General features: G+C 34.9%; 101 protein-coding genes and 2 tRNA genes (1 of these 103 running past the window's edge). 46 read left to right on the forward strand and 57 right to left on the reverse strand.

Features of this window, described 5'->3' with window-relative positions:
* On the reverse strand, positions 1–2,180 hold a 2,180-nt coding region (locus tag AAC069_RS02920), incomplete at its 3' end, for a hypothetical protein (protein WP_339919023.1).
* A gap of 424 nt (positions 2,181–2,604) precedes the next feature.
* Between AAC069_RS02920 and AAC069_RS02925 the strand changes: the two genes are divergently transcribed.
* The gene (locus tag AAC069_RS02925) at positions 2,605–3,684 is read left to right on the forward strand and encodes a glycosyltransferase (protein ID WP_339919024.1); all 1,080 of its coding nucleotides are present in this window, start codon (positions 2,605–2,607) and stop codon (positions 3,682–3,684) included.
* Positions 3,685–3,754: 70 nt separating this feature from the next.
* On the opposite strand, the gene phoU is transcribed toward AAC069_RS02925, so the two are convergent.
* The 11 genes from phoU to AAC069_RS02980 form a co-directional block, all read right to left on the reverse strand.
* Positions 3,755–4,423: a phosphate signaling complex protein PhoU gene (phoU, locus tag AAC069_RS02930; protein WP_339919025.1), complete on the reverse strand. Its 669-nt coding sequence runs from the start codon at positions 4,421–4,423 to the stop codon at positions 3,755–3,757.
* A gap of 61 nt (positions 4,424–4,484) precedes the next feature.
* Positions 4,485–5,237: a phosphate ABC transporter ATP-binding protein PstB gene (gene pstB / locus AAC069_RS02935; RefSeq protein WP_091090730.1), complete on the reverse strand. Its 753-nt coding sequence runs from the start codon at positions 5,235–5,237 to the stop codon at positions 4,485–4,487.
* A gap of 1 nt (position 5,238) precedes the next feature.
* Entirely contained in the window at positions 5,239–6,117 is an 879-nt protein-coding gene (gene pstA, locus AAC069_RS02940) for a phosphate ABC transporter permease PstA (RefSeq protein WP_339919026.1), read from the reverse strand.
* Position 6,118: 1 nt separating this feature from the next.
* Positions 6,119–7,327 carry a phosphate ABC transporter permease subunit PstC gene (gene pstC, locus AAC069_RS02945; protein WP_339919027.1) on the reverse strand — a complete coding sequence of 403 codons (1,209 nt, stop codon included), beginning with the start codon at positions 7,325–7,327 and terminating at the stop codon, positions 6,119–6,121.
* Between the two features lie 185 nt (positions 7,328–7,512).
* Positions 7,513–8,376 (reverse strand): PstS family phosphate ABC transporter substrate-binding protein, encoded by an 864-nt coding sequence (locus AAC069_RS02950; protein WP_339919028.1) that lies wholly within the window; start codon positions 8,374–8,376, stop codon positions 7,513–7,515.
* A gap of 157 nt (positions 8,377–8,533) precedes the next feature.
* The gene (locus AAC069_RS02955) at positions 8,534–9,751 is read right to left on the reverse strand and encodes a porin (RefSeq protein ID WP_339919029.1); all 1,218 of its coding nucleotides are present in this window, start codon (positions 9,749–9,751) and stop codon (positions 8,534–8,536) included.
* A 266-nt stretch (positions 9,752–10,017) separates the two neighbouring features.
* Positions 10,018–11,313, reverse strand: coding sequence for a porin (locus tag AAC069_RS02960; RefSeq protein ID WP_339919030.1), 1,296 nt, complete (start codon positions 11,311–11,313; stop codon positions 10,018–10,020).
* Between the two features lie 246 nt (positions 11,314–11,559).
* Positions 11,560–12,393: a universal stress protein gene (locus AAC069_RS02965; RefSeq protein ID WP_339919031.1), complete on the reverse strand. Its 834-nt coding sequence runs from the start codon at positions 12,391–12,393 to the stop codon at positions 11,560–11,562.
* Positions 12,394–12,458: 65 nt separating this feature from the next.
* Positions 12,459–13,373, reverse strand: a complete 915-nt coding sequence (locus AAC069_RS02970; protein WP_339919032.1) for a TerC family protein — start codon at positions 13,371–13,373, stop codon at positions 12,459–12,461.
* Positions 13,374–14,267: 894 nt separating this feature from the next.
* A complete protein-coding gene (locus AAC069_RS02975; RefSeq protein WP_339919033.1) occupies positions 14,268–14,720 on the reverse strand; it encodes a tail fiber domain-containing protein in 453 nt (150 codons plus the stop codon).
* Positions 14,721–15,214: 494 nt separating this feature from the next.
* Entirely contained in the window at positions 15,215–16,156 is a 942-nt protein-coding gene (locus tag AAC069_RS02980) for a LysR family transcriptional regulator (protein WP_339919034.1), read from the reverse strand.
* Between the two features lie 82 nt (positions 16,157–16,238).
* Between AAC069_RS02980 and AAC069_RS02985 the strand changes: the two genes are divergently transcribed.
* From AAC069_RS02985 to AAC069_RS02995, 3 genes are read left to right on the forward strand one after another with little or no spacing between them, the layout of a single operon-like run.
* Positions 16,239–16,547: a hypothetical protein gene (locus AAC069_RS02985; RefSeq protein ID WP_339919035.1), complete on the forward strand. Its 309-nt coding sequence runs from the start codon at positions 16,239–16,241 to the stop codon at positions 16,545–16,547.
* A gap of 11 nt (positions 16,548–16,558) precedes the next feature.
* Entirely contained in the window at positions 16,559–17,551 is a 993-nt protein-coding gene (locus tag AAC069_RS02990) for an L-threonylcarbamoyladenylate synthase (protein ID WP_339919036.1), read from the forward strand.
* Positions 17,548–18,510 (forward strand): sodium-dependent bicarbonate transport family permease, encoded by a 963-nt coding sequence (locus tag AAC069_RS02995; protein WP_339919037.1) that lies wholly within the window; start codon positions 17,548–17,550, stop codon positions 18,508–18,510. The genes AAC069_RS02990 and AAC069_RS02995 overlap by 4 nt, the downstream gene beginning before the upstream one ends.
* 33 nt (positions 18,511–18,543) lie before the next feature.
* Here AAC069_RS02995 and AAC069_RS03000 read toward each other — a convergent pair whose 3' ends face one another.
* Positions 18,544–19,653, reverse strand: a complete 1,110-nt coding sequence (locus AAC069_RS03000; RefSeq protein WP_339919038.1) for an ATP-binding protein — start codon at positions 19,651–19,653, stop codon at positions 18,544–18,546.
* Between the two features lie 82 nt (positions 19,654–19,735).
* The gene (locus AAC069_RS03005; RefSeq protein ID WP_091090770.1) at positions 19,736–20,419 is read right to left on the reverse strand and encodes a response regulator transcription factor; all 684 of its coding nucleotides are present in this window, start codon (positions 20,417–20,419) and stop codon (positions 19,736–19,738) included.
* 177 nt (positions 20,420–20,596) lie between these two features.
* Here AAC069_RS03005 and AAC069_RS03010 point away from each other — a divergent pair, with 177 nt between their 5' ends.
* The 4 genes from AAC069_RS03010 to AAC069_RS03025 all read left to right on the forward strand — a co-directional run bounded on the left by AAC069_RS03010 (position 20,597) and on the right by AAC069_RS03025 (position 26,379).
* Positions 20,597–23,344 (forward strand): TonB-dependent receptor, encoded by a 2,748-nt coding sequence (locus AAC069_RS03010; protein WP_339919039.1) that lies wholly within the window; start codon positions 20,597–20,599, stop codon positions 23,342–23,344.
* Between the two features lie 269 nt (positions 23,345–23,613).
* On the forward strand, positions 23,614–24,825 hold the full coding sequence (locus tag AAC069_RS03015) for a hypothetical protein (protein WP_339919040.1): 1,212 nt from the start codon (positions 23,614–23,616) through the stop codon (positions 24,823–24,825).
* 110 nt (positions 24,826–24,935) lie between these two features.
* Positions 24,936–25,274, forward strand: a complete 339-nt coding sequence (locus AAC069_RS03020) for a T9SS type A sorting domain-containing protein (RefSeq protein WP_091090780.1) — start codon at positions 24,936–24,938, stop codon at positions 25,272–25,274.
* Between the two features lie 124 nt (positions 25,275–25,398).
* Positions 25,399–26,379 carry an acyl transferase gene (locus AAC069_RS03025; RefSeq protein ID WP_339919433.1) on the forward strand — a complete coding sequence of 327 codons (981 nt, stop codon included), beginning with the start codon at positions 25,399–25,401 and terminating at the stop codon, positions 26,377–26,379.
* Between the two features lie 43 nt (positions 26,380–26,422).
* On the opposite strand, the gene tyrS is transcribed toward AAC069_RS03025, so the two are convergent.
* Entirely contained in the window at positions 26,423–27,721 is a 1,299-nt protein-coding gene (gene tyrS / locus AAC069_RS03030; protein WP_339919041.1) for a tyrosine--tRNA ligase, read from the reverse strand.
* A gap of 93 nt (positions 27,722–27,814) precedes the next feature.
* Between tyrS and AAC069_RS03035 the strand changes: the two genes are divergently transcribed.
* The gene (locus AAC069_RS03035) at positions 27,815–28,816 is read left to right on the forward strand and encodes an NAD-dependent epimerase/dehydratase family protein (RefSeq protein WP_339919042.1); all 1,002 of its coding nucleotides are present in this window, start codon (positions 27,815–27,817) and stop codon (positions 28,814–28,816) included.
* Positions 28,817–28,826: 10 nt separating this feature from the next.
* Here the strand turns inward: AAC069_RS03035 and AAC069_RS03040 are convergent, their stop codons facing one another.
* Genes AAC069_RS03040 through AAC069_RS03050 form a run of 3 tightly spaced genes read right to left on the reverse strand, consistent with a single transcriptional unit; the run spans position 28,827 to position 31,399 of the window.
* Positions 28,827–29,309, reverse strand: coding sequence for a DUF4296 domain-containing protein (locus AAC069_RS03040; protein WP_339919043.1), 483 nt, complete (start codon positions 29,307–29,309; stop codon positions 28,827–28,829).
* A gap of 12 nt (positions 29,310–29,321) precedes the next feature.
* Positions 29,322–30,662 carry a dihydroorotase gene (locus tag AAC069_RS03045; protein ID WP_339919044.1) on the reverse strand — a complete coding sequence of 447 codons (1,341 nt, stop codon included), beginning with the start codon at positions 30,660–30,662 and terminating at the stop codon, positions 29,322–29,324.
* Positions 30,663–30,673: 11 nt separating this feature from the next.
* A complete protein-coding gene (locus AAC069_RS03050) occupies positions 30,674–31,399 on the reverse strand; it encodes a polyprenol monophosphomannose synthase (RefSeq protein ID WP_091090801.1) in 726 nt (241 codons plus the stop codon).
* A gap of 104 nt (positions 31,400–31,503) precedes the next feature.
* On the opposite strand from AAC069_RS03050, the gene AAC069_RS03055 reads away from it, so the two are divergent.
* From AAC069_RS03055 to AAC069_RS03065, 3 genes are all read left to right on the forward strand, one after another.
* Positions 31,504–32,175: a DUF4271 domain-containing protein gene (locus tag AAC069_RS03055; RefSeq protein WP_339919045.1), complete on the forward strand. Its 672-nt coding sequence runs from the start codon at positions 31,504–31,506 to the stop codon at positions 32,173–32,175.
* A gap of 13 nt (positions 32,176–32,188) precedes the next feature.
* On the forward strand, positions 32,189–32,938 hold the full coding sequence (locus tag AAC069_RS03060) for a uroporphyrinogen-III synthase (RefSeq protein ID WP_091090807.1): 750 nt from the start codon (positions 32,189–32,191) through the stop codon (positions 32,936–32,938).
* A 239-nt stretch (positions 32,939–33,177) separates the two neighbouring features.
* Entirely contained in the window at positions 33,178–33,648 is a 471-nt protein-coding gene (locus tag AAC069_RS03065; RefSeq protein WP_091090810.1) for an Lrp/AsnC ligand binding domain-containing protein, read from the forward strand.
* Positions 33,649–33,721: 73 nt separating this feature from the next.
* Here the strand turns inward: AAC069_RS03065 and AAC069_RS03070 are convergent, their stop codons facing one another.
* Positions 33,722–34,414, reverse strand: a complete 693-nt coding sequence (locus AAC069_RS03070) for a zinc metallopeptidase (protein ID WP_339919046.1) — start codon at positions 34,412–34,414, stop codon at positions 33,722–33,724.
* Positions 34,415–34,629: 215 nt separating this feature from the next.
* Positions 34,630–37,503 carry a leucine--tRNA ligase gene (leuS, locus tag AAC069_RS03075; RefSeq protein WP_339919047.1) on the reverse strand — a complete coding sequence of 958 codons (2,874 nt, stop codon included), beginning with the start codon at positions 37,501–37,503 and terminating at the stop codon, positions 34,630–34,632.
* 268 nt (positions 37,504–37,771) lie between these two features.
* On the opposite strand from leuS, the gene AAC069_RS03080 reads away from it, so the two are divergent.
* From AAC069_RS03080 to AAC069_RS03100, 5 genes are read left to right on the forward strand one after another with little or no spacing between them, the layout of a single operon-like run.
* Positions 37,772–38,647 carry a permease-like cell division protein FtsX gene (locus AAC069_RS03080; protein ID WP_339919048.1) on the forward strand — a complete coding sequence of 292 codons (876 nt, stop codon included), beginning with the start codon at positions 37,772–37,774 and terminating at the stop codon, positions 38,645–38,647.
* Positions 38,648–38,683: 36 nt separating this feature from the next.
* A complete protein-coding gene (locus AAC069_RS03085; protein WP_339919049.1) occupies positions 38,684–38,926 on the forward strand; it encodes a DUF3098 domain-containing protein in 243 nt (80 codons plus the stop codon).
* On the forward strand, positions 38,927–39,712 hold the full coding sequence (locus tag AAC069_RS03090; RefSeq protein ID WP_091090827.1) for an undecaprenyl-diphosphate phosphatase: 786 nt from the start codon (positions 38,927–38,929) through the stop codon (positions 39,710–39,712).
* Positions 39,712–40,407 carry a tRNA pseudouridine(55) synthase TruB gene (gene truB, locus AAC069_RS03095; RefSeq protein WP_339919050.1) on the forward strand — a complete coding sequence of 232 codons (696 nt, stop codon included), beginning with the start codon at positions 39,712–39,714 and terminating at the stop codon, positions 40,405–40,407. Before AAC069_RS03090 ends, truB begins: the two co-directional genes overlap by 1 nt.
* Before the next feature lie 7 nt (positions 40,408–40,414).
* A complete protein-coding gene (locus tag AAC069_RS03100; protein WP_339919051.1) occupies positions 40,415–40,945 on the forward strand; it encodes a hypothetical protein in 531 nt (176 codons plus the stop codon).
* A gap of 7 nt (positions 40,946–40,952) precedes the next feature.
* Here the strand turns inward: AAC069_RS03100 and AAC069_RS03105 are convergent, their stop codons facing one another.
* Positions 40,953–41,570, reverse strand: a complete 618-nt coding sequence (locus AAC069_RS03105) for a thioredoxin family protein (protein WP_339919052.1) — start codon at positions 41,568–41,570, stop codon at positions 40,953–40,955.
* Positions 41,571–41,677: 107 nt separating this feature from the next.
* On the opposite strand from AAC069_RS03105, the gene AAC069_RS03110 reads away from it, so the two are divergent.
* From AAC069_RS03110 to AAC069_RS03125, 4 genes are all read left to right on the forward strand, one after another.
* A complete protein-coding gene (locus tag AAC069_RS03110) occupies positions 41,678–42,457 on the forward strand; it encodes a patatin-like phospholipase family protein (protein WP_339919053.1) in 780 nt (259 codons plus the stop codon).
* Between the two features lie 68 nt (positions 42,458–42,525).
* Complete coding sequence (gene pyrH, locus AAC069_RS03115; protein ID WP_339919054.1) at positions 42,526–43,233, forward strand: UMP kinase; 708 nt, start codon at positions 42,526–42,528, stop codon at positions 43,231–43,233.
* A gap of 39 nt (positions 43,234–43,272) precedes the next feature.
* On the forward strand, positions 43,273–43,836 hold the full coding sequence (gene frr / locus AAC069_RS03120; protein ID WP_339919055.1) for a ribosome recycling factor: 564 nt from the start codon (positions 43,273–43,275) through the stop codon (positions 43,834–43,836).
* A 115-nt stretch (positions 43,837–43,951) separates the two neighbouring features.
* Positions 43,952–46,450, forward strand: a complete 2,499-nt coding sequence (locus AAC069_RS03125; protein WP_339919056.1) for a DUF5686 family protein — start codon at positions 43,952–43,954, stop codon at positions 46,448–46,450.
* On the opposite strand, the gene AAC069_RS03130 is transcribed toward AAC069_RS03125, so the two are convergent.
* Positions 46,447–46,776, reverse strand: a complete 330-nt coding sequence (locus AAC069_RS03130) for a multidrug efflux SMR transporter (RefSeq protein WP_339919057.1) — start codon at positions 46,774–46,776, stop codon at positions 46,447–46,449. The genes AAC069_RS03125 and AAC069_RS03130 overlap by 4 nt on opposite strands.
* A 3-nt stretch (positions 46,777–46,779) precedes the next feature.
* Entirely contained in the window at positions 46,780–49,050 is a 2,271-nt protein-coding gene (locus AAC069_RS03135; protein ID WP_339919434.1) for a cation:proton antiporter, read from the reverse strand.
* A gap of 211 nt (positions 49,051–49,261) precedes the next feature.
* Here AAC069_RS03135 and AAC069_RS03140 point away from each other — a divergent pair, with 211 nt between their 5' ends.
* The 3 genes from AAC069_RS03140 to AAC069_RS03150 all read left to right on the forward strand — a co-directional run bounded on the left by AAC069_RS03140 (position 49,262) and on the right by AAC069_RS03150 (position 55,828).
* Complete coding sequence (locus AAC069_RS03140; protein ID WP_339919058.1) at positions 49,262–51,673, forward strand: MMPL family transporter; 2,412 nt, start codon at positions 49,262–49,264, stop codon at positions 51,671–51,673.
* 358 nt (positions 51,674–52,031) lie between these two features.
* Positions 52,032–52,862, forward strand: a complete 831-nt coding sequence (locus AAC069_RS03145; RefSeq protein ID WP_339919059.1) for a mechanosensitive ion channel domain-containing protein — start codon at positions 52,032–52,034, stop codon at positions 52,860–52,862.
* A 335-nt stretch (positions 52,863–53,197) separates the two neighbouring features.
* Entirely contained in the window at positions 53,198–55,828 is a 2,631-nt protein-coding gene (locus tag AAC069_RS03150; RefSeq protein WP_339919060.1) for a glucosidase, read from the forward strand.
* 94 nt (positions 55,829–55,922) lie between these two features.
* Here AAC069_RS03150 and AAC069_RS03155 read toward each other — a convergent pair whose 3' ends face one another.
* Positions 55,923–56,696, reverse strand: coding sequence for a TlpA disulfide reductase family protein (locus tag AAC069_RS03155; protein ID WP_339919061.1), 774 nt, complete (start codon positions 56,694–56,696; stop codon positions 55,923–55,925).
* Between the two features lie 165 nt (positions 56,697–56,861).
* On the opposite strand from AAC069_RS03155, the gene AAC069_RS03160 reads away from it, so the two are divergent.
* The 3 genes from AAC069_RS03160 (at position 56,862) to rpoN (ending at position 60,475) form a co-directional block, all read left to right on the forward strand.
* Positions 56,862–57,236 carry a hypothetical protein gene (locus tag AAC069_RS03160; protein ID WP_339919062.1) on the forward strand — a complete coding sequence of 125 codons (375 nt, stop codon included), beginning with the start codon at positions 56,862–56,864 and terminating at the stop codon, positions 57,234–57,236.
* Between the two features lie 246 nt (positions 57,237–57,482).
* Entirely contained in the window at positions 57,483–58,919 is a 1,437-nt protein-coding gene (asnS, locus tag AAC069_RS03165) for an asparagine--tRNA ligase (protein WP_091090873.1), read from the forward strand.
* A gap of 89 nt (positions 58,920–59,008) precedes the next feature.
* Positions 59,009–60,475: an RNA polymerase factor sigma-54 gene (gene rpoN, locus AAC069_RS03170; protein ID WP_339919063.1), complete on the forward strand. Its 1,467-nt coding sequence runs from the start codon at positions 59,009–59,011 to the stop codon at positions 60,473–60,475.
* Between the two features lie 137 nt (positions 60,476–60,612).
* Here the strand turns inward: rpoN and AAC069_RS03175 are convergent, their stop codons facing one another.
* Positions 60,613–61,206: a thymidine kinase gene (locus tag AAC069_RS03175; protein WP_339919435.1), complete on the reverse strand. Its 594-nt coding sequence runs from the start codon at positions 61,204–61,206 to the stop codon at positions 60,613–60,615.
* A 238-nt stretch (positions 61,207–61,444) separates the two neighbouring features.
* Between AAC069_RS03175 and AAC069_RS03180 the strand changes: the two genes are divergently transcribed.
* The 9 genes from AAC069_RS03180 to AAC069_RS03220 all read left to right on the forward strand — a co-directional run bounded on the left by AAC069_RS03180 (position 61,445) and on the right by AAC069_RS03220 (position 70,551).
* On the forward strand, positions 61,445–62,548 hold the full coding sequence (locus AAC069_RS03180; protein ID WP_339919064.1) for a hypothetical protein: 1,104 nt from the start codon (positions 61,445–61,447) through the stop codon (positions 62,546–62,548).
* A 41-nt stretch (positions 62,549–62,589) separates the two neighbouring features.
* Positions 62,590–63,303: a 16S rRNA (cytidine(1402)-2'-O)-methyltransferase gene (rsmI, locus tag AAC069_RS03185; RefSeq protein WP_091090887.1), complete on the forward strand. Its 714-nt coding sequence runs from the start codon at positions 62,590–62,592 to the stop codon at positions 63,301–63,303.
* 3 nt (positions 63,304–63,306) lie between these two features.
* Positions 63,307–64,359 carry an FAD-dependent oxidoreductase gene (locus tag AAC069_RS03190; protein ID WP_339919065.1) on the forward strand — a complete coding sequence of 351 codons (1,053 nt, stop codon included), beginning with the start codon at positions 63,307–63,309 and terminating at the stop codon, positions 64,357–64,359.
* Between the two features lie 12 nt (positions 64,360–64,371).
* Positions 64,372–64,725, forward strand: coding sequence for a HopJ type III effector protein (locus tag AAC069_RS03195; protein WP_339919066.1), 354 nt, complete (start codon positions 64,372–64,374; stop codon positions 64,723–64,725).
* Between the two features lie 78 nt (positions 64,726–64,803).
* Positions 64,804–66,492, forward strand: coding sequence for a single-stranded-DNA-specific exonuclease RecJ (gene recJ, locus AAC069_RS03200; protein WP_339919067.1), 1,689 nt, complete (start codon positions 64,804–64,806; stop codon positions 66,490–66,492).
* Positions 66,492–67,772 (forward strand): MFS transporter, encoded by a 1,281-nt coding sequence (locus AAC069_RS03205; protein ID WP_339919068.1) that lies wholly within the window; start codon positions 66,492–66,494, stop codon positions 67,770–67,772. Before recJ ends, AAC069_RS03205 begins: the two co-directional genes overlap by 1 nt.
* A 156-nt stretch (positions 67,773–67,928) precedes the next feature.
* Positions 67,929–69,437, forward strand: a complete 1,509-nt coding sequence (locus AAC069_RS03210) for a hypothetical protein (protein WP_339919069.1) — start codon at positions 67,929–67,931, stop codon at positions 69,435–69,437.
* A 7-nt stretch (positions 69,438–69,444) separates the two neighbouring features.
* Positions 69,445–70,029 carry a hypothetical protein gene (locus AAC069_RS03215; RefSeq protein ID WP_339919070.1) on the forward strand — a complete coding sequence of 195 codons (585 nt, stop codon included), beginning with the start codon at positions 69,445–69,447 and terminating at the stop codon, positions 70,027–70,029.
* Between the two features lie 165 nt (positions 70,030–70,194).
* Complete coding sequence (locus tag AAC069_RS03220) at positions 70,195–70,551, forward strand: hypothetical protein (RefSeq protein WP_339919071.1); 357 nt, start codon at positions 70,195–70,197, stop codon at positions 70,549–70,551.
* On the opposite strand, the gene AAC069_RS03225 is transcribed toward AAC069_RS03220, so the two are convergent.
* The 4 genes from AAC069_RS03225 to AAC069_RS03240 are packed head-to-tail and all read right to left on the reverse strand — an operon-like array spanning position 70,548 to position 72,759.
* Entirely contained in the window at positions 70,548–71,300 is a 753-nt protein-coding gene (locus AAC069_RS03225; RefSeq protein WP_339919072.1) for a UDP-2,3-diacylglucosamine diphosphatase, read from the reverse strand. The two genes, AAC069_RS03220 and AAC069_RS03225, sit on opposite strands and share 4 nt — an antisense overlap.
* A gap of 23 nt (positions 71,301–71,323) precedes the next feature.
* Positions 71,324–71,776 carry a 6-carboxytetrahydropterin synthase gene (locus tag AAC069_RS03230; RefSeq protein WP_339919073.1) on the reverse strand — a complete coding sequence of 151 codons (453 nt, stop codon included), beginning with the start codon at positions 71,774–71,776 and terminating at the stop codon, positions 71,324–71,326.
* Between the two features lie 35 nt (positions 71,777–71,811).
* Positions 71,812–71,985: a hypothetical protein gene (locus AAC069_RS03235; RefSeq protein WP_176980622.1), complete on the reverse strand. Its 174-nt coding sequence runs from the start codon at positions 71,983–71,985 to the stop codon at positions 71,812–71,814.
* 6 nt (positions 71,986–71,991) lie between these two features.
* On the reverse strand, positions 71,992–72,759 hold the full coding sequence (locus AAC069_RS03240; protein ID WP_339919074.1) for an enoyl-CoA hydratase/isomerase family protein: 768 nt from the start codon (positions 72,757–72,759) through the stop codon (positions 71,992–71,994).
* 120 nt (positions 72,760–72,879) lie between these two features.
* Between AAC069_RS03240 and AAC069_RS03245 the strand changes: the two genes are divergently transcribed.
* A tRNA-Ala gene (locus tag AAC069_RS03245) sits at positions 72,880–72,953 on the forward strand.
* A gap of 176 nt (positions 72,954–73,129) precedes the next feature.
* Here AAC069_RS03245 and AAC069_RS03250 read toward each other — a convergent pair.
* From AAC069_RS03250 to AAC069_RS03270, 5 genes are all read right to left on the reverse strand, one after another.
* Positions 73,130–74,632 (reverse strand): aldehyde dehydrogenase family protein, encoded by a 1,503-nt coding sequence (locus AAC069_RS03250; RefSeq protein WP_339919075.1) that lies wholly within the window; start codon positions 74,630–74,632, stop codon positions 73,130–73,132.
* 205 nt (positions 74,633–74,837) lie between these two features.
* Positions 74,838–75,677: an AraC family transcriptional regulator gene (locus tag AAC069_RS03255; protein WP_339919076.1), complete on the reverse strand. Its 840-nt coding sequence runs from the start codon at positions 75,675–75,677 to the stop codon at positions 74,838–74,840.
* A gap of 91 nt (positions 75,678–75,768) precedes the next feature.
* A complete protein-coding gene (locus tag AAC069_RS03260) occupies positions 75,769–76,713 on the reverse strand; it encodes a lipid A deacylase LpxR family protein (RefSeq protein WP_339919077.1) in 945 nt (314 codons plus the stop codon).
* A 3-nt stretch (positions 76,714–76,716) separates the two neighbouring features.
* Positions 76,717–77,460, reverse strand: a complete 744-nt coding sequence (gene mtgA, locus AAC069_RS03265) for a monofunctional biosynthetic peptidoglycan transglycosylase (protein ID WP_339919078.1) — start codon at positions 77,458–77,460, stop codon at positions 76,717–76,719.
* Entirely contained in the window at positions 77,460–78,572 is a 1,113-nt protein-coding gene (locus AAC069_RS03270) for an FAD-dependent oxidoreductase (RefSeq protein WP_339919079.1), read from the reverse strand. The genes mtgA and AAC069_RS03270 overlap by 1 nt, the downstream gene beginning before the upstream one ends.
* Positions 78,573–78,728: 156 nt before the next feature.
* On the opposite strand from AAC069_RS03270, the gene AAC069_RS03275 reads away from it, so the two are divergent.
* A complete protein-coding gene (locus tag AAC069_RS03275) occupies positions 78,729–80,630 on the forward strand; it encodes a S9 family peptidase (RefSeq protein WP_339919080.1) in 1,902 nt (633 codons plus the stop codon).
* Between the two features lie 64 nt (positions 80,631–80,694).
* On the opposite strand, the gene accC is transcribed toward AAC069_RS03275, so the two are convergent.
* From accC to pdxA, 6 genes are all read right to left on the reverse strand, one after another.
* Entirely contained in the window at positions 80,695–82,041 is a 1,347-nt protein-coding gene (accC, locus tag AAC069_RS03280) for an acetyl-CoA carboxylase biotin carboxylase subunit (RefSeq protein ID WP_339919081.1), read from the reverse strand.
* A 91-nt stretch (positions 82,042–82,132) separates the two neighbouring features.
* Positions 82,133–82,612, reverse strand: a complete 480-nt coding sequence (gene accB / locus AAC069_RS03285; protein WP_339919082.1) for an acetyl-CoA carboxylase biotin carboxyl carrier protein — start codon at positions 82,610–82,612, stop codon at positions 82,133–82,135.
* Positions 82,613–82,635: 23 nt separating this feature from the next.
* Positions 82,636–83,634 carry a beta-ketoacyl-ACP synthase III gene (locus tag AAC069_RS03290; RefSeq protein WP_091091331.1) on the reverse strand — a complete coding sequence of 333 codons (999 nt, stop codon included), beginning with the start codon at positions 83,632–83,634 and terminating at the stop codon, positions 82,636–82,638.
* A gap of 175 nt (positions 83,635–83,809) precedes the next feature.
* Positions 83,810–84,004 carry a 50S ribosomal protein L32 gene (rpmF, locus tag AAC069_RS03295; protein WP_007137315.1) on the reverse strand — a complete coding sequence of 65 codons (195 nt, stop codon included), beginning with the start codon at positions 84,002–84,004 and terminating at the stop codon, positions 83,810–83,812.
* Between the two features lie 9 nt (positions 84,005–84,013).
* Positions 84,014–84,586 carry a DUF177 domain-containing protein gene (locus AAC069_RS03300; RefSeq protein WP_091090965.1) on the reverse strand — a complete coding sequence of 191 codons (573 nt, stop codon included), beginning with the start codon at positions 84,584–84,586 and terminating at the stop codon, positions 84,014–84,016.
* Positions 84,587–84,670: 84 nt separating this feature from the next.
* Entirely contained in the window at positions 84,671–85,720 is a 1,050-nt protein-coding gene (gene pdxA / locus AAC069_RS03305; RefSeq protein ID WP_339919083.1) for a 4-hydroxythreonine-4-phosphate dehydrogenase PdxA, read from the reverse strand.
* Positions 85,721–85,778: 58 nt separating this feature from the next.
* Between pdxA and AAC069_RS03310 the strand changes: the two genes are divergently transcribed.
* Positions 85,779–86,369: a riboflavin synthase gene (locus AAC069_RS03310; RefSeq protein ID WP_339919084.1), complete on the forward strand. Its 591-nt coding sequence runs from the start codon at positions 85,779–85,781 to the stop codon at positions 86,367–86,369.
* A gap of 32 nt (positions 86,370–86,401) precedes the next feature.
* Here AAC069_RS03310 and AAC069_RS03315 read toward each other — a convergent pair whose 3' ends face one another.
* The 3 genes from AAC069_RS03315 to mce form a co-directional block, all read right to left on the reverse strand.
* Positions 86,402–86,641: a hypothetical protein gene (locus tag AAC069_RS03315; RefSeq protein ID WP_339919085.1), complete on the reverse strand. Its 240-nt coding sequence runs from the start codon at positions 86,639–86,641 to the stop codon at positions 86,402–86,404.
* A gap of 207 nt (positions 86,642–86,848) precedes the next feature.
* A tRNA-Ile gene (locus AAC069_RS03320) sits at positions 86,849–86,922 on the reverse strand.
* Positions 86,923–87,063: 141 nt separating this feature from the next.
* A complete protein-coding gene (gene mce, locus AAC069_RS03325) occupies positions 87,064–87,465 on the reverse strand; it encodes a methylmalonyl-CoA epimerase (RefSeq protein ID WP_339919086.1) in 402 nt (133 codons plus the stop codon).
* Positions 87,466–87,683: 218 nt separating this feature from the next.
* Here mce and AAC069_RS03330 point away from each other — a divergent pair, with 218 nt between their 5' ends.
* Positions 87,684–89,363, forward strand: a complete 1,680-nt coding sequence (locus AAC069_RS03330; RefSeq protein ID WP_339919087.1) for an Ig-like domain-containing protein — start codon at positions 87,684–87,686, stop codon at positions 89,361–89,363.
* A 61-nt stretch (positions 89,364–89,424) separates the two neighbouring features.
* Here the strand turns inward: AAC069_RS03330 and AAC069_RS03335 are convergent, their stop codons facing one another.
* The 6 genes from AAC069_RS03335 to AAC069_RS03360 all read right to left on the reverse strand — a co-directional run bounded on the left by AAC069_RS03335 (position 89,425) and on the right by AAC069_RS03360 (position 96,143).
* Positions 89,425–90,189 carry an amidohydrolase gene (locus AAC069_RS03335; RefSeq protein ID WP_339919088.1) on the reverse strand — a complete coding sequence of 255 codons (765 nt, stop codon included), beginning with the start codon at positions 90,187–90,189 and terminating at the stop codon, positions 89,425–89,427.
* Positions 90,190–90,252: 63 nt separating this feature from the next.
* Positions 90,253–90,741: a hypothetical protein gene (locus tag AAC069_RS03340; protein WP_339919089.1), complete on the reverse strand. Its 489-nt coding sequence runs from the start codon at positions 90,739–90,741 to the stop codon at positions 90,253–90,255.
* A gap of 96 nt (positions 90,742–90,837) precedes the next feature.
* Positions 90,838–91,584, reverse strand: a complete 747-nt coding sequence (locus tag AAC069_RS03345) for a succinate dehydrogenase/fumarate reductase iron-sulfur subunit (protein WP_339919090.1) — start codon at positions 91,582–91,584, stop codon at positions 90,838–90,840.
* Positions 91,585–91,668: 84 nt separating this feature from the next.
* Positions 91,669–93,669, reverse strand: a complete 2,001-nt coding sequence (locus AAC069_RS03350; protein WP_339919091.1) for a fumarate reductase/succinate dehydrogenase flavoprotein subunit — start codon at positions 93,667–93,669, stop codon at positions 91,669–91,671.
* A gap of 12 nt (positions 93,670–93,681) precedes the next feature.
* Positions 93,682–94,347 carry a succinate dehydrogenase cytochrome b subunit gene (locus tag AAC069_RS03355; RefSeq protein WP_339919092.1) on the reverse strand — a complete coding sequence of 222 codons (666 nt, stop codon included), beginning with the start codon at positions 94,345–94,347 and terminating at the stop codon, positions 93,682–93,684.
* Positions 94,348–94,661: 314 nt separating this feature from the next.
* The gene (locus AAC069_RS03360) at positions 94,662–96,143 is read right to left on the reverse strand and encodes a helix-turn-helix domain-containing protein (protein WP_339919093.1); all 1,482 of its coding nucleotides are present in this window, start codon (positions 96,141–96,143) and stop codon (positions 94,662–94,664) included.
* A 481-nt stretch (positions 96,144–96,624) separates the two neighbouring features.
* Here AAC069_RS03360 and AAC069_RS03365 point away from each other — a divergent pair, with 481 nt between their 5' ends.
* From AAC069_RS03365 to AAC069_RS03375, 3 genes are all read left to right on the forward strand, one after another.
* Positions 96,625–97,917, forward strand: coding sequence for an aminopeptidase P family protein (locus tag AAC069_RS03365; RefSeq protein WP_339919094.1), 1,293 nt, complete (start codon positions 96,625–96,627; stop codon positions 97,915–97,917).
* Positions 97,918–98,193: 276 nt separating this feature from the next.
* A complete protein-coding gene (locus AAC069_RS03370; RefSeq protein ID WP_339919095.1) occupies positions 98,194–98,994 on the forward strand; it encodes a TIGR00266 family protein in 801 nt (266 codons plus the stop codon).
* A 367-nt stretch (positions 98,995–99,361) separates the two neighbouring features.
* Positions 99,362–100,174 (forward strand): alpha/beta hydrolase, encoded by an 813-nt coding sequence (locus tag AAC069_RS03375; protein WP_339919096.1) that lies wholly within the window; start codon positions 99,362–99,364, stop codon positions 100,172–100,174.
* Here the strand turns inward: AAC069_RS03375 and AAC069_RS03380 are convergent.
* From AAC069_RS03380 to AAC069_RS03410, 7 genes are all read right to left on the reverse strand, one after another.
* Positions 100,171–100,842, reverse strand: coding sequence for an ATP-binding cassette domain-containing protein (locus AAC069_RS03380; RefSeq protein ID WP_339919097.1), 672 nt, complete (start codon positions 100,840–100,842; stop codon positions 100,171–100,173). The two genes, AAC069_RS03375 and AAC069_RS03380, sit on opposite strands and share 4 nt — an antisense overlap.
* Positions 100,839–101,138 (reverse strand): hypothetical protein, encoded by a 300-nt coding sequence (locus AAC069_RS03385; RefSeq protein ID WP_339919098.1) that lies wholly within the window; start codon positions 101,136–101,138, stop codon positions 100,839–100,841. The genes AAC069_RS03380 and AAC069_RS03385 overlap by 4 nt, the downstream gene beginning before the upstream one ends.
* 14 nt (positions 101,139–101,152) lie before the next feature.
* A complete protein-coding gene (locus AAC069_RS03390; protein ID WP_339919099.1) occupies positions 101,153–103,915 on the reverse strand; it encodes a PD-(D/E)XK nuclease family protein in 2,763 nt (920 codons plus the stop codon).
* A gap of 63 nt (positions 103,916–103,978) precedes the next feature.
* Positions 103,979–105,412 (reverse strand): OmpA family protein, encoded by a 1,434-nt coding sequence (locus AAC069_RS03395; protein WP_339919100.1) that lies wholly within the window; start codon positions 105,410–105,412, stop codon positions 103,979–103,981.
* Between the two features lie 133 nt (positions 105,413–105,545).
* Positions 105,546–106,979: an OmpA family protein gene (locus tag AAC069_RS03400; RefSeq protein ID WP_339919101.1), complete on the reverse strand. Its 1,434-nt coding sequence runs from the start codon at positions 106,977–106,979 to the stop codon at positions 105,546–105,548.
* 133 nt (positions 106,980–107,112) lie between these two features.
* Positions 107,113–108,306: a glycine C-acetyltransferase gene (gene kbl / locus AAC069_RS03405; protein WP_339919102.1), complete on the reverse strand. Its 1,194-nt coding sequence runs from the start codon at positions 108,304–108,306 to the stop codon at positions 107,113–107,115.
* Positions 108,307–108,448: 142 nt separating this feature from the next.
* Positions 108,449–111,658, reverse strand: a complete 3,210-nt coding sequence (locus AAC069_RS03410; protein ID WP_339919103.1) for a UvrD-helicase domain-containing protein — start codon at positions 111,656–111,658, stop codon at positions 108,449–108,451.
* Between the two features lie 237 nt (positions 111,659–111,895).
* Between AAC069_RS03410 and rbfA the strand changes: the two genes are divergently transcribed.
* Both rbfA and AAC069_RS03420 read left to right on the forward strand, forming a co-directional pair.
* Positions 111,896–112,288 carry a 30S ribosome-binding factor RbfA gene (gene rbfA / locus AAC069_RS03415; RefSeq protein WP_074720684.1) on the forward strand — a complete coding sequence of 131 codons (393 nt, stop codon included), beginning with the start codon at positions 111,896–111,898 and terminating at the stop codon, positions 112,286–112,288.
* Between the two features lies 1 nt (position 112,289).
* A complete protein-coding gene (locus tag AAC069_RS03420) occupies positions 112,290–113,489 on the forward strand; it encodes an FtsX-like permease family protein (RefSeq protein WP_339919104.1) in 1,200 nt (399 codons plus the stop codon).
* 89 nt (positions 113,490–113,578) lie between these two features.
* On the opposite strand, the gene dusB is transcribed toward AAC069_RS03420, so the two are convergent.
* Positions 113,579–114,571 carry a tRNA dihydrouridine synthase DusB gene (gene dusB / locus AAC069_RS03425; protein WP_339919105.1) on the reverse strand — a complete coding sequence of 331 codons (993 nt, stop codon included), beginning with the start codon at positions 114,569–114,571 and terminating at the stop codon, positions 113,579–113,581.
* 372 nt (positions 114,572–114,943) lie between these two features.
* Between dusB and lepA the strand changes: the two genes are divergently transcribed.
* On the forward strand, positions 114,944–115,343 hold the beginning of the coding sequence (lepA, locus tag AAC069_RS03430) for a translation elongation factor 4 (protein ID WP_339919106.1). Its footprint extends 1,397 nt past the window's final position; the window shows 400 of its 1,797 coding nt (coding positions 1–400); the start codon lies at positions 114,944–114,946; its stop codon lies off the right edge, out of view.

The raw sequence follows: 115,343 nt of genomic DNA on the forward strand, positions 1-115,343 counted from the left end.
GTTACCGTAGCACAGGTTTTTGGTGTGAGTTTATCACATAACTCGTAAGCAACTGCATAGACACCAGGAGCTGTTCCTGCTGCAACACTTATCGCTCCAGTTGTCGTGTTTAAACTAATTCCCGTTGGCCATGTTCCGCTTTGGGCTATTGTGGAGTTTGCTGTTGTACTAGCAACACCATTGGTGGTGTCATTCGATAATACATTAGTGATCGCGATTCCGCCTGTTGCAGCGATGCTTCCACTTTCTGTTATCGGTGTTACTACCGATGTTACCGTTACATTGTCCGTTACCGTAGCACAGGTTTTTGGTGTGAGTTTATCACATAACTCGTAAGCAACTGCATAGACACCAGGAGCTGTTCCTGCTGCAACACTTATCGCTCCAGTTGTCGTGTTTAAACTAATTCCCGTTGGCCATGTTCCGCTTTGGGCTATTGTGGAGTTTGCTGTTGTACTAGCAACACCATTGGTTGTGTCATTCGATAATACATTAGTGATCGCGATTCCGCCCGTTGCAGCGATGCTTCCACTTTCTGTTATCGGACAAACAACGTTACCTATTTCTACTACTGATCCATTCGAAGTACAACTTCCTAAAGTTGCCGTTACTGTATAAGTCCCCGCAGGTGCAGTAATTATACTCCCTGATCGAGTAACTCCTACTGACGGAGTTATGCCATAAGTATAAGCAGCATCATAATTAGAAATTGCAATACTTCCTGTAGTTTTTATACATGTTGGTTTCGTTACAAGACCAAATGTTGGAACAGGTGGGCATGGTACCGGTGTATTGGTTGATGTGTTATTTCCTGGCGTAGGATCTATTGTGGTACTGCTTACCGTTGCTGTATTCACATAACTACCTGTTGCTTTTACTGTCGCTACGATATTCAAGGTTGTAATACCTGAATTAGCAAGGTTGCCTATAGTCCATACTCCTGTGCCTGAAACATAAGCTCCGGATCCATTATCGGATACATAAGTATAACCGCTAGGTAACAGATCTGTTACTGATACGCCCGTCGCTGCACTTGGTCCGTTATTCGTTACTTTCAAAGTGAAGGTTACATTGCTTCCTACAATTGGCGTAGCATTGCTTACCGTCTTAACGATTGCCAAATCTGCTTTTTTAAAAGTAATAGTAATAGTTGCCCGATTAGATATATAATTTTTCACATCTTTAATACTATAACTTACCGGAGTTGGGTCACTTCTAAAGGTATCTAAAGGAGTAAAAGTTACAACACCCAAAGAATTAACAGTCCAGGTTCCTTGCCCTTGAACAATTAATTGATCTAATGTACCGTTAGCATCTGTATCCGTACCTCCTACAAAACTAACAGAACTATAATTTATATCATTATTAGAATCAGTGTCGTTTGTTGTTACATTTAAACTTACTGGCCCGAAATTATTTAATAAACTTTCATCGTTATTTGCTATAGGAGCATTATCAAATTTTACTTCTCCAAAACTGATTGAACTTTGCCTATTTGAACCAACTATTCTTCGTCCTATTCTAAAAGCAGCAACATTTACATTAGTAAAACTCACAGTGACTATATATGGAGTATCTGTCAATCTAATAGGGTCTACTGAACTAGAAGGACCTTGAAATCTTGTATAAGAACCAACGCTTGAAGCAACTAATAGTGTTGGACTGTTTAAGGTGTAGTAATTTGGAGACGTTATAACCGTATCAAAAAACTCATCACCATCGATATCTAACGCTTCTAACACAAAAGAATTTAAGGTAATTAACTCACCTGTCAATGTCGTTAAGTTATAAGTGCCCGCTTTAAAAAACTCAATTTTCCATTCTACATATCCCCATGCAGACGTTGTGTTTTGTACAGGCTGAAATCGGTCTATCAAACCGCCGCCTCCATTAGTAGGATTATCAACATCTACAATTACTGCATTAAGGATTGAAACAATAGTCACTACTGCATCTACACTAAAACCATTGCCATTTGTTACATTGTAATATATATATTTGGCCCCAGCAGTTTTATTCGCAGCGCTTGCTGGAATATGAGTTGGATTACTAAATATAGGAGTTTGAGATTGAATAGTAGAGCTATTAAGCAAGAATGAAAACAACAAAATCATTAAATAAATGACATTATTATTTTTACATCCCTTTCTAATAAAGAGAGGAGTAAAGTTTAGTCCCATGGATAATAATTTAAGTAATAAATGGTGGAATTTTGATAAGGAAAGGAAGAAATTGTTTTTCATGAAATAACATAAGAAATTTACATTGATACTTGTTTTTAGAATAATTTAGTATCAATCAAAACTGAATATTCTTATTAAAAAACTCTTAAATAATGCTCAAAAGTAATTTTAATTACGCCCAAATGAAAATTTATCCGATGAAACACCTCTTTTAACCGACTAAAACCAACTGTTTTAAAAAATCAATTAAACTTAGCCCACGATTAGTACAAAGTGAAATTTGAAAACTTAAAACAATTAATAGCACTAAACTTCAGTTATGGGCCTAATTTTAATTCAAATTAATAATTTAAAGGTTTGGTAATACAAAGTATTTCTTTCCAAAACCTTAGTTTGTGTACCTTTCCCAAAAAAAGCAACCATGTCAATACAGAAGGAGATTAACAATACCCCGAAAACTATTTTGGTTGCGCCATTAAACTGGGGCTTGGGACATGCAACCCGCTGCATCCCTATAATAAAGGCATTACAAGAAAGCAATCATATACCCATAATTGCATCTGACGGAATAGCTCTTGCCATGTTACGCAAAGAGTTCCCTTACTTACAAACAATCGAATTGCCTTCTTACCAAATAGAGTATGCTAAAAATGGTAAGAATTTCAAATGGAAACTATTAAAAAACACTCCTAAGATGTTAAAAGCCATTTGGTATGAAAAAAAACTGGTAGCTTCATGGATTAAACAATACGATATCGACGGAATTATATCAGACAACCGCCTAGGAGTTTTTAATAAAAATGTACCCTGTGTATTCATAACGCATCAGCTCAATGTGATGACCGGAAATACAACTTGGTTAACGAGCAAACTACATCAAAATATAATTAAAAAATATACAGAGTGCTGGGTTCCTGACGTTCCCGGCCAGCCGAATCTGGCAGGACAATTAAGCCATTCGAACAACTTATCCTTTACTCCTAAATACATCGGCCCATTAAGTCGTATGCATAAAAAAGAAACCCCAAAACAATACGATCTAATGGTTATTCTCTCCGGCCCTGAACCGCAACGAGGACTATTGGAAACTATCCTAAAAACCGAATTAAAACGTTATAGAGGCGATGTAGTATTCATCAAAGGAATTGTAGAAAAGGAACAAAAAAAAGAACAACTAAAAAACATTACCTATTTTAACTTTATGACTAGCCGTCAACTCGAGCAAACTTTTAATGAAAGTGAAATTGTTCTGGCACGTTCGGGCTACACAACGATTATGGATCTGGCAAAACTGGGTAAGAAAGCCTTTTTCATTCCCACTCCTGGGCAATATGAGCAACTATATTTAGCCAAAAAATTAAAAGAAGACGGTATGGTTCCTTACGCCGAACAAGATGATTTTAAAATAGACAACTTACCAGAGGTGAAAAAATATAGCGGCTTACAATGCTTTAACAACACTCCCGATTGGAAAAAAATATTTGGTATCTTCGAAATTTAAAAACAATACTGCATTAAAAAAGCTGATTTTTATATCGTTAATTGATATAAAAACCAGCTTTAAAATTTAATTATTTCTTATCTGTAAATTTTTCGTGCTTGATAGTCTTCGCATTGATCATAAAATAAACAGATTCTGCAACGTTTGTGCTGTGATCTGCAATTCTTTCGAAGTGTTTCAATGCAATAATTAAATTGGTACCAGAAACAACCGTTTTAGAATTGTTTTTCATTTCTCCAATGATATTATCAATTGCATCGCTGCTTTTACTTTTAATATCAGTGTTTAACGTAAAAATCTCTTCAATAGTATTTTCATCCATATTAAGAAAACACTCATTTGTTTTAACGGTAATATCTTCTACACCTCTTACAATATCAGTAATATCAAATTTTAATATTAACTCATGTTTTTCCTTAATGCTTTTCGAAAGTTTGATGATACTCATAGATAAATCACCAATCCTTTCGATCTCTCTGCTAATTTGCATTGCCGATATGATAAATCGCAAATCGGACGCAACAGGTTGTTGTAAAGCAAAAACACTCTGACAGATATCATCAATTTTCACATCAAGTTTATCAATTTTGTTTTCTGTTTTCTTTACTTCTTTACTCTCTAAAACGGGTTCTGAAAGTACTGCCTTAACAGCTTCAGCAACCTGACTTTCAGCCAGGCCCCCTATTTTTATAATTATACTTCTAAGCTTACCAAGTTCTGTTTCTAAGTGTGATGCCATTTTTTTCTAAAGATTTGAAGATTTAAAGTTAGTAGATTCTGAATTCATATCAAAATCATTTTTATCCGAATCTTCCTGTTATATAATCTTCCGTTTGCTTGATCGCCGGTTTTGTAAAAATAGTTTTTGTTTTATCGTACTCAATCAACTCACCCATATAGAAAAAAGCAGTCGTATCACTCACACGACCAGCCTGTTGCATATTATGTGTAACGATAACGATGGTGTATTTGTTTTTTAGCTCATAAATAAGCTCTTCAATTTTTGAAGTGGAAATTGGATCCAAAGCCGATGTTGGCTCATCCATCAATAATATAGAAGGCTTTATTGCTAGAGCACGAGCGATACATAACCTTTGTTGCTGACCTCCAGAAAGTTCAAAAGCTGATTTTTTTAGTTTGTCTTTTACCTCATCCCAAAGCGCCACTTGTTCAATAGTGGTAACCACACGCTCTTCAATTTCATTTTTATCTGTAATCCCGTTAACTCGCAATCCATAAGCTACATTTTCAAAAATAGTCTTTGGAAAAGGATTTGGTTTTTGAAAAACCATCCCAACATTTTTACGCAAATTATCCACATTAGTGTTTTTTCCGTAAATATCTGTCCCATCAATAACTATACTTCCGGTCATTTTAGTACCGTCGATAAGGTCATTCATTCTATTTAACAAACGCAGATAAGTTGATTTACCACATCCTGATGGTCCAATTAAAGCTGTAACCGTATTTTCTTTCATTGATAAAGAAATATCACGCAAAGCATGATTTTCTCCGTAGTAAAAATTTACGTTGTTTGATTCTATTTTATGCATGTTAATTCATTTTTACTTTTTTTCCATAATATTTACGAAGTGCATTCGCCAATAAATTAGAAATTAATACAATAATAATTAATATAAGTGCCGTACCGTAAGCCATAGCTCTTGATTTTTCAATATCAGTTCCACTCGTTGCGATCACATATAAGTGATAAGGTAATGCCATCGCTTGATCAAAAATGGATGTAGGCAATTTAGGTAAAAAATAGGCAGCAACGGTAAATAAAATAGGTGCCGTCTCTCCAGAAACCCTTCCTATGGATAATATTAATCCTGTAATAATATTAGGAAATGCTATTGGAAATACAATTTTGCTTGTCGTTTCCCACTTACTTGCTCCTAATCCTAAACTTGCTTGTCTGAAGGTGTCATCTACCGCTTTCAATGATTCCTCTGTTGTTCTAATAATAACTGGAAGCACTAATAACCCTAATGTTAATCCACCTGCTAAAATCGAATCTCCAAATTCCAACTTATTCACAAATAACGACATCCCGAAAAGTCCAAATACAATTGATGGAACTCCTGCAAGATTATTTGTCATTTGTTTAATTATTTTTTTAGGCCAGCCATCTTTCACATATTCATTCATATAAATTGCCGCTAGCACACCTACAGGAAACGCAAATATCATACTTGCTAAAACCAAACAAAGTGTTCCAACAATAGCAGGAAAAACCCCTCCTTCAGTCATTCCATTTTTTGGCATTTCACTAATAAATTCCCAGCTGATAACACCAATACCTTTTACTACAATAAAAGCTAATATTACAAATAGAAGTGCTACAATAGCATAGCTTGTTGCTGTAAAAATACCGAAGGCAATATTTTGACTTCTTCTTTTTTTCTTTGCTAAATTATTTTCAGTACTCATCTTAGTGTTTTTTATGGGAATTTCTATTGGTAACTAATTCTACTAACATATTGATCCCAAAAGTGATTATGAATAGAATACAACCCAATGCAAATAAGGCTTCATAGTGTAAACCTCCGTTTGGAGCCTCACCTAATTCTGCCGCAATAGTGGCTGGAATTGTTCGAATAGGTGCTAGAAAAGAATGAGGTATTACAGCAGCATTTCCAGTTACCATTAATACGGCCATAGTTTCACCAATAGCGCGACCTATACCTAAAATAGCACCGGCTGTTATCCCAGATGCAGAATATGGAATTACCACTTTATAAATCGTTTGCCAATGCGATGCTCCTAAAGCCAAACTCGCTTCTTTCATAGCACGTGGCGTGTTGCGCATTGCATCCTCTGAAATAGTGATAATTGTAGGCAAAGCCATGATTGCAAGCACGACACTTCCCGCTAAAGCAGTTTCACCCACAGGTAAATTAAAAACACTTTGAATTAAAGGTACAATAACCACCAATCCAAAAAAACCATAAACAACGGACGGAATTCCCGCCAGAAGTTCGATAAGCGGTTTTAATAAATTACGAGTTCTTTTCTTTGCAATTTCACTTAAATAGATGGCTGCCGCTAAAGCGATAGGCAAAGCCAAGAGAATAGCTCCTAAACTCACCCATAGTGTACCATAAATTAATGGCTTAACTCCCATTTGGGCAACGGGTTCAGCAGTAGGAAACCATTCTTCACCAGATAAGAAACTATAAACAGTAATTTTATTTATATCTACTTCTTTTCCTTTAAATTCATTATTTACATACTTATCTGAGAAAAATGCAATGATCCCAGGCGTTTTAGCCATAAGTTCATTTATTTTGTCAGGGAAGTTAACAAAGTTCTCCCCAAGCTCTTCTTCAGTATAATAATCTGTTATATCACCAGTTCTGAACAAAACGATAGGCTCATCCTTTCCTCCTAGTTCTTTCCAGTTTGTGATTTTTTGATCAAAAATATCTTTAATCTGTGATGGCTCTAATTTACCTACGGGATTTGACTCATTTACTGCCAATAAAAACCCCTTGTCTATTGGTTTTTTGGTAAAAACTCCAGCACCTTCTATAAATAGAAAAAAGACAATTAAAATTACTGTAATACTAGTAGCGGCGCTACTTAACATCAAAATAAATTCAATTACCTTCTCTTTAATCTGTTTAAAATTTGTTTTCAAAAGAGTATTTTTTATTTTTAGCAAAATTACGTCAGCCCAAGGCGTTGAATGTGTTCGCACCGTTAACCTTAGGTTAACTTAATGTTAAGAGATTATTTGAAATCTAAAATTACAACAAATTTACAAATAAAAAAGGTTGCTCCTAATAGAGCAACCTTTTTAAGTATCTAAAAAATTAACCTTTATTAATTCAATGGAATGTAACCAACTTCAGAAACAATTTTTTGTCCTTCAGCAGAAAGCGCATAGTCAACAATAGTTTTTACTTTCGCAGCATTTACCTTGTTGAACATATAGAACAATGGTCTAGAGATAGGATATGATTTATCTTTAGCGCTAGCTACAGATGGCTCAACAAAAGTTTTTCCTTGGTCATAAGATATAGCCAATTGTTTTACTTCTTTCGTTTCATATGCCAATCCGATATATCCAATAGCTCCTTTAGTTTGACCTACTGCCTGAACGATTGCACCAGTTGCAGGTAAGTTCAAAATATCTGTTGCATAATTTTTCTTATCCATAACCTCATCTTTAAAGAACTCATAAGTTCCAGAAGAAGACTCTCTTGAATAAGCAACTATTTTTTCGTCAGCACCACCAACTTCTTTCCAGTTTTTGATTGCTCCTGTAAAGATACCCTCTAATTGCTCACGAGTTAATTTAGAAACCTTGTTTGCTGGATTAACAATTACTGTTAATGCATCATATGCTATTATAACTTCTTCGATTTCCACTTTTTTATCAGCAAATTTCATTTTTTCTTCAGTCTTCAAATCTCTTGAAGCCATTGCGATATCAGTAGTACCATCAATCATTGCCGTTATACCTACACCTGATCCACCACCTACAACAGTAACACTTACATCAGAATTTGTTTTCATCAATTCTTCAGCTTCTTTTTGTGCCAATGGCAAAACGGTATCACTACCTTTGATAGTTACAGATACAGCAGTTGATTGCGCTTCTGTTCCTTTATCTTCTGTTTTTGCTTTACCACAACTCAACATACCTATTAAAGGTAAGATTAAAAATAATTTTGATGTTTTCATTTTATTTTTTTATTAGGTTTTTTTTTAATTTTTTACAAAAGTAACACTTCAATGTTAACTCTGTGTTAAGCCAATATTATCCAATATTTACCCTTTTAGAGCGCCATTAAATTTTCACAAACAAAAACCCGCAATTCTACGGTTTCTCGTTCTGATTTTATATTCCTATTTCTACCTGAAAACGTACAAACCAATTGTTATCCGTACTTCCGCTATAGTTCTTTACGGTATCGTAAGAAAACTCTGTTTGTAATTTTACCTTATGACCGTATAAATATTTAGACAAACCTATAGTATACTCATCCATATCAGGACTGATAGTCTGAATTTCATCGTCAACTTTTTGAGTAGAAAACCTTCCTATTATTTGATAATTTGAAGGAAAAAGGTAGCTTAATTGTGCATCAATACCATTTCCTACAAAAACCGCCTGTTGTTTAGTTGCGTCTGTTGCACTTACTGTTATTGGATTATCAGCCATTCTTGACATATAAGCTCCAGTAGCTGACCAACCATTGTATTTTAAAATCGCATCAAAAAACACCGACTTTAAAGTTCTTGCCTCATACAAACTACTCCCTAATTGACCTTGCGATCTTAAAGCGTTATTATTTTGACTAAATGCCCCAGACACCATTAACTTAGGTGTTTTTTCTCTCATTAAGTCAGCCTCAAAATTTGACCCGTTTTTGGTAAAAGATCCTAGAGGAAATAATTCTACTTTACCAGTCAAAGCGATTCCGTCATCTTTAGTTTTAACCCAGTTTCTTCCTTCTCCCTTAGAAATTGCACCTTTTAATGAGTAGGCAAAATGCTCTTTACTTTCTTTCGAATAATCTAAAAACAATCCAAAATCACGGTCGATATTAAACTTTGAATTATTGATACTACGATCCGTAAGCTCTAATGAATTTGAAGAAATTACACGTTGGTTATTTCCAGGTAGTTTAGTCTGTCCAAAACCAATTGTGAAATCAGATGTTGGTTTATAAAAGAATACTCCGTCTAAAATTACATTTCCACTATTTCCAACAACAACTGTCCCGATATCTCTTGCCGAAAAGCCTAGCTCTACTTTATAACCAAATTTTGGATTGTATACAAAACCATCCAACTTTAGCCTCATTCTTCTTATTTCACCTTCTACAACTCCAGATTTACCCTCTTCTTTTCCGTAACCCACTCTGCTTTGAACTCGGAATCCAATATTCACTTGAAATAAACTATCTTTTTCAGTAAATCCAAGTTTTTTACTTGAATTAAGGTATTGTGATAATTCTGTTTTTTTAACAACTTCCTTTTTCTCTATTTTATCTTCCTGGGCTGATACACATAGTGTAAACATTAGCACGATACTTAATAAAAATATTTTCATTTTAATAATTTGTTATTATTTTATTATTTCGGTGCAAAATTAATGTTAATAAAGCTGTTTAGTATTAAGACAAGGTTACCAAAACAATAATTTAAGGTAATCCAAAAACACTAATTAACTGCTATTTAATAACTTACACCTAATTTACGGTTTTTTCAAATACTAAATAGGATTAAATTTAAATTCTATCTACTAGAGATAAAAAAAAAACATCAGCTACTCATTAAGAGTCTCTGATGTTTTTTAAATTCTTGAATTATATATCTCTAAAAATTAAACTGAGCTTGTAATCTCAATAAATTTCCTTGCTGCCTGTTGTTCTTAAGGACACTGTCTTCAAAAGTTCTGTCCGCGATAACCCAAGTTGCAGTTAACTCAAATGCTTTATAAGGCTGCCATTCTAAACCCAACTCATAATCTCTAACCGTGTAACTTCTAGCATCTTTTTCAAATTTCTTTCCACCGTCATAGTATTGGAATTTAGCAAACGGATATAGTAATTGATTTTTTGGTAAATCCCACTTATAGTTTAAGGTAACGTAACCACCTTCTAAACTAGAAACATCTACAGAATTTGTAATTTTATTGTATCTAGGCCCTTTTCCAATATTATATTCCGCTTGAACACCAAATGGTTTTGGATACAATACAAAAGAAGCAGCTACTCTTTGATCAAGAGTATATTGTTTGTCCTTTACAGAAACACCCGAAGAAATTTCGCTTCCAAAAGCCCATTTACCAGTATACGCTTGAAGACCTGGCTCAATGATCTGGCTTCCTATCACAAACGGATAACTTACTCTAGTTACTACGTGCAAGTTTCTATTCCCTTCTGACTTATTAGATGTTTGACCGTTGTATGCTCCAAATGCAAACACCCCATAATCTCCTGAACCTTTATATCCATCTTTAATAAGCATAGCGAAACGCTCTCTTATTTTACTTGGTGCCCAATAGAAGAATGCACCTAGATCTCTTTCATTTGCAACAGCACTATTTAAAGCGTCATTACGGTCTAAGGTCAATCTATTTTGACTTGATTGCATGTTTTCAAAACCAAAAGGAACTTTGCTCTGCCCTACTCTTACACGAAATTCTTTTTTGGCATCAAATGACAAATCGAAATAAGCATCTCGTATCTGTAAAAAATTATTAACCCCAGTACTCGGAGAACTTGCAATATCTGGTTGAATGTAGAAATATACGTTTGGATGTATTTGACCAGAAAACACAATACGAGCTCTTCTAATAAAAAAACCGTTATTTGATTTCACATCATCTCCAGTCGTCGTCGTTCCCCATGATTTATCACATTGCTCACACGATACTTTATCATTAGTCGATAACAATCCGTTATACCTAACTTGCGCATATCCTCTAATGCTGATTTTATCATACCATTGCGAATCTTTTTTCGGCTTTGCTTTCTCTTCGGCTGTCTTTACTTTGTTTATGGAATCTAAAACACGGACAACTTCTTTAGAAATTGCGTCTTTGTTAACGTCTTGCGCTTGAAGTACTGCTGTACTAATTATAAAAAGTGCAATTAAAAGTTTTTTCATGGTTAAATGGGTTGCTAAATTTTCGGCAAAGATGAAACCGTAATGTTAAGTTAACGTTAGCAAACCATTAAAAAATTAACCTTTGTTTTACATTTTTTTAACAATATAAAAACCAAAAAATAACTTACAAAACTATAACGTATGCTATATAATACAGGCTCTTTGAGATTAACAAAAAATACGGCGAAATCATTTTCAACTAAAACACCCATAGTACCTTCCCTTTTTCATGCATATATACTTGAATTATATTTTATTAAACACAAGCAATGGAATTTTCGCATTGAAAGAATAGTTTACTGATTTACTGGGGTGAAATATCTTAGTAAAAAAACTTCTGTTTTGTTCCGTGAACATAATCAACATCGAAGGTTTTGATTTCTTAATTTCACTACGTATATTCAAAATCAAACTTTCAGTCTGATCGATTTTCTCGATATTCAGTTTAAATTTAGTACCTGAATTTGCCTTAATTAGTTCATCTAAAGCAATACTATTTATTGCATCGTCTGTTGGGTATTCGAAATGAAGAACTTCAACAATTGCATTTAATGGTTTTGCAAATTCATTCACTTTAACTAATTCATCCTCAAGGTTCAAAAGGTCAGACGCATAAATAATTTTGTTTATTTCACTCCTGCGATAATTGAAGGGCACAGCAATAACTGGAACTGCTGAATGGGTTATTAGATTAGAAGTGTTTGACCCAAATATTTTTTTTAGTTTTCCAGAACCTCTGGTACTAATGCATATAAACCTAAAATTGTTTTCTTGTGCGTACTCTCTGATACTGCTGTCAGTGAGAACAGCACTTTTTATTACACACTTTTTATTTGACCGACTCGCATCGATGCCTTTATAAAGCACTTCTACAAATTTGTTAAGCTTTTTTTGAATTTTATCCGTTTCTTTATTTTCGAAAGCAATAAGTGCTTCACCACTCATCGAACCAAGATTTGCTATATAATAGGAATGAAAAAAAGTCAACTCACACTTATGTTGCGATGCCAATTGAATAGCAAAACGACAAGCTGCTTTTGAATTAGAAGAAAAATCGGTGGTAACAAGAATTTTATCCATCTTAGTTATAAATTTTAACTTTAATACATCAAAACCTTTTTATATCTTAGTGAGTGACCGCGGTATTATATTTTCTTAATAGCAGTTAATGATGTTACTACACTCAAGATTAAAATGACAATAATTACCAACAATGCTATTTCTATTGGTAGCTTATAAAAATCAACCAACGACATTTTTAGTCCTACGAAAATTAGAATCAAAGCAAGTCCCTTAGACAAATACTGGAATTTACCCATCATTCCTGCTAATGCAAAATACAAAGAACGCAGTCCGAGTATAGCAAACACGTTTGAAGTATAAACAATAAAATGGTCTTGAGTAATGGCCAATATTGCTGGAATGCTATCTGCTGCAAAAATCAAATCAGTGACTTCGATTAATATCAGTACTAAAAATAAAGGAGTTGCAAATAATTTTCCATTTTGTTTCATAAAAAAATCTCCGCCATGATATTCATTTGTTACGGGAATAATTTTCCTAATAATCTTAATTAATGGATTTTTTTCTGGTTCAATTACTTTCTCTTTTTTAGTGAGCATTTTATATCCTGTATAAATCAATATCGCTCCAAAAACATATATCGTCCAATGAAACTTTTCGAGTAAGGCCACCCCGGCAAAAATAAAGGCAGCTCTCATTATCAACGCTCCTATAATCCCCCAAAACAAAATTTTATGCTGATGAATAGTTGGCGTTTTGAAATAAGAAAAAATTAAAACGAACACAAAAATATTGTCTACACTTAATGCTTTTTCAATAACATAACCTGCAAGAAACTCTAATGCCTTTACCTCACCTTGCCAATAATAAACAATCACATTAAAACACATTGCCAACGATATCCAGACTGCCGTCCAAATCAAAGCTTCCTTAATCGTTATTTCATGTGCTTTTCGATTAAAAACCCCTAAATCCAAAGCAAGCATAAACAATACAAATACATTAAAACCAATCCAGAAACTTAAATCCGTCTGCATAGCGCGTATTGTTTAATTTAGTATTCGAACATAAATATACGATTTTTTTCGATACTGAAATACCATAAATTATTCAATATCAACACTAAACAACAACGAAGTGAACATGCACTTTTTACTAGTGAAAAATATCTAAGGGTAAGAAGACTTCTAACGAAATCCATTAGTAGCATTAATTGTTTTACTATATAAAACCTATTTATACAGAATGTTTTTTTACAACAACAATAAAACTCTGTTTAAATTCCCGACCTGAATATGTATAGTAAACACAAAAAGTGCAGTCGATTGACAACTGTACTTTCATGTATTTCATTTTAAAACTCAAAGCATTTTAAAAATTGATGTCATTATATATAATAATGTTACCTAATAAATTTGATCACAATTGAAAAAACACTATTCCCTTTTTTTCTTAGACAGGCCAAAATTGACTACCGTGTTAACAATAAATCCATCGTTGTTCAAGCATAAAACGCTGACTAAAATCGAGAGTTGAAACTTTATTACTTACAGTTACCATTTGAAAAACTTGATGTTTAGCAAAGTCCTTTCCAAGTGAATTGATTGGATAATCACCGTAAGGAAAAGTTTCTATCCTTGCGTACCCCAATCTAAATTGAACATATGGATGCAGCTGATAATTTATCCCTGTACGAAAAAGTCCTTGCTGCCATTTTTCAACGACATCATCTCTTCGTCACTGATACTCGGCATGAACACCCCATTTTGAATCTAATATAAAGGCGCCTGTAAAAACAGACCAACCAATTGAGTTATTGTCAGTAATTCTAGTGTTTTGCGAATAGGAAAACACACCGCTAAGACCTATAAAAAGTTTTTTTTCAATTTGAGGAGTTGTAATTTATTTTCGATTGCAACTTAAAAAAAGACTTACTTTGATGTAGATCTCATTTTATTTTTAAGCTCTAAGATTTCCAATTTCAATTTTTCAATTTCAGCTTGCTGCTCTTTAAATGCAGCTACTAAAACGGGAATAAGAGCTGATTCATCAATTGTTTTAATTGTAGCGGTTCGATACGTATTTTTACTAAACAAATAAGAAATAGATTTCTCTCCTACCACACTCGGAAAAACCTCCTCCATATTATCAGCCATAAATCCGTATTGCGCCCCTTTATCTAGGCGTAATTGTTTGAAATTTTGTGTGTCATATTCAAACATTCTTGGCTCCAGCCGAAGGATACTTTCTAAAGGATTCTGTATTAACTGTGTATTTATTTTTATAGTTTTATCTGGGTAGCTTTGTGAATATGTAAGAGCTGTTGTGGCTAAAAATGTAATCACAAGACCTGTTTTATTAATTCCTATTATTAAATGCTTCATGAGTTATATTTTTTGATGTCATTGTAAAAATCGTCAAATTATTTTTTCCCTTTTACTATCTTCTTCCATTCTCGTATATTTATTAAAAGTTACAAGCCCAGTCCCGATATAGTGTGTTACTTCCACCATTTAGGCTTACCTAAATTAAAATTTACGCTACAAAATAGTCAGTGTTGTTTAGATAAGATAAAATTAAAAAAAATACGGAAATATTGTTTATACTAATTGCTTTTTCAATATTATAATCTGCCAAACCCTATTCTAATAATTCATATAATAGATTCTATAATGTAACAATAGCAACATAAATATACAATTCTACATCGACAGCGTTACAATCCAACAAACTCATCATCCATATGAAAACTAGAAGTTAGGCTTGGCAATTCTTCTTCACTACTTGCATAAAGTATCATGAGCTCTTTTCGATTTACAATAAATATTTGAATCAAATCAACAATTAACTGTTATCTAAAATTTCATAGTTTAATTTTCTATTTTTCGATAACTGTATTTTTATCCTTAATCCATTTAAAAGAAGCGTCAATAATTCTTTCTTTTTCATTTTGAATAAAGTCCAAATAAGCCGCTGCTACCGGCGAAAACTTCTTTCCTTTTAACCAAATTAAATTCCAATTTGATTTAATTGGCAAACCTTTTACTGGAACAATCTGCAAACTACCATTGTTAAGCTCGTTCTTTACTCCTATTAAAGGCATAATAGAGCAACCTAATCCAGCCAAAACAGCCTGCTTAACCGCTTCATTTCCAGTAAGCTCTACCTTTTTAGGGACATTCAAATTATTGTTTTCGATAAATTTCTCCATTATATAACGTGTTCCCGAACCTTCCTCACGATAAATAACCGCTAATTCCTCTAAAATAGAAACCTTATAAATATTTTTTTCGAAAGCTTGCTCTGCATTTACCATCATATAGAGCTCATTGCGCAACAATTCTACTGTATTAATTTGCATGGATTCTGGCAATACCGAAACTAAAGAAAAGTCAACCTCATTATGCTCTAAACTTTCTAAAACTTGTTTCTTATTAGTCACATCCAAAATCAAATCTACTCCCGGATTCTGTTTTAAAAAATCAGCCAGAAAATAAGGCATCACGTATTTACCGGTAGACACAATGGAAATCTTTAAGCGCCCACTTAATTCTCCTTTGTAAGCTAAGGTCTTATAGTTAATCGCCTCAACCTCATTTAAAACTTTTTCGGCAGCGATGGCAATTTCCTCTCCAAAATCAGTCACATACAGTTTTCTACCGATAACCTCCGTCAACGGAAACTCAAATTGATCTTGAAAATTCTTTAACTGTATAGAAACTGCAGGTTGCGTAAGGTGCAACTCTACAGCAGCTTTAGTAATACTCTTATTTTGAGCCACTTTAAGAAAAACGTACAATTGATGCAAAGTATAGTTCATAAATTATTTTTATGTATTCCATTACAAATATAAATAAAAACATATAGGTTAGCAGTACTACATTTGCAAAAAAATAAAAAAAATGAAAAAAGAAAAAGACTACCAGTTCAAATTAGTAGAAGGGCAATACACACCGCTAGAAGCTAAAAAAATTCTATTAGGATTAATAAACAGCAAAATTAACTTCCATCAATTAGAGAATTTCAGTAACGAGATTCGCTTTAGCGAGAATACTGCACATTCAAAAATCAGAATTGAGTTGCTTACTGATGCCTCTGAAAACATTACAGACTTGCTCGATTATTCACTTCTAAATGACATGCATTTTAAAATAGACGGAACTATTCAAATCTCGTTAGTCCCAGCAAAAAAATTAGAACCCATAGTTTAAAAATTAAAAAAATGGCTTTAATCAGCACCTCATCTCACGATGCCGCAGCACTTTTAAATAAAAATGATATTGTCGCCATTCCTACAGAAACAGTATACGGATTAGCCGGAAATGCTTTCAGTGAAAAAGCGATTAAAAAAATTTTCGAATTAAAAAAAAGACCTTTTTATAATCCGCTTATTGTTCATATCAAATCGGTTGCTGATTTGAATCAGATTGCCACTGAAATCCCAGCAAAAGCAATGTTATTAGCGGATGCATTTTGGCCAGGTCCACTGACCTTAGTATTAAAAAGACAAAGCACAATTCCAGATTTAGTTACTGCAGGAAAAAACACAGTTGCAGTTAGAGTTCCTAATCATCCAATAACATTAGCACTTTTAGAACAATTAGATTTCCCACTGGCTGCTCCAAGCGCAAATCCATTTGGTTCCATTAGTCCTACGAAAGCGCAACATGTAGCGGACTATTTTACTGAATCTTCACTAACCGTTTTAGAAGGCGGCGAATGCCGAAGCGGAATAGAATCTACGATAATAGGTTTTGAGGATGGGTCAGCTGTTTTATATCGATTAGGCTCCATAACCATTGAAGAAATTGAAAATGTTATTGGTCCGCTAAAAATAAAAACAAACAATGAAAAAACACCATCTGCACCAGGTATGCTTTCAAAACACTATGCGCCAAAAACCAAAACCATATTAACAGAAACCGTTACCGAAGAACTGAAGCTATTTGACACAAAAAGAATTGGATTACTAACCTATCAAAATCATTTTGAGCATAAAAACATAGTGACAAATGAAGTTCTATCAGCAACAGGAGATTTAGCTGAAGCAGCATCCCGTCTGTACAATGCCTTACACAAATTAGATCAATTAAAACTTGATGTAATTATCGCCGAAAAATTTCCTGATCATGGATTAGGAAGAACAATTAATGACAGATTGGAAAGAGCAACAAAAAAACAAACCCATCCTAAAAAACAAACTACCCAGCAATGAACTTCGATTTACTACTTGAAAACATCACAAATCCAGCCTTACTATTTTTCTTACTCGGTATCATCGCTGTTCGTCTAAAAAGTGATTTAGAAATCCCCAAAAACTCCTCTAAATTTATCTCCCTTTATCTTCTTTTTTCAATTGGTTTTAAAGGAGGGCAAGAATTATCACACAGTCATTTCACACTTGACATCATTTGGTCAGTTGCATTTGGAATTTTAATCGCACTCATCATCCCTCTTTATAGTTTTTTTATACTGAAAAAACATTTTAGCATCGAAAACTCAGGTGCCATTGCTGCGGCTTATGGCTCTGTTAGTGCCGTTACGTTTGTAACCGCTATTACTTTTTTAGAAATGCAAAACTATACTTTTAGTGGTCATATGGTCGCAGTTATGGCGCTTATGGAAGCTCCAGCCATTATAGTTGGTGTGATTTTAATTCGATTATTCAGTAAAAACGATGTGCATAGCACCAAAATGAGTTCCCTTATCAAACACTCTTTTACTAATGGTAGCGTACTATTAATCACAGGAAGTTTAATTATAGGTTTCTTAGCGAGTGATCAACAAGCCTTAGGTATCAAGCCTTTTACTACAGATATGTTTAAAGGATTTCTAGCCATCTTTTTACTTGATATGGGAATTGTAAGCGGTAGAAAATTAAATGACTTTTTTAAAAGTGGGTGGTTCAGCTTCTTTTTTGCAATCATCATCCCATTAATAAACGGAATTGCCGTTGCTTACGCCTCCCATTTTATAACAGATGATATTGGTAACCGATTTATTTTTGCAGTTCTAGCTTCAAGCGCGTCCTACATCGCAGTTCCTGCGGCCATGAAAATTGCAGTTCCAAAGGCAAATCCTGGAATTTTCCTGCCGATGGCCTTAGCCATTACCTTTCCTTTTAATATAACATTTGGAATGCCTATTTATCTTTCCATAGTCTTATGTTCTTAAAATGCAGGGACATTTAAAAAGATAACTCATCACCTAAAGTTCAAAGGCTGTTTCTATAACACTAGAAACAGTCTTTTTTTCCTTATTCCAAGTTTGTTTTTCAAGTGTGAATGAAAATTCTGAGCCAATACCAAATTCGCTCTCCACATATATTTTTTCTTTATGAGCTTCTATAATATGCTTGACAATTGCCAATCCTAATCCAGAGCCTCCTTCAGAGCGAGACCCACTTTTATTGACACGATAAAAACGTTCAAAAAGCCTTGGGATATTTTGTTTTTCTATTCCTTCGCCATTGTCACTAATACGAACCAGAACTTTTTTCTTAGTTAAATTCACCACAGCAACTTCGGTTGTCCCGCCAGTTTTACCGTATTTTATTGAATTCACTATTAAGTTTTCAATAACTTGTTGAATCCGGTCTCTGTCGGCTCTTACATAATTAGGCAAGATGTGGTAGTTTTCAAACGCAAGGGTGATATTCTTTTTTTCCGCTTTCATTTCCAATAAGTCGAAGACATTCTGAATCAATTCTACAATATCAAACTCTGAATAATCTAAGTTTAAATCCCCAACTTCAAGCTTGGTAATCATATCTAAATCTTCAACAATATAGATCAATCGCTCCACTCCTTTTTCGGCACGCTTTAAGTATTTTTTTCGAATCACTTTATCATCCATTGCCCCATCTAACAAAGTAGATATGTAGCCTTGTACGGTAAACAAAGGAGTTTTTAATTCATGCGAAACATTACCTAAAAATTCTCTACGGTACTCTTCTCGCACTTGTAACATTTCAATTTCTAGTTTTTTATCGGTCGCAAACTTCTTTACTTCCCTAGTCAGCGTTTCCATGTCTGTAGTAATGGGCTGATTTATGAATGTACTGGACTCTAATAATGAAACATCATCATAGATTTTTTTTACGCGTCTGTAAATGAACCGCTCAACTCGATATTGCAATACAATAAATGAAAATATATATACGATTAACATGAAAACAAAACCAAATAAAAACAGACTGCGGGATGGCAACTTGAACATATTGGATGCCAATAGCATCACAAATCCCGTTGAAAAAAGACTGATATATAATGCTGATTTTACCGCAAACTTATAGGTTTTTTTGAAACTTATTTTCATTTTTAAGTACGTACGTTACTTACATAATCTAGCCTTTTGAAGATGGCCTTACATTCCATAAATAACTTTTATTATATCTAATTTAAACCTCAAATTTATAACCAACCCCTTTAATAGTTTTAAAAAGATCTTCTCCTATCTTTTCTCGTAGTTTTCTAATGTGAACATCAATTGTTCTTCCACCTACAACTACTTCATTCCCCCAAACTTTATCAAGAATTTCATCACGTTTGAATACTTTTCCTGGTTTAGATGCTAATAAATAAAACAGCTCAAACTCTTTTCTAGGTAATGAAATTTCGATATTATCCTTTACTATTTTATATTCTTCGCGATTTATTTCTATACCACCTACGTTCAAGGTTTCACTGTCTTGCTCACTTTCTTTTAGGCGGCGCAACAATGCTTTTACTTTACTTACCAATAATTTTGGCTTTATCGGCTTTGTGATATAGTCATCAGCTCCGGCATCAAATCCTGCAACTTGCGAATAATCTTCACTTCTGGCAGTCAAGAAAGTAATAATCACATTACTCAACTCCGGAATTTTTCTAATGTTTTCACACGCTTCCATTCCATCCATTTCAGGCATCATCACATCCATGATTATCAAATCTGGCAATTCCTTTTTAGCTTTAGCAACCGCTTCTTTTCCATTGGCCGCTGTAAAAATTTGATATCCTTCCTGTGTAAGATTATAACCTACAATTTCTAAAATATCCGGTTCGTCATCGACTAATAAAATCTTGGTGTGTTTCTTTTTCATATTTGGCAAATTTACGTTTGCTTTTGTAAATATAAGAATAAATGAACAGCAAAAAAGTAGTATTAACCGTAAATTAATTTGGTAACCATTTAGTAATATTCAACGAACCTAATGGTAACCTCGCAATAACGCAAACTTTACAAAGACACCATTACTTTGCAAAAAATTAAACAAACTATGAAACTTAAATTATTCATTTTAACGCTTTTTATCAGTACCCTTGCTTTTTCTCAAACAAAAGGTACTATTACTGGAGTACTAACTGATAAGGATTCAAACAACGAAACGTTACCTTTTGCAAACGTATTATTAAAAGGAACACAAATAAACGGCACGACAGATATTGACGGTAAATATGCACTTAATGCTCCCGCAGGAAATTATATAATACAGTATAGTTTTATTGGTTACGAATCGATAGAGGTTCCTGTTACAGTAAAAACTGGAGAAACAATAACACTTAGCAAAGCATTAGGATCATCAAGTTACAAACTAGATGATGTAGTTATCACTACAACCGTAAACAAGCAAAAAGAAACCGCCTTATTAATGGATCAAAAAAATGCAGTTGAAATCAAACAAAGCATCGGTTCACAGGAATTATCTAGAAAAGGGGTTAGCGATGTTGCAACTGCGGTTACTAAAACGAGTGGTATTACAAAACAAGAAGGTTCAGGAAATATATTTGTAAGAGGTCTTGGTGACCGATACAACTCTACCACTATGAATGGATTACCCATTCCTTCAAATGATCCAGAAAAGAAAAACTTAAATCTTGAAATTTTCTCGACAGACATCGTTGAATACATATCCATTGACAAGGTATATAGCGGAAACATTTATGGTGACTTTGCAGGAGGAAATGTTGATATTATTTCGAAAGACTACAAAGGAAAAGGATTTTTAAAAATTGACATTGGTTCTAAAGTGAACACAAATGCAATTGCCGAAGATAACTTTAAATTGCAAAAAGGGTTTGACGGGTTTGGTTTTACAAAAAAATCAATTCCAAATAATCCTCTTACACAATTCAATTATAGCTCTCTTCAAATGAAAGACTATACTCCAATAGCTTCTTCTTTTGGTATCTCTGGAGGAAAATCATTTGACGTAGGTTCAGAGGGTAAACTTAGCTTTTTTGCTACTGCTTCATTCAATAACGATTTCTCAGCTAAAAGTAATGGAACTGCAAAAGCAAGTGTTAATGGTAACGGAATTGCAAATAAAAACTTCGACAACTATAGCGAACTAAAATATGAAACTAATACTACCGGAATGGCTAATATTGGTTACAAAATAAACAACAACAATAAAGTAAGTTTCAATTCACTTTATATCAATACCTCAACACAATCGAAAGAAGAATACTCAGGATATATTGTTGATATTGCTAATGAGGGTAACGGTTTAATTCGTCGTTTTAACTATGAAAAAAATAGTTTATGGATTAATCAAATATTAGGAGAAAGTAAAATTGGAGACCGTTCTAAATTGAATTGGGGAGTTTCATACAACATCATTGATGGAAGTATGCCAGACAGAGTCCAAAACATTTTTAGAAAAGAAGCTACTGGTTACCAATTGTCAAGCATCTCAGCTCCTGACAACCACAGATACTTTCAAAAACTGAAAGAAGACGAACTAGCTGGTAATGCTTCATATGATTACAAATTCAATAAAAATGAAGATGGTGATTACAATGGGAAAATTACTGTAGGTTACAACGGAAGAATCAAATCAAGAGGATTTCAAGCGACACAATTCAATATTAAAGCAACAAGTGGTAACACAAACACTATTGTTGATCCTAATAACTTAGATTTATTCTACAACCAAGACAACTTCAACAACGGTAATTTCTCGATTGCTACTTTCCGTGGAAATTCTCAAGTATACAATGCTTTAGACCCACAAACTTATGGAGGAGATCAAACGATACATGCTGCTTTTGCTAATACAGAATACAAATTCAATAAATTAACTGCTGTATTAGGTCTTAGAGGAGAACAAATATCTCAAAAAGTAAGTTGGTACACACAATTAGGCGGGACTGGAAATGACAAATTAGAAAAAACTGCTTTCTTGCCAAGTTTAATTATGAAATATGAATTGAACGACAAACAAAATTTACGTGTAGGATTAAGCAAAACTTATACTTTACCTCAATTTAAAGAAAGAGCTTTATTCGTATATGAAGAAGTACTACAAGTAAAAGTTGGTAATCCATTTTTATACGAATCTGACGATTATAATTTAGACCTTAAATGGGAAATGTTCCCGAAAAGTGACGAGCTAATTTCGGTAACTGCTTTTGGAAAATACATTTTAAACCCAATGAACGAAGTAACAATATCTTCCTCCTCTAATGACATCTCTTATATCAACACAGGAGATTACGGTTATGTAGCTGGTGCCGAAGTAGAATACAGAAAACAACTTTTTGATTTCGATTCTAATAATGCTAAGAAACTATCTGCAGGGATTAATGCTTCTTATTTATACAGCAACCAAGAATTGAATGCTGAAAAAGTAAATAGTGAAACAAATTATCAAGTGGATTTCACTAACTCAAAAAGTAAATTTACCGGAGCTTCTGATTTATTGTTAAATGCCGATTTAACTTTATTTAATGAGTGGAATAACAGAAATAGCAATCTTACAACGACTGTAGCTTACACTTATTTTTCAGACAGAGTGAATGCAATTGGAACAAGTAACAAGGGAGATTTAGTTGATAAAGCCTTTGGCTCACTAGATTTCATTGCAAAATCTAAACTAACTGAAAAATTAGGATTAGGATTAGTTGCGAAAAACTTATTAAATCCAGCAATCAATAGAGTACAAGCAAATGCAACTGGTGACGTAAATGTACTTTCATACAAAAAAGGAGCAACAATAAGTCTAAGTTTGAATTACCAATTTTAATCAAACAACACCTTTCAAAATATCTTCTAAAAGAGCAGCTAAATGGCTGCTCTTTTTAATTATACCCCTAAATGAAAAAGATTATTATGAGGTTTGTTAACCTTCCCGAAACCAAATATAGGCTTAGCCCTCTAGACGAAACGAGTTAACATTAAATTGATATTGAAATAGCCTTTTAGTAAACAAACATTCATGTTTAGATAACATCAAAAAAAAGTACTTAACGCATCTTTGTATCAGAAAATAAATAAAAATTTTATTAAACAATCATGAAAAAATCAACTGTAAAATTATTCGGGATTTTAACATTAGCTGCAGGTTTAATCACTAGCTGTTCTTCTAACGACAACCCTACACCAACGACTACTCCTTCATCTACTTTTACTGCAGATGCAACCAATTTTCAAGGGACTATCAATGATGGTATCGTTACTCTAGACGCTACTAAAACGTACAAATTAACTGGAAAAATCCAGGTAAACAATGGAGCTACATTAACTATCCCAGCTGGGACAATTATTCAAGGAACAGGTGGAACATCTGCTTACATCGCAATTGCTCAAGGTGGAAAATTAAATGTAGAAGGTACTGCTGCTAAACCTGTTGTAATGACAAGTGGATTAGCTACAAAAGCTGCTGGTGACTGGGGCGGATTAGTAATCTGTGGTAAAGCACCTATCAACCGTGTATCTGGTGGTACAGGAACTGCTCAATCAGAAGTTGCTGATTTAACTTATGGTGGAACCATTTCTAATGATAATTCAGGTTCAATCAAATATTTAAGAATTGAGTATGCTGGAGCTGCTTTCAACAGTGAAAAAGAATTTAACGGACTTTCATTATTTGGAGTTGGTTCAGGAACTACAATTGATTACGTAGAATTTTTCCACGGAGCTGATGACGGAGTTGAATTCTTCGGAGGAACCGTAAATACTTCTAACTTAATTTCTATTGGAAATGAAGATGATCAATTTGACTGGACTGAAGGATGGTCTGGAACAAATACTAACTGGTACGGAAAATTAGGTTTCGAAAAAGGAAACAGAGGAATTGAAGCAGATAACTTTGAATTAGGATATGCTAATACTCCAATTGCTAACCCTTCTATTACTAACTTAACTTTAGTAGGACCTGGAAGCGCACCAACAACTGGAACATGGTTAGAAAATGATGCAATGAAACTAAGAAGAGGAACTAAAGGTATCTTCACAAACGTAGTGTTTAGTGGATGGGCTGTAGGTTTCAATGTTGAAAACAACGAGACGATCGCTTTCATACCTACTGCATTAAAAGCTGTAAATGTTAACTTTATTGCTGATGTTACGACAAAAACTAAAGGTAAATTAAATGCTGTTGCTCCTGCAACAAGTGGAGTAAGTGCTGATGTATCTGCAATCATTACGTCAGAAGGTGCTGCGACTGGTGCTGGAAACGGAGCTGGAATGCCATCATGGGCTGCTGGTTGGTCAGTTGGATTCTAATCAAAAGTATATCATAAAAAATACCCAAAACACCCTTTTAAAAAAGGGTGTTTTTTATTTTGGTACAGTATTTGATTTTTTTTGTATATTTACTAAACAAAATCAAGCTAATGGCAAAAAATTACTTTTATATTGCAATCTTACTGGTTTTTTTCTTTTCTGTGAGTCTTAGTGCTCAAGATACAAAGCAACAACCAAAACTACAGGAAACTTCAGTAATTGAAGGTTTGAACCTGTATCCGAATCCCGTGACTAATGGGAAAGTATATATTTCCACAAAAAATGATTCAAATAAAGAAATAATTATATTTGATCTTTTAGGAAAAAAAGTACTCCAAACATTAATTAGTTCAAAAGAACTAAATGTCTCAAGTCTAAATCCTGGTGTTTACATTATTAAGATTAATGAAGAAAACGCAAGTGCTACCCGAAAACTCATTGTAAGGTAAAAATTACTTTCGAAAAATAACTTAAAAAGCTCCAACTTCAATTGGGGCTTTTTTTAATTCAAATTCGAATATCTTTAAATATCTGAAAGAGCTATTAAAATTTATACCTTTGCAAAAAAAATTCTTGATTACAGCTACTGATATATTTGCCATTTCGAGCCAAAAGCAATTTGAAAAAATCGCCTTAAAAGTATTTCGATACCAACACGAAAACAACTTGGTATATAGGGAGTTTTGTGATCTCATGAAAGTGGAACCTCAAAAAGTAAAAACACTACAACAGATTCCGTTTTTACCCATTCAATTTTTTAAAAGTCATGCGGTGGTTTCTAATACTAACCCCGTTCAAAATACATTTACCAGTAGCGGAACAACAGGAATGGTAACGAGTAAACACATGGTAACCGACACTTCTATTTATGAAGAAAGTTACCGCAAAGGGTTTTCTCAGTTTTATGGAAACATCGAAGATTATGTAGTTTTAGCTTTACTACCATCTTACTTAGAAAGAGATGGCTCTTCTTTGATTTATATGGTCGAAGATTTGATTCATCTATCCAATCATGACGACAGCGGTTTTTATTTGCACAATCACGACGAACTGATAAATAAACTAACCACATTAGACCAGTCCGGTCAAAATGTAATTCTGATCGGAGTTACTTTTGCCTTATTGGATCTAATCGAAAAACATCAGTTTCAATTGCAAAATACTATCATCATGGAAACAGGTGGTATGAAAGGCAGAAGAAAAGAAATGATTCGAGAAGAACTGCATCAACAACTTTGCGAAGGCTTTGGCGTGACGGCGATTCATTCTGAATACGGAATGACTGAATTACTCTCTCAAGCCTATTCCTTAGGAGAAGGCGTATTTGAGTGTCCTACTTGGATACAAATTCTAGTTCGCGATACAGAAGATGCCCTAACTTATATTCCGCAAGGAAAAACAGGTGGAATCAACGTAATCGATTTGGCCAACATTAATTCCTGTTCTTTTATCGCCACTCAGGATTTGGGCAAAAAAAATCCCAACAACTCTTTCGAGGTATTGGGACGTTTTGATAATTCTGATATTCGAGGTTGCAACCTGATGGTGCTTTAAAAAATAAATTCGTTTATTTTTTAAAGCGTTAACCGGATTTTAATTAAACTACTCTTACCACAAAATAATTTTTCTTTCCGCTTTGCAATAATACAAATTGATCGTTGATTAAATCTTTAGAAGAAAGAACAAAATCTTCGTTTACTTTCTCTTTATTAACCGAAATTGAATTTGCTGTTAACGCACGTCTTGCCTCTCCATTTGATTTAAAAAACCCTGTTTTTTCATTCAAAAGAGCAATAACATCAATTCCAGACTCCATTTCCGCTCTAGGAACCTCCGCTTGAGGAACACCGTCAAAAACTTCTAAAAAAGTAGCTTCATCTAGTTCTTTCAAATCATCGGCAGTAGCATTCCCAAAAAGAATGTTAGAAGCCTTGATTGCTTTTTCTAATTCTTCTTTCGAATGAACAAAAGTCGTTAGCTCTTCGGCTAATTTGCGTTGCAACACTCTTAAATGAGGCGCTATTTTATGTTCTTCAATTAAAGCTTCGATTGTCTCTTTATCTAAAAAAGTAAAAATCTTGATGTACTTCTCAGCATCAACATCAGTAGTATTCAACCAAAATTGGTAAAATTTATAAACCGAAGTTTTATCTGCTGTTAACCACACGTTTCCACCTTCAGATTTACCAAATTTAGAACCATCCGCTTTTGTAATCAATGGACAAGTCATTGCATATGCTTTTGCCTCTTCGCCTACATTCATACGACGAACTAATTCCGTTCCAGTAGTGATATTTCCCCATTGGTCTGAACCACCCATTTGCAATAAGCAATTGTATTCTTTATGTAAATGATAAAAATCGTATCCTTGAATCAATTGGTAAGTAAACTCAGTAAAAGACATTCCCTCTCCTTCACCCGCTAACCTTTTCTTTACAGAATCCTTAGCCATCATATAATTTACAGTGATGCGTTTACCCACATCACGCGCAAAGTTGATAAAGGACAACTCTTTCATCCAGTCGTAATTATTAACTAAAACTGGTGCATTAACTTCGTTTGAATTAAAATCTAAGAAACGAGACAACACTCCTTTAATTCCTTCTACATTGTGATTTAAAGTTTCTTCATCAAGAAGATTTCTTTCATCTGACTTTCCTGAAGGATCACCAATCATTCCTGTCGCACCACCTACTAAAGCAATGGGTTTATGTCCAAAGTTTTTTAAGTGTACCAAAAGGACAATAGGAACTAAACTCCCAATATGCAAAGAATCAGAGGTAGGGTCAAACCCTATATAAGTAGTGGTCATTTCTTTTAAAAGTTGTTCTTCGGTTCCTGGCATAATGTCGTGAACCAATCCGCGCCACTGTAATTCGGAAATAATATTTTTCATTTTCTAAAAATCAATTTTCACAAAGATAGTTTTAATTGGATAATTTGAAAATCAATCGGTCTAAAAATCCAACAATCTAATTATCTTTACGAAATGATTTTAGTAACAGGAGGAACCGGTTTAGTAGGAGCGCATTTATTGCTGTATTTAATAGAATCCGAAAATACCGGACCTAGAAAAATACGGGCTATCTATCGCAATTCGGAAACTATCAAAAAAACAGAATCACTGTTTCAACTTTATAATAAATCGACTTTATTTAACGCCATAGAATGGGTGGAGGGTGACATTATCGACATTCCTACATTAGAGCATGCATTTAAAGGAATTGATTATGTATACCATAGCGCTGCCTTAATTTCATTTGATCCAAAAGACGAAAGCGTGGTACGCAAAACCAATATTGAAGGAACAGCAAATATTGTGAATTTTTGTCTTGCCAAAGGAGTTAAAAAATTATGTTACATTAGTTCAACTGCAGCATTAGGTGATTTAACAAGTACGGCAACAATTATTACGGAAGAAACAGAATGGAATCCGGAAAAACCGCACAGTGATTATGCTATTTCTAAATATGGTGCCGAAATGGAAATTTGGAGAGGTCAACAAGAAGGCTTAGATGTTATAATTGTAAATCCGGGAGTTATTATTGGCCCTGGCTTTCAAGAACAGGGAAGCGGCCTACTTTTTAAAGCAGTTGCAAAGGGATTACGGTATTATACGCTTGGAAAAACTGGATTCGTAGCCGTTAGTGATGTGGTAAGAATGGCGGTTGAATTGATGAAAAGCGAAATTAGAAACAAACGTTTTGTTCTTATTGGGCAAAACATATCCTTTAGAGACATTCTAAACACCATTGCTGATGCATTAAATGTAAAAAAACCTTCTCGTCACATGCAACCATACTTAATGGAAATTGGCTGGAGAGTGGATTGGATCTTAGCGAACATTTTTAATAAAAAAAGGAAATTAACGCGAGCTACTGCTAAAGCATCCTATTCTAAACATGACTATTCCAATGAAAAAATTAAAACGACATTAAAAACTGATTTCACAGATGTTCATCAGTATATTAAGGAAATTTCAAGCTTGTAAAATGGAGAGTTTATTGAATTCGCAAAGTATCGTTCTTCTTTTTCCTGGCAATACTTGCCTTTTTTAATGCTAAAGAATCTGTTTTTAAGGAGGTAACTTTGATTCGTTTTAAGGAGTCTGCTGTTGCTTTTGCTTCCTTTTTCTCTTGTTTTTTCACCAATGAATCCAAGACTGTTTTTTTCGAGTCAATTCTTTTGATAATCTCATCATACATCTCTTTGTAATCTATATAAGTAGAAGCATAATAAATATTGCTTTGCGCAAATTGAACACTGTCAATTTTATACTTTTTATAAATATACTGAGAAGGATTAATTTTAAAAGTATCTACAGATGCTGGATTTTGATATTTTACAGCATCCAAAATCGATAAATCATACATTACATCAATCATCTTATCTCTTGCTATAAGATTATCGGGCTTATTTACTGCTTCTTCTTTACAGCTTATAAACCCGACTAAAACGGTCAAAAGTAATAGTGTTTTTTTCATCTATTTCGTCTATTAGCGATCAAACAAGAGTCTTTTTCCTGCACGAATATTTTTTACTTTAAATGCATTATAAACTAATTGCCCATTTACAAAAGTATGTGTAATTCTAGATTTAAATGTAAAGCCTTCAAATGGTGACCATCCACATTTAGCGAAGATATTCTCTTTCTTTACACTCCAAGGCAAACCTGAATTTACAATTACCAAGTCAGCATAATAGCCTTCTTTGATAAAACCACGTTTTTCAATTTTGAAAATCTTGGCCGGATTATGGCACATTTTTTCAACAATTTTCTCCACGCTTATTTTTCCTTGATGAAAAGCTTCAAACATAGCCACTACAGCATGTTGAACTAAAGGTCCTCCAGAAGGAGCCTGTAAATAAGGTAGTTTTTTCTCTTCTGATGTATGTGGCGCGTGGTCTGTTGCAATCACATCAATTCTACCATCTAACAAGGCTTCCCAAAGCACTTTTTGGTCATTTGCTGTTTTTACTGCCGGATTCCATTTTATAAGATTCCCTTTGGTAGCATAATCATCATTGGTAAACCATAAATGATGTATACAAACCTCAGCAGTAATTTTCTTTTGTTCCAATGGAATTTTGTTTGTGAACAAATCCATTTCTTTAGCAGTAGAAAGATGAAAAACATGCAAACGGGCACCTGTTTTTTTAGCAAGAGCAATCGCATTTGAAGAAGAAATATAACAGGCTTCTTCACTTCGAATCAAATGATGCGCAGTAATAGGCACGTCTTCACCAAATTCTTCTTTATATTTTTCTAAATTGTTTTTTATTGTAGTTTCATCCTCGCAGTGAACCGCAATAAGTAACGGTGTACTTGAGAATATTTTTTCTAGTGTCACTTGATTATCAACCAACATATTTCCGGTCGAAGAACCTAAAAATATTTTTATACCTGCAACATTTTTCGGATTTGTTTTTAGCACTTCCTCCAAGTTATCATTAGTTGCTCCCATCATAAACGAATAATTCGCATACGATTTCTCAGCAGCAAGCTGGTATTTTTCTTCTAGAATTTCTTGAGTAACCGCATTAGGAATAGTATTAGGCTGCTCGATAAAAGAGGTGATTCCACCGGCAACTGCCGCTCTGGACTCAGACTCTATATCCCCTTTATAAGTAAGGCCCGGCTCTCTAAAATGTACTTGGTCATCAATAGCACCTGGCATCAAATAATTTCCCTCGGCATCAATGATGACACAATTTGATGATTTGGCACTTATGCTTTCTGAAACCTCAACAATTAAGTCATTTTCAATTAAAACATCGCCCTCAAAAATCACCCCTTCATTTACTATTTTGGCATTCTTAATTAAAACACTATTCATTGTACTTATTATTATAAACTATTAACTAATTTTTTTAATCGTAAAGCAATTACTCCAAAAACAGCTTCAACAATTATTGAATTACTCATTTTTGATTCTCCTTTTGTCCTGTCTGTAAAAATTATTGGCACTTCGACAATATTGAATTTTTTACAAAAGGTTCTGTATTTCATTTCAATCTGAAACGCATAACCAACAAATTTTATTTTATTGAGGTTGATTTCTTCAAGCACTTCCCGCTTATAACAGATAAAACCTGCGGTAGCATCATGAATTTTCATTCCTGTAATAATTCGAACATATACCGATGCAAAATAAGACATCAGTACCCGGTTTAATGGCCAATTGACCACATTTACCCCTGTAACATATCGTGAACCGATTGCTAAATCAGCATTCCCAAAATGACAGGCATTGTATAACTTCTCTAAGTCATTTGGATTATGAGAAAAATCAGCATCCATTTCGAAAATAAAATCATACTTATTCTCTAATGCCCATTTGAACCCGTGAACATAGGCTGTTCCCAAACCTGACTTCTTTTCTCTGTTTTCCAAAAATAAACGACCACCAAATTCCGTTTGAAGCAATCTGACTTTATCTGCAGTGTGATCCGGAGAATTGTCGTCAACAATAAGAATATGAAATGGTTTATGTTGAGAAAGCACCGACCTGATTATGCTTTCGATATTTTCAATTTCGTTATAGGTAGGAATTATAACAATACAGTCGTTCATATTTCTAGTAATTTCACGGCAAAAGTAACGTTTTTATGGCATTTCATTCATAATAAAATTATAATAAAAAGATTGATATAAAAAATTAGTAATTTTGTCGCGCTATGATTGAACACCTACTTCATCCAAGAATAACAGAAAGCAAAGATTGGGCAACCATTTTATTTGTTCTGGCATTTGCTATTATTGCAATTACTAAATCCGTTTATGAAAATCGATTTGGTGATTTCATGAATTTAATATTTTCAGATAAATACTCTAAGGTGTATCGTGACGGAATTCATCTGAAAGGTAGTTTTACCATTTCACTATTTTTTGTACAAGTAATTTCGTTTGCCTTTTTTATTCAGCTTTCCCTAAGTTTTTTTGGGTATGGCTCAAAGACGGACTTGATACTTTACATTCAGATTATTACTGTTTTAATGTTTTTCGTTTTATCTAAATATTTAATAGAAAAAATCATCGCTACCGCATTCAATATTGAGGAGTTTATGGAACAATTTAACCTTCAAAAAGTTACTTACAGAACCTATATCGGCCTAATTATCCTACCTATCAACATTATATTGTTTTATTACGACACAATATCAAGAAATATTCCAATAATAATTATTTCTATTATTTTGATAATCAATATAATAACATATTTGATTTCAATAAAAAGATATCAAAATCTAATATTCAGCAAGATGTTTTATTTTATTTTATATCTTTGCGCTCTCGAAATAGCCCCCTATTTTTTTATGTTTTTTATGTTTAAAAAAGGGGGCGCTTAGAAAACGTTAAAATATGAAAGTGAAAACAATTTTGGTGTCACAGCCCGAGCCTAAAGTAGAGAATTCTCCTTACTTTGAACTCCAACAGAAGCATAAAGTTAAAATTGATTTCAGACCTTTTATTCATATAGAAGGAGTTAATGCCAAAGAAGTTAGACTTCAAAAAATCGACCTCAATCAGTATACTGCAATTATATTGACGAGTAGAAATGCTGTAGATCACTTCTTTAGAGTAGCGGATGAAATGCGTTTCAAAGTACCTGAAGGATTGAAATATTTCTGCCAATCTGAAGCAGTAGCCTTTTATTTGCAAAAATACGTTGTTTACAGAAAACGTAAAATTTATGTAGGTCCTAAGGATTTTGCAGATTTATCTCCATTGATAAAAAAATACAAAGACGAGAAATTCCTTTTGCCTGCCTCAGACCAGTTAAATGCTGATGCAACAATCACCCTGAATGGATTAAAAGTAGACTGGACTCCAGGTATTTTTTACAAAACAGTGATGAGTGATCTTTCTGATCTAGCAGATGTATACTATGACGTATTGGCTTTCTTTAGTCCAACTGGAATTAAATCATTATTTAAAAACTTCCCGGACTTTAAACAAAACGATACTAGAATAGCCGTTTTTGGAAGTACTACTCAAAAGGAAGCTTTGGACAATGGTTTAAGAGTTGATATTTTGGCTCCATCACCAAATACACCTTCGATGACAATGGCCTTAGAAAAATATATTATTGAAGCTAATAAAGGAAAATAATTCCTGACTCGACTTCAAATAAAAGTTACAAAAAACCATCTGGACAACAGATGGTTTTTTTATGCTCAATTCCCTCCTAAACTAAATTCCGCTTTCCTATTAAAAGTTTACGTTGATATATAAATTATTTTAAACATATTTCTAAATAATACACAAACACCCTAATATTAGTTGTTTTTGTTTAATTTTGATTTTCAATTACAACTAAACACCTTGGTTTTAGTTCTAAAATAAAACTTATGAAAATAAACTCCATGGTAGTAGAAATAGATGGAATCGATAAAGAAATTTTAAGATTCCTAATGGAAGATGCACGAAAACCAATCCTTCAAATCGCAAACAAAATTGGAATTTCAGGAGCTGCAATTCATCAGCGATTGAGAAAACTAGAGCAATCTGGTGTAATCTCAGGATCAAAATTTGTAGTAAATCACAAAGTTCTTGGTTACAATACCATGGCTTTTGTTGGAGTATATCTAGACAAAGCAGCGCGAAACCTCGAGGCAGTTAAAGAACTGAAAAAAATCCCAGAAGTACTAGAGTGCCATTACACCACTGGAAACTGGTCTATCTTGATTAAAATTATCTGTAGAGACAACCAACATTTAATGAATTTACTAAACACCAAAATCCAAACAATAGAAGGCGTTTCTAGAACAGAAACGTTCATTTCCTTAGACCAACAAATAGATAGACAAATACAGCTTTAATAAAAAAATACGATAATTAAAAAAGCCCTCTCATTCATAGAACGGGAGGGCTTCTATCTCTAGAAATAATTTTTTAGTCTCTTCGACTACCGCCACCCATATAAATGGAAACGTAATATAACAAAGTAGCAATAGATCCCAATGCGGCCACTACATAAGTTCTGGCAGCCCATTTCAAAGCATCTTTGGCTCCATCATGCTCTTGTGACGTAAGCATTCTTTTATTCTCTAACCAAGCCAAAGCACGATGGCTAGCATCATACTCTACCGGTAAAGTTACTATTGAAAAAATAGTGGTTGCTGCAAACAGCACAATTCCAAAAAGCAATAGCTGCGGAAAACTATTCATCAATAAAATTCCACCTATTAGAATCCATTGCATGTACGACGATGCCACATTTACAAACGGAACTAATTTAGAACGCATCGTTAACCATTGATAACCCACGGCATGTTGTACCGCATGACCGCACTCATGAGCCGCTACAGCCGCAGCAGCCGCATTGCGCTGATTGTACACCGCCTCACTTAGATTCACCGTTTTATTAACCGGATTGTAATGATCAGTCAATTGCCCCGCCACCGAAATCACGCGTACATCGCGAATACCATTATCGGCCAGCATCTTCTCAGCAATTTCGGCACCGCTCATTCCGTTTTGCAGTTGCATTTTAGAATAATGTTCAAATTTGCTTTTAAGCCTTGAACTTACTGCCCAGCTTGCCAGCATAATTGCACCGGCAAGAATTAAATAACTCATTCCCATATATTTTGTTTTTTGTTCGCTTCTTGTTTAAAGTTACAAATTACAATGCAAATTCTACACCAAATTTTAATAATGTCAATTTGACACTCTAGAAATCAATTGTCAAATAGAAAAATTCCAAATTCTAACATTGCAGCCCGTACTATTTATGCAAAAAAAATCCAAACCCCAGCAATTGGGATTTGGATTTTCAACTATCGAATTTTTAAAAAAATCTAGCCAACCAAATTAATAATCTTACCAGGTACGATAATCACTTTGTTTGGCGTTCTACCTTCTAATTGCTTTATCGTTCTTTCGTCTTTCATAATGATTTCCTCGATTTGATCCTTGGTTAAATCCAAAGGCAATTCGATAGTAAAACGCATTTTTCCGTTAAAAGAAACTGGATACTCTTTACTACTTTCGATTAAATGTTTTGGTTCGAAAACAGGAAAAGGAACCGTTGCAATAGAACCTTTATTTCCTAATAACGACCATAACTCTTCGGCAATGTGTGGCGCGTATGGCGAAATCACGATTGCTAATGGTTCTAGAATAGCGCGAGAATGACAACCTTGAGTTGACAATTCATTCACACAAATCATAAATTGTGAAACCGAAGTATTGAAAGAGAAATTCTCAATATCATCAGCCACTTTTTTAATGGTTTTGTGTAATGTTTTTAAGTTGTCTTTTGTTGGCACTTCATCAGTAACAATCAAATTGTGTTCGTCAAAATACAAACGACACAATTTTTTCAAGAATCCAAAAACTCCCGAAATACCTGCCGTGTTCCAAGGTTTTGCTTGTTCTAATGGCCCTAAGAACATTTCGTACAAACGCAACGTATCTGCTCCGTATTCATTACAAATGTCATCCGGAGTAACTACATTGTATTTGGATTTCGACATTTTTTCTACTTCGCGACCAACGATATATTTACCGTTTTCATCACAAATGAATTCAGCGTCCTTATAATCTTCTCTCCATTTTTTGAAAGCTTCAATATCTAATTCATCAGATGAATTTACCATTGAAACATCAGAATGAATTGGCTGTACATTTCTTCCGTCAATTTTATTTTTAGAAACAAATGTATTCGTTCCTTCTAATCGATATACAAAAGCACTAGTCCCCAAGATCATTCCTTGATTGATCAATTTCTTGAAAGGCTCTTCCGTTGGTGCAAAACCTTTGTCTTTTAGAAATTTATTCCAAAAACGAGAGTACAACAAGTGACCAGTCGCATGTTCGTTACCACCAATGTATAAATCAACGCTTTCCCAATACGTCAAAGCTTCTTTGCTTGCGAATTCGTTTTCATTCGTTGGATCCATATAACGCATCCAGTAAAAGGAACTTCCTGCCCAACCTGGCATCGTGTTCAATTCCAAAGGAAAAATCGTTTTGTGATCTACTAAATCAGTATTAACCACTTCCTTTTTAGTCGTGTCCCACGCCCAAACCTCAGCATTTCCTAAAGGTGGCAAACCATCTTCCGTAGGTAAATATTTTTCTACTTCTGGTAGCACAATTGGTAAATGCGTTGCATCAATCATTTGCGGCAAGCCATTTACATAATAGACCGGAAACGGTTCTCCCCAATATCTTTGGCGAGAGAAAACAGCATCACGCAAACGGTAATTCGTTTTTCCTTTTCCTTGATTTATTTCCTCTAATGCTTCAATTGCTTTGTATGTTCCTTCTTTATAACCTAATCCGTTTAAGAAATCAGAATCTACTAATTTGAAACCGTCTTTAGACCCAAACGCAGCTTCTGAAATGTCTTTATCAAAAATATTTTTGATTGCTGGCATTCCGCTTTGTCCTTTGAAGAAATTAGCAAAAGCATAATCTCTTTCATCTCCACAAGGAACGGCCATAACAGCACCTGTTCCATAACCTGCCAAAACATAGTCTCCTATCCAAACTGGAATGGGTTCTTTAGTAAAAGGGTGCTCAGCATACGCTCCTGTAAACACTCCTGAAATAGTTTTTACATCAGCCATACGCTCTCTTTCAGAACGTTTTGACGATGCTAAAATATAATCGTTTATTTTATCTAAATATTCTGGAGTGGTGATTTCTTGAACCAAAGGATGCTCTGGCGCTAAAGTCATAAAGGTAACGCCAAAAATAGTGTCGGGTCTTGTGGTAAATACTCCAATTTTATGAGCTTTCGCAGTATCACTCGTAATGACATCGAACGAAACCATCGCTCCAACACTTTTCCCGATCCAGTTTCTCTGACTTTCTTTGATGCTTTCGCTCCAATCAATATCATTTAGTCCTTGCAACAAACGTTCCGCATAAGCAGAAATACGCATGCTCCATTGTGTCATTTTTTTACGAACCACGGTAAATCCACCACGTTCCGAAACTCCGTTTACAATTTCGTCATTTGCCAAAACCGTACCTAATCCTGGACACCAGTTCACTTCAGTTTCTGCTAAATAAGTCAATCTGTATTGCAACAAAATTTTCTCCTGTTGCTCTTTTGCGAAAGCATTCCATTCACTTGACGTAAAAGGCGCTATAGCATCATCACAAACTGCATTGACTGTGGCATTTCCTAATTTCTCAAAAACAGCAACCAATGTTGAAATATCTTCCGCTTTATCGTTGTCTTTGTTGTACCAAGAATTAAATAATTGGATAAAAATCCATTGTGTATGTTTGTAATAATCTGGATTAGACGTACGCACTTCCCTACTCCAATCGAATGAAAATCCAATTTTGTCGAGTTGTTTTCTATATCCAGCAATTTTATTTCCTTCTTTATCATAACCCCCATCAATATTTACTGAAGTGGTATCTTCCGGACGTTGCCCAGTTTGAATCGCATATTGTTCAGCCGGCAATCCAAAACTGTCATAACCCATTGGGTGTAAAACATTAAAACCTTGATGTCTTTTATATCTTGCATACACATCTGAAGCAATATACCCCAAAGGATGACCTACATGCAGTCCCGCACCAGAAGGGTAAGGAAACATGTCTAATACATAATGTTTTGGTTTCTCAGAGTTGTTTATAGCGGCAAAAGTTTGATTTTCTGCCCAATATTTTTGCCATTTGGCCTCTATCTCGTTCGGATTATATTTCATTCCCTTTTTCTATTTTTTTTTAACGGAGTCATGCTGTCGCTAAAGCTCAAGTCATTCCCCTTTTCTATTTTTATAATAACTGATTCACGCTTTCACTTACTCCAGTCATTATATACGGCTTGCAAAATTTCAAAGTGACAAAGTTTATCACCATGCATATTTTTAGGTGGCAAATTTACGTTTATTGTACGAAAGTTGAAACTTTGGACGTTATTAACTTCAAATAAAGAAATTCTTTATTATTTTTACCCCATAATTAAAGTAAACTATGAGTTCTTCATTTGATAGGTTTCAAAAACGCAGGTTAATTTCCTCTTATTTTTCGGTTGTTCTAAGTGTATTCTTAGTACTATTCCTATTGGGAATATTAGGCCTTTTTATTATAAATTCTAAAAAACTAGCTGACGACTTTAAAGAAAAGATTGCCATGACGGTATTTTTCAAAAACGAAGCTAATGACAGTATTTTAAAAGCTTTTGCAAAGGAATTAAAAGTTGCTCCCTACGCAAAATCTACTGTTTATGTAACTAAAGAGCAGGCTGCAAAACAACATACAGACATAATAGGAGAAGACTTTATGACATTTTTGGGCGAAAATCCATTGCAAAACTCATTTGACATTCACTTAAAAGCAGATTATGTTGAAAAGGATTCCATCGCTAAAGTGGAGAAAAAATTACGACTAAACCCTATGATTTCTGATATTGTTTATGACAAGCAATTAGTAAATTTAGTGAACGATAATATTAAAAAAGTGAGTATGTGGATTCTAATAATCAGCGGATTCCTGACATTCATAGCTGTTTTATTAATCAACAGTTCTTTGCGACTGTCGATTCACTCTAACCGATTTATCATTAAAACCATGCAAATGGTGGGTGCAACAAAATCATTTATCAGAAAACCGTTTGTAATGCGTAGCATCAAACTAGGGATGCTAGGTGCTACTCTAGCCATACTCGCTTTGATTGGTGTATTAATTTATGTTGAAACTAGCTTTCCTGATTTAGGAATTCTTGACAACAAAGTTCTTATCGCAGGCGTTTTATTAGCCGTCTTAGGAATTGGAATTTTGATTACTTGGTTAAGTACTCATTTTGCAACACAAAAATTCTTGAATTTAAGAACCGACGATTTGTATTAATTTTGATTTCAGAATTTAAAAAGTAAAAAAGCATAAATGAACGATAAAGACACAAAACAAGATTTTCTTTTTGGAAAAATAAACTATACAATTTTACTAATTGGTATTGGAGTAATTGCTCTCGGATTCATTCTAATGTCTGGAGGAGGAAGTGATGACCCTAATGTATATAGCGATGCTATTTTTAATTTTAGAAGAATTCGTCTCGCTCCAACAACCGTTTTAATTGGTTTTGGAATTACAGTTTACGCCATACTAAAAAAACCAAAGAAAGCATAAATGAATACATTACAAGCTATTGTCCTTGCTATTATTGAAGGAATTACTGAATTTTTACCTGTTTCTTCTACTGGACATATGATTATTGCTTCTTCCTTTTTTGGGATTGCAAGTGATGACTTTACAAAACTTTTCACCATTGTAATTCAACTTGGAGCTATTCTCTCGGTTGTTGTTCTATATTTCAAACGTTTCTTTCAGACTTGGGATTTCTATTTCAAACTGTTTGTTGCTTTTATTCCTGCAGTAGTTTTAGGATTATTATTCAGCGACATGATAGATGAATTACTAGAAAGCCCTGTCACGGTTGCCGTTTCTCTTTTACTTGGAGGTATCGTTTTATTAAAAGTAGACGATTGGTTCAATCATTCAGAGGACACTAAAGTCACTTACCTAAAAGCATTTAAAATTGGTTTATACCAATGCCTAGCAATGGTTCCCGGAGTTTCTCGAAGTGGCGCAAGCATCGTGGGTGGAATGTCCCAAAAATTAGCACGTACATCAGCAGCTGAATTTTCATTCTTTCTTGCCGTTCCTACTATGTTTGGTGCAACTGCAAAAAAATGTTACGACTATTATAAAGATGGTTTTGTCTTGACTCATGACCAAATTAACTTATTGATTATTGGTAATGTTATCGCTTTTATAGTGGCGCTTTTAGCCATTAAAAGTTTTATCGGATTTTTGAGTAAAAAAGGTTTTAAAGTATTTGGTTATTACCGAATTGCTGCCGGAATTATTTTACTGATTATTCATTTTTTCATTCATCCCCTGACTATCATTTAATGACAGACGAAGACTACTTAAACGGACAAATTTTATTGATTGACAAGCCTTTGAATTGGACTTCCTTTCAGGCGGTAAATAAATTAAAATATGCGCTGATTAATAAACTGGGACTTCCTAAAAAATTTAAAATTGGCCATGCAGGAACTTTAGATCCGCTAGCTACAGGATTACTTTTAGTTTGTACCGGAAAATTCACCAAGCGAATTACAGAACTTCAAGGTCAAGCCAAAGAATATACCGGAACTTTTTTTATTGGAGCCACAACTCCGTCCTACGATTTAGAAACTGAAATAGACGAGACATTCCCTACTTCACATATAGACGAAGTATTAATTCATGAAACTGTAAAGCAATTTTTAGGAGAAATAGACCAAATACCCCCTATTTACTCAGCTATAAAAAAAGAAGGTGTTAGACTATACGAGCACGCTCGTGCAGGTAAAACGGTAGAAATCGCATCCAGAAAAACTACAATTCACGAATTTGAAATCACCAGAATAGCACTTCCTGAAATTGATTTCAGAGTGGTTTGCAGCAAAGGTACTTACATACGCTCTTTAGCTTTTGATTTTGGAAAGGCAATGAATTCAGGATCCCATTTGACAGCCTTGCGACGTACAAAAATCGGAGACTACGACGTAAAAGATGCTGTCGATGCTGTGGTATTCGAAGACAATTTAGAATCAAAATAATTCTATTTTGAAACGTCTAAAAACGCTATTATTCGCACTATTTTTTTGCGGAAGTCTTTTTGCACAAGACAAGAAAATCACTTATACTCAATTTGACGTAACAATAGCCTTCACCGGAAACCCTAAAAGCGGAGAAGTTGACCAGTATACAAACGAAAAAGAACCTTGGCTTATTCCAGACGGTATTGGATCAAAATTAGGCTATGGCCTTCGCTATAAAAAATGGGTTGGATTAGGAATTCATGGAGGATTGAACTGGGATTGGTCAAATAAATTAGTGGTCGTCCCTATTTATGCCAATTTTAGATTAAGTCCAAAAATAGGCGAAGAAACCAGAATTACACTCCAACTTGGACTTGGAAAAGCGATCGCATTGGGTCGCGGCAACTTAACTGGGGACTATAAAAAAATCAGCATAGGAATACAAAACGACAATGATATTTTACTTTTTATTGAAGTAAATCACTATGCATTTCCTATTAATAATCAAAGAGATTCAGGAAATATAAGTTTAGGGATTTCCTCAATCAGCTTCTAAAATACAGCTATTCTTCTTCTTTGTCTAAGTCAAGCATCATCCAAATAATTTCTTCTTGGGAAGACAAGCCTTTATCATGTAAGTACCACAATTGCAAATCGGCTTTTGCCGTTTCATCAATAGCGCCGTGTTCTTTTTTATAGTTCGCAATTAAATCAGTCGCTCCTTTAGGTCTCGGTCCCCAATGCGCCAGTCCGCCACCTGTTTCTCTGCTAATAACGATAAGTTTTGGAATCGCTTTGCCTTTGTTAGTCAAAAACAAATTCATTAACTCTTCATTTTCATCACGCAAAACAATTTCCATCTCTATTTTTCCATCAGAGGCGGTGACCATTTTATCAAATACAGGAAGTAGTTGCGCTGCATCACCACACCAGCCTTCAGAAATAACCAACCAAATGTAATCGTTTTTTAAGGATTCCAATTTTTGAACATTCTCTTCCGATATCTTTAATGTCTTTTCTAAACGATTCATACGAGTCTCATTTAAATGACTGTAATTAGTTAAAGCAGCAGACTGCTCATTACCGGTAGATTTATCGTCCTTTAATAAGTCTGAAACTAATTTTCTATATTCGGAATAGGAATGACTGTTGAATAATGCTTTAGCTATCGATTTTCTCATGATTTCTCTTTATTTATGTAAAGTTAAAACAATTTAATAATTTTTAACATGACAAAAGTCACTTAAAAAGAAGCAAAATAGTAATTTTAGAACAAATAACTAAGGAAATGGATTTCAATTCAAAATCAATTGGGCTTGTACTTTCAGGAGGAGGTTCTAAAGGCATTGCTCATGCAGGTGCGATTAAATTTTTAGAAGAGCAAAACATTCAACCCAATCGAATTGCCGGAACAAGCGCAGGTGCAATCGTAGGCGCAATGTATGCCTGGGGAAAGACTCCTGATGAAATTTTAGATTTTTTCAAGTCGGTATATCTGTTTCAGTGGAGGCATTTCACTTTTAAAAAAGCGGGCTTGATAGATTCTGAATCCTTTAAAGAATATTTTCACACTATTTTTAAAGATGCTACGCTTGCAGAATTAAGAATACCTACACAAATAACTGCAACAGATATGGTTAGAGGAAGGTTAAAAATATTTGAGTCGGAAACCAAAATTAGTGATGCCCTTTTAGCGTCTTCTGCATTTCCTGGAATAATATCGCCTTTTGGAATTAACGGAGATCTCTATAGTGATGGTGGAATTTTGAATCATTTCCCAACGGACGTATTACAAGGTCAATGTGACAATATCATTGGTGTTTATGTCAGTCCTATTCAAAAAATAGAAGCCAAAGATTTAAATTCAATAAGAGCAGTAACCACCAGAGCTTTTGATATTCTTTCTGCCAATTCGAATATGCAAAAATTTAATATCTGCGAATGGGTAATCGAACCTAAAGAACTTAGCAATTACAGCACTTTTGAAATGAATAAAGCAAAAATGGATACAATTTTTAAGATTGGTTATCAAGCAGCAAAGAGCTCTTTTGAAAAACTAAATTTATAAAAACTTAGCGACGCTATTTCAAAAAAAAAGAATATCACTATATTTGCAGCAAACAACTCAACATACACATGAAATATAAAAGAATTCTTCTGAAATTAAGTGGTGAAGCTTTAATGGGCGACAGACAATACGGTATTGACCCAGTAAGATTAGCTGAATATGCCGAAGAAATCAAAAAAATTCACGACAAAGGGATAGAAATTGCCATTGTAATAGGTGGTGGAAATATTTTTAGAGGAGTTGCAGGGGCCAGTAATGGAATGGATCGCGTTCAAGGAGATTACATGGGAATGCTAGCCACAGTTATCAACGGAATGGCTTTGCAAGGTGCTTTAGAAGATAAAGGAATGCTTACACGTTTACAAACTGCTTTAAAAATCGAAGCAATTGCAGAACCTTATATCAAAAGAAGAGCAGTACGTCACCTTGAGAAAGGTAGAATTGTGATTTTTGGCGCCGGAACTGGAAACCCATATTTCACAACAGATACCGCAGCAGTTTTACGTGGCGTAGAAATTCACGCTGATGTAATCCTCAAAGGAACACGCGTTGATGGAGTTTATGATTCAGATCCTGAAAAAAATGCAGCCGCTGTGAAATTTGATTTTATTTCTTTTGACGACGTAATTAGCAAAGGATTGAATGTAATGGATTCCACTGCATTTACATTAAGCCAAGAAAATAAATTGCCTATCGTAATTTTCGACATGAACAAACAAGGCAATTTATTGAAAATCTGTGAAGGAGAAAACATAGGAACAGTAGTAAATATATAATCCCCTAAATCCCCGAAGGGGACTTAAAAACTGGAAATAATGACTGAAGAAATTGAATTTATATTAGATAGTACTAAAGAATCGATGATCGGTTCTATTGTCCACTTAGAAAAAGAGTTTCTAAATATTCGTGCAGGAAAAGCGTCTCCAGCAATGCTAGGAAGTGTTTTTGTTGATTATTATGGCTCAGCTACACCACTTTCACAAGTGGCAAAACTAAGCGTTCCTGACGCTAGAACCATCACGCTTCAGCCGTTTGAAAGAAACATGCTTCATGCTATTGAAAAAGCAATTATGGTAGCAAACATTGGATTTAACCCAATGAATAACGGTGACTTGATTATTATCAGCGTTCCGCCATTAACCGAAGAAAGAAGACGCGATCTTGCTAAACAAGCAAAAGTCGAAGCAGAAGATGCAAAAATAGGGGTTCGTAACGCTCGTAAAGATGCCAATTCTGATATCAAAAAATTAGAAAAAGAAGGAACGTCTGAAGACATTTGTAAAAGTGCTGAAGAAGAAGTCCAAACCTTAACTAATAGTTATATCAAAAAAGTAGATGAACTTCTTGTTCATAAAGAAGCTGAAATCATGAAAGTGTAACTTTCAATAAAACAATAGTACAATCCGTCCCGTTTACATAGCGAGACGGATTTTCTTATTCTTATTAAATTCATACCATAATGTGATTGTGTCCGTTTTGTAATAAACCTTATTTATGAAGCATTTTTGTCTACTGTTGTTCTTTTTTACTATTTCAATTCAGGCTCAATTTCAGCTAAACGGAATTGTAAAAGAATCCACAGCAAACAAACCTCTTGCTTTTGCCACAATTACCGCTGCTGATGGCGCCACTACCATTTCTGATGTAGACGGAAAATTTAGCATTTTCTCTAAAAACAGCATTGCCTTTTTTGACGTTTCCTACATTGGACATTTTAAAACTACGATTCCTGTTTTAAAAGAAAAGAATTTTTATGCCGTTTTCCTGACACCTAAAAGGGATGACTTAAAGGAAGTTTTTATTTCGAATAAAAATCCTGCCTTGGCCATTATAAAACAGGCCATTGAAAATAAAAACAAGAACAATCCGCAGTTAAGGCTAAAAACTTTCGAATTCAAATCTTATAACAAGCTAATTGTTTCCGCTAATCCTGACTCGTTAAAAGGAGATATTGATTCGGTATTTATTGAAAAATCGATTGGTAAAACCTTCTCTAAAATCGATTCCTCTGCTTATAAATTTAAAGAGATTGTAAGCAAGCAACATCTATTTCAAACGGAGAAAGTGTCGCAGTATCAGTTTGGCAACCAAAAATTAAAAGAAACGATTTTAGGAACAAAAATGGCCGGTTTCAAGCAACCTATTTATGAAATTTTAGCCTTCAATCTACAATCTTTTTCAGTCTACGATTCCCGCTACGAGCTTTTTGAAACAAAGTACAACAGTCCGATTGCTAATGACGCCTTGAACGATTACAATTATAAATTACTTGACACTATAGCGATAGATGGTAGGCGATCGTACATGATTTATTTTAAAAATAAAAAGAAAAGTAAAGCCTCAGGACTGGAAGGAGTACTATATATAGACCAAAGTAATTTTGCCGTTTCTAAGGCTATTATGCGAATAAAAGGAGTTCTTGATATCAGTGGAATACATGAATTTCAGTACATTCCTCAAGAAGAAATTTGGTTCCCCATTCGCAAAACCTTTAAAATTGTAAAAGGAAAAAATGACGATGATATAAAAATTCTTGGAGGAACCGTTCAATTTGACGGTGACGTTGAAAAAGATTTCAAAACGAGAAAAAAAACAGCTTCCGATTTTACATATTTACTGTCTAAAACCGATAATTTTGACATCCAATATAATACGCCACTCAAAATAAAACAAAGCTATATTTCTGTCGAAATAAAAGGAGATGCTATTAACAAACCAGAACGTTTTTGGGATTCCTACCGGAAGGATAGTTTGGACATTCGAAGCCAAAAAACCTACTTAGGATTAGACAGTATCGCCGTTAAAAGAAGAATAGCAAGTCGAATTCGTTTTGGCAGAAAAATCATCAACGGGTTTTTACCTTTAGGTTTTTTTGATATGGACTTACGTAAAATTATAAGTTACAATAACTACGAAGGGTTTCGATTAGGTTTTGGAGGCATTACGAATGACCAGTTTTTAAAAAATTTCAGAATAGAAGGCTATTCTGCTTACGGTACAAAAGACGGGAATTTCAAATATAATGCAGGCTTGTCCGCACGTGTGGGTAAATTATCTGATTCCTGGATTGGCTTATCTTATACTGACGATGTTAGAGAGATAGCTAACACATTATATACTATCGAAAAAAGACCCTTTAAACTATACGACCCAAGACCTATAAACATTAGTACCTTTTATAATTACGTGAGTTGGAAAGCCTCTTTGAAAACCCAAATTATTCCTAAAACAGAAAGTATTTGGACGCTCAATCGCTCTGAAATCGAACCCAAATTCAACTATGTCTATAATTTAAACGGAAAATTATACTCGAATTACATCATGACAACGGCTATGGCTTCCCTGCAGTGGAGCCCTTTCAGTGACTATATGCAAACCCCAACTGGCAGAGTTGAAGTGGAAAAACGTTTTCCAAAATTCACTTTTCAGTTTACACAGTCCTTACCAAAAGTCATGGACAATGATTTTGAATTCAGCAAAATAGATTTTAAAACAGAATTTGAGAAGAAATATTTAAATGGCCAAAAAACAAATTTGCTTTTCGAAGCAGGCTATGCCATAGGTGATGTTCCTTTAACCCATTTGTACAACACCTCTCCAAATAACATTACGAAAGAAACCATCATTCAAAGAATCACCTTTGCGGGGAAAAATAGTTTTGAAACGATGTACTTCAATGAGTTTTTCTCGAATGAGTTCGTCTATTTCCAATTTAAACATGGCTTCAACAGAGTTACTATTTTCAAAAAAGTAAAGCCGTCTTTAGTTCTGGTATCCAGAATGGCGTGGGGAAATTTACAAAAACCAGAACAACATGCAGGATTAAATTACAAAACCCTAAATGAGGGTTACTTTGAATCTGGGATAGAACTTAACCAAATTTTTAAAGGACTGGGACTTACCGCATTTTACCGTTATGGTCCTAATCAATTACCTCAATTTGAAGACAATATTGCCGTAAAACTAAGTTACGTTCTTAACCTAGGACTTTAGTGACTGGAAACAAACTTTAAGCCAATAATAGAAGCTATTAAAGTCGTCAAAAAGAATATTCTCCAAAAAGTAGCTGGCTCCTTGAATACAAGAATCCCTACCAAAACAGTTCCTACTGCTCCTATACCAGTCCATACCGCATAAGCAGTCCCTATAGGTAATTCTTGTGTTGCCTTATACAGCAAAAGCATGCTTATACTTAGGCAAACTAAAAAACCCAACATCCAATAAGTAGATTCAATACCTTTTGTTTCATTGGCTTTGCCTAAACAAGAAGCAAAACCTACTTCGAATAAACCTCCAATGATTAATAAAATCCAATTCATAAATTACGGCTTAATAATTAAAACAGAGGGAACGCCAATCAACCAATCGCTATCTGAGTCAAGTACTGACTTCCAACTTTCAAGGCTAATAAGCATTAAGTCCTGCTTTTCTAGGAAAGGCAAACTTACTACCTTATCAGTAACTATCGATAAATTATCAGGGTGAATTTGTTCTAAGGACGTCACGGCACTTTGAATAACAAAATTATTCTTTACATGCCCGTTTACATCCAAAATGGTAATCTTTGAATTATTATTGTAAATTAATTTTTGTGCATAGTCAATTAAAAAAGAATCATCTGATTTGAAAATTGGAATAAATACATGATCTATATCTTGAAATTCTTTATCAATCAAAATCCCCAAAGGCATTTTTGTTTTGGCAACAATTTGTCGGGTTCTTTCGTCAAAAGGAGAGTTTTCAAATAAGCCTTCCTTACCTGTAAATTTGTCAATCAAGCGGTCCGGATTAATGATCCTAGTGGTAAAACCAATTACTTTACCCAGAATAGTTCCTTCAAAAATAGATTTTCCTAAACCTACAAGCAACAAGTCATAGTCACCTTGATTAGCCACATCGGCAATCTCAGATTCGATATCAATAGTTGCTTTAAAAATAGTATCGATTTCAATATTCAACAGCTCTGATTCTTCAAAAATAGGTAAAAAACTGTCTTTTTCTTTCTCGCCCATATTGAACGTATGCAGTTCATCGCTCAGCGAAAGATGCATTGCGGTCACAATAGAATTGTTTTTTTGTTTTTTTGTCAAGCTATTCGCTAATCGCAATAGTGATTTCCCTTTCTCGTTATTTCCAAATGAAAATAGTATTCTGTATTTACTATGATTGATTATTTCTTCGGCATCAGGCAAACTCTTGTCTTTAAATAAATAATTAATTAAGTCTAACGCGGGACCGGTCATGAAAGTGGTTACCAGCGCCATAATAACCATCATGGTAAAAACTTCAGGAGTTAAAACCTTAAGCTCTAACCCTATATTTAATACAATTAATTCCATCAACCCTCTGGTGTTCATTAAAGCACCAATAGTTAAGCTATCTTTCCAGTTTTGCCCCACAAATTTTGCTGCCAGTGCACTTCCTAAGAACTTACCCACGACAGCAACCATAATAATCGCTCCAGTAACTTTCCATAAATACGGATCATTGATAAGTCCGATTTCTGTCTTCAATCCCGTGAAAACAAAAAACAATGGCAACAAAAGAATTACCGCAACATCTTCTACTTTCTCGATAAATATCATTCGGAATTTAGTAACGTCGGGCATAATGGACCCCATCATAAAAGCTCCAAAGAGGGCATGAATTCCAATTACTTCTGTAGCATATGAGGAAAGAATTAGAAAAAGAAAGAAAATAGCCATTACTGGCTTTCCAATACTGTCTTTAGTGCCATACAAATCGCCTATTCTTTTCAAGAAAGGTTTCACGATAAAAATCATTGCCACAACATAAATAACGGCAAGCGAAATAACATATAGTGAACTGATAAAATCACCCGCTTTCACTATTGCGATTACCACTGCAAGCAAACACCAAGCTGTGATATCGTCAGCCGCTGCGCAAGTAATTACAATAGCTCCAAGTTTAGTTTTGTGAATTTCTCTTTCCTGAACGATTCTTGCTAGAACCGGAAAGGCCGTTATACTCATGGCAATTCCCATAAACAAACTGAAAGAGAGAAATTGAACACCTTCTGGAGCAAATTGGTTAAATACAAAATAAGACAAACCAATACCCAATGCAAAAGGAATGACAATACTGGCATGACTTATAACAATTGCTTCACTGGCTTTGTTTTTTAGCACTTTAATATCGAGTTCCATACCAATAACGAACATGAAAAGAATAAGTCCTATCTGACTAAGAAACTTTAAATTCCCTAAAGATTCAACAGGAAACAAAGCCGCCGAAAAATCAGGAAAATACATTCCCAATAATGAGGGCCCAAGAACAATTCCGGCTATAATTTCACCAATAACAGTTGGCTGCCCGATCTTTTTGAAAATCCAGCCAAAAAGACGGGCCATTAGGATAATCATTACAATTTGAGCTAATAGTATTGCCAAAGGATCTTCAAAATTATGTTCCATGGAAGATATGAAATCATTCCACGAACCATTTCCCGTCTCCCAAACCGCTAGATTTTTTCTTCTTTCCAGCAATTCCCCCTTAGTAATAATCCAATAAATCAACGCCGTAAAACCACCGGTCACCCCTATATAAAACAAGGTATTTTTATATTTTTTCAAATCCATTTTACAGTAGTGTATTAATTTAAAAAATCATACAAAGATGTAAAATTCTATAATACGTTTTACAAGGCGAAAATTAATTTTTAAGCGAAATTAAAACGCGAAATTAAACCGTTAAAAATCAAGTCTAAACCAGCTAAAAAGATTTCCTTAATTTATAGCTTTTATGGTGGCATTCACTACCTTTGCACCCATTTTTAACACACTTATGAAAAAGAAATTAAAAGTAGGGTTTTGGGAATTTGTTGCCAGAATCGTACTTAAAAACAGAATCGTTATCCTTGGTGTTATTGTTTTTATAACACTTTTTTTAGCACTGCAATGGAAAAACATACAGTTTTCATTTACGGAGGCTAACCTACTTCCAGACAACCACATCATCAATAAAGAGTACAATGCCTTTCTAGAAAAGTTTGGGGAAGAGGGAAATCTAATTGTTGTAGGTGTTAAAGACGATGCTTTTTTTACTCCAAAAGCCTTTGCTGCTTGGACTAAATTAATGAGCGAACTAAAAGCACAAAAGGAAGTGGATCTGATTATTTCAATCAGTGATTTGAAGAAATTGCAAAAAAACGAATCCCTTCAAACTTTTGAATTAGTACCGTTTGTTGACCAAAGCCAAACAGTCAACAAAGCTTACCTAGATACTATCAAAAAAGATTTGTTCCAAAACATGCCTTTTTACGAAGGTTTACTTTTCAATAAGAAAAATGGAACGATTCGCTCAGCTATTTATTTGGATAAAAAAATCGTCAACACAGCGCACCGTAAAGATTACATAGTCAATGATTTTATCCCAAAAATAAAAGCTTTTGAAGAAGAGACCGGTATAGACTTACGTGTTTCCGGAATGCCTTACATCAGAACACTTAATGCGATGAGCATTATGAACGAAATTAGTTTATTCATAGGAGTTTCATTATTGCTGACTTCGATGATATTCTTTTTCTTTTTCCGCTCTTACAGAGCGACCTTAATTGCAATTATAATTGTAATCATAGGTGTTATGTGGACTTTTGGACTTCTTGGATTATTCCATTATCAAATTACGGTTCTTACTGCTCTAGTGCCTACACTAGTTATCGTAATTGGAATACCAAACTGTATTTTTCTTACCAATAAATACCAACAAGAATACGTTGCTCATGGAAATAAAGCCCGTGCTTTACAGCGTGTAATTACTAAAGTAGGAACAGCGACTTTGATGACCAACTTAACCACAGCTGCCGGTTTTGCTACTTTCATCATTACAAATAGTGAGTTATTGAAAGAGTTTGGTATAATCTCCTCGCTAAGTATTGTTGCCCTATTCTTTTTATGTCTTATCATCATACCAATTTATTATAGCTACCAACCTGTTCCAAAAGAAAAGCACCTGAGACACTTGAGTCGTAATTACACAAAAGTATTCATGGCTTGGATCGAAAAAATGGTAAAATACAATAGACGACATGTCTATCTTGTGGCTATATTTTTATTTCTAGTAAGCAGCATTGGTGCTTTAAAAATTAAAACGTCAGGAAGTTTAATTGAAGACATGCCAAAAAATACTGGCTTTTATCAAGACATTCTTTTTTTCGAACAAGAATTTGATGGAATTATGCCTTTGGAAATTACGATTGACACCAAAAGAAAAAAAGGAGTAATGAAACTCTCTACCTTGAGAAAGATGGATGAACTTCAGGAGACTATTGAAGAAATTCCCGAACTTTCAAAACCAATCTCCATTCTGAATTTAGTTAAATATTCTAAGCAGGCATACTATAATGGTAATCCTGAATATTATGACTTACCTACTTCTCAGGAGCAAAGTTTCATCCTGGGTTATGCCAAAAACGCAACTAAAAACACCCAAAATAACATCATGAAAAGCTATGTGGACAGCACGGGTCAAGTGGCTCGTATAACGACTTTCATGAGAGATATTGGAACTGGAAACATGGCAAAAATCGAAAATAAGCTTTGGACCAAAATCAATAAAATCTTCCCTTCTGATCGCTACAAAGTGGTGATGACCGGAAAAGCATTAGTTTTTGAAAAAGGAACGAAGTACTTACTTGACAATTTACTGATGTCACTACTTTTTGCAGTCTTTCTGATTTCTTTGTTGATGGTATTCATGTTTCGCTCTTTCAAAATGGTGGTCGTTTCCTTAATTCCTAATCTGTTACCGTTAATGATTACCGCCGGATTAATGGGTTATTTTGGCATTCCGCTAAAACCATCCACTATATTAGTTTTTAGTATTGCTTTTGGACTTTCAGTCGATGACACTATCCACTTCTTGGCACAATACCGTCAGGAGTTAACTCGAAATAACTGGAAGATAAAAAAATCAGTTTTTGCTACCATAAGAGAATCAGGATTGAGTATGTTCTATACCTCGGTCGTTTTATTTTCAGGATTTTCTGTGTTTATGCTTTCAGATTTTGGTGGTACCGTTGCCCTTGGTGGATTAATCGCCATTACACTGGCTTTCGGAATGCTGTCTAACTTGATGTTATTGCCTTGTTTAGTATTAACTTTAAACAAATCGTTAACCAACAAACAGGAGTTTATCGAACCAAAAATTGATGTTTTGAGCAAGCCTGAAAAAGAGACCGAAGATTCCGATAAATAATCGGTACGCTTTTTTTAAAACATACCTTATAAAACTCAAAAAGCTTCCCTCTTTCCAGACGGGAAGCTTTTTTTTAAACCTGAAACCCGTGTTTATTATGAGTTACTTTTTAAAATATGTATATTTGGAAATCATGACAATTCAAGTGAAAAAGAGCTAACTGTATCAATTAGACGAACTAATTTTTACCAAAAAGACTACGAAAACAACCAATTAAACGTTAGTTTTAAAAAAACAGCAAATAAAATATAGACCACTCACTCACGTGATGTTAATGTTAAAGTGGAGTCCAGTGACCACTAAAAAAACGGGGCGAAATCGAAAAGCCTAATGAGTAGAAAAACAAAAAATAAATACAATGGAACAACAAGCTACAGTTGTAAACAATTACCTTGACAAGATAATCGACTTCGGTTTTGAATACGCACCTAAATTGATCGGCGGCATACTAGTCCTATTTATCGGTTTATGGGTTACCAATTTAATTACTAAAGCGGTTGGAAAATCATTGCAAAAGTCGAACATTGATCAGTCTCTTGTCCCATTTTTAAGAAGTATTACAAACATGTTACTGAAAGTTTTAGTGGCTATTACCGTAATGGGAATGATAGGTATCCAAATGACTTCATTTGTTGCAATTATTGGTGCTGCAGGTCTAGCTGTTGGACTGGCCCTATCGGGAACGCTTCAGAATTTTGCCGGAGGTGTCGTTATTTTAATTTTAAAACCCTTTAAAGTAGGAGACTTTATTGAAGCGCAAGGGTACACCGGAACTGTGAAGGAAATTAGCATTTTTTCAACGATGTTGAATACACCAGATAAGAAATTAGTAATAATTCCTAATGGACCGCTCTCAACAGACGCACTTACCAATTATTCTGCTGAACCACTGCGAAGAGTAGACTGGACATTTGGAATAGCCTACGGTGATGATGTTGAGAATTTCAAAAAGGCACTTAACGACTTCATCGCTGAAGACAGCCGAATTTTAAAGGACCCTGCTCCTTTTATGGGTCTTTCTGAACTTGCTGATAGTTCTGTTAATTTCACTGTTAGAGTATGGGTTGACGGTCCTGATTATTGGGGAGTGTTTTTTGATATGAATGAGAAAGTATACACCCGTTTTGGCGATTACAAACTCAACATCCCCTTCCCGCAAATGGATGTTCACGTCCAAAGTAATAAATAATAACGAACTTACATTCCTTAATTTTTATAAAACAACTAAAACTTCCGTCATTCTAACGGGAGTTTTTTTTGGGGTTAATCGAAAAAAATACAATGTCAGTTCATCAATAAACAATACTAATTTTTACGAGATAACAAAAGAACCTCAACAATCTTAGACAATTAAGCAATAGTAACCAGTTGCTTAAGCAGTAATTAAAAATAAACCTTATTTTTACCAACTCACTTTAAAGAAAAGAGACTTTATTAAAATCTTTTCGCTTTTGGTAGATCGTTTTACAACAAAGACTTTATTTTTATTTTAAGCCTAAAAAAATAACTATTACACCTCAAAATATGACTCATAATCTTTCTGAAGCAGAAAAATTAGCCGTTTCTGATAGCTATAGAAATTGGAAAAAATGGGGCCCTTACTTAGCCGAAAGACAATGGGGAACTGTTCGTGAAGATTACAGCGACAATGGAGACGCTTGGGAATTTATTAACCACGACAAAGCGCGAAGTAATGCATATCGATGGGGAGAAGAAGGAATTGGTGGTTTTTGCGATTCTCGTGAAATCCTATGTTTAGCTCCCGCCTTTTGGAATGGAAAAGACCCTATTTTAAAAGAGCGTTTATTTGGTCTCACTAACAATCAAGGAAACCACGGAGAAGATGTTAAAGAACTTTATTTTCACCAAGTTTCAACGCCTACACATTCCTACAACAAATACCTTTATAAATATCCTCAAAACGAATTTCCTTATGATGATTTGGTGTCAAAAAACCATCGCAGTCGTGAAGAAACAGAATTCGAATTATTAGATACTGATAGTTTTAAAGACAATGCCTATTTTGATTGTTTTATCGAATATGCAAAAGCAGGTATTGATGATATTTTAATGAAAGTTACCGTAGTCAATAGAGGAAAAGATACAGCCGAAATCCATGTACTTCCCCACCTATGGTTCCGTAATTTTTGGAAACACAATAACAGGCATCCACGTCCTAGTGTGGAATCTGTTACAGACAACACCATTCTTTCAAAAAGTAGTCGAAATGACGACTATTATCTTTATCATAATGAGGGGGTACAATTATTTTGTGAAAACGAAACTAACAACAAGCGTATTTATAACTCAGCTAACGAATACGAGTACGTTAAAGATGGAATTAACAACCATGTTGTAAGCGGAGAACCTACTGTAAATCCAGAGAAATTCGGGACCAAAGCTGCTGTTTGGCATCAATTTAATTTAAAAGCAGGCGAAGAAAAAAGCATCAAAATTCGCTTGAGCAATGTCGCACTTGAAAACCCTTGGCTCGACTTCGACACGATATTTGAATTCAGAAAAAAAGAATGTGAAACTTTTTATGACGAAATTATAAGTAAAAACATACCCAAAGCACAACAAGCCATTGCAAGAAGTGCTTTTTCAGGTTTGTTATGGACAAAGCAGTTTTACTATTACGATGTACATAAATGGCTGTTTGGAGGTGTTGACGAAAAATCAACAACTCACAGGAGAACAGATTCACGTAATTTTAGTTGGCAACACCTTAATAACCGACATGTCATTTCTATGCCCGATAAATGGGAATATCCTTGGTATGCTGCTTGGGATCTTGCTTTTCACATGGCATCCTTTGTAGAAATCGATCCTTATTTTGCTAAACAGCAACTTTTATTAGTCTTACAAGAAAGCTATATGCATCCTAACGGTCAAATTCCAGCTTATGAATGGAACTTTAGCGATGTAAATCCGCCTGTTCATTCTTGGGCAGTTTGGAATGTTTACGAAAAAGACAAAAAACGAACTGGCAAAGGAGATACCCCATTTTTAGAAAAAGCTTTCCAAAAACTCCTAATCAACTTTACTTGGTGGGTTAACCAAAAAGATAAGAGTGGTACCGATTTATTTGAAGGAGGGTTTTTAGGTTTAGACAACATTGGTGTTTTTGACCGAAACCACATGCCAGAGGGAATTAAAAAAATGCAACAGGCAGATGCAACGAGCTGGATGGCGATGTTTTCTTTGAATATGTTGCGCATGTCACTCGAATTAGCAAAAACTAATGAAATTTATGAAGAAATATCAGCTAAGTTTTTTAGGCATTTTTTAAATATTGCTTGGGCAATGCATCATATTGGAAAGAAAGACCTTTCGCTTTGGGATGATAAAGACAATTTCTATTATGACGTTGTTGAAATGTCTGATGGAACTAATGAACGTCTAAAAGTACGCTCCTTGGTTGGTGTTATTCCAATGTTTGCTGTTGAAATTATGAATATAGATTTATTCAAAGAACTAAAAGAATTTCAAAAAAGAGCAAACGAAATCATTAGAACACGCCCCGATCTAGCTTCATTAATTTCAAATTTAGAGAACGCTAATAAAGATGGTAATTTTCTTTTCTCGATTATGCGCGGTTTTAGATTAGAACATCTTTTAAAACGCTTGTTGGATGAGAATGAATTTCTTTCAGATTACGGAATTCGTTCCCTTTCTAAATATCATAAAGACCATCCCTTTGTTTTTGGTAACGAAGGACATCACAAAATTCAGTACGAACCTGGTGAAAGCCGTTCCGGCATGTTTGGAGGAAACTCTAACTGGCGTGGCCCTATCTGGATGCCATTGAACTATATGATTATTCAGTCATTGCGTAAGTATTATACTTTTTACGGACCTACTTATGTCTATGAATTCCCTACTGGTTCTGGCACTAAACTGAACTTAAACGAAATTGCCAACGAGTTAACAAAAAGATTAATTAAACTTTTTGAACCAGATGAAAATGGCAAATTCGTGTACCACTCTGATGATCCAAACCATGTTTTCGCCAAAGAAGAACATTTTAAAAAACAGCATTTCTTTTATGAATTTTTTGATGGTGATACTGGTAAAGGACTTGGCGCTTCGCATCAAACAGGATGGACTGCTCTTATTGCCAATTTAATTATGGAAATGGAAAACAATCAATAAATTTACAGATCATATTCCCGCCAAGAATGGCGGGAATATTTTTTTTACCCAATAATTTGAGGATTTGTATACCCGTTTAATTCTCCAGCTATTATTAATCCTTACTTGCTTTCGCTAAAGCAACTTCAAGACTTTTACTATCTGAAAGCACTTTTACTATAAGTCCTTCTTTATTAATGATAAAATGGGTAGGGAACGCATTGAGTTGCAATGTCAAATTCATATACGTCTTCATATTGGGAACAACCGAATAAGAAAGCGGTTTTCTAACTAAAAACGGCTTCAATTGCTCTGGAGAATCTTCGGCTAGACTTATGAAAACGATGTCTTTTCTATTTTTATACTTTTCAACTAATTGATTGACTTCAGGAAATTCTTTGACACAAGCTGCACAATGAATGTACCAGCATTTTACAACAACAATCTTCCCTTTCAGATTTTCATTTGTAATCAAATTGTTGTTTAAATCTTTGAATGAAAATTCTGGAAATGGTTCGCCTTGTTTTTTATGATTTTGAATCTCATTGAATGCCACTTCAGAAATGGAAGCCTTAATACTTGTATCTGATGTTGCTTCAATTTTAAAAAGCTTGTAATAAAAAACGTCCTTATCTGATTCTAAGCGAATCGGAATATTATTTCCTTCACTTAACACTTTTAGAAAAGTCTCTTTAGTAATTTCTTTTGAATTTGAATCTAATGCTACAAAATCTCTAGAGAGCATGATCCCATTGTATTGATATGTCCACCAATCCATAAACTTTCTCTGGATTTCAGATGGATTTACCTCTGGGTTTCCTAATTTGGTTTGACTTGTACAAGAAGTGAATATCACAACTAACGAAAGGGCATAAAATATTTTTTTCATTACAGATAATTGAGCAAGTAAATTAGGTGTTTTTTGCTACAAAGAAGAACTTAGCTTTATAATTATAAAATTGTCCGCTAAAATTACTAATTTTAATAAGCACCACATACTCAGGTTAATCAAAATTTATAAGTCAACTATTTTATTTCAATAAACTACGCAAAGATGAATACTAATAATTTACAAAATAACTTTCATTTTTTACTTTTGGGAATTGCATTTATCCTATTTCTATTTGGTGTTGTGACGCCGCTATTCTATGATTATTTTATAATAAATAAATTCTTTGAACTATATATTTTAATCATCTATGTATTTCTTTTCACGGGATTTACTTTACCAATTGGAATCGTCTTTATTGCAAAAAAAGAGTGTCAGGCGCTTAAACCTATTTCAATAATTTATTTGCTGATTATTGTGTTTTCATATCTTGGCTTAACCATTTCGCTAATAGCTTTACCTTTCTTTTTAATTTATGGCGCTTATTTCAATTTCAGTACTTTTATAAAAAGAAGTAAATCTACAAGCACTTCGATTTGAAGTACTGCTACACTTTTTAAAACCTTTCTTTAAAAACCATAATTCCACCATTTCCTAGCCCCGATAGCAGCGGTATCCTTTTACTTTTTTCCTTAAAAAGTAAAAGATATAGCGAATAGCGGGAAAAAGCTCCATATTGACACATTCCCTATAATGACAATTAAAACAAATCAATTATATTTGCATTTACTATTCTTCGATACCCTTTGATATCATCAATGGTATAGTTAAAAATCTAAAATTAAAATGAGACATACAAAAGTTAAAGACTTACTAAACAGTACAACGGCGCTTCATGAAGTAAATGCAAAAGGATGGGTACGAACTTTTAGAAACAATCAATTTATCGCTTTAAATGATGGATCAACCATCAATAATATACAATGTGTTGTCGATTTTGAGAACACTCCTGATGAAACTTTAAAAAGAATTACTACTGGTGCTGCTATTTCTGTAACAGGAACTTTGGTCGAAAGTAAAGGTGCTGGACAAAAATTTGAGATCCAAGTTGCAAAACTAGAAATCCTTGGAGATTCCGATGCTGAGAAATTCCCAATACAACCAAAGAACAAACCAAGTTTAGATTACTTGCGTGAAAATGCACATTTACGTGTTCGTACGAATATGTTTGGTGCGATTATGCGTGTGCGTTCGGTTTTGTCATATGCAGTTCATAGTTATTTCCAGGAAAAAGGTTTTGTGTATGTTAATACGCCTATCGTAACTGGATCTGATGCTGAAGGTGCAGGTGAAATGTTTAAAGTAACCGCTTTGCCATTTGACGGTACTCCAAGAACCGAAGATGGAAAAGTAAATTATAAAGAAGACTTCTTTGGAAAAGAAACCAACTTGACGGTTTCGGGACAACTAGAAGCTGAAACATATGCTATGGCTTTGGGTCAGGTATATACTTTTGGACCTACATTTAGAGCCGAAAACTCTAATACTTCTCGTCACCTTGCTGAGTTTTGGATGATTGAGCCAGAAGTGGCATTCAATGATTTGAATGACAATATGGATTTGGCCGAAGATTTCATCCAATACGTTATCAAGTACACGATGGAGAAATGTCCAGAGGATTTGAAATTTCTAGAAACACGTTTATTAGACGAAGAAAAATCAAAACCACAGGCAGAAAGAAGCGAAATGGCTTTGCTTGACAAATTGAACTTTGTTTTGGAAAATAATTTCAAACGCGTATCTTACACTGAAGCAATTGACATTTTAAGAGATTGTACTCCTAACAAAAAGAAAAAATTTAACTATATCATTAACGAATGGGGTGCTGATTTACAATCAGAACACGAACGTTACTTAGTAGAGAAACATTTTAAATGTCCGGTAATCTTGTTTGATTACCCAGCAAATATCAAAGCGTTTTACATGCGTTTGAACGAGGACGGAAAAACAGTTCGTGCGATGGATATCTTATTCCCTGGAATTGGAGAAATCGTGGGAGGATCACAAAGAGAGGAACGTTTTGATGTTTTGGTCGAAAAAATGAAAGCCTTAGGAATTGACGAAGAAGAATTGTGGTGGTATTTAGATACACGTAGATTTGGTTCAGCTGTTCACTCGGGTTTTGGACTAGGATTCGAAAGATTGGTATTATTTGTTACTGGTATGACAAACATACGTGACGTAATTCCTTTTCCAAGAACACCATTAAACGCGGAATTTTAATACAATTTTGTTTCAAGTTTAAGGTTTAACGTTGTTTGAAAGTTCTGCAACCTTAAACCTTAAACCTTACACTTTCAAACAAAAAATAAATGCTAAAGCAATTTTTAAATTTAAAGTTATCCCAGAAATTATCTCCTCAGCAAATTCAGCTGATGAAGTTAATTCAATTGCCTACGCAAGCATTTGAACAACGTTTGTTGGAAGAAATGAATGAAAATCCCGCTTTGGAAGCTGGGAAAGAGGAGGATGAATACGAAAAAGACGAGTTTGAAAACGAGGATTATGACGACTACGATGATTCTGAATCCGATAGAGTGGACGCAGAAGACATCAATATCGACGAATATCTAAGCAGTGACGACACACCTGATTATAAAACCCAAACGAATAATTATAGTGATGATGATGAAGATCGCGAATCTCCATTAGCAGCACCTGTTAGTTTTCATCAAGATCTAATCAATCAGTTGAATACGTTTATCCTGGATGATGACGAACGAGATATTGCTGAATTTTTAGTAGGTAGCATCGACGACATGGGCTATATCCGTCGCAGTATCCCAGATATTGTTGATGACATGGCGTTTACGCAAGGGCTTTACACTGATGAAGCTACTGTAGAAAGAATGCTACATGTAATTCATGAATTAGAACCTTCAGGAGTGGGCGCACGTGATTTGCAAGAATGTTTATTGTTGCAATTAAAACACAAAACACCTACTGAATCAGTAGAATTGGCTACTGATATTATCGAAAACCAATTTGATGCCTTTACAAAAAAGCATTACGAGAAATTAATCCAAAAATATAATGTTTCGAATGAACAGCTTAAAAAGGCAATTCACGAAATAGAAAAGCTCAACCCAAAGCCGGGCGGTGCTTTTACAGGAAATAATAAAATTACAGAAAATGTGGTTCCAGATTTTGCCATTAGAATCGTTGATGGCGAACTGGAATTAACTTTAAACGGAAGGAATGCTCCTAGCCTGCACGTTTCGAAAGATTATCAAGAAATGATGCAGACGTATAAAGAATCTACTGATAAATCAGGCCCTCAAAAAGATGCTGTTCAATTTATCAAACAAAAACTAGATTCGGCTAAGTGGTTTATTGACGCGATCAGACAACGTCAGGAAACGCTTTTTGTAACCATGAATGCGATTATGCATTATCAGGAAGAATTTTTTCTTGAAGGAGATGAAACTAAGTTAAAACCAATGATTCTGAAAGACATTGCTGACATGGTAGGTCTTGACATTTCGACTATTTCCCGAGTAGCAAATAGCAAGTATGTTGAGACTCCTTATGGAACTAAACTGATTAAGGAGTTTTTCTCAGAATCGATGAAAAATGATCAGGGAGAAGATGTTTCGACTTTGGAAATCAAAAAAATTCTACAGAATATCATTGAGGAAGAAGATAAGAAAAAACCATACCCAGACGATCAACTAGCAGAATTATTAAAAGAAAAAGGCTATCCTATTGCGAGAAGGACTATTGCAAAATATAGGGAACAACTAGATATCCCAGTGGCTAGAATGAGGAAAAAGATATAAGAGTGTTGATCTTTGATTTCTGATTTATTTAAAAAAAAACCTTTCTGACACTCAGAAAGGTTTTTTGTTATCTAGACTTTTTTGATTCCAATTAAATTCTGCCTCCCTCTCCTTTGGAGAGGGCTGGGGAGAGGATTTTATTTCTCCTCCTGATCTTTCCTCATCGCATGATAATAAGCGGCACGACTCAAAGGCTCGTATTCTTCTGTTTCTCCAAGCATAACTAATTTCTCATTGTCTGTTTTACGAAAACTATAATTAGCCAAATTTCCAGTGCGCGTACATACCGCATGAACTTTGGTGACATATTCAGCAGTAGCCATTAGCGCCGGCATGGGTCCAAAAGGATTCCCTTTAAAGTCCATATCTAATCCTGCTACAATAACACGAATTCCCTGGTTAGCTAAATCATTACATACCCGTACGATTTCATCATCAAAAAATTGTGCTTCATCGATCCCTACAACATCACAGCCTTGTGCTAAAATTGCAATATTTGCAGCTGCGGGCACCGGCGTAGAACGAATTTCATTAGCATTATGGGAAACAACCATTTCATCATGATACCTAGTATCAATTGATGGTTTAAATATTTCTACTTTTTGTTTGGCGAATTGCGCTCTTTTTAGACGTCGAATAAGCTCTTCGGTTTTACCCGAAAACATCGAACCGCAGATAACTTCGATCCAACCAAATTGTTCTTTATGATTTACTGTATTTTCGAGAAACATTTTGTATTTTTCTAACTTAAAAAATGAATAGTTTTTATTACTTTGCAATGTAATAAACCGACTTAAGATTTTATACTTTTACGTAGTCTCAAAAGTAGAAAAATTTTATCAATTCAATGATTTGTGAACGCTTAATTAAAAATTAAATGTTCCCTATTAAAGGGCTTATTTCTTTAGTAGGATAAAAATTATAGAAAATTATAAACACATACGCCATATATACCATAATTCAAACGTCATGAAAAAAAGATTGGAAGCCGATTTAGTAAGCATTGCACACAGAATATTAAAACTTAAGAATAAGTCTGACATCAATCAATTGTTTTTGGAGACACAAAAACTATATGAAAAACTAGCGGTTTTACGATTTATTGATGAGCAATATGGCACTGTTAGACCTACAATAGGCCATGCTGAAATTGAAAAGGAAATTGAAGCTTTTTATGACAAAAGTGACGAACTGCCAGTTGAGACCATGATTGAAATGACTGAATTTGTTCCAGTAGAAGAAGTTCCTGAAGAAGAAGAGGTTGAGACAGAAGAAGTGATTTTCGAATACGCTCCTATAGAAGAAATTCCTGCCGAAGAAGCAAACATACAGGAACCTATCGCAACGGAAGAACCTATCGAAGAGAAAAGCACTACTGAAGAAGAGGAAGAAGAACTTACTGCAGAAGACGTAAATGATTTAGGTGATTTTGCAGCAGATATAGCAGAACAACCAGTAGAAGAAATCGAAGCTATCGAAGAAGAAGCCTTGAGTGACGAAATGGAAACGGAAGATACAGCGGAAGAAGAAGAAATAGTTGAAAATGAAGAGCCAGCAACTGAAGAAGAACCTGTAGCTGACTTTAAGGCTGCTTTTGAATTAACGGAAGAGACCGAAGTTGAAACCTCTAAGAAAGAGCAAACCATGCAAATTTCTTTTGAAGATCTACTAGGAGGCCATTATAGCGAACCCGATTTTGTAAAAGTCGATGAAATAGAAGCGTTACCGCAGGAAACTGTGTTTGAAGCTGTAGAAAAAACAGAAGAAAAAGAAACGCCTCCGCCAACTAAACCAGTTGAAAAAAATGCTGAATCAAAAACAGTTTCACTGAATGACAAATTTTCAAAAGGAATCGACATCGATCTGAATGACCGAATCGCATTTGTAAAACATCTTTTTGGCAACAGCAACGAAGACTACAACCGTGTGCTAAGTCAATTAATCACCTTTGACAATTTCTATGAAACGCGTAATTTCATTGAAGAAATGGTAAAACCTGATTATAATAATTGGACAGGAAAAGATGATTATGCAGAACGTTTTATGGATATCATAGAAAAAAAATTCCTTTAAATAAGTTTCGAAATACTAATAAAATTCCCGCATAACTGTTTATGTCAAAATTATATATAGTTCCCACACCAATCGGTAATCTTGAAGATATGACCTTTAGAGCCATCAGGATTCTAAAAGAGGTAGACTTGATTCTCGCCGAAGATACCCGCACCAGCGGAAAACTCCTGAAGCATTTTGAGATTGGCACACACATGTACAGTCATCACATGCACAATGAGCATAAAACCATCGAGAATTTAATCTCACGATTAAAGGCTGGCGAAAATATTGCACTGATATCTGATGCCGGAACTCCTGCTATTTCAGACCCAGGATTTTTATTGACACGCGCATGTGTGGAGAACGGCATAGCCGTGGAATGCCTGCCGGGCGCTACCGCTTTTGTCCCTGCGTTAGTCAACAGTGGATTACCAAATGATAAATTTGTTTTCGAAGGTTTTTTGCCTGACAAAAAAGGAAAACAAACCCGTTATTTGGCTTTAGCCGAAGAAACACGAACCATGATTTTATATGTTTCTCCCCATAAATTATTGAAAACATTAGCTGAATTCATAACTTATTTTGGAGAGGACAGACCCATTTGTGTTTGTAGAGAATTATCTAAACTACACGAAGAAAATGTTCGTGGAACTGTAAGAGAAGTTTTAACGCATTTTGAAAAAATAGCACCACGAGGCGAAATTGTAGTGGTTGTAGGTGGAAAACCAATCACTAAAGAAGTGAAAAAAAGTAAATTCCAGAAAGACGAATAAAACATGAATAACGCAAAAATCATAATCATCGGTGCCGGTCTATCGGGTTTAATGATCGCTTATTTGTTACAAAAAAAAGGGTTTGAAGTTATTATATTAGAAGCTCACACCCGCATTGGTGGCCGCATAGAAACAGTCACCGGTACAACTGGAGCCACAATGGAATTAGGCGCTACCTGGTTCAGCAAACCGCATAAGCACCTTATTGCCTTATTAGATGAACTCAAAATATCTTATTTTAGGCAACACACTAAAGGCATCTCTTTTTTTGAAACTATGTCCTTTGTGCCCCCACAAAAATTTGAAATTTCAGATTCCGAAGAACCCTCCTTTCGAATAGTTGGCGGAACGACAACATTAATTGAAAAATTAGTCGAAAAAATTGGAATTGAAAACATAAAAACACAAACTAAAGTAACAACAATAAAAGAAGTTGACAACTACTTAGAGGTTACCACTTCTGACGGAATCACATACAAAGGTGCTAAAGTAATCACCACTTTGCCCCCGCATTTGTTAGTTCAAACTATAACATTCGAGCCCTACTTACCTGATTCTATTCAGCAATTAGCGCGAAAAACGCATACTTGGATGGGAGAATCCATAAAATTTGCAATGGAATATGCTAGCCCTTTTTGGCGAGAAAACAATTATTCAGGCACACTGTTCAGTCAAGCCAATATCATTCAGGAAATGTACGACCATAGCACTGCTGACAACAAGGGATATGCATTAAAAGGTTTTCTAAACGGCGGTACACATACGCTGTCAGAAGAAGAACGGAAAGCGAAAGTAATCCTTCAGCTTACAAAACTTTTTGGTGCTGAAGCTGAAAATTATGTAGCCTATCATGAAAAAGTATGGAGAAACGAACCACTTACCTTTTTCCCGTACGAGCATCTGCTCATGGGGCATGAAAACAACGGACATCCCGACTATAAAAAACCATTATTAAACGATAAATTATATATTTCTGGTTCAGAAACTGCCTCCGAAAATCCAGGATACATGGAAGGAGCGGTAGTTGCTGCCAAAAGTATTGCCTCTCAATTTTAACAAATTAAGCACATGAATCTAAAATCCTTTTTAGAAAAATTAAAACAAACTCCGCAAAATATCACATTCACAGAAACGATTGCGGTAATTGAGGAAAATTATGTTTTTTCACCAACAGCATTCGAAAACGGAATACTCCACAATGCAGCTGGAGAAAACTCTGGTTCTTGTAAATTGTTCGCTTTCGCCGAATTGCAAAACTTGTCTGAAGCAACAACATTATCTTGTTTTGGCGCTTATTATCAAGAAGAAGTTTTAGGAGAACCGGAAGGAACGAGTCACCAAAACATTCGCAACTTCATGAAAACGGGTTGGGACGGAATTGCATTTTACGGTGAAGCTTTAGAATTAAAGAAGACTATTTAATAATTATGATAAACGAAATTTAACTATTGAAGACAAAATCTCATATTAAAAATCGTTAATCTTCAATCAAAAATCAACATGCGTTGGACTATTAAACCAAAACCTTCCGAAGATAAAATCAAGCATTTGGCACAAGCCCTAAATGTGGAAGATTTTGTGGCTACCTTATTAGTACAGCGCGGGATTGAAACTTTCGAAGACGCTAAGAACTTCTTTCGTCCTTCCTTAGACCACTTGCACGATCCGTACCTGATGAAAGATATGGAAAAAGCGGTGGCTCGCATTGAATTAGCCATCGAAAACCAAGAAAATATTCTTGTTTTTGGTGATTATGATGTCGATGGAACGACCGCTGTCTCGCTAGTGTCGTCCTACTTAAAAACCTATTATCCTAATGTTGCCACCTATATTCCAGATCGCTACGATGAGGGATATGGGATTTCTTTTAAAGGGATTGACTTTGCTGATGACAATGGCATGTCCTTGATAATTGCCTTAGATTGCGGTATAAAATCAATCGATCATGTGGGGTACGCCAAAGAAAGAAATATCGATTTTATCATCTGTGATCACCACAGACCCGGAAAAGACCTGCCCGAAGCTGTTGCCATTTTGGATCCCAAAAGAGACGACTGCAGTTATCCTTATGATGAATTGTGCGGATGTGGAATAGGGTTTAAATTAATTCAGGCGTTAGGATTAAACCGAGGCCAAACAATAGAAGACCTAGCCTCCTATCTCGATTTAGTTGCCGCTGCAATCGCCGCTGATATCGTTCCGATGACTGGAGAAAACCGCGTACTCGCCTACTTTGGTTTGCAAGTAATTAATAGCGATCCAAGACCGGGTATCAAAGCTTTAGTTCATCAAGTCAAAAAACAAACCCTAGATATCACCGATGTTGTTTTTATCATCGCACCAAGAATTAATGCTGCGGGACGAATTAAACACGGAAATCATGCCGTAGAACTATTAACAGAATTTGATTTTGAACAAGCACAGCAATTTGCTTCAGAAATAGAACAATACAATTCAGACCGTAAAGATTTAGACAAGCAAATTACCAAAGAAGCCCTGTTACAAATTGAAGTAAACGAAGAAAAAGACCGCTTTACCTCAGTTGTCTATCAGGAAAACTGGCACAAAGGCGTAATTGGAATTGTCGCTTCCCGCTTAATAGAAAACTATTACAGGCCTACTTTGGTTTTTACCAAAAGTGGTGATAAATATGCCGCCTCGGCACGATCGGTCAAAGGTTTTGACGTCTATAATGCACTCGAAGCCTGCTCGCAACATTTAGAGCAATTTGGCGGACACATGTATGCCGCCGGAATGACATTGAAAGAAGAGAATTATTCCATTTTCAAAGAAGCCTTTGAAAAACAAGTGCAAGAAACGATTCATCCGGATATGTTGATTCCTGAAATAGAGATTGATGCCGAAATAGATTTTGCAGATATTACCCCTAAACTCACCCGAATACTAAAACAGTTTGAACCTTTTGGTCCGCTAAACATGACTCCTGTATTTCTAACAAAGAATGTAAAAGATACTGGCTACGCCAAAAAACTAGGCGAAGACAATGCTCATTTAAAACTGTTTGTAAAACAAAATAATTCTGAAGGCATTCCAGCTATTGGTTTCGGACTAGGAAATAAAATGGAATTAACTACAAACCAAAAGCCCTTTGAAGCAGTGTATTGTATAGATGAAAATGAATGGAACGGTAAGATTTCGATTCAACTGAGATTAAAAAACATTAAGTAATGACTACACCCAAAATAAAAAAAGACCCCTACGCAGCATTGCGTTATAAAGAGTTCAATACTTTTTTGTTATTGCGTTTCGCTATGGTTTTTGCCTGGTCTATGCAATTTATCGTGATTGAATGGCAAGTTTACAGCATAACCAAAGACCCACTTTCATTAGGAATAATTGGATTGATGGAAGTAATACCTGCTATCTCCATGGCGTTGTTTGCTGGTCACATTGTAGACCAGAAAGAAAAGAAAGGACTGTTAGTCAAATGTATTTTGGCTTTTTCAGTAATCAGTTTCGGGCTGTTTTTATTAACCTGGCCCGCAGTAGTACAAGATTATGCATTAAAAACGATTTTGTATTCCATCTACTTTTTAGTTTTTCTTGGTGGATTAGTTCGAGCCTTCTTAGGACCAACTATCTTTTCGTTATTATCCTTGCTTGTACCTAAAAAAGTATATCCCAATGCGGCGACTTGGAGTAGTTCTGTCTGGCAAATAGCATCCGTTGTAGGTCCTGCCGTTGCCGGTTTCTCTATTACGTTGATTGGTGTGCATTGGTCGATGTGTTCTGTTTTCGCTTGTTCTGTTTTTGCATTGTTAGCTTTATCGCAAATAGAAAAAAAACCAATTTTGAATCCAAAAATCGGAGAACCCGTGATGCAAAGTTTGACCGAAGGAATAAAATTCGTATTCAATAACAAAACTATTTTAGGCGCGATTACTCTTGATATGGTATCCGTTCTTTTTGGCGGAGCCATAGCGCTATTGCCCATCTTTGCACAAGACATACTAAAAGTGGGTCCGGAAGGATTTGGTTTTTTGAGAGCAGCCCCAGCTGTAGGAGCCTTTTTGACCATGATAATTACAGCCTATGTTCCCTTGAGTAAAAATGCAGGAATGAAGCTATTAGGAGCAATATTTGCTTTTGGAATTTGTATTATAGTATTTGGGCTTTCGACGATTTTCTGGGTATCGCTTTTGGCTTTGTTCTTTAGTGGTGTATTCGATGGTATCTCAGTTGTAATCCGTCAAACGATTCTACAACTTAAAACTCCAGATCATATGCGCGGTAGAGTTTCGGCTGTAAACTCAATGTTTGTAGGTTCTTCAAATGAATTGGGTGCTTTTGAAAGTGGTGTTACTGCTAAATTAATGGGAACGGTTACCGCAGTTGTTTTTGGCGGAAGCATGACACTTATTATAGTGGCATTTACAGGAATCATTTCTCCCTCTTTTAGAAAATTAGATTTGAGAAAAGATTTAGAGGAACATGAAAATCAGGATTGATTTTTAATGGGTTTTTAGCTCTCTAAATATCACTAAAACTGGGTATTTGATTCATAGTAAATTAGCTGTAAGTTTGAAAACGATGTTTTTTACTCGAAAAAACACTAATTTTAAATCATACTATGAAAGTAAAATTATTTACCCCCCCCATTTTTTTTGGAATATTCTTGGTCCTGCTGCTCTTTTCTTGTACTAACGACTAATTTAGAAAACAGCTCGACGAATCCCGTCATAAATCAACTTAAAAATGATTTAAAATTAGAACAATTTACGAACAAAAACATTTCTGAAAATTTAGTTGTAAATTGGGAAACGCTATCCAGAATCGAGAAAGACGGTTTTGAGATTTATCAGATTGGGATTACTGAAACGAATGAAGTTAAAATTAGCTCCAAGATATTTCAAGAAAGCTTAAAATATGAGCTGATTGCGATAAAAAAAGACAGTACTGTTTACTCGTATTTCATAGAGGCATTTTCTAGTGTCCACAATGATTTATTTACGGGAACTATTCAAGAATTAGATAATTATTCAGGAACACTAAATGTTTTTAATTTGGATGGTAAACCATTAGGTCAATTGTTAGCTCAAAATGGAGTCGCAAAGAATCATGCAAATAGTTCTGAATTAGAACCTCTAAAGTTAGCAATCAATCTATTTTCCAAATTAAACAACAGTGGGTTGACTAACAAATTACCATCTTGTAGCACCACCTATACCGTTCCGGTTTTAAGGGAATTTTATGAGGATCGTTATGAAATATGGAAAAATGCCATTACTAATGAAGTGTATACGATTAAATTCCTAGGTAGTATATATATTAAAACTGAAGTCTCTTTTATGGCTGTTGCTTATCCTTGTGAATCTGAATACACCAACGATGCGATACATGTTCCTTATATAACAAAAAGCTATAAAACCGTATATTATGAAATCGCGGATGTGCTTGAGGAAAAGATAGATTATACCCTACTTGACACTTGCCCAAAAGCTATTATGGATAAATTAAAAAACGCAGCTAATAACGATATTAAAGTTATTTATGAAAAACTGGGTGTTGGTGACGTATATGCTATAACAATGACAACCGGTACTATGAAAGATGTTAATAATATTGCAGAAACTATTAAGAATTCTAAAAATAGTTATAATATAACCATCAGTTCAAATTACTTAAATGGTGTTCGAAGTTGGGGTACGGACTCACCACCCACTGATTTATCAATAGCAACTACTATAACTCATGAGATTATACATGCATATTTATTAAGTGTAGTTGATGGATATAATGTAGATAGCACAAATGAAAACACACCCTTCCCCGCACTGTATGATGCCTATGAAAAAAAGAAAACCACCGCTGGATCACAAGCTGATGTGTATGCTCAACATGAAATAATTGCCAATAAATTTGTTAATATAATAGCGTCAACAGTTCAAGAATTTCACACTGGTGAGTCTATTAATTCAGGTTACCCTATGCAGGCTTACTTAGATTTGGCATGGGCAGGCTTAGTGGGTACATCTATTTATAAAAGAAATTATCCAAATGATCAAAACCACAAAAATTATGCTGCTCGAGGAAGAATTGAGAATAGAATTGTTGCAGAAACATATAATAGCTCTAGAGGAGACCAAAATCCCTTAGGAAAACCCTGTAAATAAATAAATCATGAAAAATTACCTATTATTTTCTCTAATTGGCTTTTTACTAATATCCTGTTCTACTACAAAATTAGAAAACGAAATCATTGAAAATTTTTTGAATGAAAAACATAAGAATGATACAGAAAAGGTTTTTCTAATTAATAAAGCACTTTCTAAAAAATCAGCGTTGTCAATTTACGAATATGCATATAACAGGAGGGACTTGACTTACTACTTAAGCCATCCTTTAAAAGATAAGAATAATTGGCTACTTAATACCACTACTTTGATTCGCTTAAAAAAATTATATAATAAGGACACGATTACCTATTATTGGAAAAAAACAGATTTCGAAAACTTAAATGTTCCAATCATGGAATATCCTATGAATTTCACTGACAGTGAGGTGACAGAACACTTACAAGGATCTAGTAAAGGGTATATAATTAGCAGACCAGTATTGTTTTCAAATAATAAAAACGCTCTTCTGTGTTTTAGTTCCTATTCGATTATTCTTGGTGGCTCATCTGGGAGACAGATATATATATTAAAGAAAATAAAAGGGAACTGGATTGTTGTAGGCGAATATTTTGATGGTGTTTATAACTAGACTTCAACCCCGTAAAATAGATTTACAAAAAGACATAGACGAGTCATAATTTCGTTTAAAATAAAAAGTCGGTAATGAATCCTGAGATTCATTACCGACTTTTTATTTTACTTTTATTTAGATTAAATATAAATAATTATTATATTTGTTTCAAACGATTGACTCATGCAAGAAATGAAACAGATATATTATAATGATGCCGGTACTTCTTTCTACTGGAGAAAAGAGGACGAAGTATTAACAGATAAAGTCCAATTGATTTTTAGAGAAACTGGTTTTTATTTTAGCCGACATGAACTGAAATTGTTTCAGTGTTGCATTCAAGAAAGTTATATTATTAATAACTGTTGCGACGATTGCGAACTGAAAAATCAATGCCACAAATTTTTATTAAAAACACCTTGTTCTCAAATTGACTTAGCAGTTTCAATGAAAGAATTGACCGCAGTAAAAGACTTGGTCGAGGGGACTTTGTTTAAAATTAATCTAGATGATTATTTATATGGCGAAGGAATGAATTAATACTTTTTTATCTCGAAAGTTTCTCCATCGAAAACTCCATAAGTAAAATAGCTGATCCAGTCGCCCAGATTCACGTATTCTGAATTTTCTCCTACATTCACTTTCATCGGTAAATGGCGGTGTCCAAAAACAAGGTAATTGTAATGTTTCCTTTCCAATTTTCTTTTGGAATATAGAATTAACCATTCATTGTCTTCTCCCAAAAAGGTTACATCTTCATCTCCAGATATCAATTTGTTTTTTACTGACAGGTATTGTGCCAAACGTACTCCTATATCAGGATGAAGCCATCTGAAGAGCCATTTTGAAAAAGGATTGGTAAACACTTTTTTCATACGTTTGTACCCCATATCGCCGGGCCCTTTGCCGTCTCCGTGACCAATGAGGAATGTTTTATCTCCAAAAGTAAATTCTTGATTATCGTGATAAACAGGAATATTTAATTCTTTTTGGAAATAATCTTCCATCCATAAATCGTGATTCCCCACGAAGAAATAAATGGGAATTCCACTGTCTCTAATTTCAGCTAATTTCCCTAAAACACGAACAAATCCCTTTGGAACAACAGCTTTATATTCGAACCAAAAATCAAACAAATCTCCTAACAGAAAAATCGCTTCGGCATCTTCTTTTACTTCATCAAGCCAAGCAACAAATCGCTTTTCTCTCGGTAAACTAAGTTCTGCTGTTGGTGCACCAAAATGTTGATCGGAGGCGAAGTATATTTTTCTATTGTTGGTTAATTGCATGAAGCTAAAGTATGAATTTTGAATTACAAATTATCGCTGGCGTACCATTCAGCAAAAGACGAATCTGTTTCTTGTAATTTTAAAGAAAAAAGTTTAATATCTGCTGGTAATCTACCAATTATTCTTTGGGCAAAATCAATAACCATGTTTTCGCTAGTAGGCTGGTAATCTACCAAAATAACATGATGTCCACGGTTTTTTAATTCGTGTGCCAATTCCACATGAGGAGTGGTTTCATTAAAAACGGTAGCATGATCAAACTGATCTACAATCTCTTCTTTTACAATTTTTTTCAAGTCGGTAAAGTCAATCACCATTCCAAACTTTACGTCATTACGGTTCTCAATAGGACTCCCGATAACGGTTACAGACAATTTATAACTATGTCCGTGAACATTTTTACATTTGCCATCATACCCATAAAGTGCATGACCGGTTTCGAAACTAAATTTTTTTGTAATTCTGATATTGCTCATTTCCGTATAATTTTGGTTGCAAATTTAGTGAAAAATTAACCGTTTTTGTCTCTTTTTTTTGCAGAAGCATACATCCAATAAGCTAGTCCCACCAAAACAACAAATGGAATAAAGGAACCAATAATCACTCCTATCTGATAACTGCTGTCAGTCGCATCTTTTATTTTTTCGGCTATATTTACTTGTTGTACAAGAGCTGTAATTCTCATTTCCTATTATTTTTTAAATTGATTCAGCGCATTTTTAGTAAAATCAGACAAGACTAATTCACCTGAAATAGCAGCTCTCTCAAGCAGTAATACATCCCAGTCTTCTGTTCCTTCCCAAATTATCTTCTTCATTTGCGTCAAAGCTTCTGGATTATAAGAAGCTAACTTTGCGGTAAAATGAGCGATGTCAATATCTAATTCAACCTGATTTCCCAATACTTTGGCGTAAAGCCCTTTATCTTGAGCCCAATCTGTATTTTTCCACTCGGTAGCCGCAAGTGTCATCTCTGTCATTGCTGTTTTACCAATTTTTCGACTTACCGCAGGCTCAATCACAAATGGACCAATCCCGATAGCAAGTTCAGAAAGCTTGATACTACTATCAATGGTCGCAAAAGCGTAATCACAGGCCGCGGCAATACCTACACCTCCTCCAACTGCTTTCCCGTGAATGCGCCCTACTATTATTTTAGAACACTTGCGCATGGCATTTATTAAATTAGCAAACCCAGAGAAAAACTGCGTTCCTTCCTCCTGATTGGATACTGCCACAAGTTCGTCAAAAGAAGCTCCAGCGCAAAAAGCACCTGCACCTTCGCTTCGCAGAACAATTACAGAAACACTGGAATTAGTACTCAGCTGGTTCAACTCTGCAGTTAATTCGTTTAACAATTTCCTTGGAAAAGAATTACTTGCCGGATGACCAAATTGCACCGTTGCAATATTATCTTTAATTATCGTAGTGAGTGAACCGGAGTTATTTGATGCAGTCATTTTTATTTTTTTATTGTAAAGTTAAATTATTATGAAGAAAGTCACCCTTTTATCAGAACAGAAAGTTGTTTTTTTATTTGTCTATTGAATCTAAAATAATGTTATATTTGCGAAAGAATTGGGGGATTAGCTCATTTGGCTAGAGTGCTTGCCTGGCAGGCAAGAGGTGATCGGTTCGAATCCGATATTCTCCACATTACAAAACCGTAAATCTTAATTATTAAGAATTTACGGTTTTTTTATTTGATTTAATTAACTAAGAACTAATGGAATAGTGCCACTTTGGTTCGAATGTATCCATAAAGTAAAAAAAGGCTGCCTCAAAAAATTGAGACAGCCTTTTTATTTATGAATTAACAATATTTTCTAATTAAAAGAATCCAACTGGTTCTTTATCGTAAGAAATCAACATGTTTTTTACAACACGATAATGATCTAATGCCATTTTATGGTTTTCACGACCAAATCCAGATTCCTTCACTCCACCAAACGGAGCGTGAGCAGGATACGTATTGTATTGGTTTACCCAAACTCTACCCGCTTGAATAGCACGTGGAACTTGGAATAATTCGTGAGCATCACGAGACCAAACACCCGCACCTAAACCATAAGGCGTATCGTTTGCGATTGCAATAGCTTCTTCAGTAGAACTAAATGTTGTTAAAGCTACAACCGGTCCAAAAATTTCTTCTTGGAATACACGCATATTGTTTGTTCCTTTTAATACCGTTGGTTGAACATAGTATCCTCCAGCGAGATCGCCTTCGTAATTACCAGCTTCTCCACCGGCTAATACAACCGCACCTTCTTCTTTACCAATATTGATATAGTTAAGTATTTTTTCGCATTGTGCCTTTGAAACTTGAGAGCCAATCATTGTTTCTGGATCAAGTGGATTTCCTTTTTTAATTAGTTTTAAGCGTTCTTGCATTCTTTCGATAAAAAGATCAGCAATATCTTCATGAACTAGAATACGTGATGGAGTCGTACAAATTTCCCCTTGATTAAGCGCAAACATTAACGCGCCTTCTACAGCTTTACTGAAGAATTTGTCGTCTTGAGCCGCTACAGATGGGAAGAAAATATTTGGAGATTTTCCTCCCAATTCCATTGTTACTGGAATAATGTTTTCTGCTGCATTGTGGTACACTTTACGACCAGTTTCAGTAGAACCAGTGAATGAAAGTTTAGCGATACGTTTTGAAGTCGCTAAAGCTTGCCCAGCTTCAGCACCAAAACCAGTTACGATGTTTAAGACTCCCGCAGGTAAAATATCACCTATCAATTCCATCAACATGATTACACTTGTTGGTGTTTGTTCAGCTGGCTTTACAACTGCGGTACAACCAGTTGCTAAAGCCGGAGCGATTTTCCAAGCTAGCATTAACATTGGGAAGTTCCAAGGAATGATTTCTCCAACAACTCCAATAGGCTCGTGTAAAACGATACTTAAAGTATTTTTGTCATGTTCAGAAACACTTCCTTCGTCTGCACGGATAACACCTGCGAAATAACGAAAGTGATCAATACAGTAAGGGATATCTGCTGCACGTGACTCTCGGATTGGTTTACCGTTGTCAATTGTTTCTAAAGTTGCCAAGTATTCGAAGTTGTCTTCCATTACTTGTGCAATTTTTAATAACATATTGCTACGCTCTGTTGCAGATGAAGTACTCCAAGATGGGAATGCTTCGTGTGCAGCGTCTAAAGCTAAGTCTATATCTTCTTGTGTAGAACGAGCTGCTTGAGTAAATACTTTTCCATCAACTGGAGATACGTTATCGAAGTACTGTCCTTTTACAGGAGCTACGAATTTACCGCCAATAAAATTCCCGTATCTTTCTTTGAATACAGGTTTAGTTACATTTGCCATAATTTTTTATTTAAATTTTTAGATGTAATTCTTAGAAATTGCTTCTTATTAATTACACTGCAAATTTACGGCAGCAGTTCTCTTATCAAGTTATTGATACGGTTCAAAAACTTATGAAAAAAGGTCAATGTGATTATTTCGATATAAAAAAAACATAATTAAAGCGTTAAAACTCATTAAGTCAGTTAGTTGCGCTTGTTGTTGTTTAATCCGAAACATCTGTCGGACTAATTCCAAACTTATTTTTAAAGGCTATACTAAAGTTAGACAGGTTGTTATATCCAATATCTAAATATATATCTGAAGCTTTTAATTCACCATCTTGTAACAGTTCTTTTGCTTTTTGAAGGCGCTTATCTTGTAGCCATTTCCCGGGAGCTTCATTATACTCCGAAGTAAAATGCCGTTTGAAGGTAGACAAGCTCATATTGCATAAAAAGGCAATCTCCTCCAACTTTAAATTAGAATGCACATTGCTCTCTACTACATTTCTAAAGGGCGAAACCTCTTTTGAGATTAAGGAATGTAAATAATATTCAAATTCATCACCATATTTATTTAGCAAATACAGCATAATTTCTTCAAATTTTAAAGCCAACAAAGCCTCACCATAACTGTGATTTAAAAAGGTGTCAGACGAAAGAGAGCTAATAAAGGAAGCGATATAATCATCATTTTCAATCACAAAGTACGGAACCTCCTCCTTATAAGGCTTCGCATCATTGGTGTGTTTGCTTAAAAATTCGGTTAGTTTTTTCTCTGAAAAAAAGAAAAGCTTACAAAAATAAACAGCTTCCGTATCCAGTAATTCTGTCCATAACCAATTTCCTTTTTTAAGTAGCAAAGATTGCCTACTGTTGACCGCCATAGAGGTATTGGCAAAATGAACTTGCTTCTTACCCACTTGTAAAAAGCTAAACATATTCATGCTCAAATTAACTTTGCTTTTTACTACATCACTTGTCATTTTAAAATCATAAACAAATATGTCTCGCGCTGTATCCTTGTTTTGGAAATAAATCTCTGGTATGTTTTCTATTGGCATTTGATATTTCTTAAAAGGATTACTGTACTATATACTTGACTTTTATTTTTCTAAATTAACAGAACTCGATACGAACGATAGCATGAGGACGTTATCTCAACAAATAAGAAACTCCTATCGCTCCATAAAAATATCCTGTATTGATTTCATTATGTAATTCTTTACTTCTGTACACAAAGGCATAGGATAAATTAAGATTATTTTTTCGGTATTTAAAACCAGCCTCTCCATTGAAACGAACGGGAATTAAATCAAAAATTATTGGGCTATTATCATTGAAAAGACTTCCTTGTATTGTAGCATCATAGACCTGATATTTGATACTGGGAGCAATATAAAAATAAAACTCTTGCTCTAATTTCCCAGGTTTACGAGAAACTGAGGCTCCGTATAAATTAGAATCATAAATAGGTGCTAATTTTTTAAATCCAATACGAGTCAAAAACCCAGCAGATATACTTGTGAAAATAGTCCCCAAATTGGCTTCTGATTGAAAATGAAAATCGATTATATCACTATCTAGTTTAGGAAGTAATTTACTGGAAAACAAAAAATGACTCTGTATTGCTAGCGCATTACTAACTTGGGTCTCCCAGCCGTAGACTCCTTTATAACTGAAAAATTTATGAAATCTTTTTTGTGTTTCTTCTGCAAAAGAATTTGGCCCCACAAAACCCAATTCAATTCCACCTTTAAAAACCGTTTCATTATGAAAAAACAATCCTTTTTCAAACCCTGCAAAAAGATAGCCTGCAAAAGGCCGGTCAATTACTGCTACAGCTCCCTTATTTATGAATTTCGGATTAAAAATGTATTGACCAATTCTAATTTCGACAATCTTTTTATTTACTTTATCATCGTCATTCTTTGTTAAAAAGCGATAAAAAATCTCGATCCCATTAGTGTAATACTTATCGTTCTTAGAAGAGGTATACAAATCGTTTTCCGTTATCAGACCTATTTCTCTTGTCCTACTTTGTCCTAGAACAATAGCAGTTGCCATAAATAAGAAAATAATATAAGTCTTTTTTGGCACGTTCTAGTATTTGATTTTCCCTACCGTTCGCATCACTCGCATAATTTTTGTCTTTCTATTATTAATGTATGATGACGAACTAGTTGCTGTGAACTTTCTGGGATTAGGTAAAATCGCCGCTATTCCAGCAGCTTGAATGGGTGTCAAATCTTTGGCATCTTTTCTATACCAATGTTCAGCCGCTGCTTGAGCGCCATACACGCCATTCCCCATTTCGATACTATTTAGATACACTTCCATGATGCGCTCTTTACCCCAGATAAATTCTATAAGAACCGTGAAATAAGCTTCCAACCCCTTCCTGAAATAACTACGCCCCTGCCATAGAAATACGTTTTTGGCCGTTTGTTGCGATATGGTACTTCCTCCTTTTATTTTTCGACCTCGCTCATTACCCTTGTACGCTTTTTGCATCGCCTTGAAGTCAAATCCATTATGAACAAGAAAACTTCCATCTTCACTGGCGATAACAGCTTTCTGCAAATTCACAGAAATATTCTCGATAGGTTCCCAATCGTGACTAAATGAGTTTTCTTTTTTATCAGAGATGTTTTCAATAGTACGTATCAGCATCAAAGGAGTAAACGGAACGGGAACAAATTTATAAAGCACGACAAAAAACAAGGAGATTCCAAAGAACCACAAGGCTGCTCTAAACAAAAAACGACTTAGTGTACTCATAAAACTGCTGTGTTCTTTTTTTACCGGTTTTTTTATTGGTTTCTTTCGAGTTATTTTTGTTGCCATTATACTAAATCTGCTAATTCTGTCCCTATTAAACTTCCAATTGCTACTCCCATTCCTCCAAGTCTCACGCCACAATAAACATTTTCAGACAATTGTGAAACAATAGGATTCTTGCTATTACCAATACCCATGATTCCGCTCCAACGATGGGCAATCTCAAATTTATGATTGGGTAAAATTACTTCTTTTAATAATTGCTCCAACTTATTTTGCACAATTTCTGTTTGTGCAAACTCTGTAGTGTTTTCGGCATCAAAATCTAAGTTCCTACCGCCACCTAACAATATTCGGTCTCCAATGTTTCTAAAATAATAATAGCCCCGATCCAAATGAAAAGTTCCTTTAATATCAAGACTTTCAATTGGCTCCGTTATTAACACCTGAGCTCTCGCAGGTTTTACTGCTCCCCCAGTTAATCTATTTGCAAAACCGTTTGTAGCAAATAATACTTTCTTTGATCTAAAACTAAAATCATTCAAGACCACTTCAACATCGCTTTCTTTTTCTAAAAACGCAGTAACCGTCTGCTGATTCAAAATCAATATATTATTTGACACCGCTTGTTTTAACAACTCCTGCATCATATTTCCAGTATCAATTTGAGCTTCAAACGGATTGAAAATCAAATGTTCTCGAATACCATTAAACCCAAAACGATCTATTTCTTTAGCAAACACATCCGATCTAAAAAGAGGTTTTAAAATCTCATTTATGAAAGGTAATTTATTCATGCAGTCTGCATAGCAACTTTCATCTTCCTTTAAAAACAACTCATACCCTCCGAAAGGTTTAAAATCAATCGCTTCATCGCCAAGACGCTTGCGTAACAATCGAAGTCCTTCCCACCTTTTTGTAACCAGTTGAAAAACTTCCTCTTCCGAATGGGATTTCAAATCATCTATAATTTCAGAAATACTTCCAAAGCAGGCAAAACCAGCATTCTTAGTGCTCGCTCCATGAGGTAACATTCCTTTTTCTAGTACTAGTATTTTACTCTCAGGATACTTTTCGCGTAAGCGCAAAGCAGCATGTAGCCCAACAATTCCACTACCTACTACTGTATAATCTACCTTAGTAAACCAGTTTTTTAATTCCCAATAACTTAGTTGCATCTGAAAAATTTTTATAAAAATAATATTTTTAGTTTTGTAAATGGGTATGAAGTACCCTTTTTTAATCTAATAATTATTGAAAAGACTTAACATAATCCTCTGATTGTTTTTAGATTATTGTCGTAATTTAGAAGTCTAAATTATACCGTTCTTTTTATGAAAAAAATACTTCTTACAACCTTAACAATGATGAGTTTAAGCGCAATGGCCCAAAACGTTATGTCACCGGAAACCCTATGGAAATTAGGACGAGTGAGCTCCTTAGGTATTTCCAAGGACAGTAAAAACATAGTTTACAAAGTAACTACACCTTCAGTTGAAGAAAATAAGTCTAACTCAAAATTCTATATTATTCCTATTAACGGAGGAACTCCAACCGAAATTAAGGAAACAAAGGACCTAGTAAAAGACAAAAATATTTCGCCTGACGGGAAGTACCTTGTCTATAATGAAGAGGTGAAAATCAGTAATATTCTTGGGAAAGATTTCTATCCTGACCTAGAAAAATCTGAAGTGCAAATCTACGATGGCCTAGACTACCGCCACTGGGACACTTGGAACGAAGGAAAATTTAACCACGTCCTTTACAAAGAAAACACAGAAGGCGCAGTAGGAACTGACATCATGGGTAAAGAAAATTTTGACAGTCCACAAAAGCCTTTTGGCGGAGATGAAGATTACATCTGGTCACCCGACAGTAAAAAAATTCTTTATGTAAGTAAAAAAAAGGCAGGTACTCAGTATGCTATTTCTACAAATACCAATATTTATGAATATAGCTTAGAGACTGGATTGACTACAAACAGAACAGAAGATAATCCCGGTTATGATGTAGCTCCTCAATTTTCTCCTTCTGGAAACCTGACTTGGTTGCAAATGAAACGCGAAGGCTACGAAGCCGATAAAAATGACATCATTGTTGATTTTAAAGGTATAAAAATGAATCTTACCGCTAATTGGGACGGTACAGTTGATAGTTTTCTTTGGAGCAAAGATGGTAGCAAAGTCTATTTTACTGCTGCAATTGATGGAACAAAACAACTATTTGAAGTGAATTTTCCTGGCATGACTAGAATTGCAATAAATGTGCAACAGATTACAAAAGGAGATTTTGATATAAACGACTTAATCGGATTTTCGGGTAACAGCATTATTGTTACTAGAGCAGATATGAACCATGCTTCGGAGATTTTTTCTTTCGATCTAAAGAAAAACACTTGGAAACAAATCACCAATGTAAATTCAGCAACTTACGATTCATTGGCGTTAAGCAAAACAGAAAGAAGATATGTAACCACAACAGATGGTAAGAAAATGTTAGTTTGGGTAATTCTACCTCCAAATTTTGACGCTACAAAAAAATACCCAACACTTTTATATTGTCAAGGAGGACCACAAAGTGCGTTGACACAATTCTATTCTTTCCGTTGGAATTTTCAATTGATGGCTGCCAATGGTTATATTGTTGTGGCACCTAATCGTCGTGGAATGCCAGGACATGGAGTAGAATGGAATGAGCAAATTAGCAAAGACTGGGGCGGACAAGTAATGGACGATTACCTTTCGGCTATTGATGATGTATCTAAAGAAAGCTATGTAGACAAAACTCGTTTAGGTTGTGTTGGGGCAAGCTATGGTGGATATTCGGCATTTTATTTAGCTGGAATACACAACAACCGCTTTAAAACGTTCATAGCTCATGATGGTGTTTTCAATACCCAAAGCATGTTTGGCACAACCGAAGAAGTTTTCTTCAGCAACTGGGATTTTGGCGGACCCTATTGGGAAAAAGACAATGCTACAGCTCAAAAAACCTATACTACGTTCAACCCTATTAATTTAGTAGAAAAATGGAATACTCCAATTTTAATTATTCAAGGCGGAAAAGACTTTAGAGTTCCAATAGGACAAGGCCAAGAAGCTTTTCAAGCTGCGCAACTTCGCGGTATAAAAAGTAGGTTTCTGTATTTCCCCGAAGAAAACCACTGGGTTCTGAAACCACAAAATGCCCAAGTTTGGCAAAAAGAATTCTTCAAATGGCTGAAAGAAACCTTATAGATTTACAAGCGGACATAAAAAAACCTCACTGAAAAGTGAGGTTTTTTGCTTTTATATATGCTTTTTATTCTGGAGCGATCATTTTGAACGTATCCATAAAAGCAGTAGTATAATCCCCTGCAATATAACGAGGATCATCCATTAATTGTCTGTGAAAAGGTATTGTAGTTTTTATCCCTTCAATTACAAATTCATCTAATGCTCTTCTCATTTTACTAATTGCTTCCTCGCGAGATTGGGCAGTAGTAATCAGTTTTGCAATCATGGAATCGTAATTTGGCGGAATAGTATAGCCTGAATACACATGAGTATCTAATCGAACTCCGTGTCCTCCTGGCATATGAAGTGTCGTTATTTTCCCTGGAGACGGTCTAAAATCATTATAAGGGTCTTCAGCATTAATACGACATTCGATAGCGTGCAACTGAGGCAAATAGTTTTTACCTGAAATAGGCACTCCAGCAGCTACTAAAATTTGCTCACGAATCAAGTCATAATCAATAACCTGTTCTGTAATTGGGTGCTCCACCTGAATACGAGTATTCATTTCCATGAAATAGAAATTACGGTGTTTATCAACCAAAAACTCTACCGTTCCCGCACCTTCATACTTGATGTATTCAGCTGCTTTTACTGCCGCTTCACCCATTTTCAAACGCAATTCGTCTGTCATAAATGGAGAAGGAGTTTCTTCGGTCAATTTTTGATGGCGTCTTTGTACTGAGCAGTCTCTTTCAGAAAGGTGACATGCTTTTCCATATGAATCACCAATAACTTGGATTTCGATATGACGAGGCTCTTCAATTAGTTTTTCAAGATACATTCCGTCATTCCCAAAAGCAGCGGCAGATTCCTGACGGGCACCGTCCCATGCTTTAAGTAATTCTTCTTCTTTCCAAACTGCACGCATTCCCTTTCCACCACCACCAGCGGTTGCTTTCAGCATTACTGGGTAACCAAAAGATCGTGCTAATTCCTGCGCTTGTTCGAATGACTCTAGAATACCTACTGAACCGGGAACAACTGGCACTCCCGCTTCAATCATTGTGGCTTTTGCAGATGCTTTATCACCCATTCTATCAATCATTTCTGGAGAAGCTCCAATAAATTTAATCCCGTGTTCCTGACATATTTTTGAAAATTTTGAATTTTCAGAAAGAAACCCGTATCCCGGATGTATTGCATCTGCATTTGTAATTTCTGCAGCGGCAATAATATTTGACATTTTCAAATAGGACAAATTACTTGGAGGTGGTCCTATGCAAACAGCTTCATCAGCAAACCTTACATGTAAACTTTCTACATCAGCAGTAGAATAAACAGCCACAGTTTTAATGCCCATTTCTTTACAAGTTCGAATTACGCGAAGCGCAATTTCCCCTCTATTTGCAATTAATATTTTTTTAAACATCTTTTATAAATTTAAAATTTAAATAACATACTTAAAATTCCAAATCTCCTGAACCGGAATTTGGAATTTAAAATATTGGGATTTAAAAATGTTATGATGGATCTACTAAGAATAAAGGTTGGTCAAACTCTACTGGTGACATATCATCAACCAATATTTTTACAATTTTACCAGAAACTTCAGATTCAATTTCGTTAAATAATTTCATTGCTTCAATTACACAAAGAACATCTCCTTTTCCAATAGTAGTACCAACTTCCACAAACATAGGTTTATCTGGAGATGGTTTTCTATAAAAAGTCCCAATAATTGGAGATTTTATAGTGATATACTTGTTTTCTTCTACAACGGGAGCTTCTACAACAGCTGCAACTGGCGCAACATTTTGAATAGGCATTCCTTGGTGAAGTTGATTGTGAGCAGGTAATTGTTGTACATACGTAGTCTCAGTTGCACTGCCTTCTATAGTTGTTCTAATGGTGATTTTAACATCATCCATTTCCAATTTAACTTCTGCAACTCCCGAATTTGCTACAAATTTGATTAGGTTCTGAATTTCTTTTAAATCCATAATTATTTGTTTTTAGTTTAAATTTATTTTTTGTCGTATGCCCATTTTAAATAAACAGAGCCCCATGTGAATCCTCCACCAAAAGCAGCAAAGATCACTGTATCTCCTTTTTTGAATTTATCTTCAAAGTCACTTAGGACTAAAGGCAATGTAGCTGAAGTAGTATTGCCATATCTTTCAATATTCATCAATACCTTAGACTCTTCTAAGTTCATTCTACTTGCAGTAGCGTCAATAATTCTTTTATTAGCTTGATGCGGCACTAACCAGTCAACATCTTCATTCGTTAAATTATTTCTTTTCAAAATTAATTCACTAGCGTCAGCCATGTTAGTCACTGCATATTTAAAAACAGTTTTCCCGTCTTGTACAATATTGTGTCTATTCTCTTCTATTGTTTTAAGAGAAGTAGGATGTAAAGATCCTCCAGCATCAATCTTTAAAAAATCACGACCTACACCGTCACTTCTTAAGTACTCATCCTGTAATCCTAATCCTTCGTAATTTGGTTCGAATAATACAGCACCTGCACCATCTCCAAAAATTATACAAGTAGATCGGTCTGTATAGTCTACAATAGAAGACATTTTATCAGCACCGATTAACAGTACTTTTTTATATTTTCCAGATTGAATGTATGCTGACGCAACAGACATTCCGTATAGAAAACTGGAACACGCTGCTTGTAGATCAAAACCAAAAGCGTTTGTAGCCCCAATTTCAGTTGCAACATAAGCCCCTGTAGATGCCACTGGCATATCAGGCGTAGCAGTTGCCATAATCAATAAATCTATTTCTAAAGGATCAATATTTGCCTTGGCAATTAAATCTTGCGCTGCTTTTATGGCTAAATACGATGTTCCTTTGTCTGCGTCTTTTAGAATTCTTCTTTCTTTAATTCCTGTTCGAGAAGTGATCCACTCGTCATTTGTATCGACCATAGTTTCCAGAACTTTGTTTGAAAGTACAAAGTCAGGAACATAAGCTCCAACAGCGGTTATTGCGGCTGTAATTGTATTCATGGTATTTGAATATTTTTTTTCAAATAATGACATCTGAAAAAACGATTAAAAGAGTTGAAAATTACAAAAAAATATCTAAACCTCTTGTTTTAGGACTTCTTATTTAATGAAAATTATAAACAACAAAAAAACTCTCACGATGTGAGAGTTCCAATATCATTTAAAAAAAAATGCATTAAGCAACAGCTACAGACTTATCTATAACAACTTGCCCTCTGTAATACATTTTCCCCTCATGCCAGTAGGCTCTGTGGTATAAATGCGCTTCACCCGTAATTGGGCAAGTAGCGATTTGTGCTACAGTAGCTTTATAATGTGTTCTTCTCTTATCTCTTCTTGTTTTGGAGATTTTTCTCTTAGGATGTGCCATTTTACTATATTATTTATCCGTTAATAGTTGCTTTAATTTGTCCCAACGCGGGTCAATATTCTCTTCTTTATCTTGTATTGTATCTTCTTCAACCTGTTCTTCATTCTCTTCCTTATGTTCTTCCAGAACTAATTCCTTTAGTCTTTCAAGAGCTTCTGTTTTTAAACTTCCGTCTTGTACACCTGGATGAACCCGTCTTAAAGGTACAGAAAGCGCAATCATTTCATATATATACTGAGCAACATCTATCTCAAATTCTCCAAATGGTAGAATCAGCAATTCCTCATTATCATTGTTATATACATCACCAAAACGAACTATTAATTTCATCTGCCCTTCTATTGGCAAATCAAAATCCTCACTCGTTAGATCACAAGGTACATTTACTGTCCCTTCGTGCTTGAAAATCAATTCTAGCATCGTGCTTTTCTTCTCTAAAACTACATTTACTTTGATGTTTGAATTTTCAAATTCATCATAATCAAAGATTTCAAAGAACGCATTACTTATTTGATATTCAAAATGATGTTTTCCTAGCTTTAATCCCACAAATGGAATTAAATATTGTTTAGTCTTATTCATTTCAACAAAATTTTGCCCCAAACTTCGGGAGTGCAAAGATATAAAATTATTACAAATCTAATAACGTTATTTATCTTTTTTTATTTAGTGTTGTTTTTCCCTAACCTTTAGTGGTTTTTCACTGATTTCTGCATATTGAATTCTGGAACGATAAATATCTAAAGCAAGATAAACCGCTTCCTTAAAAGAGTTATAATCCGCAACCCCTTTTCCCGCAATATCGTAAGCCGTACCATGGTCCGGAGAAGTTCTGATTTTATTCAAACCCGCGGTATAATTAACTCCTTTACCAAAAGACAATGTTTTAAAAGGTATCAACCCTTGATCATGATACGTTGCGATTATCGCATCATATTTCTCGTACTGCCCACTTCCAAAAAATCCATCTGCCGCAAAAGGACCAAATACCAACGTTCCTTTATCGAATATTTTTTTTAATGTTGGTTTCAACACCGCATCATCTTCTTTACCTATCACACCACCGTCACCACAGTGAGGATTTAATCCTAAAACAGCAATCTTTGGCTTATTGATACTAAAATCTTGAATCAACGATTTTCTAACCGTTTCAATTTTTTCTTTAATCAGATCTTCGGTAAGCCTTGATGCCACTTCGCTAACCGGAATATGATCCGTTAACAAACCTACTCTTAAACTACCCTGAACCATCAGCATCAACGCATTTCCTTCCAACTCTTGATTTAAATAATCTGTATGACCAGGAAACTTAAACTCCTCTGATTGAATGTTGTATTTATTTATTGGCGCCGTCACTAAAACATCTACCAACCCTTCTTTTAAAGCATTTGTAGCCGCGATAAATGATTTTACAGCATATTCACCAACTTTATCATCGTTAACACCAAGATTCAAATCTACCCCTTCTTTCCAAAGATTCAAAACATTAATCTTCCCGGGAAGAATTTGATCTAATTTATCAATTCCATGAAGCGGAACCGTTGAATCTAAATTCTTTTTTATGAATGACATTATCTTCACATTGGCAAAAATAACAGGAGTACACAGCTCTAACATTCGAGAATCCTCAAAAGTTTTAAGAACAACCTCGCTTCCAATACCGTTTAAATCTCCTATTGAAATTCCAACAATTATATTTTCTGCTTTTTTCATCATTACCTCTAGTTATTTATTACTAATTTTGAAGTGCAAATTTAGTAAAATAAAACAAGAAATGTTTACAGGAATCATAGAAACCCTTGGTACTATCCAAGAAATAAAAAAAGAGAAAGACAACATTCACATTACAGTGGACTCTTCAATTACAGCAGAACTCAAAATTGACCAAAGCGTTGCACACAATGGAGTCTGCCTAACCGTAGTCGCACTAAAAGACACCTCATATACCGTTACCGCTATTGACGAAACAATCAAAAAAACAAACTTAGGAGACTGGGCAATTGGCGACCGCGTAAACCTGGAGAGAGCGATGAAGTTAGGAGACCGACTTGATGGCCACATTGTACAAGGACACGTAGACCAAACAGCAATATGCATAGAAGCCGAGGAAACAAATGGTAGTTGGCATTATACATTTGAATATGATGAAACACTAAACAACCTTACCATCGAAAAAGGTTCAATTACCGTAAACGGAGTAAGTCTGACTGTAGTAAACTCAAAAAAAAATCAATTTAGCGTAGCGATAATACCCTACACATACGAACACACTAATTTCAACAGCTTCAAAATAGGGACGAAAATCAACCTCGAGTTTGATGTGATTGGAAAATACGTTTCCAAACTTTACAGTAACAAACTATAATCACACTTCTACATGTGTAAAAAGAAAAGACCTCAATCTAGATTGAGGTCTTTTCTTTTTACACTGTGTTTATAAATAATATACATTCCAAATAGCAGTGCAATCACCACTAAAATCATGATATTCTCATCAATAGGTAATCCGGGAGGAGGAGGCGGTTTTTTTCCAGTAGGACTCGGAGCGGGAGGACCGCCAGCATTACCAGCAAAGGCATACATGGTCCCAAAAAGGAAAACAAGTAAAAGGAAAAATTTATCTGACACTACCTTCATAATTTCCAAAAATAGTAAATCAATTGATTAAAAAAAGCTATCTAAGCTATTTATTATTAATATTCAACGCAAATCACTGCCACATCCGCTAAAATATACTTTCATAAAAATAGCTATCACTACATAAAGATACCTTTTTTTGAATGAAAACCCATTCATTACCTAAAACAAAACCCCTTAAAATCAAAGATTTTAAGGGGTTTATTGTGGTCCCACCTGGGCTCGAACCAGGGACCACCTGATTATGAGTCAGGTGCTCTAACCAGCTGAGCTATAGGACCGGTTTAGAGTTTGCAATATTACTACTATTTTTCGTTTGCTCCAAATATTTTTTACCAAGTTTTAGGCTAAACTCAATAAATAAAAAAATAAAAACAGAAAACTCCTGATTATTAGATTTATAAAAACAATTTATATTTGAATTATTTTATCTCTTGACACAATTCGATCAAAACCCCATTGGTACTTTTGGGATGCAAGAAGACTACCAACTTATTATCGGCTCCTTTTTTAGGGATTTCATTTAACACAACAAAACCTTCTTTTTTTAGTCTGATAATTTCTTCCTCTATATTTCCTACATCAAAAGCGATGTGATGAATGCCTTCCCCTTTCTTTTCTAAAAACTTTGCGATAGGGCTGTCTGGACTTGTCGCCGCTAAAAGTTCAATTTTATTGGGTCCATTTTGAAAAAAAGAAGTCGTAACACCTTCACTTTCGACTTCCTCAAATTTATAAGCTGGAGCTCCAAAAAGCTTTTCGAACAATAAATTTGAAACTTCTAAATCCTTAACCGCTATTCCTATGTGTTCTATTTTTCTCATTGTCTAAATCTTCTATATCTTGTTAGCCGAAAAACCATACTAACTGCAAATCATTTGCAATTGCATCAATCAACAGTAAGTAAAATTAAACATTAAAAACTAAAAAGTATCGGAAGAGCAATAAAAGTATCCGAATTAGACAACCATAATAATTTTATAAAAAACATCAATTCCATTAATTATAATTGTTATTTTGTATCTTCTAATACTAATTTGATATGTTGAAAAACAATTTAAAATATATTTCCCTGCTGTTGCTTGTTATTATCGTAAGTTGTGCAAAAAGAGGGTCGATTACTGGCGGCTTAAAAGACACGATTGCACCAGTATTAAAAGGGAGCTTCCCTGAAAATTTCAGCACGAACTTTAAGGGAAATGAAATTAAATTAGTCTTTGATGAAAACATCAAACTCAAGAACCTAAACAAGCAATTGGTTATTTCACCACCCATGAAGTACGAACCAATAATTTCGCCTACTTCAGCAACTAAAACCCTTTCGATAAAAATAAAAGACACCTTACAACCCAACACAACTTACAGCTTCAACTTTGGCCAAAGCATCGCTGACAACAACGAGGGGAATCCATTCAATCAGTTTAAATATGTTTTTTCAACTGGTGCCTATATTGATTCACTGGCTATAGGTGGCAGAGTAAAAGATGCATACACTATAGAAGCTGAACCTTTTGTTTCCGTAATGCTTTATGAGGTTAATGACTCCTATAAAGATTCCATTATCTATACTGATAATCCACGATATATCACAAATACATTGGACAGTTTAAAAACGTTCCGTTTGGAAAATTTAAAAGCTGGAAAATACCTGCTAGTAGCATTGAAAGACAAAAACAACAATAATAAGTTTGACCCAAAGAATGAAAAGGTTGGATTTATCAAGCACTTTATAACCGTTCCCAACGACACCGTTTACGAATTGGAGTTATTCAAAGAGACACTCCCCTTCAAAGCTTTAAAACCTATACAGGTATCCGGAAATCGACTGTTAATGGGTTACGAAGGAAATATGGAATCAATCAGTTCAAGACCAAAAATAACATTGAAAGACAAAGCCAATATCATTTCAACGATTGTAACTCAGTTTCCTAAAAAAGACTCGCTTCAGATTTGGTACAAACCTATCAAAACAGACTCTTTAACACTAGTTGTCACCAAAGATAACTACAAAAAAGATTTCGCATTAAAAATTAAGGAACAGAAAAAAGATACGTTAATTATTACTTCACTTCAAAACGGCACTTTAAATTTTAGAGACCGTTTTACCTTAGAAGCTACAACTCCACTAGTTCATTTTGACAATTCAAAAATAAAATTAGTCAACAAAGATTCTGTCGCAATAGCTTTCACAACTGAGTACGACGATTTTAACCAGAAACTCTATTTTGACTTCAAGAAAGAACCTTCAGAAAATTATAATTTAACGCTTTTACCAGGCGCGCTATCTGACTTTTTTGAGATGTCAAATGATTCTTTATCCTTTAAACTGAACACGAAAAGTACGGCAGATTACGGTAATCTTAGGGTACAACTCCAAAATGTAAAAAGCTTTCCTGTTATCGTCGAATTGACCAACAGCAAAGGAAATATCATCGCTTCACAATATAGCGAAAATACCACCACAGTTGACTTTAATTTATTAGAACCTGCATTATTTACACTTCGTATTATTTACGATGAGAATAAAAATAAAGTGTATGATTCCGGAAACTTTTTAGAGAAAAAATATTCTGAAGAGGTTGTTTATTTTTCTAAAGATATTGATATTCGCGCGAACTGGGATGTAGACCAAGCATTTGATGTTAGCCTACCCTACAGTCCCGAACCAAAGACAAAAGACAAAGGAAAATCTCAAGGTGAAAAACCTAAAAGCAGACCTTAACTTATTTACCCTTTTTTGATTTCAAATAACTAAAATCAAAAAAGGGTAAATTACAGTAGTATTATTTTATTTCAAACAAATCTTTATCGTTCAAAAAATTCAATTTTTCACGAACTTTTGCTAAATACGATTTATCAAGAATAGCTATAAAAACCCCCTCCAATTCTTCTGGAGCTATTAAACAGTCCCCTAAAATGTCTAAAACTTGTGAGTGCCCTATGTAGGCATAATCATTAGCATCAGCACCTATTCTGTTAACACCTATAACATAACTCATGTTTTCTATAGCGCGTGCTGCAAGTAAAGTATCCCAAGCTTTAATTCGGGTTTTGGGCCAGCTAGCAACGTAAATTAATAAGTCGTAGTTCTCGACGTTACGAGAGAAAACTGGGAAACGCAAGTCATAACACACAAGAGGACAGATTTTCCAACCTAAATAATCAACAATTAATTTTTGATTTCCCATTGTATAGACTTTGTCTTCCCCTGCGAGTGTAAACAAATGTCTTTTGTCATAATGTTGTATTTCACCTGACGGAAATACAAATAACATTCGGTTATAAAAGTTGAAATTATCTTCAATTACCACGCTCCCTGTTATTGCTGCGTTTTTGGCTTTCGCCAAAGTCTGCATCCACGATACCGTTTCGCCTTGCATAGTCTCCGCAACTTTTGCGGGATCCATTGTAAAGCCAGTAGTAAACATTTCAGGAAGCACAATTAATTTTACATCTTCAGCAATTGCATTGATTTTTTCTTCGAAATAGACTCTGTTTGCTACTGGGTTTTCCCATACAATGGATGATTGAATTAACGCTACCTTCATGACGTAAAATATATTTTTCTTAGGAATTCAAATAATTAAAACTAATACTATTGTAATTTATTTTTAATTTACAATTTTGTACTCCCACTTTTCCCTTTTATGTTTATTGGATAGCACGGGAATTAAAACCATCGCTAACCCAATAGGAGCCAACGGGCTTACAATAAAACCATAACCCCCTGCAATAATACCTGCAGCACCCACTACAGTAAAAAGTGACCCTACTGCGATACCAGCAGTAGCAGTGATAGCTGAATAGGTAGAATATTTTTTGATTGCCACAACCGAACTCAACGAAATCAATTGATTCTTAATCAAAATGGAATTATCATCTACTATGGTGTAATTTCCGGCCAACTTTCTTCCTTCAGAAGTTGTGATTTTTATCTTTTTATTTTGAGGCAGGAAAATGGTTTTGTTCTTACTCCTATTTTCCAACGAAATTCCCTTTTCTTGCGCTGTTAGAAACGAACATGTCAACAACAAAAGCATTGTGAAAAAAATTAATTCTACTCCCAAATCCTGTATTCTAAAACAAAATTGCTTGATCATTTTTTTGTTTAAATTTACAAAAAAATGTAGTACAAAAAAAACGCATCCAAATAAATGGATGCGTTTTTGATATATAAGAAATGTCTATTTACAGAATTATCCTTTCATGCTTGCTGACATGTACTCTCTGTTCATACGAGCGATGTTCTCTAAAGAAATTCCTTTAGGACATTCAACCTCACATGCTCCAGTGTTAGTACAGTTACCAAAACCTTCAGCATCCATTTGGCTAACCATGTTTAATACACGATCCGTTGCTTCAATTCTACCTTGAGGCAATAATGCATATTGAGAAACCTTGGCTGCTACGAATAACATAGCCGACGAGTTTTTACAACTTGCTACACAAGCTCCGCAACCAATACACGTTGCCGCATCAAATGCTTCATCAGCATCTTTCTTGTTGATAGGAATTGTATTTGCATCGATAGTATTTCCAGAAGTATTTACAGATATAAATCCTCCTGCATGTTGGATTCTATCAAAAGCGCTACGGTTAACAACTAAATCTTTTACAACTGGAAAAGCAGCTGCACGGAAAGGTTCAATTGTAATAGTATCACCATCCTTGAACATACGCATGTGCAATTGACAAGTGGTTACTCCTCTATCTGGTCCGTGTGCTTCACCATTGATGTACAAAGAACACATTCCGCAAATTCCTTCGCGACAATCGTGATCAAATGCAACTGGCTCGCCACCTTTACTCATTAAATCTTCATTAAATACGTCAAGCATTTCAAGGAATGACATATCCGGCTCAATTCCGTCGATTTGATAATCAACCATTGCTCCTTTATCTTGGGCGTTTTTCTGACGCCATATTTTTAATGTAAGTTTCATACTGTTTTAGTTTGAAAGTCATATAAGTCTAACGTGAAAAGCCTACAACTTTGAGACTTTGGACTTTTGACTTTGGACCAATTTCTATTTGTAATTTCTTTGAACAAGTTTAACGGCATCAAATACCAAGTCTTCTTTATGTAAAACAGCGTCACTTGGTTTTCCTTTGTATTCCCAAGCGGCAACGTATGCGAAATTTTCGTCATCACGTTTTGCTTCACCATCTTCAGTTTGATATTCTTCTCTGAAGTGACCTCCACAAGATTCGTTACGGTGCAAAGCATCTTTAGCAAACAATTCTCCTAGTTCTAAGAAATCGGCAACACGAGTCGCTTTTTCTAATTCTTGATTGAATCCTTTATCTGTTCCTGGTACTTTAACATCTTTGTAAAACTCTTCACGTAGCGCCGCTATTTCATTAATTGCTTCGTTCAATCCTTGAGCATTACGAGCCATACCAACTTTATCCCACATAATTTTTCCTAATTTCCTGTGGAAATAGTCAACAGAATGTGTTCCGTTATTGTTCATGAATTTCTCAATTTGGTCTTTCACTCCTTTTTCTGCAGCTTCAAATTCTGGAGAATCAGTAGGTATAGTTCCCATTTTAATATCTGGAGACAAGTAATCACCAATTGTGTATGGCAATACAAAGTATCCATCAGCTAAACCTTGCATCAATGCAGAAGCCCCAAGCCTGTTTGCTCCGTGATCTGAGAAGTTTGATTCTCCAATAGAGAAACATCCTGGAATTGTAGTCATTAAGTTATAATCAACCCATGTTCCACCCATTGTGTAATGTACCGCTGGGTAAATCATCATAGGAGAAGTATAAGGATCTTCATCTACAATTTTATAATACATTTGGAATAAATTCCCGTATTTATTTTTTACAACTTCAGTTCCTAATTTAGTTACTGCTTGTTTGTCAGTAGCATCAATTCCTTTTAAAAAGGCTTGCTCTTTTCCGTAACGTTGTATCGCAGCCGCAAAATCTAAATAAACTGCTTCACCTGTTTTGTTTACTCCAAAACCAGCATCGCATCTTTCTTTAGCAGCACGAGAAGCTACATCGCGAGGTACTAAGTTACCAAAAGCAGGGTATCTTCTTTCTAGATAATAATCTCTTTCAGCTTCAGATAAATCTATTGCTTTTTTCTTTCCTTCACGAATCGCTACAGCATCTTCGATTTTTGCAGGAACCCAGATACGTCCGTCATTTCTTAAAGATTCCGACATCAAAGTTAATTTTGATTGGTGATCTCCAGAAACCGGAATACATGTTGGGTGAATTTGTGTGTAACAAGGATTCGCAAAAAACGCTCCTTTTTTATGGATTTTCCAAGCTGCAGTAGCATTAGAACCCATTGCATTTGTTGACAAGAAGAAAACGTTTCCGTATCCACCAGAAGCAATAACTACTGCGTGAGCAGAATGTCTTTCGATTTCACCAGTAATTAAATTACGAGCGATAATTCCTCTTGCTTTCCCGTTTACGATTACTAGATCTAGCATCTCGTGACGGTTGTGCATTTTTATTTTTCCACGACCTATTTGACGGTTCATGGCAGAGTAAGCACCTAACAATAATTGTTGTCCTGTTTGCCCTCTAGCATAAAAAGTTCTAGAAACTAAAGCACCTCCAAAAGAACGATTGTCTAATAAACCTCCGTATTCACGTGCCAATGGTACCCCTTGAGCCACACACTGGTCGATAATGTTTGTAGAAACTTCTGCAAGGCGATGTACGTTTGCTTCACGAGCGCGGTAATCTCCACCTTTTACAGTATCGTAAAACAATCTAAAAACAGAATCTCCGTCTCCTTGATAATTTTTTGCTGCGTTGATTCCTCCTTGTGCCGCAATAGAGTGCGCACGACGAGGTGAATCTTGAAAACAAAAAGCTTTTACGTTATATCCTAATTCTGCTAATGTTGCAGCAGCTGAACCTCCAGCTAATCCTGTTCCAACAACGATAACATCTAAGTTACGTTTGTTTGCAGGGTTCACTAAATTAATATGATCTTTATAATTTGTCCATTTGTCCGAAACCGAACCGCTTGGAATTTTTGAATCTAATGCCATTATAATTGAATATTAATGATTGAAATGATGAAATAATGCAATAAAAATAAATCCGAAAGGAACAACGAAAGCAAATGCTAATCCGAAATTTTTCAATCCTTTTGAATATTTATTATTGAAACCAACCGATTGAAAAGAAGAACTGAATCCGTGCTTCAAGTGTAGCGATAACAATACAAATGAAATACTATACAATGCTGTGCGCACTGGACTTTCAAACTTCTCTGCTAATTCATGAAAATATCTTGTTTCATCCAATGGATTAAAAGCTACATATTTATAAACCATTTCCGGAAACCAGAAGTCATAAAAGTGTAAACCTAAAAAAGCCAAAATAACTGAACCTGTAATAATCATGTTTCTAGATGCCCAAGAAGAGTTTGCAGCACCATTGTTTTTTGCATAAGCAATTGGTCTTGCGCTTCTATTTTTGAAATCTAAAACAAACCCCATAATAAAGTGAAAGATCACTCCTACTATTAAAATTGGCTGAATTACAAATTGTACTAAAGGATTATTTCCCATAAAATGAGAAATCGAATTGAATGTGTCCGGACTAAACACCGAAGTCATATTGATGAAAAAGTGCTGTGCTAGAAACAGCATTAAAAAAATTCCTGAAAGCGCCATAGCCACTTTTTTAGCTATCGACGACTTCAATAATGCAGATTTTGCCATAAGATTTAATAATTTGTTTTAAGAATATCACAAAAATAATGCAAATTGACTGCAACTACAACCTTTTCGCTCTTATTTATAATGATTTTAAAGTGTGCTTTTTCCCTACGTTCCATCCACTCTAAAACCTATTACTCGCTGTACATCAGAGCGTTATATCGTTTGCTTTTCCATTCTAATTATTTTACAATTATCAGAATATAACAAAAATATAATTTTTCTAATTTTTCCTGAATCACACACATGACAATCCACCCAAAATCAAAGCTTACTTAATTACCAATAATCAAAATCAGAAGTCATTTTGATGCCAACTAACTAAATTTAGCCATGTATTTTTGAACAATCAAATCCGTATTTTCATTTCGAGTTTTAAGCTCTAATTGAATTGGAGCCGAAGCCCTTACTTCACAGTTTTTCACAGCACAAGTTTCACAAGTCACTCCCACAATTTGTTTTTTGATAGACTTATTATCCATGAACTTGATTTTCTTCTTCATGCTTGCCGTAATCAAAATTCCGACAGATATACTTCTCAAACAGTCCTTTTTGAAAGGATCTTCCGTGGCAGATGAGAAAACGAAAAACTCATTACCGCTGTTTTCATAACGCGAAATTTGCGCATCAAAATAGTGACTATTATTCTGCGCTATGGCTTTCTCGATTGTTTTGACAGAAATCCACCTGCGGCAATAATGCTCATTCATTTCATTGGCATGCGGTTCCTGCTGATTAGTAATATGTAGCTCTTTTTTAATCTGATAGGTGTCTGCTCCTCTTTTGTGAGATAATCGAAGGAAAAATATGTTTTTTAACTGAAAGTCTTTTGGCAAAATATTAGTTAATCGCTGATAGAACGACTCTGGAGACACATTAAATTTACCCATCAACTCTATCATTTCCTGAGGCTTCGGATCTGTTTTAGCCAAGAACAAATTTAATTCATTTACCAGTTGTTTTCTTGGTATTAAAAGCGCACCTGCAAAATAAGAAGCATAGAAATTATTCAAAACCTGATCAAAATTATCAAATTTAATCCAACTGAACGTAAACAGCCTTTCGGTTATTTCTAGATAATTATAAGCAATCTCTTTGGCTAAAATAAACGCCTTTTGTTGTTCATCGATATCCAATGAAAGTAATAAAGTTTTGCTTTTTGGAACATATATAGACCGCAAATCTCCCAACTCTTCTTGTTCTGAAAAAATAATTTCCTGAATCGTATAGCCATACTCTTCAGTCAACACAGCGGTCAGGTCTTCTATAGCAATTTTACTATCTATATTTATTTGAAATGCTTTTGAGAAATCTAATACTTTCTGTTCTAAATCCTCAAAATAATTATTATGTGCTTCTTGGTACGAACGCAAAGCAGCTAGGAAAAAACTCTCCCTAGTTAAATTATAGTGCTGTGCAATCTCGATAATTGTACTGATAAAGGCATTAACTTTTGCCGGAGCATTAGCAATGATATCAATAAGATCGTTTTCTTGGATACCGAAAATATCCAATGGAATTTCTTTTAGAATCCCTGATTTTAAGATTTCACCAATAGGAGCCAGATTATTATCCAACTTCAACGAAACCATATTGTCATACGAAATATCCAGTTTTTCTGCTAAAAGAATAATCTTATCTGTCTTCGGGTATTTCTTGCCCTTTTCAATTTCGTTCAAATACGATTTTGAAAGGTCTGTAATTTTGGCTAAGCCAAACAAAGACAAATTCTTATTAGTACGAGCCTGCTTGAGTTTAAGCCCAAAAATCAACTTTATATATTCTTTTTCTACAGTCATATCAAAATTCTATTTATTCTTGCAAACGAGCATTTAATTCGAAAAAAATGATCGAAAATAACAGTGCTTTTCCCTTACCTTCCTTTCATTTTTTCAAAGATACGCTAAAAAACAAAAAAGCCATAAAAAAAGCTTTTTACACCTTTCCCGAACGTTCGCTTGTTTTACGATCCTGTTTTTTCAACATATTAATTTAAAATGAATTAACTATAAAAATTTTATTGAAACACCTTATTTTAATCTAACCCAAAATACCGCTATTACCGGAAAATCAAATCCAACTACAATGAAAGATTCTAAAGAAATAAAGTAGTTGTAATTAAAACGATTCTTTACTGAATTGATAACACATCGATCTAAAAACATACTTAATTAAGACAATGTGTTTTTGTTGTTTTTTACATAAAATTATTGAATTCGTAACCAGAAACAATTTAATCTTAGTATTTTTGAGTAATTATAAAGATTAAATAGAAAGAACATGAAGTACCATCAAATTGACCGTGACTTATTTATAAAAAACCGCTCAAAATTTATGGCTCAAATGAAGCCTAAAAGCGTTGCCATTTTTAACTCTAATGATATTTATCCAATAAGTGCTGACAGTACTATGCCATTTGCACAACACCGCGATATTTTTTATTTAAGCGGCGTGGATCAGGAAGAAAGTATCTTACTATTATTTCCAGACGCTCCTTATGAGCATCAAAGAGAAATGTTATTTCTAAAAGAAACCAATGATCATATTGCGGTTTGGGAAGGCGAAAAACTGACTAAAGAACGTGCTTTAGCCGTTTCCGGAATTAAAACGGTGTATTGGCTACAGGAATTCGAAAAAGTATTATTTGAACTAATGACACATTCAGATACCATCTATATCAACACCAATGAACATTACAGAGCAACCGTGGAAACAGAAACTCGCGAAGCCCGTTTTGTAAAATGGTGGAAAGAGAAATATCCAGCACACACAGTCGCAAAAAGCAACCCAATTTTACAACGCATTCGCTCCGTAAAAGAAAGTGAAGAAATTGACTTGATTCAACAAGCTTGTAATATCACCGAAAAAGGATTCCGCAGAGTGCTATCTTTCGTTAAACCAAATATAATGGAATACGAAATCGAAGCTGAATTCATTCATGAATTCGTTCGCAATCGCTCAAAAGGTTTTGCTTACACGCCAATTATTGGTTCAGGAAACAATGCTAATGTATTGCATTACATCGAAAACAACCAGCAATGTAAAGCAGGTGATTTGATTTTAATTGATGCTGGTGCAGAGTACGCAAATTACTCCAGCGACATGACCCGTACCATTCCGGTCTCAGGAAAATACAACGATCGCCAAAAAGCGGTTTACAACGCCGTTTTACGCGTTAAAAACGAAGCAACTAAAATGTTACTTCCAGGAACAATCTGGAAACAATACCATATTGAAGTGGGAAAATTAATGACTTCTGAATTACTTGGTTTAGGACTTATCGACAAAGCCGATGTGCAAAATGAAAACCCAGACTGGCCTGCTTACAAAAAATATTTCATGCACGGAACATCACACCACATGGGATTAGACACGCACGATTACGGGATTTTGACAGAACCTATGCAAGCTAATATGGTTTTCACCGTAGAGCCCGGAATTTATATTCCTGCTGAAGGTTTCGGAATTCGTCTTGAGGATGATGTCGTAATTCAAGAAAGCGGCGAACCATTCAACTTGATGCGCAATATTCCGATTGAAGTGGATGAAATTGAAAGTTTAATGAACAACTAAAATTTGCTTCAAGTTTAAAGTAAACAGTCTAGAGCAATCTAGGCTGTTTTTTTTTGGAGCAGAGATTTCTATTTTTCTATCTACGTCTCCTCCTGCTGTCCGTTATATCTCTTGTTTCGTTATCACTCCACAAGAGGATACCACTGCCATCAGGGCTAGCCATAACGTCTATTTTTCATAGGAACTCAAAATGTTAAATCAATTATAAAATCAAAAAAAGGTGTAACATTTAGTCCTTAAATCCAACCTATTAATTCAATCAAAAAACTAAAAATCATGCAAGCACACGAAATAGATTACCAGATATTTGGCGAAGAAATGCAATATGTAGAGATTGAACTAGATCCGCAAGAAATCGTCATTGCCGAAGCAGGAAGCTTTATGATGATGGACAATAACATCCAAATGGAAACGATTTTTGGAAATGGTTCAGAACAAAAATCCGGAATCTTTGGCCAACTTCTAAATGCCGGTAAAAGAGTTCTTACAGGCGAAAGCTTATTCATGACCGCCTTTATCAATCAAGCTAACTCCAAAGGTAAAGTGTCTTTTGCATCGCCTTACCCCGGAAAAATTTTACCAATTGACTTAACCGAATTTCAAGGAAAATTCATCTGTCAAAAAAGCTCCTTTCTTTGCGCTGCCAAAGGTGTATCAGTAGGAATTGAATTCTCTAAAAAACTAGGCCGTGGATTCTTTGGTGGTGAAGGTTTCATCATGCAAAAAATTGAAGGCGACGGAATGGCATTTGTACATTCAGGAGGAACCTTAGCCAAAAAAGAACTAAGAGCGGGCGAAGTGCTAAAAGTTGACACGGGCTGCATCGTTGGGTTCACTAAAGAGGTAGATTACGATATTGAATTCATTGGCGGAATCAAGAACTCTATCTTTGGAGGAGAAGGTTTGTTCTATGCGACCCTTCGCGGTCCCGGAACTGTTTATGTACAATCATTGCCTTTCAGCAGACTAGCAGATAGAATCATTGCTTCAGCTCCAAAAGCGGGTGGAAACAGCCGTGACGAAGGAAGCCTATTGGGTGGATTAGGAAATTTATTAGATGGAGATAATCGTTTTTAACAGATAAACCTTTTCCCGCACTTGTCATCCCGACAGAGGAGAGAACATAATAGTTTCTCCGGTTATGTGCTTTCTCCTTCGTCGAAATGACAAAAAAAAGAGCTTTCAGGAATGGAAGTCGTCTTGCTATTATTAAATATAAATACCACTATATCCTATATAAGTTTTCAGATTGAATTGATCATCTATATTTTTAATGTTTAATTCAGCAAAATAAAGTCTACCAGTCTTATTCATTTCGATAATTACATTCTTGACGATTACATTAAATAAGTTTTTTAATGTATCATGAGCACTATGATAAAAAACACTGCTATTCTAAAAACTTATATGACTTATATGTTACAAGAAAATTAAATAACTAATTTTGCATTCGCTCAAAACTGAAACAAAAAAAGTGAATCACATACAATTCAAAAATACAAGCATTGCTTACACGGACACAGGTAAAGGTACCGCTATTGTTCTACTACACGGTTTCCTAGAAAACCAAAGCATGTGGGATAATTACATTGCTACTTTCTCTAAGAAAAACCGAATTATCACCATTGATTTATTGGGTCATGGAGAAACAGAATGTTTGGGTTATGTTAATTCCATGGAAGACAACGCAGATGCCGTTCACGCCGTCTTGGCTGAATTGCGCATCCGTAAAGCAATTCTCGTTGGTCATTCGATGGGTGGTTATGTCGCTTTGGCTTTCGCCGAATTGTATCCTGAAAATGTAAAAGGCTTGGTTTTACTGAATTCGACGGCAAGAGCAGATAGCGAAGAACGAAAAGTGAATCGAGATCGTGCGATTAGAGCAGTGAAACAATCTTTTGTAAATTTCATATCACTCTCTATTGCCAATTTATTTAGTGAAGGAAATCGCGAACGATTAGTCGACGAAATTGAAAATGTAAAAAACAAAGCCCTAAAAACACCACTACAAGGCATCGTAGCTTCGCTTGAAGGTATGAAAATCAGAAATGATCGTGAGGTATTATTACACCTTACCGCTTTTCCAAAATTACTGGTTCTTGGAGAAAAAGACCCCGTTTTACCACATGAAGAAACAAAACTACAAGTAGAAAATACCGAAGTACAGTTAGTTACTTTTCCAGATGGCCACATGAGTCATATTGAAAATAAAGAAGCATTGACAGAAGTTCTATTGAAGTTTTTTAAGAGTATTTAAAATACCTCCGCATTTAAATATCCCTTACTAACTAACTCCTCCTTACTTTTAAGATGATGTGCTTTACCGTCTCTCATTAGCATCAATTTTGTCGAAATCGAAATTACATTTTCGTAATTATGATCTGTAATTACAATCCCTTTTCGTGTAGCGTTTTCTTTTATTAGTGCATTTACTTTTTCAATCATAAGAGGCGACAACCCATTATAAGGCTCGTCTAAAAGAACAAATTTAGAAGGATTACAAAGTACCAACTTGATTTCTAAATAACGTAATTCCCCACCTGACAACTCCGAAATTTTCCGGTTGCTGATCGACTGGATCATTTCCTCATTATAAAAATCATGCGCTTGTTCGCTATTTATGGAGAGAGAAATGGCTTTCTTGACCGATAATTGATTCGGAATAAAATTGTCTTGAGAGAGATAACTTATTTCATTAAATAGAGCACTGCTTTTAGTTTTTACCACTCCATCAATTCGCACAAACTTAAAATCAGCATTTTCAATTCCGAAAATAATTTTTAGAAAGGTCGATTTTCCAGAACCATTTCGACCCAATAAACCTATAATATCATTAGTTTCGCATTTCAAATATACATCTGAAAGAATGGATTGAGTATCATATCTTTTCTGTACACTATCTACTTCTAAAATATGCTTTTTCAAAATAGTGTAGCTATAAAGTTAAGGGCAAAACTTAGTACAATTAGAGATACAAACGTACAGCACCAAGCATACAACCAAAGTTCAGTTTTTGAAATAGCATTGTTGTAATAAAACAAATATTCGTTTTTAGAATTGAATTCCTTAACCGCTATACTAGCAGCAAAACCAACGGTCAAAAAAGTGTATTTAAACGCAAATAACCCTAAAAAGAGAATTGGTACCACGTAAACAGCCAAGTTAATGACTAAGGTGCTTTTAAAGAACTCAAATATGTTATTTGCTTTTTGTAAAGTCATACTATTTTATGTTGCTACACTTTCTCCTCAAATGGAATACTGACATCTAATATTTCATTCAACAACAAAACAATCTGCTCAAGGTAATTAGTCATCACCACTTCATTTATGATCATATTCCCTTCTTTTTCTTCTTTGAAATTAAACGGTAAAAACCCAGATTTTAGATTCTTAAAAGAGATAATTCCGGCTTCAATGGGTTTGGACTTGGCTTCGGTCTCATACATATATGCATACGCCAAAACCTGAATAACTTTGTCGTTTTTAATCTCCTCGGTTAATCCCTTCCATGTCTTCAGCATCACACTAGACTTTTCAACTTTACCCGTTTTATAGTCAATAATCCTAATTACTCCGTTGCGTTCTTCGATTCGATCTACATTCCCTTTTATCAATACCGGAAATGGTAAAGTGGGATGATTTAAGGTCCTTTGAAAAGTCTCTTCTAAGGCCAAAATCTTTATTGCATCTCCTGCTTTTATACTTTCTAATTCCACCTTCAGGAAATTGGAAACATTTCGTTTTGCCACTTCAAAAGCGAGTAAATTTCGACCTTTCTTAATTTCGCCTTCTTTATAAACTACTTTGAATTGTTTCAGCACCTCATCATCGATTTGCTTGAAGCATTTTTGAATGTCTGATTCTGATATAAATCTACCTACAAAAGGGTCATAAAGCGACTTTAATGTCTCGTGAATAATAGTTCCCAAAGTGTTCAAAGCGATATTCTCTTCGACTTCTTCGACTTCCCTTATTCGCAATATCTTCTGAAAATAAAACTGAATCGGATTTCTGATATAACTTGTCAACGCCGATGGCGAAAAACCAACGTCGGCAATTTCCTTTAACCGTAGCATCACAGATTCTGATTTCTCAATAACCATGGGCGTATAAGCTGTTTCCGGCAATACAGCATTGTAAATTTCGTGTATCAACGTGTGTTTTGGCTGTTTTTCAACTTCTAATTGAGTGATAAACCTACTTTTTTCGCCTGCATCCAATCCTTCACTTTCGGTGTTATAAAGCAAATATATGTTTTTAGCACGTTGTAATAAATGATAAAAATGATAGGTATAAATGGCGTCTTTCTCTTTGAATGTGGGCAATCCCAATTCACGTTTCACATCATACGGAATAAACGAATTCTGCGATTTTCCGGCAGGAAACTTTCCCTCATTCATAGAAGTCACTATCACAGTATCAAAATCAAGCACGCGACTTTCTAAGACACCCATGATTTGCAAACCGTTTAACGGCTCTCCTTCAAAAGAAACTGAAGCAAGATCAATCACTTGTTTATATATGGCATAAAGCGTTTCTATCTTATCAATGTGCTCGTGTTGCGAATAATAGTTAATCAGTTTATTGATCACTTTAAAAATAGAGAATACAAAGGCTTTTGTAATCTTTTCCTCTTCACTGTCATTACTTAAATTATCCTTAATGGCAAGCAACAACTTGGAAACAGTTTCCAAAACGGCAATCGAACCGTTTTCCCACTTTTGGAATAGCAGCAAAAATAAATCAGTGGGATTCGCATTCAATTCCATCAATTTGTGATGGGTAATAAAAGTGTAATTATTTTTATTAATAAGGTTAACTAACGAGCTAGTTTGCGCATAAGGCTCCACCAACGGATGCGTTAAAATATCTAGTACATCTTTATAGTACAAAACGTAATTTTTCGCGTTTCTGGCCAGCGCATTCGTATGCATCTTGAATAACTTAGCAATCAGAATTTGCGCAGGATTATTTTTACTTGGATATCCCATAGTAATATTCAAAGCACCCACAGTGGAGGGCAACGAATACAAAAGTGGTACTAGAAGATTTTCTTCACCCAGAACTACCGCAACTTTATCCAGCGTGGTATTAGGGTTTTCATTAATTATATTTTCAATAATGCCTCCGGCGATTTTTGCCTGACCAATTGTTTTTGGCGTACCAATAACTTGAATGTTTTTTGTTTGTGAAAAATCATCTACAATCCATTCAAAAGGATTTGACTTGTATTCTTTCCAGCCTTTTTTAAATCGCCTAACAAACAAGCCCGCATCATGATAGGGATCATTTAGAAAAGTTTGATCTGCATCCCAGTATATTTTAGCCTGATCAGAAGCTATAAGATGTTGAATGATTTTTTCTTCGGAAGCATTTAAGGCATTAAACCCCGCAAAAACATAATTCTTATCAGTAATTGACTTCGAAAAATGATCTAGATTCCCCACAGCTTCCCGATAGATTAATCCTTGATAACCAATTCCTTTTTTGAGTAGGTGAGCATATAGCGTCTGGTAGTAATTAGGTAATAATTTCCAAAAGTCTATATAATTTTCGAGTAGTTGTGTTTTATTCTCCACTTCGATTCCCCATTTCTTAATATCTTCAATGTCTTTTAAGTACGACAAAACATAAGATGGATCTAATAGATAACGATCGATTTCATTAAAATCCTGCAAGAGTGTTTTGGCCCAATTGGCAAACAATTCGAATGACTGTTGGTTTGTTTTTTCAGTAACTGACAAATACACATCATAAAATTCAAATAATAATTCGATGGGATCCACAGTACGAATTCCTGCTATATCTTGAATAAAATCCTCGATACTAATAATTTCAGGAGAAAGAATATTACCGTCGACTTGCTTTTTCAGTGCTTCAATAAGGAAAATTTTAGCTCTCTTATTCGGTAAAACGACTATCGTATTGGATAGTTTATCTGAGTAATTTTCTATTAAAACTTGTGCAATTTTATCTAAAAAAGAAGTATTTATCATTTCATAAAAATAAAAAAAACGCCCCGATAAATCGAGGCGTTTTCCATAAATATTTTAGAAAATTTATTCTTTTATTAAAGAAATTTCAGCTCTTCTGTTGTGTGCTTTCCCTGCAGCAGTTTTGTTAGTATCGATTGGTTTAGTTTCACCGAAACCAGTAGAATTTAATCTATCTGCTTTGATACCATTTTCAATCAAATGATTTTTAAGCGCTGCCGCTCTATTTTCAGATAAAGTTTGGTTCATTTCGTTACTTCCATCGCTATCAGTATGACCTTCAACTACAAATCTTGAAGAAGGATATTCTTTTAAAATTTCAGTGATTGAACCTAAAGTTGGGTAAGTTTGTTTTTTAAGTGATGCTTTTCCAGAATCAAACAAGATAGTTCTACCGTATTCATTCAGTTTCATCATAACTGCTTCTGCATTATCAGGACAACCATTATTAGCAACAGTACCTTTTACTTCTGGACATTTGTCATCTTTGTCTAAAACTCCGTCGCCGTCAGTATCAGGCCAAGGACAACCAGCATTTTCTTTTGGTCCTGCAACAGTAGGACATTTGTCATCTTTATCAGCTACTCCATCTTTATCAGTATCAGGACAACCTTTCAATGCAGCTAAACCAAATACATCTGGACAAGCATCATCTTTATCAGCAATACCATCACCGTCAGTGTCTGGACAACCGTTTAATGCAGCTAAACCAAATACGTCTGGACAAGCATCAGCACTATCTTGGATTCCGTCTCCATCAGTATCAGGACAACCATTGAATTCTTTTAAACCAGCAACATCTGGACATGCATCATCTTTATCGTATATTCCATCACCGTCAGTATCTTTTCCTCCAAATTTGAAAGTAAGACCAGCAGTATGTTGGAAATGAGATGGAGCATCAGGAGTTCCATTAGCATCTTCTCTATCTCCAAAAGATTTTTTATAAGTAGTCTCAAGAGAGAAACCTAAATTATCCGTGAACCAAAATGCTAATCCAGCACCTGGGTTTAATGTTCCATAACTACTATCTCCAAAGAAAGTATAACCACCACCAACATGTAATGAAGGGTCGATTACTTTAGAGTTAATAAGACTCATGAAGCTATATTTAACACTAGCATCAATACCGTAATACATTAAATCTCCAGGATTAGAAACAACATATCCGCGAGAATCATGTCCTACTGCTGTTGGAGCAAATTTTACATACTTTTCAATTTTGTTTAATGAACCTTGAACTCCAAAAGAGAAATTATCTCCTATGTACTTCGATACACTGATATAAGATACAGATGGAAGAACATTCCAATTTTCTTTTGCATCGAAAGGCTGTGAGAAATGTCGGTCTAACCAACCATTACCACCACCTGCACTAGTTTTAGTGTCTACGGCATTCACTCCAAAAGATACTGCCCAAGGGTTGTTACTATCTTGTGCATGAGAACTTAAACCCATCACCACCATTGCGGCAACTAAAATCTTCTTACTATATTTCATTTTTATTATTTTTACAACAATTTAGTTAATTACTGACAAAAGTAATCCGCAAATGTTAAATAACCAAAAAAAATGTTAAATAAAAAAAACGCCCCGATAAATCGAGGCGTTTTCCATAAATATTTTAGAGAATTTATTCTTTTATTAAAGAAATTTCAACTCTTCTGTTGTGTGCTTTTCCGGCAGCAGTTTTATTAGTATCCATTGGTTTAGTTTCACCGAAACCTGTATGCTCTAATCTATCCTCTTTAATACCGTTTTCAATCAAATAATTTTTAACAGCATGAGCTCTGTTCATCGATAAATCTTGATTCATGGCATTACTTCCATCACTATCAGTATGACCTTCAATTAAGAATCTTGAATAAGGATATTCTTTTAAGATTTCAGTGATTGACACTAGAGTTGGGTAAGTTTGTTTTTTGAAAGAAGATTTTCCAGAATCAAACAAGATAGTTCTACTATACTCATTCAATTTCATCATAACCGCTTCTGATACTTCAGGACAACCTTTATTAGCAACAGTACCTTTTACTTCTGGACATTTGTCATCTTTATCTAAAACTCCGTCACCGTCAGTATCAGGCCAAGGACAACCACCATTTTCTTTTGGTCCTGCAACAGTAGGACATTTATCATCTTTATCAGCTATTCCATCTTTATCAGTATCAGGACAACCTTTCAATGCAGCTAAACCAAATACATCTGGACAAGCATCATCTTTATCAGCAATACCATCACCGTCAGTGTCTGGACAACCGTTTAATGCAGCTAAACCAAATACGTCTGGACAAGCATCAGCACTATCTTGGATTCCGTCTCCATCAGTATCAGGACAACCATTGAATTCTTTTAAACCAGCAACATCTGGACATGCATCATCTTTATCGTATATTCCATCACCGTCAGTATCTTTTCCTCCAAATTTGAAAGTAAGACCAGCAGTATGTTGGAAATGAGATGGAGCATCAGGAGTTCCATTAGCATCTTCTCTATCTCCAAAAGATTTTTTATAAGTAGTCTCAAGAGAGAAACCTAAATTATCCGTGAACCAAAATGCTAATCCAGCACCTGGGTTTAATGTTCCATAACTACTATCTCCAAAGAAAGTATAACCACCACCAACATGTAATGAAGGGTCAATTACTTTAGAGTTTATAAGACTCATGAAGCTATATTTAACGCTACCATCAATACCGTAATACATTAAATCTCCAGGATTAGAAACTACCATTCCTCTTGAATCATGTCCTACTGCTGTTGGATCAAATCTTACGAACTTTTCAATTTTGTTTAACGAACCTTGAACTCCAAAAGAGAAATTATCTCCTAAGTACTTCGATACACTGATGTAAGATACAGATGGAAGAACATTCCAATTGTCTTTTACAGCGAAAGGTTGAGAAAAATGTTGGTCTAACCAACCATTTCCACCACCAGCACTAGTTCTAGTGTCTACGGCATTAACTCCAAAAGAGACAGCCCATGGATTGTTACTATCTTGTGCGTGAGAGGTCAAACCCATCACCATCATCACAGCAACAAAAATTTTGTTAAGATGTTTCATACTTATTATTTTTAATTACAATTTAGTTAATTACTAACAAAAGTAACACGTAAATCTTTAACCACAAAAGGAAATGTTAAAAAAAACCCATTAAAATCAGAAAAAATGGCAATTATATAACTTTAGATTATAATTATACAACATTTAAAGCCTTTCCAACTTCAACAAACGCTTTTATTGCTAGATCTAAATGCTCTTTCGTATGCGCTGCAGAGAGTTGAACTCTAATTCTTGCCTTATCTTTTGGCACTACGGGAAAAAAGAACCCTATTACATAAATCCCCTTCTTCAACAATTCATCTGCCATAGTTTGAGATAACTTAGCGTCATAAAGCATTACCGGCACAATCGCTGAATCTCCTTCAACGATATCAAATCCCGCTTTTTTCATTCCTGCTTTGAAATAATTAGTATTCCATTCTAATTTATCTCGTAATGTAGTATCTTTTTCTAATAGTTCGAAAACCTTAATCGATGCCCCAACAATTGCAGGCGCTAAAGAGTTAGAAAACAAATAAGGTCTTGAACGCTGACGCAACAATTCGACAATTTCTTTTTTAGCAGTTGTATATCCACCCATGGCTCCACCTAAAGCTTTTCCAAGAGTTCCAGTAATGATATCTACCCTTCCCATTACTCCTTTAGCCTCAAGCGTTCCTTTTCCTGTTGCTCCAATAAAACCTGCAGCATGGCATTCATCTACCATTACCATAGCATCATATTTATCTGCTAAATCACAAATTTTATCTAACGACGCTACAATACCGTCCATAGAAAACACACCGTCAGTAACGATTATTTTAAAACGACTACCCGCTTCGTTTGCTTTGATCAGTTGTTGTTCTAAATCGGCCATATCGTTATTTGCATAACGGTAACGTGACGCTTTACACAAACGAACCCCGTCAATAATAGAAGCATGATTTAAACTGTCTGAAATTATAGCATCTCCTTCGCCAAATAAAGGTTCGAACACCCCTCCGTTTGCATCAAAAGCTGCCGCATACAAAATAGTGTCTTCCGTCCCGTAAAATTCAGAAATTTTTCTTTCTAACGTTTTATGAATGTCTTGTGTTCCACAAATGAAACGCACCGATGACATTCCGAAACCATGCGTGTCCATTGCGTCTTTTGCCGCCTGGATAACTTCTGGATGAGATGACAATCCTAAATAGTTATTTGCACAAAAATTCAAAACCGTTTCTCCTGTCGAAACCGTAATTTCTGCATCTTGCGGCGATGTAATAATTCTTTCTTTCTTAAAAATCCCGTTATCTTCTATTGTTTGCAATTCGTTTTGAAGATGTTCTTTTATTTTTCCGTACATAATAAATTGGTCTATTTTGTTTAAAGTTTAATTTGTTTAAAGTTGCCCGAACGACAATGGCTTTGCTAAAGCGACTATTATTCTTATAATAAATTTTATTGCTTTTTAAAATTTTGATTTTTGCGAATAATTCATTTTTATGCTACAAATTTACTACATCGATTTCTTTTCCGATATAAATCAGTGCTTTTTTTACGACTTTATAACCCATTAATTCAATTGCCGATTGGTAATTCTCTAATTGCTTTTGATATTTTGCATCGTGAGCTCCTGTTTTATAATCCAATAAAAAAACTTCTTTCTCTTTCGTTACAACCATTCTATCTGGCTTTATCGTTTTTCCTTCCTTTTGAATTATGGTTTGCTCATTTAACACTTCATACTCTTCAGAAAAAAAGGATTCCAATTCTTTATGATTTACAATATCTTGAATTGTCTTGTGCACCAACTCCTTTTGATTGAAAGTAATCAATCCGCTTTCAATAGATTTAGTAACCGCCAGATCAACGTCCTTTTTTGTCTTTACAAAAGATAGTATTTCGTGCACCACATTACCATATTCTATAGACTCCTGCTGATGTGTCCCCCACATCAATGCCTCTCGTTGGGCTATTTTAATGTTTTTTGGATTTAATATTTTAGCAACTACACGGATTGCTTTTGAAGTATCAATATGCCTTGCCTTATTTGATAATTTTGTAGCACTTCCAAATTCATACTCCAATTTATTTTCGTCAAAAACGCCTTTACTCATTAAATAATTAATAAAAAAAGTACACATGTTATTTTTAGGAACTTCTGCTTTACTAGACAAATTCATATTTGAAATAACATACAGTTGCTCCTCTGCCCTAGTTAAAGCCACATACAAAACATTTACATTATCCAATAATTCTTCTTGTTTCTTTTGATCATAGATCGCTTTTGCTTCGACACCAAAGCCTTCTACCGCACTGCTATTATCTACCAACACCTTTGGCAAACCAAAATCCATTTCTTCGCCATCGAGCCATAATTTATCTTTAGGTTTCCGACTGTAATCCTCTTCGGCGAAAGGCATGATTACCACGGGAAATTCCAATCCTTTCGATTTATGTATCGTCATAATACGAACCGCATTATTTCCTTCAGGTGATGGAATACTAAATTTCTCCGCATTTTTATCCCAAAAATTAAGGAAGTCGGATATTCCAGCTTGATTGCGCACATCTCTCTCTAAAACAATGTCGAGGAAGTATTGCACATACGCTCCGCCACCTTTGGCGAGATTTGGTGATAAAAATTTAGTAATTACAACCTCCACCGCTTCATACAATGATTTTTTTCGAATGTTTTGAAAGGATAGTGAAATATCATAACTCATTAGCCATTTCTCAAAATCGACTTCTAGTTTTTGCTCCATTCCCTTCGCGATGAAATCATGAACCGGCAACTGACCCTGAATATTTTCGGCTACATAATGCAGAAAATGTGCTTTCGCCTCTAAATCGGCATTGTTTTTCAGGTATTTTAAAAGGTGAATAATCAGCCTGACTTCGGTTGCGTTCTGAATCATCAACGTTTCTGAAGACAAGAGCGGAATGTTCTGTTCTGTCAAATAATTAGCAATTGCAATTCCTTGACTTCTTTTACGAGTCAAAATTACAATGTCTTTGTATTCAAATCCTTCTTGAAGTACTTTTTGAATCGTATTCAAAGTCGCTAAAACAAACAACTCTGTTTTATCCAAGCCTTCTTCATCCTCTTCTGCAGTTTCTTCCTTTGGAATAAAGGAAATATTCACATAGCCGCCGGTTTTATCATTTGATTTCTGATGGCTGTGATTTTCATATAAATCTTTGTAATCAGGTTGTTCAAATTCACCTGAAACCAACTTAAAAAATTCATTATTAAACTCGATTACCTGTGAATAAGACCGGTAATTTTTATCTAGATGTTCTAACTTCTTGTCTGGATTAGCGAAGGGATTGTTGTCTTTACTTAGTTCTATAAACTGCTCTGCCTTTCCTCCACGCCAGCGATAAATGGATTGTTTAGGATCACCCACAATCATCAAAGTTCCTTTCTCTCCATAATCGTCCTGACCTGCAAGCGCATTATCAATTAACGGAATTAGGTTTTGCCATTGCATCTCTGATGTATCCTGAAATTCATCAATAAAAAAATGACGGTAGCGTTCCCCTAATCGTTCATATATAAAAGGCGCAGGCTGATTTTGGATTTCGCGATGAATAATCGCATTAAACTCTGAAATGGAAAGCACATTTTGCTCTTCCTGAATTTTCGCTAATTCATTGCTCACTGTATTTAGTAAAGACAACGGTGTTATATTTCTAAGAAAGGCTTTGTAGAAATCTCTTTTTTCGAAATTTTTATAAATCGTTCCCAGAATCTGAATCAACTCCGGAATTATATTTTCTATTAATGCACGGTCTTTGGCCGTTTTATTAATGGCTATATCATCAAACTCGTGAAAGGTTTTGTTTTTAGGATTGTATTTTCCGTCTCGAATGCTAATTACGTGATTAGGAAAAGTTCCTCGCGAGAATGATTTTAAATCTATTCCGTTATTTACAATTAAAGCTAGAGCCGCTTGAGCAAATTCGGCGTTGTCTTTTTCCAAGGCTTTACACGACTCAATTAATTTCTTTTTTATCTCGACAAAATCGGCAATGGTTTTATCGTGAAAATGAGTGATTTCGTTTCGGTGATTTTCATTAAGAACTAAGCGACCTGTGTCCAAAATCTCACGTGAAATATCCCATGATTTATCATCATCCGTTTTTTCCATTGTGAAATCGATAAGCAACTTAGTCAGGGTTTCGTCTTCCCCAGCTTGCGCGATGATGGCATCAACAGCCTCGATCAACAAATTCTCCGTGTCCAAGGTCACCTCAAAAGTCATGGGTAACTTTAAATCATGCGCAAAAGCACGAATGACTTTGTGAGTGAATTTATCAATGGTCGAAATATCAAAAGCTGCATAGTTATGAATGATGTGCTTGATGATTTGTTGCGATTTGGTTTTGATCTGGATAATCGACAATGCTGTATCCTTTGCCAAATCCTGCATCAAATCCTGCGCTTTTGGCGAAGGTTCGTCTTTTGCAAATTCGGATAGGCTTCCCACAATACGACTTTTCATTTCGTGTACCGCTTTATTCGTAAACGTTATGGCGAGAATGTTGCGATACGCATCATTTTTAGGGGCCACTAAAATGATCTTCAGATATTCTTTTACAAGCGCATAGGTTTTACCAGATCCTGCGGATGCATCATATATGGCGAAAGATGGTCGCTCTAACCTTCCCGAAGAGGAAGTAGTCGAAACTGGATTTACTTTATGTTCCAAATTAGCTTATATTTTATTATTTGAATTTTAATACTGCACGATTCCTTTCCTACATTGTCCTCGCAGTCGATGACGTATAGAACTAGCCCTGATAGAAGTGAAAATCCTTTTTCTAAATCTGGAAGATTTAGAAAAAGATTGCAACGAATAGCAGGAAAAAGCTCCTAAAAACAGAACTATTGCTAGGTTGCTTTTAAAAATTGTTTGTTTAATGTTTAAAAGTACTATTTTTGCACTATGGAAACAAATAGACAGAAAAAAATAGGTGGGGTGATCCAAAAAGATTTGGTTGATATCCTACAAGGTGAAGTGAGAAAAAACGGAGTAAGTAATTTAATTATTTCGGTATCCAAGGTTGTTGTTACTTCAGATTTATCTGTAGCTACGGTTCATTTAAGTGTTTTTCCTCAGGATAAAGCAAAAGAAATCTTAGAGGCTGTTAAGTCGAATTCTAAAACGATAAAACATGATTTATCACAAAGAGTACGTTTGCAATTGAGAAAAGTGCCTAATTTGGTTTTCTTTATTGATGACTCCTTAGATTACATTGAAAAAATTGACAATGCTTTAGCAAGTAAAGATAATCCTATTGAAAATAGAGATCTTCTAGAGAAACGCAAGCTGATATAATTTGAATTTCCCCCTTTACATAGCCAAACGTTACATTCTAAGTAATAGTAAAAACAATGCCATAAATATCATCAATCGCATTGCGAGTATGGGAATCATTGTTGGCGCCATGGCTTTGTTTGTGGTGTTATCTGTTTTTAGCGGGTTGAAAGTATTTAGTCTTTCGTTCACGAACGACATTGATCCCGACATTAAAATAAGTAGCACTTTAGGGAAATCATTTCTCGTTTCTCCATCACAAGAAGAACAAATAAAGAAAATAGAAGGCGTGGTTTCCTATAGCAAAATTATAGAAGAACGCGTTCTGTTTGTTTTTGATGATAAGCAAGTCGTTACCTATTTGAAAGGAGTTGATACCAATTTCAGTAAAGTAAATGATATTAAGAAAACATTGTATAATGGACAATGGATTGAGCCTGATACTTATCAGGTTGTTGTAGGTTATGGAATTGCTCAGAAATTCTCCATGGGATTACTGGATTTCAATAAACAATTAGAAGTTCTAGTTCCTAAACCTGGAAGAGGAGCAATCACAAACCCCGCACAAGCTTTTAATAAAACCGATGTTTTCCCCGTAGGCATTTATGCCATCAGTGAAGATCTTGATTCTAAATACGTTTTTGCAGATTTGGGTCTTGCCCAAGAATTATTAGAATACAAATCCAATCAAATTTCGGGAATTGAGATCAAAGAAAAAAAGGACGCAGATGAAGCCGCAATCATCGAGAAACTACAAACCATTTTCAATAATAAAATCACGGTAAAAAACAGAGCCCAACTCAACGAAGCCTTGTATAAAATGTTGAATACAGAGAATATCGCTGTGTATTTAATTTTTACCTTGGTAATCGTGGTGGCGCTTTTCAATCTTATTGGCGCACTGATCATGATGATTCTCGACAAAAAAGGAAACCTAAAAACACTTTTTAATCTGGGAACGGAAATCAAGGATTTACGTAAAATATTTTTACTACAAGGAACGCTACTCAGTCTTTTTGGTGGAATTATTGGACTCCTTTTAGGAATAGCGATTGTATTGTTACAACAGCATTTTCAGCTGGTAATGATTACACCCACATTAGCTTACCCAGTGGTTTTCACGCTGGAAAACGTATTGATTGTCATGGGAACAATTGTAACCCTTGGTTTTATTGCTTCGTTGATTGCGAGTAGTAGAGTAAGTAAGAAGTTGCTGGATTAAGGATTTTTGATTTAAAAAAAACACGAATTCGACCAATTTACACGAATTAATTGGTGGAAACTGGTCGAATTCGTGTTTGAAATAGATTTTTATACAAGCTCGTACCCCGCATACGCTTCCTGAATCTCATTCAAGAGAGCAAATAATTCTTCAGGATGATCTAAGGTTACTAGTTTTAATTTGTACGGTTTAAAAGAATGAATCCCTTTAAAATAATTTGTATAATGAGGTCTTGTTTCTACAATCCCTAAACGCTCGCCTTTCCATTCCATTGCCCAAGTAAGGTGATTGCGCACCGCTTCGACTCTATCAACAACGGTAGGTTTTGCCAAGTGCTCTCCAGTATTGAAATAATGTTTGATTTCGTTAAAAATCCAAGGATATCCAATTGCGGCACGACCAATCATGATTCCGTCGATACCGTATTCGTTTTTATATTGTAATGCTTTTTCTGGGCTGTCAATATCTCCGTTACCAAAAATAGGCATCTTAATTCTTGGGTTGTTTTTTACACGTGCTATGTGTGACCAGTCGGAATGACCTTTGTACATTTGGGCACGTGTTCTAGCATGAATACTCAAAGCCGCAACTCCAAGATCTTGCAAACGCTCAGCTACCTCATCAATATTGATAGAATTATCATCCCATCCCAAACGCGTTTTTACCGTTACGGGTAAATGGGTACTATCAATAACCGCTTTTGTCAAGCGAATCATCAAGTCAACATCTTTTAACACTCCGGCCCCAGCTCCTTTACAAACCACTTTTTTTACCGGACAACCAAAGTTAATATCTATAATATCTGGATTTACAGTAGAAACGATTTTAGACGATAACGCCATAGCTTCTTCGTCTCCACCAAAAATCTGAATACCAACAGGTCTCTCATAATCGAAGATATCTAGTTTCATTCGGCTTTTGATGGCATCACGAATTAGTCCTTCGGAAGAAATAAATTCGGAGTACATCATATCAGCACCGTGCATCTTACACAACCTACGAAAAGGTGGGTCGCTCACATCCTCCATAGGAGCAAGAAGTAAAGGAAAATCCGGTAATTCTATGTTGCCAATCTTAATCATCTGCTTAAATTTTGTGCAAAATTACGCTTTTTTGATCAAAGCATGAAATAGCGACGATGAAAGACTTACTACTTAACTCATTAGTTTGCGATTTGGGACTTTGAAACTGTTGAATTTAAACTATCTTTGCAGATTAATGGTCGCAGCATGAATGCGCGTGAGATTTGAAATTAAAAGGAGGACAGCCAGTGGCCGTCAGGTAAATTACCCCAAAGATGAGTTTGAGTTTGGGACTGCAACAAAAAGCCTTTTAGTTCTGAGATTGCCAAGCAAGATCGCAATAACAAGATTGTAGCGAAAAGCCCGGCCCTTGTGGTCACGCCTGGAAATAACTTCAGGGTAAGCCAAAAATAAAATTGACAGATGGATAAGATGAAAAAAATAAGGAATTTCTGCATTATTGCACATATTGACCACGGAAAAAGCACACTTGCTGACCGTTTACTTGGCGCTACACAGACTGTTACTGCGCGTCAAGAAAAAGCACAATTGCTTGACAACATGGACTTGGAACGCGAACGTGGGATTACAATTAAGAGTCACGCGATTCAAATGGAATACACTTATAAAGGAGAAGAATATATTCTAAACCTTATTGATACTCCTGGACACGTGGATTTTTCATATGAAGTTTCTCGATCTATAGCAGCATGTGAAGGAGCGCTTTTGATTGTAGATGCGGCTCAAAGCATTCAAGCACAAACGATCTCTAACTTGTATTTGGCTTTAGAAAATGACTTGGAAATTATTCCAGTTTTAAATAAAGTGGATT

The sequence above is a fragment of the uncultured Flavobacterium sp. genome, assembly GCF_963974175.1.
Taxonomy (GTDB): Bacteria; Bacteroidota; Bacteroidia; order Flavobacteriales; family Flavobacteriaceae; genus Flavobacterium.

Bases quoted from the DNA above. Each gene is read 5' to 3' on its own strand.
- rsmI (WP_091090887.1), top strand. From the start codon at position 62,590: ATGTCAAAATTATATATAGTTCCCACACCAATCGGTAATCTTGAAGAT.
- AAC069_RS03360 (WP_339919093.1), bottom strand. From the start codon at position 96,143: ATGACTGTAGAAAAAGAATATATAAAGTTGATTTTTGGGCTTAAACTC.
- AAC069_RS03365 (WP_339919094.1), top strand. From the start codon at position 96,625: ATGAAGTACCATCAAATTGACCGTGACTTATTTATAAAAAACCGCTCA.
- AAC069_RS03215 (WP_339919070.1), top strand. From the start codon at position 69,445: ATGAAAAATTACCTATTATTTTCTCTAATTGGCTTTTTACTAATATCC.
- AAC069_RS03080 (WP_339919048.1), top strand. From the start codon at position 37,772: ATGAGTTCTTCATTTGATAGGTTTCAAAAACGCAGGTTAATTTCCTCT.
- AAC069_RS03065 (WP_091090810.1), top strand. From the start codon at position 33,178: ATGAAAATAAACTCCATGGTAGTAGAAATAGATGGAATCGATAAAGAA.
- AAC069_RS03315 (WP_339919085.1), bottom strand. From the start codon at position 86,641: ATGAAGGTAGTGTCAGATAAATTTTTCCTTTTACTTGTTTTCCTTTTT.
- tyrS (WP_339919041.1), bottom strand. From the start codon at position 27,721: ATGAAAAATATTATTTCCGAATTACAGTGGCGCGGATTGGTTCACGAC.
- AAC069_RS03130 (WP_339919057.1), bottom strand. From the start codon at position 46,776: ATGAATTGGATTTTATTAATCATTGGAGGTTTATTCGAAGTAGGTTTT.
- asnS (WP_091090873.1), top strand. From the start codon at position 57,483: ATGAGACATACAAAAGTTAAAGACTTACTAAACAGTACAACGGCGCTT.
- AAC069_RS03205 (WP_339919068.1), top strand. From the start codon at position 66,492: ATGACTACACCCAAAATAAAAAAAGACCCCTACGCAGCATTGCGTTAT.
- AAC069_RS03390 (WP_339919099.1), bottom strand. From the start codon at position 103,915: ATGATAAATACTTCTTTTTTAGATAAAATTGCACAAGTTTTAATAGAA.
- rpmF (WP_007137315.1), bottom strand. From the start codon at position 84,004: ATGGCACATCCTAAGAGAAAAATCTCCAAAACAAGAAGAGATAAGAGA.
- AAC069_RS03150 (WP_339919060.1), top strand. From the start codon at position 53,198: ATGACTCATAATCTTTCTGAAGCAGAAAAATTAGCCGTTTCTGATAGC.
- AAC069_RS03145 (WP_339919059.1), top strand. From the start codon at position 52,032: ATGGAACAACAAGCTACAGTTGTAAACAATTACCTTGACAAGATAATC.
- AAC069_RS03235 (WP_176980622.1), bottom strand. From the start codon at position 71,985: ATGAGAATTACAGCTCTTGTACAACAAGTAAATATAGCCGAAAAAATA.
- AAC069_RS03270 (WP_339919079.1), bottom strand. From the start codon at position 78,572: ATGCAACTAAGTTATTGGGAATTAAAAAACTGGTTTACTAAGGTAGAT.
- rbfA (WP_074720684.1), top strand. From the start codon at position 111,896: ATGGAAACAAATAGACAGAAAAAAATAGGTGGGGTGATCCAAAAAGAT.
- AAC069_RS03050 (WP_091090801.1), bottom strand. From the start codon at position 31,399: ATGAACGACTGTATTGTTATAATTCCTACCTATAACGAAATTGAAAAT.
- AAC069_RS02965 (WP_339919031.1), bottom strand. From the start codon at position 12,393: ATGGATAAAATTCTTGTTACCACCGATTTTTCTTCTAATTCAAAAGCA.
- AAC069_RS03110 (WP_339919053.1), top strand. From the start codon at position 41,678: ATGGATTTCAATTCAAAATCAATTGGGCTTGTACTTTCAGGAGGAGGT.
- AAC069_RS03370 (WP_339919095.1), top strand. From the start codon at position 98,194: ATGCAAGCACACGAAATAGATTACCAGATATTTGGCGAAGAAATGCAA.
- AAC069_RS03250 (WP_339919075.1), bottom strand. From the start codon at position 74,632: ATGGCAAATGTAACTAAACCTGTATTCAAAGAAAGATACGGGAATTTT.
- AAC069_RS03005 (WP_091090770.1), bottom strand. From the start codon at position 20,419: ATGAAAAAGAAACACACCAAGATTTTATTAGTCGATGACGAACCGGAT.
- AAC069_RS03220 (WP_339919071.1), top strand. From the start codon at position 70,195: ATGCAAGAAATGAAACAGATATATTATAATGATGCCGGTACTTCTTTC.
- AAC069_RS02970 (WP_339919032.1), bottom strand. From the start codon at position 13,373: ATGCAGACGGATTTAAGTTTCTGGATTGGTTTTAATGTATTTGTATTG.
- AAC069_RS03345 (WP_339919090.1), bottom strand. From the start codon at position 91,584: ATGAAACTTACATTAAAAATATGGCGTCAGAAAAACGCCCAAGATAAA.
- AAC069_RS03060 (WP_091090807.1), top strand. From the start codon at position 32,189: ATGAAAGTGAAAACAATTTTGGTGTCACAGCCCGAGCCTAAAGTAGAG.
- AAC069_RS03195 (WP_339919066.1), top strand. From the start codon at position 64,372: ATGAATCTAAAATCCTTTTTAGAAAAATTAAAACAAACTCCGCAAAAT.
- AAC069_RS03070 (WP_339919046.1), bottom strand. From the start codon at position 34,414: ATGGGAATGAGTTATTTAATTCTTGCCGGTGCAATTATGCTGGCAAGC.
- AAC069_RS03010 (WP_339919039.1), top strand. From the start codon at position 20,597: ATGAAACTTAAATTATTCATTTTAACGCTTTTTATCAGTACCCTTGCT.
- AAC069_RS03385 (WP_339919098.1), bottom strand. From the start codon at position 101,138: ATGACTTTACAAAAAGCAAATAACATATTTGAGTTCTTTAAAAGCACC.
- AAC069_RS03400 (WP_339919101.1), bottom strand. From the start codon at position 106,979: ATGAAACATCTTAACAAAATTTTTGTTGCTGTGATGATGGTGATGGGT.
- AAC069_RS02990 (WP_339919036.1), top strand. From the start codon at position 16,559: ATGGCTTTAATCAGCACCTCATCTCACGATGCCGCAGCACTTTTAAAT.
- AAC069_RS03240 (WP_339919074.1), bottom strand. From the start codon at position 72,759: ATGACTGCATCAAATAACTCCGGTTCACTCACTACGATAATTAAAGAT.
- pyrH (WP_339919054.1), top strand. From the start codon at position 42,526: ATGAAATATAAAAGAATTCTTCTGAAATTAAGTGGTGAAGCTTTAATG.
- AAC069_RS03040 (WP_339919043.1), bottom strand. From the start codon at position 29,309: ATGAAAAAAACACTATTACTTTTGACCGTTTTAGTCGGGTTTATAAGC.
- AAC069_RS02955 (WP_339919029.1), bottom strand. From the start codon at position 9,751: ATGAAAATATTTTTATTAAGTATCGTGCTAATGTTTACACTATGTGTA.
- mce (WP_339919086.1), bottom strand. From the start codon at position 87,465: ATGAGAAAAATAGAACACATAGGAATAGCGGTTAAGGATTTAGAAGTT.
- AAC069_RS03290 (WP_091091331.1), bottom strand. From the start codon at position 83,634: ATGAATACAATTACAGCCGCAATAACCGCTGTTGGAGCTTATGTTCCT.
- AAC069_RS03190 (WP_339919065.1), top strand. From the start codon at position 63,307: ATGAATAACGCAAAAATCATAATCATCGGTGCCGGTCTATCGGGTTTA.
- AAC069_RS03160 (WP_339919062.1), top strand. From the start codon at position 56,862: ATGAATACTAATAATTTACAAAATAACTTTCATTTTTTACTTTTGGGA.
- AAC069_RS03000 (WP_339919038.1), bottom strand. From the start codon at position 19,653: ATGAAAATAAGTTTCAAAAAAACCTATAAGTTTGCGGTAAAATCAGCA.
- pdxA (WP_339919083.1), bottom strand. From the start codon at position 85,720: ATGATGAAAAAAGCAGAAAATATAATTGTTGGAATTTCAATAGGAGAT.
- leuS (WP_339919047.1), bottom strand. From the start codon at position 37,503: ATGAAATATAATCCGAACGAGATAGAGGCCAAATGGCAAAAATATTGG.
- AAC069_RS03330 (WP_339919087.1), top strand. From the start codon at position 87,684: ATGTTGAAAAACAATTTAAAATATATTTCCCTGCTGTTGCTTGTTATT.
- phoU (WP_339919025.1), bottom strand. From the start codon at position 4,423: ATGGCATCACACTTAGAAACAGAACTTGGTAAGCTTAGAAGTATAATT.
- AAC069_RS03020 (WP_091090780.1), top strand. From the start codon at position 24,936: ATGGCAAAAAATTACTTTTATATTGCAATCTTACTGGTTTTTTTCTTT.
- AAC069_RS03140 (WP_339919058.1), top strand. From the start codon at position 49,262: ATGAAAAAGAAATTAAAAGTAGGGTTTTGGGAATTTGTTGCCAGAATC.
- AAC069_RS03300 (WP_091090965.1), bottom strand. From the start codon at position 84,586: ATGAATAAGACTAAACAATATTTAATTCCATTTGTGGGATTAAAGCTA.
- pstB (WP_091090730.1), bottom strand. From the start codon at position 5,237: ATGCATAAAATAGAATCAAACAACGTAAATTTTTACTACGGAGAAAAT.
- truB (WP_339919050.1), top strand. From the start codon at position 39,712: ATGACAGACGAAGACTACTTAAACGGACAAATTTTATTGATTGACAAG.
- AAC069_RS03275 (WP_339919080.1), top strand. From the start codon at position 78,729: ATGAAAAAAATACTTCTTACAACCTTAACAATGATGAGTTTAAGCGCA.
- AAC069_RS03395 (WP_339919100.1), bottom strand. From the start codon at position 105,412: ATGAAATATAGTAAGAAGATTTTAGTTGCCGCAATGGTGGTGATGGGT.
- rpoN (WP_339919063.1), top strand. From the start codon at position 59,009: ATGCTAAAGCAATTTTTAAATTTAAAGTTATCCCAGAAATTATCTCCT.
- accB (WP_339919082.1), bottom strand. From the start codon at position 82,612: ATGGATTTAAAAGAAATTCAGAACCTAATCAAATTTGTAGCAAATTCG.
- AAC069_RS03355 (WP_339919092.1), bottom strand. From the start codon at position 94,347: ATGGCAAAATCTGCATTATTGAAGTCGTCGATAGCTAAAAAAGTGGCT.
- AAC069_RS02960 (WP_339919030.1), bottom strand. From the start codon at position 11,313: ATGAAAAAACTTTTAATTGCACTTTTTATAATTAGTACAGCAGTACTT.
- AAC069_RS03045 (WP_339919044.1), bottom strand. From the start codon at position 30,662: ATGAATAGTGTTTTAATTAAGAATGCCAAAATAGTAAATGAAGGGGTG.
- AAC069_RS02995 (WP_339919037.1), top strand. From the start codon at position 17,548: ATGAACTTCGATTTACTACTTGAAAACATCACAAATCCAGCCTTACTA.
- AAC069_RS03035 (WP_339919042.1), top strand. From the start codon at position 27,815: ATGATTTTAGTAACAGGAGGAACCGGTTTAGTAGGAGCGCATTTATTG.
- AAC069_RS03340 (WP_339919089.1), bottom strand. From the start codon at position 90,741: ATGATCAAGCAATTTTGTTTTAGAATACAGGATTTGGGAGTAGAATTA.
- AAC069_RS02980 (WP_339919034.1), bottom strand. From the start codon at position 16,156: ATGAACTATACTTTGCATCAATTGTACGTTTTTCTTAAAGTGGCTCAA.
- AAC069_RS03175 (WP_339919435.1), bottom strand. From the start codon at position 61,206: ATGTTTCTCGAAAATACAGTAAATCATAAAGAACAATTTGGTTGGATC.
- AAC069_RS03255 (WP_339919076.1), bottom strand. From the start codon at position 75,677: ATGCCAATAGAAAACATACCAGAGATTTATTTCCAAAACAAGGATACA.
- AAC069_RS03105 (WP_339919052.1), bottom strand. From the start codon at position 41,570: ATGAGAAAATCGATAGCTAAAGCATTATTCAACAGTCATTCCTATTCC.
- AAC069_RS02925 (WP_339919024.1), top strand. From the start codon at position 2,605: ATGTCAATACAGAAGGAGATTAACAATACCCCGAAAACTATTTTGGTT.
- dusB (WP_339919105.1), bottom strand. From the start codon at position 114,571: ATGATTAAGATTGGCAACATAGAATTACCGGATTTTCCTTTACTTCTT.
- AAC069_RS03085 (WP_339919049.1), top strand. From the start codon at position 38,684: ATGAACGATAAAGACACAAAACAAGATTTTCTTTTTGGAAAAATAAAC.
- recJ (WP_339919067.1), top strand. From the start codon at position 64,804: ATGCGTTGGACTATTAAACCAAAACCTTCCGAAGATAAAATCAAGCAT.
- kbl (WP_339919102.1), bottom strand. From the start codon at position 108,306: ATGTACGGAAAAATAAAAGAACATCTTCAAAACGAATTGCAAACAATA.
- AAC069_RS02975 (WP_339919033.1), bottom strand. From the start codon at position 14,720: ATGAAGCATTTAATAATAGGAATTAATAAAACAGGTCTTGTGATTACA.
- AAC069_RS03125 (WP_339919056.1), top strand. From the start codon at position 43,952: ATGAAGCATTTTTGTCTACTGTTGTTCTTTTTTACTATTTCAATTCAG.
- AAC069_RS03225 (WP_339919072.1), bottom strand. From the start codon at position 71,300: ATGCAATTAACCAACAATAGAAAAATATACTTCGCCTCCGATCAACAT.
- AAC069_RS03155 (WP_339919061.1), bottom strand. From the start codon at position 56,696: ATGAAAAAAATATTTTATGCCCTTTCGTTAGTTGTGATATTCACTTCT.
- accC (WP_339919081.1), bottom strand. From the start codon at position 82,041: ATGTTTAAAAAAATATTAATTGCAAATAGAGGGGAAATTGCGCTTCGC.
- AAC069_RS03230 (WP_339919073.1), bottom strand. From the start codon at position 71,776: ATGAGCAATATCAGAATTACAAAAAAATTTAGTTTCGAAACCGGTCAT.
- AAC069_RS03015 (WP_339919040.1), top strand. From the start codon at position 23,614: ATGAAAAAATCAACTGTAAAATTATTCGGGATTTTAACATTAGCTGCA.
- AAC069_RS02950 (WP_339919028.1), bottom strand. From the start codon at position 8,376: ATGAAAACATCAAAATTATTTTTAATCTTACCTTTAATAGGTATGTTG.
- pstA (WP_339919026.1), bottom strand. From the start codon at position 6,117: ATGAGTACTGAAAATAATTTAGCAAAGAAAAAAAGAAGAAGTCAAAAT.
- frr (WP_339919055.1), top strand. From the start codon at position 43,273: ATGACTGAAGAAATTGAATTTATATTAGATAGTACTAAAGAATCGATG.
- AAC069_RS03350 (WP_339919091.1), bottom strand. From the start codon at position 93,669: ATGGCATTAGATTCAAAAATTCCAAGCGGTTCGGTTTCGGACAAATGG.
- AAC069_RS03055 (WP_339919045.1), top strand. From the start codon at position 31,504: ATGATTGAACACCTACTTCATCCAAGAATAACAGAAAGCAAAGATTGG.
- AAC069_RS03310 (WP_339919084.1), top strand. From the start codon at position 85,779: ATGTTTACAGGAATCATAGAAACCCTTGGTACTATCCAAGAAATAAAA.
- mtgA (WP_339919078.1), bottom strand. From the start codon at position 77,460: ATGGCAACAAAAATAACTCGAAAGAAACCAATAAAAAAACCGGTAAAA.
- AAC069_RS03335 (WP_339919088.1), bottom strand. From the start codon at position 90,189: ATGAAGGTAGCGTTAATTCAATCATCCATTGTATGGGAAAACCCAGTA.
- AAC069_RS02985 (WP_339919035.1), top strand. From the start codon at position 16,239: ATGAAAAAAGAAAAAGACTACCAGTTCAAATTAGTAGAAGGGCAATAC.
- AAC069_RS03090 (WP_091090827.1), top strand. From the start codon at position 38,927: ATGAATACATTACAAGCTATTGTCCTTGCTATTATTGAAGGAATTACT.
- AAC069_RS03180 (WP_339919064.1), top strand. From the start codon at position 61,445: ATGAAAAAAAGATTGGAAGCCGATTTAGTAAGCATTGCACACAGAATA.